This window comes from Arthrobacter sp. 10N44_2 (genome assembly GCF_056394385.1).
Genome location: NZ_JBFTHT010000002.1, coordinates 1 through 114,101 on the forward strand (window position 1 = coordinate 1; position 114,101 = coordinate 114,101).

At 67.1% G+C, this 114,101-nt stretch carries 102 protein-coding genes, 1 tRNA gene and 1 riboswitch (1 of these 104 running past the window's edge); of the genes, 33 read left to right on the top strand and 70 right to left on the bottom strand.

Annotated features, from left to right (window positions below):
* Positions 1–1,079 precede the first annotated feature (1,079 nt).
* The 3 genes from AC1DBX_RS02965 to thiO form a co-directional block, all read right to left on the bottom strand.
* On the bottom strand, positions 1,080–1,904 hold the full coding sequence (locus AC1DBX_RS02965) for a thiazole synthase (RefSeq protein ID WP_079550362.1): 825 nt from the start codon (positions 1,902–1,904) through the stop codon (positions 1,080–1,082).
* A 5-nt stretch (positions 1,905–1,909) separates the two neighbouring features.
* Positions 1,910–2,146, bottom strand: a complete 237-nt coding sequence (gene thiS, locus AC1DBX_RS02970; protein ID WP_230009020.1) for a sulfur carrier protein ThiS — start codon at positions 2,144–2,146, stop codon at positions 1,910–1,912.
* Positions 2,143–3,453 carry a glycine oxidase ThiO gene (gene thiO, locus AC1DBX_RS02975; protein ID WP_476931047.1) on the bottom strand — a complete coding sequence of 437 codons (1,311 nt, stop codon included), beginning with the start codon at positions 3,451–3,453 and terminating at the stop codon, positions 2,143–2,145. The genes thiS and thiO overlap by 4 nt, the downstream gene beginning before the upstream one ends.
* Positions 3,447–3,567: riboswitch (TPP riboswitch) on the bottom strand. (Overlaps the previous gene by 7 nt.)
* Positions 3,568–3,593: 26 nt before the next feature.
* Here thiO and thiE point away from each other — a divergent pair.
* Positions 3,594–4,292, top strand: a complete 699-nt coding sequence (gene thiE, locus AC1DBX_RS02980; protein WP_476850362.1) for a thiamine phosphate synthase — start codon at positions 3,594–3,596, stop codon at positions 4,290–4,292.
* A 37-nt stretch (positions 4,293–4,329) separates the two neighbouring features.
* On the opposite strand, the gene AC1DBX_RS02985 is transcribed toward thiE, so the two are convergent.
* The gene (locus AC1DBX_RS02985; protein WP_476931048.1) at positions 4,330–5,004 is read right to left on the bottom strand and encodes a ferritin-like fold-containing protein; all 675 of its coding nucleotides are present in this window, start codon (positions 5,002–5,004) and stop codon (positions 4,330–4,332) included.
* Positions 5,005–5,042: 38 nt separating this feature from the next.
* Here AC1DBX_RS02985 and AC1DBX_RS02990 point away from each other — a divergent pair, with 38 nt between their 5' ends.
* From AC1DBX_RS02990 to AC1DBX_RS03000, 3 genes are all read left to right on the top strand, one after another.
* On the top strand, positions 5,043–6,536 hold the full coding sequence (locus tag AC1DBX_RS02990) for an RNB domain-containing ribonuclease (RefSeq protein WP_476931049.1): 1,494 nt from the start codon (positions 5,043–5,045) through the stop codon (positions 6,534–6,536).
* Between the two features lie 371 nt (positions 6,537–6,907).
* Complete coding sequence (locus tag AC1DBX_RS02995; protein WP_476931050.1) at positions 6,908–8,683, top strand: DEAD/DEAH box helicase; 1,776 nt, start codon at positions 6,908–6,910, stop codon at positions 8,681–8,683.
* 8 nt (positions 8,684–8,691) lie between these two features.
* Positions 8,692–9,564, top strand: a complete 873-nt coding sequence (locus AC1DBX_RS03000; RefSeq protein ID WP_223913905.1) for a DNA-methyltransferase — start codon at positions 8,692–8,694, stop codon at positions 9,562–9,564.
* A gap of 135 nt (positions 9,565–9,699) precedes the next feature.
* Here AC1DBX_RS03000 and AC1DBX_RS03005 read toward each other — a convergent pair whose 3' ends face one another.
* The gene (locus tag AC1DBX_RS03005; protein WP_230008367.1) at positions 9,700–10,545 is read right to left on the bottom strand and encodes a PHP domain-containing protein; all 846 of its coding nucleotides are present in this window, start codon (positions 10,543–10,545) and stop codon (positions 9,700–9,702) included.
* Between the two features lie 123 nt (positions 10,546–10,668).
* On the opposite strand from AC1DBX_RS03005, the gene AC1DBX_RS03010 reads away from it, so the two are divergent.
* Complete coding sequence (locus AC1DBX_RS03010) at positions 10,669–12,252, top strand: aminopeptidase P family protein (protein WP_476873794.1); 1,584 nt, start codon at positions 10,669–10,671, stop codon at positions 12,250–12,252.
* Positions 12,253–12,355: 103 nt separating this feature from the next.
* Here the strand turns inward: AC1DBX_RS03010 and AC1DBX_RS03015 are convergent, their stop codons facing one another.
* Entirely contained in the window at positions 12,356–13,246 is an 891-nt protein-coding gene (locus AC1DBX_RS03015) for a YflT domain-containing protein (protein ID WP_476931051.1), read from the bottom strand.
* Between the two features lie 77 nt (positions 13,247–13,323).
* On the opposite strand from AC1DBX_RS03015, the gene AC1DBX_RS03020 reads away from it, so the two are divergent.
* From AC1DBX_RS03020 to AC1DBX_RS03030, 3 genes are read left to right on the top strand one after another with little or no spacing between them, the layout of a single operon-like run.
* Entirely contained in the window at positions 13,324–14,607 is a 1,284-nt protein-coding gene (locus tag AC1DBX_RS03020; RefSeq protein WP_476931052.1) for a magnesium transporter MgtE N-terminal domain-containing protein, read from the top strand.
* A complete protein-coding gene (locus AC1DBX_RS03025) occupies positions 14,588–15,430 on the top strand; it encodes a DUF1003 domain-containing protein (RefSeq protein ID WP_476855771.1) in 843 nt (280 codons plus the stop codon). The genes AC1DBX_RS03020 and AC1DBX_RS03025 overlap by 20 nt, the downstream gene beginning before the upstream one ends.
* A gap of 11 nt (positions 15,431–15,441) precedes the next feature.
* On the top strand, positions 15,442–16,569 hold the full coding sequence (locus tag AC1DBX_RS03030) for an Mrp/NBP35 family ATP-binding protein (protein ID WP_476931053.1): 1,128 nt from the start codon (positions 15,442–15,444) through the stop codon (positions 16,567–16,569).
* A gap of 97 nt (positions 16,570–16,666) precedes the next feature.
* Here the strand turns inward: AC1DBX_RS03030 and AC1DBX_RS03035 are convergent, their stop codons facing one another.
* The 3 genes from AC1DBX_RS03035 to sigE form a co-directional block, all read right to left on the bottom strand.
* The gene (locus AC1DBX_RS03035; RefSeq protein ID WP_476931054.1) at positions 16,667–17,062 is read right to left on the bottom strand and encodes a twin-arginine translocase TatA/TatE family subunit; all 396 of its coding nucleotides are present in this window, start codon (positions 17,060–17,062) and stop codon (positions 16,667–16,669) included.
* Positions 17,063–17,143: 81 nt separating this feature from the next.
* Entirely contained in the window at positions 17,144–17,914 is a 771-nt protein-coding gene (locus AC1DBX_RS03040) for a hypothetical protein (RefSeq protein WP_476931055.1), read from the bottom strand.
* A gap of 647 nt (positions 17,915–18,561) precedes the next feature.
* Positions 18,562–19,215 carry an RNA polymerase sigma factor SigE gene (sigE, locus tag AC1DBX_RS03045; RefSeq protein ID WP_079550334.1) on the bottom strand — a complete coding sequence of 218 codons (654 nt, stop codon included), beginning with the start codon at positions 19,213–19,215 and terminating at the stop codon, positions 18,562–18,564.
* A gap of 272 nt (positions 19,216–19,487) precedes the next feature.
* On the opposite strand from sigE, the gene AC1DBX_RS03050 reads away from it, so the two are divergent.
* A complete protein-coding gene (locus AC1DBX_RS03050) occupies positions 19,488–20,120 on the top strand; it encodes an O-methyltransferase (protein WP_018773821.1) in 633 nt (210 codons plus the stop codon).
* A 109-nt stretch (positions 20,121–20,229) separates the two neighbouring features.
* On the opposite strand, the gene AC1DBX_RS03055 is transcribed toward AC1DBX_RS03050, so the two are convergent.
* The 4 genes from AC1DBX_RS03055 to AC1DBX_RS03070 form a co-directional block, all read right to left on the bottom strand.
* Entirely contained in the window at positions 20,230–20,397 is a 168-nt protein-coding gene (locus AC1DBX_RS03055; protein WP_079550332.1) for a DUF3117 domain-containing protein, read from the bottom strand.
* A 253-nt stretch (positions 20,398–20,650) separates the two neighbouring features.
* Positions 20,651–21,952: a hypothetical protein gene (locus AC1DBX_RS03060; protein WP_476931163.1), complete on the bottom strand. Its 1,302-nt coding sequence runs from the start codon at positions 21,950–21,952 to the stop codon at positions 20,651–20,653.
* 101 nt (positions 21,953–22,053) lie between these two features.
* Positions 22,054–22,410 (bottom strand): DivIVA domain-containing protein, encoded by a 357-nt coding sequence (locus AC1DBX_RS03065; RefSeq protein WP_476855767.1) that lies wholly within the window; start codon positions 22,408–22,410, stop codon positions 22,054–22,056.
* Between the two features lie 48 nt (positions 22,411–22,458).
* Positions 22,459–23,352 (bottom strand): LOG family protein, encoded by an 894-nt coding sequence (locus AC1DBX_RS03070; RefSeq protein WP_476850350.1) that lies wholly within the window; start codon positions 23,350–23,352, stop codon positions 22,459–22,461.
* A 213-nt stretch (positions 23,353–23,565) separates the two neighbouring features.
* Between AC1DBX_RS03070 and AC1DBX_RS03075 the strand changes: the two genes are divergently transcribed.
* From AC1DBX_RS03075 to AC1DBX_RS03090, 4 genes are read left to right on the top strand one after another with little or no spacing between them, the layout of a single operon-like run.
* Complete coding sequence (locus AC1DBX_RS03075; RefSeq protein WP_028275678.1) at positions 23,566–24,321, top strand: amino acid ABC transporter ATP-binding protein; 756 nt, start codon at positions 23,566–23,568, stop codon at positions 24,319–24,321.
* Positions 24,322–24,379: 58 nt separating this feature from the next.
* The gene (locus AC1DBX_RS03080) at positions 24,380–25,264 is read left to right on the top strand and encodes a glutamate ABC transporter substrate-binding protein (protein WP_243180934.1); all 885 of its coding nucleotides are present in this window, start codon (positions 24,380–24,382) and stop codon (positions 25,262–25,264) included.
* A gap of 59 nt (positions 25,265–25,323) precedes the next feature.
* Positions 25,324–25,974, top strand: coding sequence for an amino acid ABC transporter permease (locus tag AC1DBX_RS03085; RefSeq protein ID WP_223913898.1), 651 nt, complete (start codon positions 25,324–25,326; stop codon positions 25,972–25,974).
* Entirely contained in the window at positions 25,971–26,807 is an 837-nt protein-coding gene (locus AC1DBX_RS03090; RefSeq protein ID WP_223913897.1) for an amino acid ABC transporter permease, read from the top strand. The genes AC1DBX_RS03085 and AC1DBX_RS03090 overlap by 4 nt, the downstream gene beginning before the upstream one ends.
* Positions 26,808–26,914: 107 nt before the next feature.
* Here AC1DBX_RS03090 and dapE read toward each other — a convergent pair whose 3' ends face one another.
* Positions 26,915–28,012 (bottom strand): succinyl-diaminopimelate desuccinylase, encoded by a 1,098-nt coding sequence (gene dapE / locus AC1DBX_RS03095; RefSeq protein ID WP_476931164.1) that lies wholly within the window; start codon positions 28,010–28,012, stop codon positions 26,915–26,917.
* Between the two features lie 209 nt (positions 28,013–28,221).
* Here dapE and dapD point away from each other — a divergent pair, with 209 nt between their 5' ends.
* Entirely contained in the window at positions 28,222–29,244 is a 1,023-nt protein-coding gene (dapD, locus tag AC1DBX_RS03100) for a 2,3,4,5-tetrahydropyridine-2,6-dicarboxylate N-succinyltransferase (protein ID WP_476931056.1), read from the top strand.
* 111 nt (positions 29,245–29,355) lie between these two features.
* A complete protein-coding gene (locus AC1DBX_RS03105) occupies positions 29,356–30,207 on the top strand; it encodes a hypothetical protein (protein ID WP_476931057.1) in 852 nt (283 codons plus the stop codon).
* A 79-nt stretch (positions 30,208–30,286) separates the two neighbouring features.
* Here the strand turns inward: AC1DBX_RS03105 and AC1DBX_RS03110 are convergent, their stop codons facing one another.
* From AC1DBX_RS03110 to fdxA, 5 genes are all read right to left on the bottom strand, one after another.
* Positions 30,287–30,898 carry a hypothetical protein gene (locus tag AC1DBX_RS03110; protein WP_028275685.1) on the bottom strand — a complete coding sequence of 204 codons (612 nt, stop codon included), beginning with the start codon at positions 30,896–30,898 and terminating at the stop codon, positions 30,287–30,289.
* A 47-nt stretch (positions 30,899–30,945) separates the two neighbouring features.
* Complete coding sequence (locus AC1DBX_RS03115; RefSeq protein WP_476931058.1) at positions 30,946–31,617, bottom strand: TetR/AcrR family transcriptional regulator; 672 nt, start codon at positions 31,615–31,617, stop codon at positions 30,946–30,948.
* A 180-nt stretch (positions 31,618–31,797) separates the two neighbouring features.
* Positions 31,798–33,081 carry a citrate synthase gene (locus AC1DBX_RS03120; protein WP_028275687.1) on the bottom strand — a complete coding sequence of 428 codons (1,284 nt, stop codon included), beginning with the start codon at positions 33,079–33,081 and terminating at the stop codon, positions 31,798–31,800.
* A 228-nt stretch (positions 33,082–33,309) separates the two neighbouring features.
* A complete protein-coding gene (gene dapC / locus AC1DBX_RS03125; RefSeq protein WP_476931059.1) occupies positions 33,310–34,458 on the bottom strand; it encodes a succinyldiaminopimelate transaminase in 1,149 nt (382 codons plus the stop codon).
* Between the two features lie 12 nt (positions 34,459–34,470).
* Positions 34,471–34,797 carry a ferredoxin gene (fdxA, locus tag AC1DBX_RS03130; protein WP_028275689.1) on the bottom strand — a complete coding sequence of 109 codons (327 nt, stop codon included), beginning with the start codon at positions 34,795–34,797 and terminating at the stop codon, positions 34,471–34,473.
* A gap of 150 nt (positions 34,798–34,947) precedes the next feature.
* Between fdxA and AC1DBX_RS03135 the strand changes: the two genes are divergently transcribed.
* Positions 34,948–35,196, top strand: a complete 249-nt coding sequence (locus tag AC1DBX_RS03135) for a putative acetyltransferase (RefSeq protein ID WP_476858928.1) — start codon at positions 34,948–34,950, stop codon at positions 35,194–35,196.
* Between the two features lie 553 nt (positions 35,197–35,749).
* Here AC1DBX_RS03135 and AC1DBX_RS03140 read toward each other — a convergent pair.
* The 3 genes from AC1DBX_RS03140 to typA all read right to left on the bottom strand — a co-directional run bounded on the left by AC1DBX_RS03140 (position 35,750) and on the right by typA (position 39,129).
* A complete protein-coding gene (locus tag AC1DBX_RS03140; RefSeq protein WP_476931060.1) occupies positions 35,750–36,559 on the bottom strand; it encodes a type IV toxin-antitoxin system AbiEi family antitoxin domain-containing protein in 810 nt (269 codons plus the stop codon).
* Between the two features lie 227 nt (positions 36,560–36,786).
* Positions 36,787–37,173: a hypothetical protein gene (locus AC1DBX_RS03145; protein ID WP_476931061.1), complete on the bottom strand. Its 387-nt coding sequence runs from the start codon at positions 37,171–37,173 to the stop codon at positions 36,787–36,789.
* Between the two features lie 27 nt (positions 37,174–37,200).
* Positions 37,201–39,129 (bottom strand): translational GTPase TypA, encoded by a 1,929-nt coding sequence (gene typA, locus AC1DBX_RS03150; RefSeq protein WP_079550304.1) that lies wholly within the window; start codon positions 39,127–39,129, stop codon positions 37,201–37,203.
* A 282-nt stretch (positions 39,130–39,411) separates the two neighbouring features.
* Between typA and AC1DBX_RS03155 the strand changes: the two genes are divergently transcribed.
* A complete protein-coding gene (locus tag AC1DBX_RS03155) occupies positions 39,412–40,344 on the top strand; it encodes an SGNH/GDSL hydrolase family protein (protein ID WP_476931062.1) in 933 nt (310 codons plus the stop codon).
* Positions 40,345–40,561: 217 nt separating this feature from the next.
* Here AC1DBX_RS03155 and AC1DBX_RS03160 read toward each other — a convergent pair whose 3' ends face one another.
* From AC1DBX_RS03160 to AC1DBX_RS03180, 5 genes are all read right to left on the bottom strand, one after another.
* A complete protein-coding gene (locus tag AC1DBX_RS03160) occupies positions 40,562–42,283 on the bottom strand; it encodes an ABC transporter ATP-binding protein (RefSeq protein WP_476858931.1) in 1,722 nt (573 codons plus the stop codon).
* Between the two features lie 11 nt (positions 42,284–42,294).
* Positions 42,295–43,293: an ABC transporter permease gene (locus AC1DBX_RS03165; protein ID WP_230007110.1), complete on the bottom strand. Its 999-nt coding sequence runs from the start codon at positions 43,291–43,293 to the stop codon at positions 42,295–42,297.
* The gene (locus AC1DBX_RS03170) at positions 43,283–44,212 is read right to left on the bottom strand and encodes an ABC transporter permease (protein ID WP_230007109.1); all 930 of its coding nucleotides are present in this window, start codon (positions 44,210–44,212) and stop codon (positions 43,283–43,285) included. Before AC1DBX_RS03170 ends, AC1DBX_RS03165 begins: the two co-directional genes overlap by 11 nt.
* 223 nt (positions 44,213–44,435) lie before the next feature.
* A complete protein-coding gene (locus tag AC1DBX_RS03175) occupies positions 44,436–46,076 on the bottom strand; it encodes a peptide ABC transporter substrate-binding protein (protein WP_476850340.1) in 1,641 nt (546 codons plus the stop codon).
* 305 nt (positions 46,077–46,381) lie between these two features.
* The gene (locus tag AC1DBX_RS03180) at positions 46,382–48,208 is read right to left on the bottom strand and encodes an ABC transporter ATP-binding protein (RefSeq protein WP_476931063.1); all 1,827 of its coding nucleotides are present in this window, start codon (positions 48,206–48,208) and stop codon (positions 46,382–46,384) included.
* A gap of 78 nt (positions 48,209–48,286) precedes the next feature.
* Here AC1DBX_RS03180 and AC1DBX_RS03185 point away from each other — a divergent pair, with 78 nt between their 5' ends.
* The gene (locus AC1DBX_RS03185) at positions 48,287–48,916 is read left to right on the top strand and encodes a PH domain-containing protein (protein ID WP_476850339.1); all 630 of its coding nucleotides are present in this window, start codon (positions 48,287–48,289) and stop codon (positions 48,914–48,916) included.
* Positions 48,917–48,940: 24 nt separating this feature from the next.
* Here the strand turns inward: AC1DBX_RS03185 and AC1DBX_RS03190 are convergent, their stop codons facing one another.
* From AC1DBX_RS03190 to AC1DBX_RS03210, 5 genes are all read right to left on the bottom strand, one after another.
* Entirely contained in the window at positions 48,941–50,059 is a 1,119-nt protein-coding gene (locus AC1DBX_RS03190) for an ABC transporter permease (protein ID WP_476850371.1), read from the bottom strand.
* Positions 50,060–50,085: 26 nt separating this feature from the next.
* Positions 50,086–51,627, bottom strand: coding sequence for an ABC transporter permease (locus tag AC1DBX_RS03195; protein ID WP_476850338.1), 1,542 nt, complete (start codon positions 51,625–51,627; stop codon positions 50,086–50,088).
* A 179-nt stretch (positions 51,628–51,806) separates the two neighbouring features.
* Positions 51,807–53,588, bottom strand: coding sequence for an ABC transporter family substrate-binding protein (locus AC1DBX_RS03200; protein WP_223913883.1), 1,782 nt, complete (start codon positions 53,586–53,588; stop codon positions 51,807–51,809).
* A 294-nt stretch (positions 53,589–53,882) separates the two neighbouring features.
* Positions 53,883–55,070: a PD-(D/E)XK nuclease family protein gene (locus AC1DBX_RS03205; RefSeq protein ID WP_476931064.1), complete on the bottom strand. Its 1,188-nt coding sequence runs from the start codon at positions 55,068–55,070 to the stop codon at positions 53,883–53,885.
* A gap of 217 nt (positions 55,071–55,287) precedes the next feature.
* Positions 55,288–55,992 carry a class I SAM-dependent methyltransferase gene (locus AC1DBX_RS03210; RefSeq protein ID WP_476855757.1) on the bottom strand — a complete coding sequence of 235 codons (705 nt, stop codon included), beginning with the start codon at positions 55,990–55,992 and terminating at the stop codon, positions 55,288–55,290.
* A 216-nt stretch (positions 55,993–56,208) separates the two neighbouring features.
* Here AC1DBX_RS03210 and AC1DBX_RS03215 point away from each other — a divergent pair, with 216 nt between their 5' ends.
* Positions 56,209–56,904, top strand: a complete 696-nt coding sequence (locus AC1DBX_RS03215; RefSeq protein ID WP_476931065.1) for an alpha/beta fold hydrolase — start codon at positions 56,209–56,211, stop codon at positions 56,902–56,904.
* 750 nt (positions 56,905–57,654) lie between these two features.
* Here AC1DBX_RS03215 and ychF read toward each other — a convergent pair.
* On the bottom strand, positions 57,655–58,740 hold the full coding sequence (gene ychF, locus AC1DBX_RS03220) for a redox-regulated ATPase YchF (protein WP_028275710.1): 1,086 nt from the start codon (positions 58,738–58,740) through the stop codon (positions 57,655–57,657).
* A gap of 218 nt (positions 58,741–58,958) precedes the next feature.
* On the opposite strand from ychF, the gene AC1DBX_RS03225 reads away from it, so the two are divergent.
* Complete coding sequence (locus tag AC1DBX_RS03225; protein WP_230008652.1) at positions 58,959–60,197, top strand: DNA recombination protein RmuC; 1,239 nt, start codon at positions 58,959–58,961, stop codon at positions 60,195–60,197.
* A 94-nt stretch (positions 60,198–60,291) separates the two neighbouring features.
* Here AC1DBX_RS03225 and AC1DBX_RS03230 read toward each other — a convergent pair whose 3' ends face one another.
* Both AC1DBX_RS03230 and AC1DBX_RS03235 read right to left on the bottom strand, forming a co-directional pair.
* Positions 60,292–61,380: a 4-hydroxy-3-methylbut-2-enyl diphosphate reductase gene (locus tag AC1DBX_RS03230; RefSeq protein ID WP_018773787.1), complete on the bottom strand. Its 1,089-nt coding sequence runs from the start codon at positions 61,378–61,380 to the stop codon at positions 60,292–60,294.
* 9 nt (positions 61,381–61,389) lie between these two features.
* On the bottom strand, positions 61,390–62,250 hold the full coding sequence (locus AC1DBX_RS03235) for a hypothetical protein (protein WP_230009061.1): 861 nt from the start codon (positions 62,248–62,250) through the stop codon (positions 61,390–61,392).
* Positions 62,251–62,505: 255 nt separating this feature from the next.
* Between AC1DBX_RS03235 and xseA the strand changes: the two genes are divergently transcribed.
* Positions 62,506–63,792, top strand: a complete 1,287-nt coding sequence (gene xseA / locus AC1DBX_RS03240) for an exodeoxyribonuclease VII large subunit (protein ID WP_230009060.1) — start codon at positions 62,506–62,508, stop codon at positions 63,790–63,792.
* 116 nt (positions 63,793–63,908) lie between these two features.
* A complete protein-coding gene (locus tag AC1DBX_RS03245; protein WP_018773784.1) occupies positions 63,909–64,139 on the top strand; it encodes an exodeoxyribonuclease VII small subunit in 231 nt (76 codons plus the stop codon).
* 36 nt (positions 64,140–64,175) lie between these two features.
* On the opposite strand, the gene AC1DBX_RS03250 is transcribed toward AC1DBX_RS03245, so the two are convergent.
* From AC1DBX_RS03250 to AC1DBX_RS03290, 9 genes are all read right to left on the bottom strand, one after another.
* Positions 64,176–65,030 carry a polyphosphate kinase 2 family protein gene (locus AC1DBX_RS03250; protein ID WP_476850328.1) on the bottom strand — a complete coding sequence of 285 codons (855 nt, stop codon included), beginning with the start codon at positions 65,028–65,030 and terminating at the stop codon, positions 64,176–64,178.
* A gap of 70 nt (positions 65,031–65,100) precedes the next feature.
* On the bottom strand, positions 65,101–66,321 hold the full coding sequence (locus tag AC1DBX_RS03255) for a pyridoxal phosphate-dependent aminotransferase (RefSeq protein ID WP_079550274.1): 1,221 nt from the start codon (positions 66,319–66,321) through the stop codon (positions 65,101–65,103).
* 131 nt (positions 66,322–66,452) lie between these two features.
* Complete coding sequence (locus AC1DBX_RS03260) at positions 66,453–67,418, bottom strand: ABC transporter substrate-binding protein (RefSeq protein WP_223913874.1); 966 nt, start codon at positions 67,416–67,418, stop codon at positions 66,453–66,455.
* On the bottom strand, positions 67,415–68,161 hold the full coding sequence (locus AC1DBX_RS03265; RefSeq protein WP_223913873.1) for an ABC transporter permease: 747 nt from the start codon (positions 68,159–68,161) through the stop codon (positions 67,415–67,417). The genes AC1DBX_RS03260 and AC1DBX_RS03265 overlap by 4 nt, the downstream gene beginning before the upstream one ends.
* Complete coding sequence (locus AC1DBX_RS03270; protein ID WP_476931066.1) at positions 68,158–68,898, bottom strand: ABC transporter permease; 741 nt, start codon at positions 68,896–68,898, stop codon at positions 68,158–68,160. Before AC1DBX_RS03270 ends, AC1DBX_RS03265 begins: the two co-directional genes overlap by 4 nt.
* Positions 68,898–70,001 (bottom strand): ABC transporter ATP-binding protein, encoded by a 1,104-nt coding sequence (locus AC1DBX_RS03275; RefSeq protein ID WP_476858938.1) that lies wholly within the window; start codon positions 69,999–70,001, stop codon positions 68,898–68,900. The genes AC1DBX_RS03270 and AC1DBX_RS03275 overlap by 1 nt, the downstream gene beginning before the upstream one ends.
* A gap of 227 nt (positions 70,002–70,228) precedes the next feature.
* Positions 70,229–71,395 (bottom strand): ribosome small subunit-dependent GTPase A, encoded by a 1,167-nt coding sequence (gene rsgA, locus AC1DBX_RS03280; RefSeq protein WP_476931067.1) that lies wholly within the window; start codon positions 71,393–71,395, stop codon positions 70,229–70,231.
* A gap of 370 nt (positions 71,396–71,765) precedes the next feature.
* The gene (locus tag AC1DBX_RS03285; RefSeq protein ID WP_028275721.1) at positions 71,766–72,221 is read right to left on the bottom strand and encodes an NUDIX hydrolase; all 456 of its coding nucleotides are present in this window, start codon (positions 72,219–72,221) and stop codon (positions 71,766–71,768) included.
* 34 nt (positions 72,222–72,255) lie between these two features.
* Positions 72,256–73,194 carry an N-acetylglucosamine kinase gene (locus AC1DBX_RS03290; RefSeq protein ID WP_476931165.1) on the bottom strand — a complete coding sequence of 313 codons (939 nt, stop codon included), beginning with the start codon at positions 73,192–73,194 and terminating at the stop codon, positions 72,256–72,258.
* A 51-nt stretch (positions 73,195–73,245) separates the two neighbouring features.
* Here AC1DBX_RS03290 and AC1DBX_RS03295 point away from each other — a divergent pair, with 51 nt between their 5' ends.
* A complete protein-coding gene (locus AC1DBX_RS03295; protein WP_476931068.1) occupies positions 73,246–74,316 on the top strand; it encodes a nitronate monooxygenase in 1,071 nt (356 codons plus the stop codon).
* Positions 74,317–74,479: 163 nt separating this feature from the next.
* On the opposite strand, the gene AC1DBX_RS03300 is transcribed toward AC1DBX_RS03295, so the two are convergent.
* Positions 74,480–75,502: a LysR family transcriptional regulator gene (locus AC1DBX_RS03300; protein WP_476855750.1), complete on the bottom strand. Its 1,023-nt coding sequence runs from the start codon at positions 75,500–75,502 to the stop codon at positions 74,480–74,482.
* A 92-nt stretch (positions 75,503–75,594) separates the two neighbouring features.
* On the opposite strand from AC1DBX_RS03300, the gene AC1DBX_RS03305 reads away from it, so the two are divergent.
* Positions 75,595–76,920 (top strand): MFS transporter, encoded by a 1,326-nt coding sequence (locus AC1DBX_RS03305; RefSeq protein WP_476931069.1) that lies wholly within the window; start codon positions 75,595–75,597, stop codon positions 76,918–76,920.
* A 16-nt stretch (positions 76,921–76,936) separates the two neighbouring features.
* On the opposite strand, the gene AC1DBX_RS03310 is transcribed toward AC1DBX_RS03305, so the two are convergent.
* Positions 76,937–78,100: a trans-sulfuration enzyme family protein gene (locus AC1DBX_RS03310; protein ID WP_476931070.1), complete on the bottom strand. Its 1,164-nt coding sequence runs from the start codon at positions 78,098–78,100 to the stop codon at positions 76,937–76,939.
* Between the two features lie 133 nt (positions 78,101–78,233).
* On the opposite strand from AC1DBX_RS03310, the gene AC1DBX_RS03315 reads away from it, so the two are divergent.
* Positions 78,234–78,731, top strand: coding sequence for an Lrp/AsnC family transcriptional regulator (locus AC1DBX_RS03315; RefSeq protein WP_018773770.1), 498 nt, complete (start codon positions 78,234–78,236; stop codon positions 78,729–78,731).
* A 63-nt stretch (positions 78,732–78,794) separates the two neighbouring features.
* Here AC1DBX_RS03315 and AC1DBX_RS03320 read toward each other — a convergent pair whose 3' ends face one another.
* Positions 78,795–80,033: an MFS transporter gene (locus AC1DBX_RS03320; protein WP_476931071.1), complete on the bottom strand. Its 1,239-nt coding sequence runs from the start codon at positions 80,031–80,033 to the stop codon at positions 78,795–78,797.
* Between the two features lie 177 nt (positions 80,034–80,210).
* Between AC1DBX_RS03320 and AC1DBX_RS03325 the strand changes: the two genes are divergently transcribed.
* Entirely contained in the window at positions 80,211–80,750 is a 540-nt protein-coding gene (locus AC1DBX_RS03325) for an Lrp/AsnC family transcriptional regulator (protein ID WP_476850369.1), read from the top strand.
* Between the two features lie 7 nt (positions 80,751–80,757).
* Positions 80,758–81,753 carry a magnesium/cobalt transporter CorA gene (gene corA / locus AC1DBX_RS03330; protein ID WP_230009012.1) on the top strand — a complete coding sequence of 332 codons (996 nt, stop codon included), beginning with the start codon at positions 80,758–80,760 and terminating at the stop codon, positions 81,751–81,753.
* On the opposite strand, the gene AC1DBX_RS03335 is transcribed toward corA, so the two are convergent.
* The 5 genes from AC1DBX_RS03335 to AC1DBX_RS03355 all read right to left on the bottom strand — a co-directional run bounded on the left by AC1DBX_RS03335 (position 81,750) and on the right by AC1DBX_RS03355 (position 85,637).
* Positions 81,750–82,073, bottom strand: coding sequence for a hypothetical protein (locus AC1DBX_RS03335; RefSeq protein WP_476850318.1), 324 nt, complete (start codon positions 82,071–82,073; stop codon positions 81,750–81,752). The two genes, corA and AC1DBX_RS03335, sit on opposite strands and share 4 nt — an antisense overlap.
* A 158-nt stretch (positions 82,074–82,231) precedes the next feature.
* Positions 82,232–83,017: a hypothetical protein gene (locus AC1DBX_RS03340; RefSeq protein ID WP_476931072.1), complete on the bottom strand. Its 786-nt coding sequence runs from the start codon at positions 83,015–83,017 to the stop codon at positions 82,232–82,234.
* Positions 83,018–83,183: 166 nt separating this feature from the next.
* Positions 83,184–84,776 carry an ABC-F family ATP-binding cassette domain-containing protein gene (locus AC1DBX_RS03345; RefSeq protein ID WP_476850316.1) on the bottom strand — a complete coding sequence of 531 codons (1,593 nt, stop codon included), beginning with the start codon at positions 84,774–84,776 and terminating at the stop codon, positions 83,184–83,186.
* Entirely contained in the window at positions 84,773–85,243 is a 471-nt protein-coding gene (locus AC1DBX_RS03350) for a GatB/YqeY domain-containing protein (RefSeq protein ID WP_018773763.1), read from the bottom strand. The genes AC1DBX_RS03345 and AC1DBX_RS03350 overlap by 4 nt, the downstream gene beginning before the upstream one ends.
* A 25-nt stretch (positions 85,244–85,268) precedes the next feature.
* Positions 85,269–85,637, bottom strand: a complete 369-nt coding sequence (locus AC1DBX_RS03355) for a hypothetical protein (RefSeq protein WP_476850315.1) — start codon at positions 85,635–85,637, stop codon at positions 85,269–85,271.
* A 296-nt stretch (positions 85,638–85,933) separates the two neighbouring features.
* Between AC1DBX_RS03355 and AC1DBX_RS03360 the strand changes: the two genes are divergently transcribed.
* Positions 85,934–86,812, top strand: a complete 879-nt coding sequence (locus AC1DBX_RS03360) for a glycosyl hydrolase (protein WP_476870503.1) — start codon at positions 85,934–85,936, stop codon at positions 86,810–86,812.
* Here the strand turns inward: AC1DBX_RS03360 and AC1DBX_RS03365 are convergent.
* Complete coding sequence (locus AC1DBX_RS03365; protein ID WP_476931166.1) at positions 86,761–87,003, bottom strand: phosphodiester glycosidase family protein; 243 nt, start codon at positions 87,001–87,003, stop codon at positions 86,761–86,763. The genes AC1DBX_RS03360 and AC1DBX_RS03365 overlap by 52 nt on opposite strands.
* 61 nt (positions 87,004–87,064) lie before the next feature.
* On the opposite strand from AC1DBX_RS03365, the gene AC1DBX_RS03370 reads away from it, so the two are divergent.
* Positions 87,065–87,580 (top strand): hypothetical protein, encoded by a 516-nt coding sequence (locus tag AC1DBX_RS03370; RefSeq protein WP_476870501.1) that lies wholly within the window; start codon positions 87,065–87,067, stop codon positions 87,578–87,580.
* Here the strand turns inward: AC1DBX_RS03370 and AC1DBX_RS03375 are convergent.
* From AC1DBX_RS03375 to galU, 7 genes are all read right to left on the bottom strand, one after another.
* Positions 87,510–88,007 carry an N-acetyltransferase family protein gene (locus AC1DBX_RS03375; protein WP_476931073.1) on the bottom strand — a complete coding sequence of 166 codons (498 nt, stop codon included), beginning with the start codon at positions 88,005–88,007 and terminating at the stop codon, positions 87,510–87,512. The genes AC1DBX_RS03370 and AC1DBX_RS03375 overlap by 71 nt on opposite strands.
* A 159-nt stretch (positions 88,008–88,166) precedes the next feature.
* On the bottom strand, positions 88,167–90,002 hold the full coding sequence (locus AC1DBX_RS03380) for a hypothetical protein (RefSeq protein ID WP_476870499.1): 1,836 nt from the start codon (positions 90,000–90,002) through the stop codon (positions 88,167–88,169).
* A 385-nt stretch (positions 90,003–90,387) separates the two neighbouring features.
* Positions 90,388–90,460: transfer RNA gene (locus AC1DBX_RS03385), tRNA-Ala, on the bottom strand.
* A gap of 46 nt (positions 90,461–90,506) precedes the next feature.
* Positions 90,507–91,319: an SDR family oxidoreductase gene (locus AC1DBX_RS03390; protein ID WP_476855734.1), complete on the bottom strand. Its 813-nt coding sequence runs from the start codon at positions 91,317–91,319 to the stop codon at positions 90,507–90,509.
* A gap of 108 nt (positions 91,320–91,427) precedes the next feature.
* Positions 91,428–92,426, bottom strand: coding sequence for a hypothetical protein (locus tag AC1DBX_RS03395; protein WP_476931167.1), 999 nt, complete (start codon positions 92,424–92,426; stop codon positions 91,428–91,430).
* Positions 92,427–92,569: 143 nt separating this feature from the next.
* Complete coding sequence (locus AC1DBX_RS03400; protein ID WP_026537630.1) at positions 92,570–93,190, bottom strand: GNAT family N-acetyltransferase; 621 nt, start codon at positions 93,188–93,190, stop codon at positions 92,570–92,572.
* A gap of 5 nt (positions 93,191–93,195) precedes the next feature.
* Positions 93,196–94,113, bottom strand: a complete 918-nt coding sequence (gene galU / locus AC1DBX_RS03405) for a UTP--glucose-1-phosphate uridylyltransferase GalU (protein ID WP_476855733.1) — start codon at positions 94,111–94,113, stop codon at positions 93,196–93,198.
* 104 nt (positions 94,114–94,217) lie between these two features.
* Here galU and AC1DBX_RS03410 point away from each other — a divergent pair, with 104 nt between their 5' ends.
* The 3 genes from AC1DBX_RS03410 (at position 94,218) to AC1DBX_RS03420 (ending at position 96,332) form a co-directional block, all read left to right on the top strand.
* Positions 94,218–94,880 carry a 5-formyltetrahydrofolate cyclo-ligase gene (locus AC1DBX_RS03410; RefSeq protein ID WP_476931074.1) on the top strand — a complete coding sequence of 221 codons (663 nt, stop codon included), beginning with the start codon at positions 94,218–94,220 and terminating at the stop codon, positions 94,878–94,880.
* A 139-nt stretch (positions 94,881–95,019) separates the two neighbouring features.
* Positions 95,020–95,271 (top strand): FmdB family zinc ribbon protein, encoded by a 252-nt coding sequence (locus AC1DBX_RS03415; protein WP_476931075.1) that lies wholly within the window; start codon positions 95,020–95,022, stop codon positions 95,269–95,271.
* Positions 95,272–95,648: 377 nt separating this feature from the next.
* Positions 95,649–96,332, top strand: coding sequence for an RcpC/CpaB family pilus assembly protein (locus AC1DBX_RS03420; RefSeq protein ID WP_476887736.1), 684 nt, complete (start codon positions 95,649–95,651; stop codon positions 96,330–96,332).
* Between the two features lie 116 nt (positions 96,333–96,448).
* Here AC1DBX_RS03420 and AC1DBX_RS03425 read toward each other — a convergent pair whose 3' ends face one another.
* From AC1DBX_RS03425 to AC1DBX_RS03455, 7 genes are all read right to left on the bottom strand, one after another.
* Positions 96,449–100,741 carry an AAA family ATPase gene (locus AC1DBX_RS03425; protein ID WP_476931076.1) on the bottom strand — a complete coding sequence of 1,431 codons (4,293 nt, stop codon included), beginning with the start codon at positions 100,739–100,741 and terminating at the stop codon, positions 96,449–96,451.
* A gap of 308 nt (positions 100,742–101,049) precedes the next feature.
* Positions 101,050–102,639, bottom strand: coding sequence for a glutamine-hydrolyzing GMP synthase (gene guaA, locus AC1DBX_RS03430; protein WP_079550220.1), 1,590 nt, complete (start codon positions 102,637–102,639; stop codon positions 101,050–101,052).
* Positions 102,640–102,813: 174 nt separating this feature from the next.
* Positions 102,814–103,323, bottom strand: a complete 510-nt coding sequence (locus AC1DBX_RS03435; protein WP_476931077.1) for a DUF3817 domain-containing protein — start codon at positions 103,321–103,323, stop codon at positions 102,814–102,816.
* Positions 103,320–104,237 (bottom strand): SURF1 family protein, encoded by a 918-nt coding sequence (locus AC1DBX_RS03440; RefSeq protein ID WP_476931078.1) that lies wholly within the window; start codon positions 104,235–104,237, stop codon positions 103,320–103,322. The genes AC1DBX_RS03435 and AC1DBX_RS03440 overlap by 4 nt, the downstream gene beginning before the upstream one ends.
* A gap of 287 nt (positions 104,238–104,524) precedes the next feature.
* Positions 104,525–105,013, bottom strand: coding sequence for a PTS sugar transporter subunit IIA (locus AC1DBX_RS03445; protein ID WP_028275739.1), 489 nt, complete (start codon positions 105,011–105,013; stop codon positions 104,525–104,527).
* An 89-nt stretch (positions 105,014–105,102) separates the two neighbouring features.
* Positions 105,103–106,854, bottom strand: a complete 1,752-nt coding sequence (locus AC1DBX_RS03450) for a glycerol-3-phosphate dehydrogenase/oxidase (protein WP_028275740.1) — start codon at positions 106,852–106,854, stop codon at positions 105,103–105,105.
* A 92-nt stretch (positions 106,855–106,946) separates the two neighbouring features.
* A complete protein-coding gene (locus tag AC1DBX_RS03455; RefSeq protein ID WP_230007196.1) occupies positions 106,947–108,083 on the bottom strand; it encodes a GuaB3 family IMP dehydrogenase-related protein in 1,137 nt (378 codons plus the stop codon).
* A 54-nt stretch (positions 108,084–108,137) separates the two neighbouring features.
* Here AC1DBX_RS03455 and AC1DBX_RS03460 point away from each other — a divergent pair, with 54 nt between their 5' ends.
* Positions 108,138–108,770: a hypothetical protein gene (locus AC1DBX_RS03460; RefSeq protein WP_230007195.1), complete on the top strand. Its 633-nt coding sequence runs from the start codon at positions 108,138–108,140 to the stop codon at positions 108,768–108,770.
* Here the strand turns inward: AC1DBX_RS03460 and AC1DBX_RS03465 are convergent.
* The 3 genes from AC1DBX_RS03465 to AC1DBX_RS03475 all read right to left on the bottom strand — a co-directional run.
* The gene (locus AC1DBX_RS03465; RefSeq protein WP_476873028.1) at positions 108,757–110,607 is read right to left on the bottom strand and encodes an ABC transporter ATP-binding protein; all 1,851 of its coding nucleotides are present in this window, start codon (positions 110,605–110,607) and stop codon (positions 108,757–108,759) included. The two genes, AC1DBX_RS03460 and AC1DBX_RS03465, sit on opposite strands and share 14 nt — an antisense overlap.
* A gap of 135 nt (positions 110,608–110,742) precedes the next feature.
* Entirely contained in the window at positions 110,743–112,254 is a 1,512-nt protein-coding gene (guaB, locus tag AC1DBX_RS03470; protein ID WP_018773740.1) for an IMP dehydrogenase, read from the bottom strand.
* Positions 112,255–112,562: 308 nt separating this feature from the next.
* Positions 112,563–114,101: the 3' portion of an acyltransferase family protein gene (locus tag AC1DBX_RS03475; protein WP_476931079.1), read on the bottom strand. It continues 546 nt past the right edge of the window; the window shows 1,539 of its 2,085 coding nt (coding positions 547–2,085); the start codon falls outside the window, past its right edge — the gene reads right to left on this strand; it ends in the stop codon at positions 112,563–112,565.

Consider the following 114,101-nt stretch of genomic DNA (forward strand, 5'->3'; position numbering starts at 1 on the left):
CACAAGGAACACTGGAGCATCCAGATGCGCACCGGCATACCCTGGTTCATCCCGCCACCCCACCTCGACCCAGCCCAGACACCCCGCCGGAACACCTACTTCCGCCTGGAGTGACCCCGTGGCCGCCGCGTGACAGACGCCCTGACGGCCGGGTCACCGTGGGGGTCGAACGGCAGCGGCCCGGACGGCCGGGTGGAACAGATACTTCCGCCCCCACCAGTAGCGCCCCGCGGCGCCTACGGCTAGTCCCGCCGACACGTCACCGCCTCCACCGCGCGCAATATCGGCTGCGACTTCGACATGATCCCCGTCGTCCTCGGCGGCGAGGGCCAGGTCCTGGACACCGGCCGAATCTCTCCGCGTCCGGGGGCGAAGCCCACCCAATCACGTAGTAGTTCCGCGCCGGAACCACTGGGCTGGACAACGGGACAGGTCGATAATAAGAGCTCTGGGAGCGGTGGTTATTCCTCAGAGAATCTTGCGCCGAAGACTCACGATTGCAACGCAGTTAGGGCTGCGATAGTTTGTGCCTTGAACGACACAATCATGTGGAACCTGGGACGCCACTGTTAGGTGGCGCTCAAGTGTGGATATGAGCCACGCGCGTACTCTTTCAAGAAGGGTTTCGCTCGATGGCAAGCTGCACCAAGATCACCTACTCCACCCCCTGGCACGCGAACCGCGCGCTCAAGGAAATCATCCGGCAGGGCTCGTCATCTGGGGGCAAGTTGCCCGCGAGCGTATACCCATGCGGAGGCTGCAAGGGATGGCACCTGACCTCGAAAAGGGCAGCTGGAAAGGCAAAGAAGTGGCAACGCCATTCTTCGTGAAAGTTTCACCAGCGCGCTAATGGGACCCTGCGTACTCGCACAACCACGTGATCCACGAGGACTGTGGACCATCCGGATGCGGACCGACGGCATACCCGGTTCGTCCCCGCCGCACGTCGACCCGGCCGGGCCGGACCGGGCCGGGCCGGGCCGGGCCTACCGATGATCGCGCCGGCGCGTCATCAAGAGCAAGGGTGATAAGGAGGTCCGGCCGGCGCAACCAGATCAGCCCCGCCGGCCGAGCGGGCGTTAGAGGAACTCGGCCCGGCCTTCCATTGCCGAGGACGCCAATGCGTGTTCCCGCCGCGGGATCCTGCCGGCCGCTTTCGCCAGCCTGCCGGCGATGACGGCATGTTTGAAGGCCTCGCCCATGAGCACCGGATTCTGCGCACGGGTCACCGCCGTAGCCAACAGCACGGCGTCGCAGCCGAGTTCCATCGCTAGGGCAGCGTCCGAGGCCGTGCCGATCCCGGCATCCAGCACCACGGGCACGGACGCGCGCGAGACGATCAGCTCGATGTTGTGCGGGTTCAGGATGCCCAGTCCGGTGCCGATCGGGGCGCCCAACGGCATCACGGCCGTCGCGCCGAGGTTTTCGAGCCGGAGGGCAAGCACGGGGTCGTCGTTCGTGTAGGCGAAGACCTTGAAGCCTCGGGCCACGAGCTGTTCGGTTGCGTCCACGAGTTCGACGGCGTCCGGCAGCAATGTGTGCTCGTCGGCAATGACTTCGAGCTTGACCCAGTCCGTTTCCAGGGCCTCCCGCGCCAGCTCGGCGGTGAGGACGGCGTCCTTGGCGGTGAAGCAGCCTGCCGTGTTGGGCAGTACCCGGATCTGATGGTCCTCGAGCAGCTGGAACAGCGAGCCCGTCTCCGCCGGCGAATAGCGGCGCATCGCCACCGTGGTCAGCTCCGTCCCGGACGCCACCAGCGCCGCCCCGAGCCCGTCCAGGCTCGGCGCACCGCCGGTTCCCATGATGAGGCGGGAGCCGAGCCTTACGCCGTCGACCACGAACGGATCGGCCACCGCACCGGTCATGGGGACGGCCTGTGTTCCTGCGAACGTCGTCTCGTTCATGCTGGTCATCCTCCCTGGACTGCCGTGACAAGTTCGACGTCGTCGCCGTCGGCGAGCGCCGTGGCGTGCCACTGGCTGCGCGGCACCACTTCGGCGTTGCGGGCGACGGCGACACCGAGCTTCCGCCCGTCGGCGGCGCGGCCGTCGGGGCCGATGCTCCGGCCAGTGAGCTGGCTGACGAGTGTGGAGACGGAGGCGCCGTCGGCGACGCTCTGATCCGTTCCGTTAAGTCGGATGTTCATGCTGCTTCCTTCTTGGGGCTGTCCCCGGACGTAACCGGGAGGCGGGAAAAACGGTCGGGGCGGAACCCGGCCCAGCGCGGGTCCGGCGTGAAGTCCATGAGTTGCCGGCACACGGCGGCAGCGGCGGGGGTCAGCAGGACGCCGTGCCGGAAGAATCCTGTGGCGATGATGAGTCCCGGGACGTCGCCGCCGTCCGCTTGTGCGACCCGCCCCAGCAGCGGGGCATTGTCCGGGGTTCCTGGCCGCGCCCGCGCCGTGGCTTCCAAAAGCTCCAGCTCGGCGACCGCAGGCACCAGCTGCTGGGCATCCCGCAGCAGCTGGTAAATGCCGCCGGCGGAAACTGCGTGCGGATCCGACGGTCCATCCTCCCGCTGGGTGGCCCCGATCACCACGGTGCCGTCCTGGCGGGGGACGATGTACACCGGGATGCCGCGCACCATGCCCCGCACGGTGGCCGTGAGCAGCGGCTGCAGATGCGGAGGCACGCGGAGCCGGAGGATGTCGCCGTAGACGGGCCGCAGCGGCAGCGCCAGCCCGGCCGGCAGCTCCTCGAGCGCGGCGGCGCCGAGCCCGTTGGCGACCACGGTCTCGGCAGCCCGCACGGTACCGCCGCCGGCCAACCGCACACCCGCCACCTGTCCGTCCTGCCACAGCAGGCCTGCCGCGCGCCGCCGGACGAAGCTGCCGCCTTCCGCACCGAGCACGCCCGCGAGCCGGGTGATCAGCAGGCGGGGGTCCACCTGGTGGTCGGCCGGGATGTCGAAGGCACACGAGATGCCGGGACTCAGCAGGGGCTCCCGGGTGCGCGCCTCGCGCACTGTCAGCGGCTCCACGGCCAGGCCGCATGCCTGCTGGACTTCCCTCAAGTCCGCGAGCGCGCGCCGGTCCGCCGCGTCGGCCCCCACCGCCAGGGTCGGCGTCGTTAAGTAGCCGGTACCTGCCGGCGAATCCGCGCCAGCGGCACCGGCGTCTAGAGCCGCAGCGAATCCTGGCCACAACCGGGAGGCTTCAAGCATCAGTTCCAGGAGCTGTTCCTCCTGGTAGTGCAGTTCACTCACGGGGGCCAGCATGCCGGCCGCGGCCCAGCTGGCTCCGCTGCCGGGAGCATCATCGATCAGGACCACGGATCGGCCCGAGCGGATGGCCTCGAACGCGATGCCATGGCCGATCACCCCGCCGCCGATCACGGCCACGTCGGCAGTCGTGTCCCCCGCGATGATTCCCTCTGCGGTACCGGTCCCTGTGTCACAAACCTGGGCGGCGGCGTCATTTGCGGCTCCGGCTGCACGGCCTGCTCGTGTGCCCATGAAGAATTCCTTCCCTACGCCGGTACTAGCCGGATCAGGTCAAGCGGTCGGCTCTGACGCCCTCTCAGCCGGGCAGCGGCGACATGGCTGCTGCGGGCTCCCGCGGTATGCGCCCAGTTTAGAGGAACTAGGCTGGTCCCATGAGCCAGGACCCTCTCCACACCACCGCCCGCCTCTATCTCTGCACCGACGCCCGCAGGGACCGCGGCGACTTCGAGGACTTCGTGGACGCCGCCTTCGCCGGCGGCGTGGACATCATCCAGTTGCGCGACAAGTCGCTCGAGGCCTCCGAGGAGCTGGAACTGCTGGAGGTCCTGCACACCGCGGCGCAGCGCCACGGGCGGCTGTGGGCCGTCAATGACCGGGCGGACATCGCCTCCCTGTCCGGGGCTCCGGTGTTCCATGTCGGCCAGAAGGACATTTCGCTCGACGCCGCCCGCGGCTTTCTCGGCAAGGATGCCGTGATCGGCCTGTCCACCCACAGCCCGAAGCAGGTGGACGCCGCCATCGCTGCCGCGCCAGGCCGCAAAGGGCTCGATTATTTCTGTGTGGGCCCCGTGTGGGCGACGCCCACCAAGCCCGGACGCGCCGCCGTCGGCCTCGATCTGGTGCGCTACGCCGCCCAGGCGATCGGCGGGGCGGACGCGGAGGGAACCGGCAAGGTCGACGAAAGCGTGCTGCCGTGGTTCGCGATCGGCGGGATCGACCTCAGTAACGTGGAGCAGGTAGTCGATGCCGGTGCCCGGCGGATCGTCGTGGTCCGGGCGATCACCGACGCCACTGATCCGGCCCACGCCGCCGGAGCCTTGCTGGCGGCGCTGGACGCCGCCGCATCCTAAGCAGGTCCCCAGACCGTAATGCCGGCCGGCACTGAAACTATCCGGCGAGACCCAGCTCCGTCATCCGGCGCGCGTGGTTCGCTGCAAGTTCGGCCGCCAGGCCATTGACCAGCGCCCGGGCGCCGGCGTCGTCGAGCCCCGACAGTCCGCCGAGGAACGCGTGCTCAGCGCTGACACGCTGGGCGTGGTTCAGTACTTCCCCCAGCAGACGCCTGGCCCACAACGCCAGGCGCGACGCCAGCCGGGGGTCATCGGCCAGGGCCGCCTTGATGCGCGCCTGCAGCACGGCCGTGGACTCACCGGTGGAGCGAACCTGCCCGATCAACTCACGGGTCGCGGCGTCGACGTACCGGCCCACGACGCTGTAAAAGTCCGCGGCGACCGTGTCGATCACGTAGGCCTTCATGAGGGCCTCGTACCAGTCCGACGGGCGCGTGCGTTCGTGGAAGTGGTCCACCGCGGGCTGGAACGGCAGCATGGCGGCCTCCGTATCCAGGCCCATGTGTTCGAGCCGGATTCGGACGAGTTCGTAATGCTGGAACTCGACCACCGCCATCCTGCCCAGCAACGCACGGTCATGCAGCGTGGGCGAATACCGGGCACTCGAGGACAGCCGCTCGAAGGCGGAAAGCTCGCCGTACGCCAAGACTCCCAGCAGGTCGGCAATGAAGCTGTTGTAGAGGGCAGGATCGTCCGCAGTTGCGCTCATCATCCAAGACTAATAGCGGAAATCGGGCTACCCTGATTTTCGTGTCCCATCATCGCCTGACCCCCAGTGTCCACGAGCAGCAGAACCAGCTTGCCGGGGCACTCAAGGCGTTGCGCACCACGCTGGAACTGCCCGGCCCGTTCCCCGAGGATGTGCTGCGCGACGCGGAGGCGGCGGTGGCCGAGCACAAGCTCCCGGACCTTGACCTCACGCACGTCGAGTTCGTGACCATCGATCCGGCATCGTCCACCGACCTGGACCAGGCCCTGTTTATCGAACGGAGCAACGGCGGCTACAAGGTCTTCTACGCCATCGCCGACGTCCCCTCCTTTGTCGCCCCGGGCGGGGCGCTGGACGCCGAGACCCGGCGCCGCGGCCAGACCTTCTACACCCCGGACGGCCGGATTCCGCTGCATCCGGAGATCATCAGCGAGGCCGCCGGCAGCCTGCTCGCCGGGCAGCTGTGCGCGGCGTTCGTCTGGGAGTTCGAACTCGACGCCGCGGCAGAGGTCGCCTCGGTCCTCGTGCGCCGGGCACAGGTCCGCAGCCGCGCGAAGCTCAACTACAAAGGCGTCCAGGCCGAGCTCGACGCCGGCACCGCGGCGCCCGTGCTGCAGCTGCTGAAAGAAGTAGGCCTCAAACGGGTGGAACTGGAACGACTGCGCGGCGGTGCGAGCCTGAACATGCCGGAACAGGAGATCCAGCAACTGCCCGACGGCGGCTACCGGATCGTAGCGGCCCCGCCGCTGCCGGTGGAGGACTGGAACGCCCAGATTTCACTCATGACCGGGATGGCCGCCGCGGCGCTCATGCTCCAGGGCAAAGTCGGCATCCTGCGCACCATGCCCGCCCCGGACGAGGCATCACTGCGCCACTTCCACCGGCAGACCCACGCCCTCGGCAAGCCCTGGGACGGGGAAATGCGCTACGGCGAGTACCTGCGGACCCTTGACCCGACGGACCCCCGGCAGCTGGCCATTGTGCATTCGGCCGGGATGCTCTTCCGCGGCGCCGGATACACACCCTTCGACGGCACAGTGCCCAACGCCGCCGTCCAGTCCGCCATCGGCGCCGCCTACGCCCATTCCACGGCACCGTTGCGGCGGCTGGTCGACCGCTTCGTGCTGGTAATCTGCGAGGCCCTGAGCAACGGCACCGAAGTTCCTGCCTGGGCCCGGGAGGCGCTGCCGTCCCTCCCTGCCATCATGGGCACCTCGGACCAGCTGGCCGCGAAACTGGAGCGGCTGTCGCTGGACACCGTTGAGGCGGCGCTGCTCGTCAACCACGTCGGCCAGGAATTCGACGCTGTCGTCATCTCCGGTCCCAAGCCGGCCAAGGGCACCAACGGCGCCAGCAACGGCAACGGCGGGAAGACCAACGGCAACGGAAACGGCCCGTCCGGGATCGTCCAGATCGCCGAGCCCGCCGTGACCGCACGATGCCCCGGCGAGCTGGAACCGGGCACCAAAGTCCGGGTCCGGGTGGTGTCCTCGGACATCGCCACACGGGAAATCCAGTTGGAGCTCGTGGGCTGACGGCCCCCTATCGGTCCGTTGACGGCCCGCTGGCGGTCCGCAGGCCGTCCCCAGCCAGCGCTCCCGGCCGCCCTCCCGGTCACTTCCCAAGGCGCAATCACCCGCCCAGTCGAGGATCCACGCCTTGTACAGCTAGACTGAAGAGGTAGAAATGGATGCCCGGTCGTTGATTTCCATGATTTTCGAATTCAACAAGCCCGCCCCTACGCGATCTTGAGATACACCCGCTGGTCCCCAGTGCCAGCATTTAGATAGCCCGCGATCGGCTTCCACTGGAATTGCTTGCGCGCCTGAGCGTGCTCCGGAACGGCCACCACGGTCGGCCCCGTTGAGCAAGCAGCGCAGCCCAAAATGAATAAGGAAACTCCCCTGTGAGTGAATTGCACACGCACCAGCTTCTGACCGATGAGTCCGGCACGGAGACCATCGAGCCCGAAGAGACCATCATCTCGGACGAAAAGCCGCACGAGATTGCCGAGAAGACCTTTGCCGACTTCAATGTCCGCGCGGACATCGTGGAGTCACTGGCCGACGCCGGCATCACCCACCCCTTCCCGATCCAGGCCATGACCCTGCCGGTCGCACTGGCAGGGCATGACATCATCGGCCAGGCCAAGACCGGTACTGGCAAGACCCTCGGCTTCGGCATCCCGGCGCTGCAGCGCGTCGTGGGCCGGGACGACGCCGGCTTCGACAAACTGGCCGTTCCCGGCGCCCCGCAGGCCCTGGTGATCGTGCCCACCCGCGAGCTCGCCGTCCAGGTAGCCAAGGACCTCGAAAACGCCGCCAAGAAGCGCAACGCCCGCATCGCCACCATCTACGGTGGCCGCGCTTACGAGCCGCAGGTCGAGGCGCTGCAGAACGGCGTCGAGGTTGTCGTCGGCACCCCCGGCCGCCTGATCGACCTCTTCAAGCAGAAGCACCTGAGCCTGAAGAACGTCAAGATCGTCATCCTCGACGAAGCCGACGAGATGCTGGACCTCGGGTTCCTGCCGGACGTCGAGACCCTGATCGCCGGCACGCCCGCGGTCCGCCAGACGCTCCTGTTCTCCGCCACCATGCCCGGCCCGGTCATCGCCATGGCCCGCCGCTACATGACCCAGCCGACCCACATCCGCGCCGCGGACCCGGACGACGAGGGCCTGACCAAGCGCGACATCCGCCAGCTGATCTACCGTGCCCACAGCATGGACAAGGTGGAAGTGGTGGCCCGCATCCTGCAGGCCCGCGGACGCGGCCGGACCATCATCTTCACCAAGACCAAGCGCACGGCCGCGAAGGTGGCCGAGGAACTGGTGGACCGCGGTTTTGCTGCGGCCGCCATCCACGGTGACCTCGGCCAGGGCGCCCGCGAACAGGCGCTGCGCGCCTTCCGCAACAACAAGGTGGACGTCCTCGTTGCCACCGACGTCGCCGCCCGCGGCATCGACGTCGACGACGTCACCCACGTGATCAACTACCAGTGCGTCGAAGACGAGAAGATCTACCTGCACCGCGTGGGCCGCACCGGCCGTGCCGGCAACAAGGGCACCGCCGTGACCTTTGTCGACTGGGACGACATGCCGCGCTGGGGGCTCATCAACAAGGCCCTCGGCCTGAGCTACCCCGAGCCCGTGGAAACCTACTCATCCTCGCCCCACCTGTTCGAGGAACTCGACATCCCCGCAGGCACCAAGGGCCGGCTGCCGCGCGACAAGCGTGTGCTGGCCGGGGTCGACGCGGAGGTCCTCGAAGACCTTGGCGAGACCGGCAAGAAGAACTCGCGCACCAGCGCAAAGGACGGCGGAAGGGACGGCGCAAAGGACGGCAGCCGCACGAGCAGCCGTGACGGCGCCCGCGAAGGCAGCCGCACGAGCAGCCGTGACGGTGCCCGCGAGGGCAGCCGGACCGGCGGACGTGACTCGCGCCGCAGCGGCACCGAAGCCGGCGGACGCTCCGGGGACCGCCGTCGCCGTCCCGCCGAGGCCGATGCCGCCACGGCGTCCACTGCGAACGGACAGGGACCGGAAGCTGCTGCCGCCGCGCCGGCGAAGGCCCCCACCGAGGTGGACCGGGCGACCCGTGCCCGGCGCCGGACCCGCACCCGCCGCCGCAACGGCGAGGTAGTGGCCGGCGGCGACGCACAGCCGAGCGGCGCCGAGGCCTAATCCCCTCCATGACTGACACCGTCTGGGCGCCGGACGGCAGCAACCTGGTGGTTCACGCGGACAACGCGGAATACCTCCCCACGCTGCCGGACGGCGCCTTCACACTGATTTACGTGGACCCGCCCTTCAACACCGGCCGGGTCCAGCGGCGCCAGGAAACCAGGATGGTGCTCAACGCCGGCGGCGAGGGTGACCGCGTCGGGTTCAAGGGCCGGTCCTACGACACCATCAAGGGCGCCCTGCACAAGTACGACGACGCGTTCAGCGACTACTGGTCCTTCCTCGAGCCCCGGCTCGTGGAGGCCTGGCGGCTCCTGGCCGACGACGGCACCCTGTACCTGCACCTGGACTACCGCGAGGTGCACTACGCAAAGGTCATGCTGGACGCGATCTTCGGCCGCGAATGCTTCCTGAACGAGATCATCTGGGCGTACGACTACGGTGCACGGGCCAAGTACCGCTGGCCCACCAAGCACGACAACATCCTCGTCTACGTCAAGAACCCGGCGAAGTACCACTTCGACAGCGCCGAGGTGGACCGTGAGCCCTACATGGCGCCCGGACTGGTGACCCCCGCCAAGCGCGAGCTCGGCAAGCTGCCCACGGACGTGTGGTGGCACACGATCGTTTCGCCGACCGGCAAGGAGAAAACCGGCTACCCGACGCAGAAGCCGGAGGGGCTGATCCGCCGCGTGGTTGCGGCCTCGAGCCGGCCGGGCGACTGGTGCCTGGACTTCTTCGCAGGTTCCGGCACGCTCGGGTCCGTGGCCGCGAAACTCGACCGCAGGTTCGTGTGCGTGGACCAGAACCAGCCGGCCATCGACGTGATGGCCAAACGCCTGGCCGCGCAGGCGCAGTTCACGTCTTTCCCGACCCTCTGACCCGCCGCCCTCACCACGCCCCGCCGTTCCCGCCCGTTGCGCTAACACTTGTGGCGGCTATTCGGGTCCTGGGGGGCCTCATAGGGACGCTAAGTGATAGCTCAACACGGGTCCAGGGTCTCAGCGGACTGGGTCTCAGCGCACCACGGACGAGCCCGTGCCCAGTTCCTCGATCCGGGCAAAGACTTCTGCGGAGGTCAGATTCTCGCCCAGCAGGTTCGGCTTTCCCGCGCCGTGGTAATCGGAGGACCCTGTGATCAGCAGGCCATAGCGTTCGGCGATGCGGCGCAGGAACGTCCGGCCCTCCTCGGGGTTGTCCCGGTGGTAGATTTCCAGGCCGGCCAGGCCGGCATCGATCATCTCCCGGTAGGTCCCCTCCCCCACGATCCGGCCGCGGGCGGATGCCACTGGGTGGGCGAACACCGGGACGCCCCCGGCTGCACGGACCAGTTCGACGGCGAGCGCCGGCTCCGGCGCATAGTGCTGGACCCAGTAGCGCGAGCGTGCTGTGAGGATGGAACCAAAAGCCTCGGCCCGGTCTTCCACCACACCGGCCGCGACGAGCGCGTCGGCGATGTGGGGGCGGCCCAGGGTGGCACCCGGCGCGACGTGATGAATCACGTCGTCCCATGTCAGCGGGTAGTCCTCCGACAAAAGGGTGACCATCTTCTGCGCCCTCGTGTGCCGGGCGTCCTTGGACTTGGTGATTTCCTCAAGCAGCCCGGGATGCGCGGGGTCGTGGAGGTAGCTGAGCAGGTGAACGCTGATGCCTTCCGCGGTGCGGCAGGAGATCTCCATCCCCGGGACCAGCGCGACCCCGGCTTTCCGGGCTGCGACGGCGGCCTCCGCCCACCCGGCAGTGGAATCGTGATCGGTCAGGGCGACGACGTCGAGGCCCGCGGCGGCGGCGGACTCCATGACGCCGGCCGGCGCCTGAGTGCCGTCGGAAACGTTGGAGTGCGCATGCAGGTCGATCCTCACCTCACCAGCCTAGTAGATGGCAGGATCCAAAGCCTCGGCCCCTTCGTGCCGGGGCCCTGCAGCGGCCCTGCACCGCGAGCGCGCCGTTGGCCTAAGCCGCGGCGCTGGTGAGACTATGGGACGGTGAACGATGCAGATAACACCCTAGTCTCCGCTTCCCAGCCCCTCGAAGAGCGCGTCAACAACCGCTCGCAGCGGCCCAGCTCCGACGCCTTCAAGGCCTTCATGGCCAGCAACTGGGCGCCGGCCTCGCAACAGCTCCCCGAGCGGGATGCCGTCGCGGGCCACGCCGCAGGCCGGCGCCGCTCCATCTCAGGCCAGTTCAAAGGTGAACGCCTGGTCATCCCCGCCGGCCCGCTGAAGGTCCGCTCGAACGACTGCGACTACCGCTTCCGGCCGCACTCCGCCTTCGCGCACCTCACCGGCCTCGGCCTGGACCACGAACCTGATGCGGTCCTGATCCTGGAACCGGTAGCGGAGGGCACCGGCGACGACGGCGGAAACCACCACGCCACGCTGTACTTCCGCCCGTTGGCCGGCCGCGACACCGAGCAGTTCTACGCCGATTCCCGCTCCGGGGAGTTCTGGATCGGCGCACGCCCGACCCTGGCCGAGTTCAAGGCCAAGCTGGGACTGGACACGGCCGACATCGCCGAACTCGAACTGGCCATCACCAAGAATGTCGGTGCGCCGGAGATCGGCGGAATCTCCATCAGGCTGGTCCGCAAGGTTGACGAGAACATTGATGCCCTCGTCGACACTGCCCGCTACAACACGGCCAAGGACCCCGACAACCTCGACCTGAGTGTGCTCGACGCCCTGGACGAGAAACTCACAGAGGCCCTCTCGGAACTGCGCCTGCTCAAGGACGAGTGGGAAATCGAACAGATGAAGATCGCCGTCGCCGCCACCGTGGCCGGCTTCACGGAGGTGGTCAAGGCGATCCCGCGGGCGCTGACCCACCACCGCGGCGAGCGCGTCGTGGAAGGGGCGTTCTTCGCCCGGGCCCGCGAAGAAGGCAACGAGCTCGGCTACGACACCATCGCCGCCTCCGGCAACAACGCCACCGTGCTGCACTGGACCCGGAACACCGGCAAGATCAACGCCGGCGAACTGCTGCTCCTGGACGCCGGAGTCGAGGCCGACTCCCTCTACACCGCGGACATCACCCGCACCCTGCCGGCCAACGGCAAGTTCTCCGAGGTCCAGCGCAAGGTCTACGAGGCAGTGCTCGACGCCGCCGACGCCGGCTTTGCCGCTGCCCAGCCGGGCACGAAGTTCCGGGACATCCACACCGCAGCCACCACGGTGCTGGCCGAGCGGCTCGCCGAATGGGGCCTCCTGCCCGTCTCCGTCGAGGAAGCCGTGAGCACCGAGGGCCAGCAGCACCGCCGGTGGATGCCGCACGGCACCAGCCACCACCTCGGCCTCGACGTCCACGACTGCGCCCAGGCGAAGCGGGAACTCTACCTCGACGGCGTGCTCACGCCCGGCATGGTGTTCACGATCGAACCCGGCCTGTACTTCAAGAACGAGGACATCGGCATCCCCGAGGAATACCGCGGCATCGGCGTCCGGATCGAGGACGACATTCTCATGACGGCCGACGGGCCGGTCAACCTCAGCGCCGCACTGCCGCGCAAGGCCGACGACGTCGAGTCCTGGATGGCGGGCATCTACCTGGAAGTGGACGGCCAGACGCCGTAGGTCAGCCAGGCAGTATATAGCAGCAAGAAAGGGAGCGTCCCCGCACCGGGGCGCTCCCTTCTTGCTGCTATTTGCTGCTACTTGCTGCTGTTTCCTGCCTGAATCAGTGCTGCTGGCCGTCCTGGCCTGCCGCGGGCTTCTCGCTGTCCGTGACCCTGACCCCGTACTGCGGGCGGCCGTCGGGGAGATCCGGATAGCTCACCCCGGAAACGCGGCCGGCCGGGCGGGCCGCCGCCTCCTCAGCCGCGGCCGGTGCCGTCGGAGCGGGGCCTGCGGGGCCCTCCTGCTGGGGTGCACCGCCCTGGTACTGTCCGGCGGGGTCTGCGCCGGTCTCCGGCGTTCTCTGGCCGTACGGGTCGTTCCAGCCCGCGGGGCGCTGCGGCGCATGGCTCTGCTGTCCCGGCTGCTGCGGGCCCGGCTGCTGCGGTGCCTGATGGCGGTAGTCCTGCTGCGCGAAACCGCCGGCTGCGGCACCGGACGCGTCATGCGCCGTCATGGGCAGCTGGTGGAGCAGGCGCCGCGCTTCGCCGGCGGCCTCGAAGGAGACCACGACGTCGTAATTGGTCGCCACCACCTGGCTGGTTGAGGTGAAGTCACGCTTGCCGCGCTGCATGGCGTACGTGACGATGCCAAACAGCATGAAGAACGCTGCACCCATCAGCACTGACGTCACAATCGAGAAATAACCGGGGGTTGTGGAGAAGAACGACAGCATGACGCCGACGAACAGGCCGAACCACATGCCGCTGAGGGCGCCGGAGAGGGCGACGCGGGGGTAGGTAAGCCGGCCGGTCACCCGCTCGACCATCTTCAGGTCATTGCCCACGATCGACACCATCTGCACGGGGAACTGCTGGTCAGCCAGGTAGTCCACCGCCTTCTGGGCATCCAGGTAGGAGTTGTAGGAACCGACAACGTCGCCTCTCGGGACGGTGCGTGCCTCGTCCGAGCCGTTGGGGGCACCGGCCCTGGGAGCACCAAAAATGTTTGACATATGCCCATTCTCACCCATCGGGCTGGTGTGCGGCTGGAAATTCAGCTAAAAGAGAGCAGACTCGGTAGCCTGTAGGGGTGAGCACGAATCTTTCGCGAGTGTTTGTCGCGCGCCTCCTCGGACTGGACGTCTTCGACCCATTGGGTGACCGTCTGGGTCGGCTGCGCGACGTCGTGGTGCTCTCCCGCGGAACCAAGGGCGCCCCGCACGTGGTGGGCATCGTCGTCGAGGTCCCCGGCAAGAAGCGCGTCTTCGTGCCGATGACCCGGATTACGTCCATAGACCAGACCCAGGTCATCTGCACCGGGCTGGTCAATCTTCGCCGTTTCGAACAGCGCGGCGCGGAAACCCTCGTGGTGGCCGAAATGTTCGACCGCCGGGTGACCCTTGCGGACGGCAGCGGCGACGCAACCATCGAGGACATCGCCATGGACCGGCACCGCTCCGGCGACTGGTTCGTCAGCAAGCTCTTCGTCCGCCGCGGCCACTCCCTCTCGCCCCTGAGCCGGCTGCGCCGCAATGAAACCCTCATCATCGACTGGGCCGATGCCCGGCAAGGCGCCAAGACCGAGCCCCAGGCCGCCACCCAGTTCGTGGCCACGCACGAGGACCTCAAGCCCGCCGACTTCGCCGAGGCCCTGCAGGAAATGAGCGACAAGCGCCGCTTCGAGGTTGCGAGCGAACTCCAGGACCAACGGCTCGCGGACGTCCTGCAGGAGATGCGCGAAGGTGATCAGGTGGAGATCCTCTCCGCCCTGGACGTCAACCGTGCCGCCGACGTCCTCGAGGAGATGGATCCGGACGACGCCGCCGACCTCCTCGCCGAACTCCCCAGCGCCCAGGCTGAAGAACTCCTGCAGTTGATGGAACCTGAAGGCGCCGAAGACGTCCGCCGCCTGCTCGAATACGACGAGGACACCGCCGGCGGGCTCATGACGCCCGTGCCGGTGATCCTGCCCCCGGAAGCAACCGTCGCCGAGGCCCTCGCGCACGTACGCCGGGAGGAACTCTCCCCCGCCCTGGCGTCGTCGATCTTCGTCGCCCGGCCCCCGTTGGAGACGCCGACGGGACGATTCCTCGGCGTCGTCCATATCCAGCAGCTCCTGCGCTTTCCGCCGCCGGAGCCGCTGGGCAATCTGGTGGACAAAAGCCTGGAGCCGGTCTCCGACCAGGCCCACATCAGCGAGGTCGCCCGCGCGCTGGCAACGTACAACCTCAACTCGCTTCCAGTTGTCAACGATGACGGACGGCTTGTGGGGGCGGTGACTGTTGACGACGTGCTTGATCATCTGTTGCCGGACGACTGGCGCGCCCACGAGGACGATGCCCCGATAAGAAAGCTTGGAGGCCGCATTGGCTGATCCCACAGCACCACGGACCTCCAATGTCCGCCCTGGCGGCAGGACCACCGGCGGCCTCGACACGCCACTAAGCGGCCGGCAGCGTATCCTGCCCAACTTCCGTCCCGACCCGGACGCCTTCGGCCATGCCACGGAAGGCTTCGCCCGTTTCATGGGCACCCCCGCGTTCCTGATGTACATGACGGTGTTCTGCTTGTTCTGGCTGGGCTGGAACACGTGGGCGCCGGAGGAATGGCAGTTCGATTCACGGGCGCTGGGCTTCACGCTGCTGACCCTCATGCTGTCCCTGCAGGCCTCCTACGCCGCGCCCCTGCTGCTGCTGGCCCAGAACCGCCAGGACGACCGCGACAAGGTCTCGCTGCAGCAGGACCGCCAGCGGGCCGAGCGCAATCTCTCCGACACTGAATACCTGACCCGGGAACTTGCGTCCCTGCGCATCGCGCTGCGCGAGGTCGCCACCCGCGATTACGTCCGCGCCGAGCTCCGCAGCCTGCTGGAGGACATGCTGGAGGCCCAGGAGGAACTGCGCACCCACGATCCTTCCGCCGGCGCCCACGAGACCCCGCGGGAAAAGGTCAAGGAAAAGATGAAGGAGCGACGCGACAAGCAGCGCAGCCCCCGGACCCAGCAAATCCCCCGGGTAAAAGCCGGCGGCAAGCGCGATGACCCGGCGAGGGACCGTGCCCAGGGCTCTTCGCAGGGCTCTTCGCAGGACCCGACAGGGAACCCTTCGGGGAAACTGCCGAACCCGTCGGCGAACCACTCCGGGGCCGCGGCCGATCCCACCCGCCAGCCCGCACACCGCACCATCCCCGAAAGCTGAGCATCGCCCGCATGAGCACCCCGCTGGAACAGGCAGTGCACGGCGCACTTGCCACCGTGATCGACCCTGAGCTCCGCCGCCCCATCACCGAGCTCGGCATGGTGGAGTCCGTTGAGATCGGCGACGGCGGCCGCGTGCGGATCGCGGTGCTGCTGACCATCGCGGGCTGCCCGCTGCGCGGAACCATCACGGCGGACACCAAGGCTGCTCTGTCCGCCGTCCCGGGCGTCACCGGCGTGGACGTGGACCTCAAAGTCATGACGCAGGTCCAGCGCGACGCCCTCAAGGAGCAGTTGCGGGGCGCCGGCGCCCAGCGCGGCATCCCGTTCAACGCGCCGGGCTCGCTGACCAAGGTGTACGCCGTCGCCAGCGGCAAGGGCGGCGTGGGCAAGTCCTCGGTCACGGTCAACCTGGCGTGCGCCCTGGCCGCCCAGGGGCTCCGTGTAGGGATCGTGGACGCGGATGTGTACGGTTTCTCCGTTCCGGCGCTGATGGGCATCACACAGGCCCCCACGCGGGTGGACGACATGATCCTGCCGCCCGTGGCCTACGGGGTCAAGGTCATCTCCATCGGCATGTTCGTCACCGGGAACCAGCCCGTGGCGTGGCGGGGCCCGATGCTGCACCGGGCGCTGGAGCAGTTCCTCACCGACGTCTACTTCGGCGACCTCGACGCCCTCTTCCTGGACCTGCCCCCCGGCACCGGCGACATCGCGATCTCCGTCGCCCAGCTGCTGCCCAAGGCGCAGATCCTCGTCGTGACCACCCCGCAGGCGGCCGCCGCGGATGTTGCCGAGCGGGCGGGTGCGATCGCCACCCAGACGGGCCAGACCGTGGCCGGCGTCGTGGAAAACATGTCCTACCTTGAAATGCCCGACGGCGGCAGGATGGAACTGTTCGGCAGCGGCGGCGGCGCCGTGCTCGCCGGGCGCCTCTCGGCCACCGTGGGTGAGGACGTGCCGCTGTTGGGCCAGATTCCACTCGAAGTCCTGCTGCGTGAGGGTGGGGATTCCGGAGTGCCGCTGGTGCTGGGCCGTCCGGAGACGCCTGCGGCCGTGGCCTTGGCGGGGATCGCCGGCAGGCTGGCGTCGGTTCCCCGCGGCCTCAAGGGCATGCCGCTGGGTCTGCAGCCCCGCTGACAGCGCCCCGTGCCGGCGGATGCCGACACGGATGCCCGCTGACAGCGCCCGGCCGCATCCCTGCGCAGGCACTGCGGCAGGCCCGCCGCGGGAAGTCCTAGGTCGCCTCTGAGTCGAAGGGTGCCGGTTCGCCCTCGGGCAGCCGCTCGAGCACCCGCTCGGGGCGGTGCGCGGCGACAGCAGTCGCGGCAGCGGCCGTGGAGACCGTTGCCGGTGCCCCGGCGCTCATCGGCTTGGTGTCATCGTCAAGGAGCACTTCCTTGATGATCCGGCGGGGATCGTACTGGCGCGGATCGTACTTCTTCCAGTCGACCTCATCGATGTCGATGCCGACTTCTTCCTTGATCTGTTCCCGCGCACCTGACGCCATCCGGCGCACTTCCTTGACAATATTGGCAAGTTTTTGGGTGTATTCGGGCAGCCTGCTGGGACCAATCACCAGAAGGCCGATGATCAGCAGAAGTAAGAACTCCGGTCCATTGATTCCAAGCACTTTAGGAAGGTTACCCTCTCGCTCGGGCTGGCGACGATTCCGCGAAGTCCGTATGCCGGCCATGTCCGGCCCGTCCCTGCCTCACGGTGCCAGGTGCTCCAGGATTCGGCTCAATCCGCGCTCGATCCGTTCCGGAATTCCGTTGTGCGAGGCCGGCACGGGAGTGCCACTGCTGACCCGGGTCAGCGCGGCAACGCCGTCGTCCGCCTGCTCGGCCGGCAGGTCCGAAATGTACGTGTATGTCGCCGCCGACGTCTGGTAGATGGCCCGGTAGGGCGGGGCGGGGTTGACCCAAAGAAAGCCATACCCGGGTTCGGGGGCGGCCGACGGCGTGCCGGCCCTGGCCGGGATAAAGCCGTCAGCCACGGCGGCGTGTCCGGTCAGCACGTTGATGGGCGAATCTTCGGCCCGTGCGGGTGCGGGGGGCGCCGCGGGCGCCCGCGTCGAAGCGTGCTGCTCAAGGACCGTGGCGAAGTGCCGGCCATCCGTGAGGCGAAGTTCCAGGACCTCGTCCCCGGAGATGACGCCGGCACGGGCCCAGATGAGGTGGAATCCGAGTTCGCGCAGCTCCGGACATGTCCACCCCTGCGACCGGAACGCAGCAAGCTCACCGGTGTTCAGCGTCCCGGCAGGGGTGAAGTCGGGCTCGCCGCCGAGGCCGAACGCAACACGGGGCCCGGTTCCCTCAGCGCCGGGGACGCCGGATCCGCTGGCGTCGAACAGCTCCGTTGCACCGAGCGGCTCACCGCTGCCGGGCAGCCCGGGGGCATCCGGGCGGGCGAGGGTGGCAGTCCCTGCGCCCTCGGCGGGGACCGCGTCGTCGCCTCCCATGACGTACGCGGTGCCGGTCATGAGGGCCAAAGCGGCGACGGCTCCGCCGACAGCAAGCACCGGCAGGCGCGGGCCGCGGCGACGGGCGCCGTGTGGACCCGCGGCGGCGGCGCGACCGGCGACCGGTCCCGCCGTCCCTGGCCGACCCGGCACGGGGTGTCCTGCCGGGAACCGGTCCGAGGGCCACGGACGATGGCCGGCCCCGGCGGCGTCCGCCGCGCCCGGCCGTTCCGCTGCATCCAATACGTCCGCTGTGTCCGCCGGGTCGGGGCGTTCCGCCATGGCCCGTTCCGGAGCTGAAGGTGCAGAAGGTGTAGGAGCCGTAGGTGCCGGAGCTGTAGCTGTAGCTGTAGCTGCAGGCACCGTAGCTTCCGGGGCTGTTTGTTCCCGCTCCGCTTCGGCTGTCCGTTCAGCCGCCGCCCGTTCCGCGGCCAGCTGACCGGTCCGTGCAAGGAGCCGTGCAGTCAGGTCCTCACTGGCCTCGGGCACGGCGGCGCCGCGGAGCTTCTCGAGGTACTGGCGTTCGCGCTGTTGCCGGGCGCGGCATTCGGCACACGATTCCACGTGATCGTGGCGGCCGGCGGCCCATTTCCGGGTAGCCCCGGGCCCGCCCCAGAACCTGCAGCCTGGTGCTCCCAGCAGCCGTCTCAGCAGACCCATTGACCGGTTCAGAGGAGGCCGGCGATGCGCGGCATCTTGAGCCGCGGCTTGAGGGACTGCTTGGCCGGCTGCGCCGGGCGCGGGTCGCGGTGCGCGAGCTTTTCACGGAGCATTGTCCGGCCGCGGTGAATCCGGGACCGGACGGTCCCGAGTTTGATGTCCAACGCGGCGGCGACTTCGTCGTAGGAGAGCCCTTCGAGGTCGCACAGCACGACGGCGGCGCGGAAGTCGGGCGGAAGTTCCTCGAGCGCTGCCTGGACATCGACGTCGAGGTTGTTGAATTCGAAGCTTTGCTCCGGCCCGGGCTCCCGGCCCGGCAGCCGCGACTCGGCGTCGTCGGCCAACGCATCAAAGCGGATCCGGCTCTTGCGCCGGGCCTGGTCCAGGAACAGGTTGGTGGTGATCCGGTGCAGCCAGCCATCGAGCGTGCCGGGCTTGAAGTTCTCGAGCGAACGGAAGACCCTCACAAACACCTCCTGGGTGAGGTCCTCGGCGTCGTACTTGTTTCCGGTCAGACGGTACGCAAGGCGGTAGACCTTGGCGGAGTGGTTCGTCACCACTTCCTCCCAGGTCGGCCGGACCCATTCGGCTTCCGCCGCGGTCCGGGACTGGCCGGTTGAATCTGTTGCCTCTGTTGCCGGGACAGGTGCCAGAATCGACATCGTCCACTCCCCTCGTGGATGGTACCTACGCCTGAATTGTGCCTGCTTGCACAGGTTCCTGCACCCTTCATTCGACGCCGATCACCACGCGGATGAGCGGATACCCATCATTTCAAAATAAGCTGGGAATTTCCTGATCCACCGCGGTCTTCCGCCGAAGGCAGAACGACCCCCTCCGGCCGGGGCCACGGTGCTGCCGCTTCCGCGTCCCGTCACGCCGGACACAGTACGCTGTAGGGAACACTCCCCTGCCGCCCAGAAAGCGATATCCCATGAGCGCCGATAAGTCCACGAGCTGGTCCTATGCAGAAGATCTGCCTGCCGAGGATGAGGTCCTGTTGCACGCGCGCGAACGGTCCTTCGAGCTTGGCGTGACCCCGATCGGCCCCGGCGTGGGCGCCGTGCTGACGGTGCTGGCGGCGGCGTCCAAGGCACAGACCGCCGTGGAGATCGGCACCGGCGCAGGCGTGTCCGGCGTGTGCATCCTGCGCGGGCTGGGTCCGCAGGCTGTCCTGACCACTATCGACGTCGACGTCGAACACCTCAAGGCAGCCCGCGAAGCGTTCCAGGAGGCCGGCAGCCCCGCCAACCGCACCCGCACCATTTCGGGCCGGGCCGGGGATGTCCTGCCCCGGCTTACGGACGGCGCCTATGATCTCGTCTTCATTGACGCGGACAAACCGAACTACCCCAGTTACGTCGAACAGGCCGTGCGGCTGCTCAAATCCGGCGGGCTGCTGATCGTCAACGATGCCCTCGACAAGGACCGGGTCGCGAACCCGGCCGCCCGGGAAGCCACCACCGTGGTGTTGCGCCAGATCGGCAAGTCCATCCGCGACGACGACCGTCTCGCTTCCGCCATGCTGCCCACCGGAGACGGCCTGCTGATCGCGGTGAAGAAGTAGCCGCCAGGATTCACTAGCCCGGGTGCAGGGGCGGGCGCTGACAGCAAAGGGCGGGGTCCGCAGCCTGGTGGCCGGGACCCCGCCCTGTTGCAAAGCTCTTGGCGTGACGCTATTCGGTGACGCCGACGAGGCATTCCTTGAGGTTCGTCGCCTCAGCGGCATTGAGTTCGACTACAAGCCGCCCCCCGCCTTCGAGCGGAACACGCATGATCAGGCTTCGTCCCTCTTTCGTCACTTCCATAGGGCCGTCGCCGGTGCGTGGTTTCATTGCCGCCATAAGGAATATCCCCTCCATTAGTCCCTGACATACCAGCCCGGCCGGGCTGCGTCCGCTTGGCCAATCAAGCCGTCCGGCAGCGCTCCAGGAGGCTGCCGTGACCGGCAAACTCACAAATAAACCGCTTACAAACTGTGTGCTTCTTGTCCTTGCTTATCCTCTATTATCGCGTAACAATCCGCCCGTAGCTAATCGTTGGACTTTCCAGCGCGTCCCGCCAGGCCGGGCCGGCACCGCCAAATGGTGCTGTGCGTCACGGCGGGTAGTCCCCTCCGCCCGGCAGTTGCGCCCACGCCCACAGCCACACAATCCAGACGACCTGCAGCAGCACGAACATGACCACCACGGTGCCGCGGTAGGCGCGGGAACGCGAGAGAAGGGCGGCGCTGAGGGCGAGCGGGAACAGCGGCAGCAGCATCCTGAACGTGCTGGTCTGGGGGTGCAGGAAGACCAGCAGGTAGCCCATATAGCAGCAGCACCAGAGCCTCAGCTCGGTGCCCAGGGCGACGACCGGCCGGGACATCATCAGCAGCGTGAACGCGGCAACGAACACGAAGGGAGCCAGCACGCCGAAAGTCGGCCCGAAGAGCATGATGCCGGCGTCGAACCATGGCTTGAACGGCACCAGGTCTTCGCCGCGCCATGCGGTTTCGGTCTTGGTGTAGGCGCCCGGATCGCCGGTCGCGGCCCAGGCGATGGCTGGCCACAGCAGGGCACCGATGCCGCTGACGGCGGTGAGCCCGCCCAGTGACCACAGCTCGGCGTTGCCGGGGAGGGCGAGGCCGTCCCGGCGCTGCACTGTGACGCCCTGTGTCGCGGGGCTCTGGTTCGCGGGGTGTTGTGCCGTGGCGTGTTGTGCCGTGGGATGCTGCACAGTGCGGGTCTGCGCAGTACGGGTTTGCGCAGTACGGGTTTGCGCAGTGAGGCGCTGCCAGAGACGGTAGAGCAGCAACAGGCCCATCATCGCGGCAAACGGAACCCCGGTAGGCCGGGAAAGGCACATCAGGACCACAACGGGCATGGCCCACAGGTACCGGCGCTCCATGACAAGCAGCAGCGCGGCGCCGAGGAGCAGCAGGTTGAGGGATTCGGCGTAGGGCACCTGCAGCACCGGCGCCACCGGGAAAGCCGCCAGGAACACGGTCCCCCAGAGCGCCGTGCGGTGCGTGGCCCGGTGCCGGAAAATTCTGTACGCCACGAGGGCTGCACCCACACCGGAGACCAGGGCGATGGCCGTCAGGGACCACGCCGGGCCCGTGCCTGTCAGCCCGGACACCACCCGGCCCAGCACCGGAAACAGGGGGTAGAAGGCCCACGTGTTCTCCTGGACGGTGCCGGCGTCGTCGGTCGGCAGAAGCGCCGGATACCCCGCCTGCAGCGCTTGGGCGTACCAGCGGGCATCCCAGATATTGATGAAGTTCCAATAGTCGGGCTTGGCGGGAAACCACGGATTCACGCCCTGGTGCAGGGCGGCGGCCATGAAGATGCAGGCGCTGACCAGCCTGGCGGCGATGTAAAGTCCGGCTACCTGCGCCCACCAAGGCCACCGCGCCATCCCGGCGCCCGCGGCGGCGATGCGGCTCCACAGGGCCGCGTTCAACCCCTGGGGCTTCCGGGCCCCAGGCGCCGCGACGGTCTTCGGGTCTTCCACGCGGCTCACGGACGCTGTTCGGTCGGCGGACGGAGGCGCTCCAGTTCCTCCCCGAGTGCCTCGATCTCCTGGTCCTTGGCGGTGATCTGCTCCCGCAGGTCATCCAGGACCTGATCCACCTGGTCCATCCGGTAGCCGCGGAGTCCGACGGCGAAGCGCAGACGGTCAATGTCCGCCGCGGCCGCGCGCTCGGGCAACAGGACCGGCGGCAGGGATGCGACCGGCTCGTCGAAACCGTCGTCAAAGGAACCGCCCGCACCGCCGTCCCGGCGGCGACGGAAGATTTTCGGTGCCAGGCCGGTGCCCAGGAGGACGGCGACGCCGATCAGCACAATCGCCAGGAAAACCAGGAAAAGACTCACTAGACCATCGTGCCAGAAGCCGGACGCCGGAGCGCTCAGGCGGACGGATCAGCCCCGCGTTCCCTTGATGTTTGCCGTGCCGGTCCCGTTGGTGGAGCCGCCGTTCGGGTTCCGGTGGCGGGCGGCGCCTTCCACGACCAGCTCGACGGCCCGCGCGGGGTCGTCCACCACCTGCACGAGGTCCAGGTCCTCGGCCGAGACCATTCCCTCCGCGACGAGCGTGTCCCGGACCCACTCGAGCATGGGGCTCCAGAAAGCGGTTCCCACCAGGACGATCGGGAAGGAAGTGACCTTGCGGGTTTGGACCAGGACCATGGCTTCGAAGAGCTCATCCAGGGTGCCGAGGCCGCCGGGGAGCACGATGAAGCCCTGGGCGTACTTGACGAACATGGTCTTGCGGGCGAAGAAGTACCGGAAGTTGATGCCCAGGTCCACCCACTGGTTCATACCCTGTTCGAAGGGCAGTTCGATTCCGAGCCCCACGGAGACGCCGTTGCCCTGCACGGCGCCCATATTGGCGGCCTCCATCGAGCCGGGGCCGCCGCCCGTGATCACGGCCAGGCCGGCCTCGGCCAGCCGGCGTCCGACCTCGACGCCGAGCTCGTAGTTCGGGCTCCCCGGCACGGTGCGGGCGGAACCGAAGACGCTGACTGCCGGACCGAGATCGGCCAGCGCGCCGAATCCTTCCACGAACTCGCTCTGGATCCGCAGCACGCGCCAGGGGTCGGTGTGGACGAACTGTCCCGGCCCTTTGGTGTCCAGCAAGGTCTGGTCGGACATCGTGACCTTGGCGGCCTTGCGGCGCAGCTCAAGCGGACCCTTGTGGCGGATCCCGTTGGGCGCCGGTGTGCTCCGGGCCTCCCTTGCCGGCTTTCCGCCGGGATTCTGTTCCGGGTTCTGTTCGGCGTTCTGCTTGGGGCCGTGCTGCGGATCGGTACTCATGCCCATAGGCTAGCGCGGAACTCGGCCGCCGCCGCGTCGGCGCGTCGGCGCCGCACGGCCGCAGCCGCCTGCCGAGGCCGTATGCCGAGGTCAACGGCGAATGTCCGACGCAGTCCAACAAGGGGCCTGACGTGCAGGTATCTCTTGAATCACGATCTGCACCAAAATGAGTGATTGCCGTCATATCTGGTCAATCTTCGCTAGATTCGTACTATGACTACTCAAGTGCCCGGCGATGCCCTCGTCTCCCTGAAGGCCGTGAACAAGCATTACGGCCAGCTGCACGTCCTGAAGGACATCAACCTGAACGTCCGCAAGGGTGAAGTTGTTGTTGTCATCGGCCCCTCGGGTTCCGGCAAGTCGACGCTCTGCCGCGCCATCAACCGCCTCGAGACCATCGACGACGGCGACATCAAGATCGATGGCAAGGAACTGCCCGAGGAGGGCAAGGAACTGGCCAAGCTGCGCGCCGACGTCGGCATGGTCTTCCAGTCGTTCAATCTGTTCGCCCACAAGACCATTCTGGAAAACGTCACCCTCGGCCCCATCAAGGTCAAGGGCGTTGCCAAGTCCGAAGCCGACAAGGACGCCATGGCCCTCCTGGAGCGGGTCGGCGTCGGGCATCAGGCCCCCAAACTTCCGGCCCAGCTCTCCGGCGGCCAACAGCAGCGCGTTGCCATCGCCCGTGCCCTAGCCATGAAGCCCAAGGTGATGCTCTTCGATGAGCCCACCTCTGCCCTCGACCCGGAAATGATCAACGAGGTCCTGGACGTCATGGTCCAGCTCGCCAAAGAAGGCATGACCATGATCGTGGTCACCCACGAGATGGGCTTCGCCCGCAAGGCGGCCGACCGCGTCGTGTTCATGGCCGACGGCCAGATCGTTGAGGACGCGACCCCCGAGGAATTCTTCAACAACCCCAAGAGCAGCCGGGCCAAGGATTTCCTGTCCAAGCTGCTGACACACTGACCGACTACGTTTTCGCACCCTGGCTGCCGGACGGCGGCCGCCCAATGAAAGGAATGTCATGATGGCATTTTTGACCCGAAGGAAATCCCTTCTGGTTGCCGCTTCCGCAGCACTGGCACTCAGCCTGAGCGCCTGTGGCGGCAGCTCCTCCACGACCACCAACCCGCCCGTAGCCGAGAAGCCGAGCTTTCCCGCCGATTCCACCATGGCCAAGCTTTCCTCCGCGGGCAAGATCACCATCGGCACCAAGTTCGACCAGCCGCTCTTCGGCCAGAAGGGCCTCGACGGCAAGCCCGTCGGCTTCGACGTCGAAATCGGCAAGCTGATGGCTGCCAAGCTGGGCATTCCCGCCGACAAGATCGAGTGGGTCGAAACTGTCTCCGCCAACCGCGAGCAGTTCCTCAAGCAGGGCAAGGTGGACATGATCGTCGCCACCTACACCATCAATGACAAGCGCAAGGCCGAAGTCGACTTCGCCGGACCGTACTACGAGGCCGGACAGGCGCTCATGGTGAACAAGGACAACAACTCCATCACCAAGCCCGAAGACGTCAAGGGCAAGAACGTCTGCTCCGTGACCGGCTCCACGCCAGCCTCGACGATCGTGGAGAAGTACGGAGCCGTCCTGGTTCCGGCCGCGACCTACTCAGCCTGCCTGGAACCGCTGCGGAACCACCAGGTTGAAGCCGTCACCACCGACAACGTCATCCTGGCCGGTTTCGTGTCCAAGGAACCGGACGCCTTCAAGCTGGCATCGGATCAGACCTTCACCAAGGAGCCCTACGGCATCGGCCTGAAGAAGGACGACACCGCCTTCCGCACGTGGGTCAATGACCAACTGGAGGCCTCCGACAAGGACGGGTCCTACAAGAAGGCCTGGGAAGACACGGCCGGCACCGTCATCAAGACCACGCCCGCGCTTCCCACGATCGACCGCTACTAACCGGCAGCCGCCACTCCCGTCTTTCGCCTGGAACCCCCTCAACGCAGCTGAAGGAACTTATGGACGTCATTATTGAAAACCTCCCCCAGTATTGGGACGGTTTTCTCCGAACCCTTTTCCTGTCCCTGGTCTCGGGGATTATCGCCTTGGTCTTCGGCACCATCCTGGCTGCCGCCCGTGTCTCGCCCGTCGCCGCGCTGCGTGGCTTCAGCATGACGTACGTCGAGATCGTCCGGAACACCCCGCTGACCATCGCGTTCTTCTTCGCCGCAGTGGTTCTGCCCCGCCTCGGCGTTACGTTCCAGCAGTTCGAGGTCGCCGCCATCATCGCCCTGAGCGCCTACACCTCGGCCTTCATTGCCGAGGCCGTGCGCTCCGGCGTCAACAGCGTCCCGGTGGGCCAGGCGGAGGCCGCCCGCAGCATCGGCATGCAGTTCACCCAGGTGCTCTCGCTGATCATCCTGCCGCAGGCCCTGCGCACCGTGATCCCGCCGTTGATCAACATTCTGATTGCCCTGGTCAAGAACTCTTCTGTGGCCGGCGCGTTCTATGTGCTGGAACTCTTCGGCCAGGGCAAGCAACTGGCCAATGCCAACGGCGACGCCGTCATGTGGGTCCTGGTCGGCATCGCATTCTTCTACCTGCTGATAACCATCCCGCTTGGCTTCCTCGCCAGCGTCGTTGAACGAAAGGTGGCGATCGCACGATGAGCTCTGTTCTCTATGACGTCCCCGGCCCCAAAGCCCGACGGGTCTCGCTGATCGGCTCCATCATCGGCGTGATCGTGATCGGCGGCCTCCTCGTCCTGGCAGTCGTGACCCTCGCCCAGCAGGGAATCTTCGACCCCAAACGCTGGGCGGTCTTCCAGCTTCCCGAGGTCTGGGCCCTGATCGCCGCCGGCATCGGCGCCACGCTGGCCGCCGCGGCCGTGTCGGCCGTGATTGCCTTCCCGCTGGGCCTGCTCCTGTGCCTGATGCGCATCTCGGACAACGCCTGGATCAGGGTGCCCACCCGGATCGTGCTGGAATTCCTGCGCGGCATGCCCGTCGTGCTCATGATGCTGTTCGTGCTGCTCGTCTTTGCCACCAGCTCGTTCATCGCCGTCGTGGCCGGCCTTGTCCTTTACAACTCGGCGATTTTCGCCGAGATCATCCGCGCCGGCGTCCAGTCGCTGCCCAAGGGCCAGCGTGAGGCCGGCCTGGCGATCGGCCTGACGAGCTTCCAGTGCCGGCTGACCATCGAGCTGCCGCAGGCCATCCGGCGCATGCTGCCGTCCCTGGTCGCGCAGCTCGTGGTGCTGCTGAAGGACACGTCGCTCGGCTACATCGTCGCCTACGGCGAGCTGCTCCGGGCCGTGCAGGTCATGGCTGACTTCCTGGGTCCGCAGTACCTGTTCCCGGTGTTCTTCGTGGCCGCGGCCATCTACATCGCGATCGACCTGGCGGTCTCCCGCCTGGCCATCTGGCTCGAACGCCGCGGCTCCAAGCGCGCCGCCGGCGGCGTGGCGCACGTGCCGGTCGCCGGTATTCCGGCCGCCAAGTAAGCCGTCCCACCCACAAAGGGTCCGGAACCTCACGGAGGTTCCGGACCCTTTGTGCGTTACGCCTTGTTTCCCGGTCGTTGTGTCCTGGCGTTGGTTCCTGGGCTTTGCTAGGCGCTCAGCCAGGTCCGCAGCGCCCGCAGGCATTCGCGGATGGCGTCCGCCTCGACGTGCTCATTGTCCTTGTGCGCCAGCAGAGCATCGCCGGGTCCAAAGTTCACCGCGGGGATGCCCAGTTCACTGAAGCGTGCGACGTCGGTCCAGCCGTACTTGGGCTTCGGCTCCGCGCCGACGGCGGCGACGAAGGACGCCGCCGCGGGGTGGTGCAGGCCCGGCCTCGCGCCGGCCGCGCTGTCGGTGCGCATGACGTCGAAACCGTCCAGCAGTTCGCGCACGACGGCCTCGGCTCCGTCCGGGGTCTTGTCCGGCGCGAAGCGGTAGTTGATTTCCACGACGCATTTGTCCGGAATGACGTTCCCGGCCGTGCCGCCGTGGATCTTCACGGCGTTGAGGCTTTCGCGGTAGTCCAGGCCGTCAACCGTCACGGTCTGCGGCTCATACGCCGCCAGCCGGGCCAGGATCGGGGCCGCGGCGTGGATGGCATTGCTGCCCATCCAGGCCCGGGCCGAGTGGGCCGCCTCGCCGTTCGTGGTCACTTCGAAGCGGCTGGTGCCGTTGCAGCCGCCCTCCACCGTCCCGTCGGTCGGCTCGAGCAGGATCGCGAAGTCCCCGCCGAGCAGGGAGCCGTGATTGCGCACCAGACGGCCCAGGCCGCTCTTTACGGCCTCGACCTCCTCGTGGTCGTAGAAGACGAACGTGACGTCCTTGCCTGGTTCCGCCCCGCCGTCGAACATGGTGGCCGCCAGCGCCAGCTGCACGGCGACGCCGCCCTTCATGTCAGTGGCGCCGCGGCCGTAGAGGATCCCCTCTCCAGGGGCCCCGGAGGGCCAGTACGCCGGCACGGTCCCCAGCGAGCCCTCTGTGGTGGGCAACGGCACGGTGTCCAGGTGGCCGGCCAGGATGACGCGCTCGGCCCGGCCCAGGTTGGTGCGGGCGATGATCGAATCGCCGTCGCGGACCAGCTCCAGCTGCGGCAGCTGGCGGAGGGCATGTTCCAGGGCGTCGGCCAGGACCCCCTCGTTGCCGGAGACGCTGTTGATGTCGATCAGGGCGGCCGTGAGCAGGGCGACGTCCTGGCGGAGGTCCAGATGGACCGGTGTGCGGACAGGGACGCTGGCGGTGGCACTGGCAGGGGTGCGCGGGTTCGTGGGGGTCACCGTTCCACCTTATCTGTTTGCCTCCCCGTCCCACCTGAGTCGCTGCAGGGGCCGTTTCCAGGCGTCAAGTGGCCCTGCAGCGTGTCAATCGGGTTGTCATGAGTTTCAGCGCCCGACGGGCCTCTCGTTAGACTTGGGCCATGACTGAAACTGCTGCTTCCGCTGTGCCCGCCGACGCTCGTTCCGACGCCCGCTCTGCCTATGGCTACGGGGTGGCCACCGTGTCCACCCGCAACGGTGACGCCACCGTGCTGGACGTGTGGTTTCCGGCGCCCGCGCTCGGAGTCGCCGCGGAGCACCAGCGTGACGTGAAGAACGCGGACCAGTCGCTGATCGACATCGCCGCCAGCGGCATTGACCCGGACCGGGGCACAGAGCAGATCGTTGTCTTCGCCCAGATCAACCTGGATGCGGCACCCGCGGACACGGCGGACGCCTACCTTCGCCTGCACCTGCTCTCCCACCGGCTCGTCCAGCCCAACACCATCAACCTTGACGGCATCTTCGGCAAGCTTCCCAACGTGGTGTGGACCAACTTCGGCCCCGCAGCCGTGGAGGACTTCGAGCTGACCCGGGCGCGCCTGCGCAAGCGCGGCGCCGTCACGGTGTTCGGCGTGGACAAGTTCCCGCGCATGGTGGACTACGTCGTTCCCTCCGGCGTCCGGATCGCCGACGCCGACCGGGTCCGGCTCGGTGCGCACCTGGCCGAAGGCACCACGGTCATGCACGAGGGCTTCGTGAACTTCAATGCCGGAACCCTGGGTACCTCCATGGTCGAGGGCCGGATCTCGGCCGGCGTCATCACCGGCGACGGGTCCGACGTCGGCGGCGGGGCCTCGATCATGGGAACCCTCTCCGGCGGCGGCAAGGAAAAGATCTCCCTCGGCGAGCGGGTCCTCCTCGGCGCCAATTCCGGCGTGGGCATCAGCATCGGTGACGACTCGGTAGTGGAGGCAGGCCTCTACGTCACCGCCGGCACCCGTGTGCGCGTGATCGGCCCCAAGGACGCCGACGGCGAAGACACCAGCCGGATCGTCAAGGCCGTGGACCTTTCCGGCGTTCCGAACCTGCTCTTCCGCCGCAATTCCACCACTGGTGAGGTTGAGGTCCTCCCCCGCAAGGGCCAGACGGTGGAGCTCAACGAGGCCCTGCACGCCAACTGACCGCACCGGCTGGTACGGTATGGCGGGCGGCGAAAACCGCGCTGGCGGGGCCGACCCGCCCCGACGAAAAAGCCGATGACGCAGCCCGCAGGGGCCTGAGGGAGTATTTTCGTGGCACGACGAGGGAGCTGGCGGCGCCGGATTGTCCTTCTGCTGACCCTGGCGATGGTCGCGGGCGGCATCTACACCGCGGTGACGTTCCTGCAACGGTCGGAGACCTTGATCACCGAACGCTGCACGGCCACGGGAAGCGGCGGCGATGACCTCTCCACCGACCAGGCGGCCAACGCCTCCCTCATCACCGCCGTCGCGGTCCGGCGGGGACTTCCGGCCCGGGCCGCCAGCATCGCGCTGGCCACCTCGATGCAGGAATCCAAACTGCGCAACATCGGCCACGGCGACCAGGCCGGTCCCGACTCCCGCGGACTGTTCCAGCAGCGGCCGTCCCAGGGCTGGGGCACCACGGCGCAGGTGATGGACCCGTACCACGCCAGCAATGCGTTCTACGATGCCCTCGTCAAGGTTTCCGGGTACGAGTCGCTCGATATCACCGTGGCCGCCCAGCGCGTCCAGCGCTCGGCGTACCCGGAGGCCTACGCCCAGCATGAGGTGATGGCCCGCGCCTTCGCCTCCGCCCTGAGCGGGCAGACGCCCGCAGGCCTGGACTGCTCGCTGCGCTCCCCCGACGCCGCCGGGAATCCTGCCGCCGTCACCGCAGGGCTGACCGCTGCACTCGGGGACGTGACGGCGTCCACCGACGGCCGGACCCTGCTCGTCGAGGCCGAAGGAACCCAGGCCTGGGCTGTGGGCCAGTGGGCCGTGGCCAACGCCAAGGAGCTCGAAATCACCAGCGTGGAGGTCGAGGGCCGCGCCTGGAACCGGCAGTCCCGCGACGGCTGGCAGCCGGCCCAAGTCCCGGCCGGCCAGGTCAGGGTTACCGTCGCAGACGCCCCCGGCACCTGACCGCTACGGGGGTCAGCTGGCAGCGGGGTCAGTTGCCAGCGGGTCAGTTGCCAGCGGGGTCAGCCGTCACCGGGCGGGCTCAGACGAGGAGATCGACCACCGGCTGCACGTAGCTGCGGAACAGCTCCGGCTGGGACAACAGCTCGTGGCTCATGATGATCTTGTCGGGCTCGAGATACCAGGCCCGCGGCTCCGCAAGCGGGAGCTCGATGATCGTCAGGCCGAAATCCTTTGAAGCCCGTCCCACGTCAAGCAGGCGGTCCTCCACCATGTCGGCCAGCAGCTCGTTGTTGCCGTTGGCTTCGCGCTCCGCTTCGAGGGTTCCGTATTCGGCGAGGCGTTCCCGGGCCCACGTCAAAGCGGCCCCGAAGTGGGCCTGCAGCACGCGCCGGAGGGCCGGCGAATTGCTGAACGCACGGAAGCCCGGAGGGGAGAGCTCGGGGGACATTTCCGGGTGGTCTTTCAGCAGCTGTTCCCACCAGGCCTCCCATTCGGTCTTGAGCGCAGCCGGGCCGCCAACCTCGGCGATCAGGTGGGAGTGGTCCGAGGCGCGGATCTTCGGTGCCGCATGGCAGAGCGCCGGGTGTCCCGCGGTGTCCAAGCCGGCGGCGTCACGAACGTAGAGGGCAATGAGCATGGGACCAGAAGTATCCATCGTGATCCGCCAGCCTGGTCCGCCGGTGTGGTGCATCCAATTGCCTCCTTGGCAAGACGTACGATCTCAGTCTATTCCTGTTGTTATGAGGCGTTAACGGCTGGCTGCCCGGCCGCCAGCCGTCGGTTCAGGCCCGCCAGGTGGGCTTCGAGCACATCCTTGCACATCACGGCCGTCATCCACTCGGGCTGCAGGAGGGCGTGCATCGTCAGGCCGTCCAGGACTGCCAGCAGCAGTTCCGCTTCGGTGACGAGCACCTGCTGGTCGAGGCCGGCCGCGTGGTCGGCGTCAACGCCTTCAGCCTCGGCCAGGCCCAGGATGAGCCCGCCCACGACGGCGGCCACCGCCCGGTGGCTGCGGTCGGCCTCGGCGGCCAGGAACGGCCTTGTCCGGGCGGCATTCTTGAAGGCCATCCAGACGCAGGCATCAACCGCCCGTTCCTCGTCCAGCGGAAGAAACTCACCCAGCAGTGCCAGGACGGCCGCATGCTGCTCCCCCGACGCCGGCGGCGCATCGCCCATCCGGGAGTCCGCGTCGGTGAGGCGGCCGACGATTCGGTCCACCACCACGGCGAACGCGTGGGTCAACAGCTCGTCGCTGCTGGCGAAATAGTGCCGCACCGAGCCGACGGCCAGCTGCGCTTCATCAGCAACTTCCCGCAGCGAGGCCCGCTCGAGGCCATCCGTTGCGATGATCCTGAAGACTGCGTCAACTATTTCCTGGCGCCGGATGACGGCGTCGACAAATTTAGGCACTGGTCTTTTTTAGCACGTACGTGCCGCGGCCGCCCCGGGCCACACCGGTCCCGGCGGGGACGTGGCGCGGGTCACAGCGGCACAGTGCCCCCATAAGGACGACGCCGGCCGCGCACCTCAGCAAAAGGTGCGCGGCCGGCGTCGTACTGTCTATCACGCGCGCCGTGGCCGGCGGGCGGGCTACAGCGACGGGTAGTTGCGTTCCGGTTCGCCGACGTAGAGCTGGCGCGGGCGGCCGATCTTCGTATTGGGGTCGCTGATCATCTCGCGCCACTGGGCGATCCAGCCCGGCAGGCGCCCGATGGCGAACAGCACGGTGAACATCTTCTCCGGGAAACCCATGGCCTTGTAGATCAGGCCGGTGTAGAAGTCCACGTTGGGGTAGAGCTTGCGCTGGATGAAGTAGTCATCGCCCAGGGCTTTCTCTTCAAGGCGCATGGCGATGTCGAGGAGCTCGTCGTTTCCGCCGAGCTTGCTCAGGACCTCGTGGGCCGTGGCCTTGATGATCTTGGCACGCGGGTCGTAGTTCTTGTAGACGCGGTGCCCGAAGCCCATGAGGCGGACGCCGTCTTCCTTGTTCTTGACCTTCTCCATGTAGTCCTCGGGCTTGATGCCGTCGGCCTGGATCTGGCGCAGCATCTTCAGGACGGCCTCGTTGGCACCGCCGTGGGCGGGGCCGAAGAGGGCGTTGATGCCCGCGGAGACGGAGGCGAACAGGTTCGCGTTCGAGGAACCGACCAGGCGGACGGTCGACGTCGAACAGTTCTGCTCGTGGTCGGCGTGCAGGATCAGGAGCAGATCCAGGGCCTTGGCGATGACCGGGTCCACCTCGTACTGCTCGGCCGGCAGGCCAAAGCTCAGGCGCAGGAAGTTCTCCACCAGGTTCATCGAGTTGTCCGGGTACAGCATGGGCTGCCCGATCGACTTCTTGTGGGCGTAGGCGGCGATGACCGGCATCTTGGCCATGAGGCGGATGGTGGACACCTCCACCTGCTCGGCGTTGAACGGATCCAGCGAGTCCTGGTAGAACGTCGACAGCGCCGACACGGCCGAGGACAGCACCGGCATCGGGTGGGCGTCACGGGGGAAGCCGCTGAAGAAGCCCTTGAGCTCCTCGTGCAGCAGGGTGTGGTGGCGGATCCGCTGGTCGAAGGACTCCAGCTCGGTGGGGGTCGGCAGGTTGCCGTAGATCAGCAGGTAGGAGACTTCCAGGAAGCTCGAGTGCTGGGCCAGCTGCTCGATCGGGTAGCCGCGGTAGCGCAGGATGCCGGCGTCACCATCGATGTAGGTGATGGCCGAGGTGGTGGCCGCGGTGTTCATGAAACCGGGGTCGAAGGCGACGGCGCCGGTCTGCTTCAGCAGCTTGGAAACGTCGTAGCCTTCGTTCCCTTCTACAACCTTGATGCGCGGGAGTTCGAGTTCGCCGCCGGCATGGCGCAGGGTTGCGCTGGTGGTTTCAGTCATGGAGTCTCCTCATGAGGCATCGGGGCCTCTGTCGAAAGCTGGTCCAACATCTGGTGAAGCTGCCCGCGGATCCTGTGCGGACAGGATTTCCAAAGGCTGCGCTGCCTTCTTGTGGAAAGCCACCATTGATCGTCAGTTAAAAAGTACCTTCACTTCGCGGGTGGCACTAATCCGGGGGGCCCGCAAAACGCCAAAAACACGCCACATGTGGCACGCGTCACAGCATTGTTACGCTTCCGGGTCCAGCCGCGAGACGGCGGCGTCGATCCTTTCGTCGCTGGCGGTCAGCGCCACCCGGATGTACCCGTTGCCGGCGTCGCCGTAGAAGACCCCGGGGCCGACGACGATTCCGCGGTCCGCGAGCCGGCCCACGGTGTCCCACGTGGCCTCGCCGGCGGTGGCCCACAGATAAAGGCCCGCCCTCGATTCATGGATTCTCAGGCCGAAACCTTCGAGCGCGGGCACGATCCGTTCCCGCCGGCCCCGGTACAGGTCCTTCTGGGCCTGGACGTGGGCGTCGTCGCCGAGGGCCACGCGCATGGCTTCCTGGACCGGATAGGGCACAATCATCCCGGCGTGCTTGCGGCTGTTGACCAGGTTCGCCATGATCACCGGATCGCCGGCGACAAATGCCGCGCGGTAACCGGCCACGTTGGACTGTTTGCTCAGCGAATAGACGGCGAGCAGGCCATCGTGGGAGCCTTCTGCGACCTGCGGATCCAGGACGCTCGGGACCGGGGCGCCGCCACGCTGGAGGTCCCACTCCCCCCAGCCGAGTTCGGCGTAGCATTCATCGGACGCGACGACGGCGCCGAGCTCGCGGGCCTGCCGGACGATCCGCCGCAGCGACTCGATGTCCCGGACGCTGCCGGTGGGGTTGGCCGGCGAATTGACCCAGACCAGGCGCACGCGGGCCCGGGTGCCGGCGTCGAGCTCGTCAAGGTCGTCCGCGGCGACCTGCTCTGCACCGGCGAACGTGGCCCCGATGTCGTAGGTGGGGTACGCAACCGTGGGCCGGACGACGACGTCGCCCGGCTTCAGGCCGAGCAGGAACGGCAGCCACGCGACGAGTTCCTTGGAACCCACCGTTGGCATCACATTCTGCGGGTCGAGCCCGGGGACGCCGCGCCGGCGCGCAAACCAGCCGGCGATGGCTTCCCGCAGGGCCGGCGTCCCGTGCACCGTGGGATAGCCGGGGGCGTCCGCGGCGGCGCGCAGTGCGTCCTGGATGAGGGCCGGCGTCGCGTCCACCGGGGTTCCGATGGAAAGGTTGACGGCTCCTGCCGGGTGCCGGGCTGCCGTGGCGAGATACGGCGCCATGGCCTCCCACGGGTAATCGGGCAGGCTCAGGCCGAAGGTGCGCACCGCGGATGTCACCGTAGCGCCGTCCTAGTTCTCTTGGTTCTGCGGCGGCAGGGCGGCGATCATGGGGTGGTCGGTGTGGGTGTTCCCAACCTTCGCGGCGCCGCCCGGGGACCCGAGTTCGTCGAAGAACTCGACGTTGGCCTTGTAGTAGTCGGCCCATTCTTCTGGGGTGTCGTCCTCGTAGTAGATCGCCTCCACGGGGCAGACCGGCTCACAGGCACCGCAGTCCACGCACTCGTCGGGGTGGATGTACAGGGAACGCTCACCCTCGTAAATGCAATCGACGGGGCACTCCTCAATACATGCCTTGTCTTTGACATCTACACACGGCTGCGCGATTACGTACGTCACGTCCCTGGCCTCTCCACGTTGGTTCCGGCGACCGGCCGGATGATTTCCAGGCCCTGAGCCGGGCTGCTGACTTCTGAGCCTATTATCTCCCAGCCTGTTCCCGCGAACCTAGCCGGACGTCACACATGCTCCGCGTCTTACGATGTTCTGATGAGCTCGCCTTTGCCGTTGCCCCAGCAGTTTCTCTCCGCCGCCCCGCTCGGCACCCGCGTTGTGGTCCGGTACAGGATCGACGGCGGCCTGACGGATGCCCTCGGCGAGCTCGTGGATCGCGCCGACGGCGTATGCACCGTCCGCACCCGCCGCTCCGACGTCGTCATTGCACTCCCCCTTGTCGTGGCAGCCAAGGAAGTCCCGCCGCCCCCGCCGCGCCGCGCCCCGCGGATGCAGGAGCCCTGACGGGCGGTTCCGGGGTGGGCGCGTCGGTGGTGGTTGCGCCGAGGGGACATGCCCTCCGCCCCACCTGACCACTGGACATGCCCTCCCCTGCTGGCCAACCACGCACATGCCCAACCCCACCCCCGGCCACCAATGGACATGCCCTCCCCTGCTGGCCAACCACGCACATGCCCAGCCTCACCCCCGGCCACCAATGGACATGCCCTCCCCTGCTGGCCAACCACGCACATGCCCAGCCTCACCCCCGGCCACCAATGGACATGCCCTCCCCACCTGGCCAACCACGCACATGTCCAGCCCCACCTCCGGCCATCAATGGACATGTACTCCCCTTGCTGCTGGAGATGGACATTTCGGCGCCGTGCTCATCGCCGCCAGCCACCGCGGGACATGTCCAGCGGTAAACCAACAGAACAAGGGACATGTCCAGTGGTGCATCGAAAGAGCGCGGGACAATTTCAGCGGCGGCTGGGCGCGGTGCAGGATCAGAGTGCAGGACCACAGTGCCGAACCGCATCGCAAGGGCACACGAAGCCGGACGTGGAGTCTGACTCTAGGCGGCGGCAGATAGCCTGTTCAAGGCTTCGCGGACCATAGCGATGAAATCCTCGGGGTGGTCCCTCAGCAGCGGGTACGTCACAACAAGAGTCGGGATTCCACGTCGCGTGGTGACGTTCCAACGCCGCCGGTCTTCCTCGAAGCTTGCCCTGTCCATGTGGAATCCCGCCCCGTCAGTCTCGATGCCGAGACGGCCGTCGACCATCAGGTCCAGGTGTCCCATCCCTGGAACGTTGACCTGCGATTCAACATGGAAGCCGGCCCGCCGCAGCAGGAACCGGGCCAGGCACTCAATGAGCGACTGCGACTGCGGGACAATCTCCGACACGATCCGGCGCTCCCGGGTGTCGTTCCGGCCATCGAGGCGCCGACGCAATGAACCCAGCGGGAGTCCCTTCAGCACGACGGCGGATTCGGCGATGATCAGCCCGTGAGGTTCGGGTAGGCAGCGCAAGCATTGGATGACCGTGTCCAGGAGTGTCGGCGGGGCGGGCGCCCGGTGGCAGACGAAGCCCTGGTAGCTCCTGCTGTGGGTGAGGGCAACGTGCGGCTGGGCCGGGGCTTCAAGGACCCACAGCCCGCTGAAGTGTGCCGCGGTGATGCACGCCGGTTCCGCCGGAAGCGAGCGTATGGCGATCAGCTGCGCGTCTGCTCCGGGCAACGCATAGACGCCGCGGGCCACGCGTGACACGGCTCCCGAGTCCATCGCGGACTTGAGCTGGAAATCGGAGACCCCCGCGGCGGCAATGTATTTGGCGCGGGCGACGCCGTCGTAATTCGAGAGCACCTCGATGATGTTGGCCATTCACCCATGGTGGAGCCGCACTCTGCGCCCTGGAAGTCGGATCCCGCACTATGTGGAAAACTGCACCGGCCGGATGGGGGCGGTGCCGGACAGCTCCGACCATGAGGTGGGCATGTCCCGCGCACCAACCCGGGGCCGGACATAATGCCATTGTGCCCACTCGAGCGACCGAAAAATGGGCATGTCCCGTGGGGAGCCGGGCAGGGCGGTCCGGTCCTGGCCCGTCGTCACCGGTCCTGGCCGGCCGGCCTCCTGTAGCGCCGGCACCAGGCGAGCATGGCCACGGTGATGCCTGCGATGCCGAAGACCCAGATATTGCCCGCGGCGTCGCCGATGACCAGGCGCTTGCCCGTTTCCAGGGTGGACCACCAGCCAATCAGCGCGTAGCAGAGGACTCCGCAAGCCGCCGTCGGGATGACAGAACGGAATGCCGCCCCCAGCCACAGCTGGACCGAGCCCAGCAGCACGAGCGCAGCGACGGCGCCCCACGGGACGTCCACTCCGCCCAGGACCAGATCGTGGCGATGCAGGGCGGTGCCGGCCAGGGCAACAAAAAGAGCTGCCGGCACGGCGGCGGCAATGCCGCCTGCCGTACCGGCAGCTCTCTTAATCACGTTGTGGCTAAAGCCCGGAGACCGGGATCAGACCTTGGCGCGGGCGCGGTTGGCCTTGGCACGCTCGTTGGTGTCCAGGATGACCTTGCGGATACGGATTGAATCCGGGGTAACCTCAACGCACTCGTCTTCGCGGGCGAATTCGAGGGACTCTTCAAGGGTCAGGTCGCGCGGGGGCGTCAGGTTCTCGAAGGTGTCCGAGGAAGCTGCACGCATGTTGGTGAGCTTCTTTTCCTTCGTGATGTTCACGTCCATGTCGTCGGCGCGGGAGTTCTCGCCCACGATCATGCCCTCGTACACCTCGGAGGTGGGCTTGACGAAGAAGGATCCGCGTTCCTGCAGGTTGATCATGGCGAACGGGGTCACAACACCGGCGCGGTCGGCGATCATCGAACCGTTGGTGCGGTATTCGATGGGGCCGGCCCACGGCTCGTAGCCTTCGGAGATGGAGGCGGCGATGCCGGCGCCGCGGGTGTCCGTGAGGAACTTGGTGCGGAACCCGATCAGGCCGCGGGCCGGAACGATGAACTCCATGCGGCACCAGCCGGTGCCGTGGTTGGCCATGTTGGTCATGCGGCCCTTGCGGGCTGCCATCAGCTGGGTGACGGCGCCGAGGTACTCTTCGGGCACGTCGATGGTCATGTGTTCCATCGGCTCGTGGACCTTGCCGTCGACGGTCTTGGTAACCACCTGCGGCTTGCCGACGGTCAGCTCAAAGCCTTCGCGGCGCATCTGCTCGACCAGGATGGCCAGTGCAAGCTCGCCACGGCCCTGGACTTCCCAGGCGTCGGGACGCTCGGTGGGGAGAACCTTGATGGAGACGTTACCGATCAGTTCCTTGTCGAGGCGGTCCTTGACCTGGCGGGCCGTGACCTTGGCGCCCTTGACCTTGCCGGCCAGCGGGGAGGTGTTGATACCGATGGTCATGGAGATGGCCGGGTCGTCAACAGTGATCAGCGGCAGCGGCTGCGGGTTCTCGGCGTCGGTCAGGGTCTCACCGATGGTGATCTCCTCGATGCCGGCGACGGCGACGATCTCGCCCGGGCCAGCGGACTCAGCCGGGACGCGGTCCAGTGCCTTGGTCGCGAGAAGTTCGGTGATCTTGACGTTCTTGAGCTCGCCATTGGCGCGTGCCCAGGCCACGGTCTGGCCCTTGCGCAGGGTGCCGTTGTAGATGCGCAGCAGCGCCAGGCGGCCCAGGAACGGTGAGGCGTCCAGGTTGGTGACGTGTGCCTGCAGGACACCGTTCGGGTTGTAGGTCGGGGCCGGGATGTGCTCGATGATGGCCCGGAATAGCGGCTCGAGGTCTTCGTTTTCCGGGGCGCTCCCGTCGGCGGGCTGCTCGAGGGAGGCGCGGCCGACCTTGGCGGCGGCGTAAACAACCGGCACGTTCAGGATCTTGTCCAGGTCGAGGTCCGGAACTTCGTCGGCGAGGTCGGAGGCCAGGCCCAGGAGCAGGTCCATGGATTCGTGGACAACTTCTTCGATCCGCGCGTCGGGGCGGTCGGTCTTGTTGACCAGGAGGATCACCGGCAGGTGCGCGGCGAGGGCCTTACGCAGCACGAAGCGGGTCTGGGGCAGCGGGCCCTCAGAGGCATCGACGAGGAGGACGACGCCGTCGACCATGGACAGGCCGCGCTCCACCTCGCCACCGAAGTCGGCGTGGCCGGGGGTGTCGATGACGTTGATGGTGATGGTTTCGCCGTTGGAGGACGGTCCGTTGTAGGCCACCGTGGTGTTCTTGGCCAGGATGGTGATGCCCTTTTCGCGTTCCAAGTCACCGGAGTCCATGACGCGGTCTTCGAGGTGGTTGTGCTCGGCAAAGGAGTTGGTCTGCTTGAGCATGGCGTCGACCAGCGTGGTCTTGCCGTGGTCAACGTGGGCCACGATCGCGACGTTGCGCAGGTCACTGCGCGATGCAGTGGCTACCGCGGTGTTGGTGGTGGTTTCAGACATGCGTTATTGCTCGATTCAGTGGTGAAGTCAGCTGTGGTATCGCGACATTTCCAACCGGAACGCACGACAGATAAGTCCCTTTGGCACAGGGCACCTACTACCATTCTAAACGCTAGGTCATTTATTGGCCTAAAATGCGGATCGGTGACCAGCGTCCGCGCTGTCGCCAGAGCAGGACGGGCGCACGGAAATGGTCTATCACGTGTGAGTAAAGTCACTGGATTTTCCAGCGCCCATGCACCATCATTGCTCTGATAGCAGCAAGCAAGCCCGGAGACATTCATGCGAAACGCCTCGGCCCTGTCCCGCTTCGTCGCAATGATGATCGCCACCGGCGTGGTTCTTGGCGGCTGCGGACAGACCTCTTATTCACCTGCGCCCGACGCGGGCTCTTCCGAAGTGGGCTCTTCCGACGCTGGATCATCAGAGTCGGAAGCTGTGGGCACGCCACTGACCGGCAGCGGGGCCGGAGCGGCCGTTGGCGCCGGAGTCCCGGTCGCGGCCGGGTCCGCGGCCAAGACGCGCATCGGGTCCACCATCGACCCCGCCGCACTGCCGGGCGGCTCGACCTACCGCAATCCTGCCAACGGCCGCAACGAGATCATCGTCAAGGACACCAGCAATGTCGCCGTGCTGATTGGCGACTCGCAATCGGAACCTTCCTACGGCTGGCCCAGGCAGGGTCTGGCCGCTGCTGGGTACAAAATCTTCTTCTGTGGCCGGGGCGGCACCGGTTTCGTGGCGTCCAACGGCAAGACCGGCAACTACATCGACGCGCTTCAGCGCGGCGACTGGAAACTCCCGTACGGCACTCCTCCCCTCGTGGTGATCGAAGGCGGCGGGAACGATGCCGCACGCGGCGCCTCCGACGCGCAGATCGTCTCCAACGCGGAACGGCTGATCGCCAGCATCCAGCAGCGTTACCCCGCTGCCCGGATACTCATGGTCGGCACACTCGGGCGCGGCGCCCACTACGGCGGAGGACGCCGGAGCGATGTGGACGCGCTTTTGGGGCGGGTGGCGGACCATCACGGGCTGTCGTTCGTCAGCGCAGGCGATTGGCTCACCCGGTACAACCTGACGGGCTCGATGGCGGACCGGGTCCACCTGAACCGGCAGGGCCACGCGGCCCTGGGCGCCGTTTTCGGCCAGCGGCTGCAGTCCCTGGGGTTTGACTACGCCGACCCCGGCATGCTCGCCGGCTTATCCCACTAACGCAGGCTTGTCCCACCGGCGCAGGCACCGCCAGCGCCGGGCCACCGGCGCAGGCACCGCCAGCGGACGCGCCACCGGCGCAGGCACCGCCGGCGCACGGGCCACAGCACAACAAAGGAGCCGGTGTCCGCCCCGAAGGGAGGACACCGGCTCCTGTACTGCCAGCCGCTAAGCGCTGCTGGCGGCGGACTTCTTCAAGCCCTCAGGAAGCGGCCGCTCAGGCCACGTCCATTTCCGGCGGCAGCATGAGGCCGGCGCCGGGGATGGCGTTGAGCAGCGCCCGGGTGTAGTCCTGCTGCGGCGACTCGAAGACGTCGTCCGTCGAGCCTGTTTCCACCAGCTTGCCCTTCTCCATGACGCACACGCGGTCGGCGATCTGCCGGACCACCGCGAGGTCGTGGGTGATGAACAGGTAGGTCAGGCCGAGCCGGGACTGCAGTTCGGCGAGCAGGTTCAGCACCTGCGCCTGCACCAGCACATCCAGTGCCGAGACGGCCTCGTCGCAGATGATCACTTCGGGGTCCAGGGCCAGGGCGCGGGCGATCGCGACCCGCTGGCGCTGGCCGCCGGAGAGCTCGTTGGGGTACCGCTGCATGGTGGACTGCGGCAGCGCCACCTGGTCCAGCAGTTCCCGGACCTTCTTCTCGCGGCTGGCCTTGTCCCCGATCTTGTGGGTCCGCAGCGGTTCCTCGATGGTCCGGAAGATGTTGTACATCGGGTCCAGGGAACCGTACGGGTCCTGGAAGATCGGCTGTACCCGGCGCCTGAAGGCGAAGAGCTCCTTGCTGTTCAGCGTGGAGGTGTCCACGCCGTCGAAGATGATCTTGCCGGAGGTCGGCGTCAGGAGGTTCAGGACCATCTGCGCCACCGTGGACTTGCCGGAACCCGACTCCCCCACGATCGCCGTCGTGGTTCCCCGCTTGACGTTGAAGGAGATGTCGTCGACGGCGGTGAAGTCCGTGGACTTGCCCAGGCCAGAACGCAGCTTGAAGACCTTCCTGAGGTTCTGGATCTGCAGGACGTCGTCGGACTTGGCCGGCTCAACCACGCCGGTCTCGCTCGGGGCGAGCATGTCGTCGGTTTCCACACCGAGTTCCTTGGCCGCCTGGATGCGCCGGGACGCCAGCGACGGCGCCGAGGCGACCAGCCGCTGGGTGTACGGGTGCTGCGGGTTTTGCAGCAGCTCCAGCGAGGGTCCGGATTCGACAACCTGGCCGCGGTACATGACCACCACCTGATCGGCACGCTCGGCGGCGAGGCCGAGGTCGTGCGTGATCAGCAGCACCGCGGTGCCCAGTTCCGTGGTCATCTTGTCCAGGTGATCGAGGATCTGGCGCTGCACGGTCACGTCGAGCGCCGAGGTCGGCTCGTCCGCGATGAGCAGGCGCGGCTGGCAGGCGAGCCCGATCGCGATCAGCGCGCGCTGGCGCATGCCGCCGGAGAACTCGTGGGGGTACTGCTTGGCGCGGCTTCCGGCGTCGGGCAGCCCGGCCTGGGAAAGGACCTTGGCGACGTCGTCGGGGCCGCTCGGGAGTCCGTTGGCCTTCAGCGTCTCGCGGACCTGGTCGCCGATCTTCCACACCGGGTTCAGGTTGGACATCGGGTCCTGCGGGACCATTCCGATGCTGTTGCCGCGCAGTTCGATCATCCGCTTTTCGCTGGCGTTGGAGATGTCCTCGCCATCGAACAGGATCTGGCCTGCCGCGACCCGCCCGTTGCCCGGGAGCAGGCCGATAGCAGCCAGCGCGGTGGTGGACTTGCCGGAGCCCGACTCGCCCACAATCGCGACGGTTTCGCCCGGCATGACGGTGAGGTGGGCGTTGCGGACGGCGTTGACCTGGCCGTTGCTGGTGGTGAACCCGATGGCCAGGTCCTTGATTTCAAGCAGCGGGCGCTCAGTGGCGTACTCAGCTTCCTGGAAGTCAACAGAGGCGCTCATGGTGTCCCCTTTCATCGCTTGCGGGCTTTGGGATCGAGGGCATCACGCAGGGCATCGCCCAGCATGATGAAGCTCAGGACGGTGATGGACAGCGCGATGGCCGGGTAGATCAGTGGCATCGGGTTGGACCGGAGGGAAGCCTTTGCCGCGTCGATGTCATTGCCCCAGGACATGACGCTGGCCGGCAGCCCGATGCCGAGGAAGGACAGCGTGGACTCGGCCACGATGAACGTTCCCAGGGAGATGGTGGCCACGACGATGATCGGAGCCAGCGAGTTCGGCAGGACGTGGCGCATGAGGGCGCCGAACTTCGAGACGCCCAGCGACCGGGCGGCCGTGACGAAGTCGGCGTTCCGGACCTCAACGACGGCGCCGCGGGTGATGCGGGCAATCTGCGGCCAGCCGAAGATGATCAGGATGAGCACCAGCGTCCACACGGTCTTGTTAGCCCGGAACATCGGCAGCTGCATCAGCACGATCGCGCCCAGGATCAGGGGAAGGGCGAAGAAGATGTCATTGATGCGGGCCAGGACCGAGTCGATCCAGCCGCCGTAATAGCCGGCGACGGCACCCATGATGCCACCGATCAGCAGCACGCCGATGGTGGTCAACAGGCCCACGGTCACCGAGGACCGCGTACCGAAGATAACGCGGGCGTAGACGTCGCAGCCCAACTGGGTGAAGCCCAGCGGGTGGCCCGCGGCGGGGCCGGCGTCGGAGTTGGCCAGCTGGCAGGCCTCCGAGGTCGGGTCGATCGGCGAGAAGAGCCCCGGGAAGAGCGACACCGCCACGACCACGAGGATCAGGAACACGGAGATGATGAAGAGCGGCTGCTTGCGCAGGTTCTTCCAGGCCTCACCCCACAGGCTTAGCGGTGCGGCTTCGTCCTTGACCCGGTCCGTTACCTGGAGCGGAGTCTCGGAGACATCGGCCACGAAGTGCACGGTCCGGCGGGCCGGGCGGCGCGAATCGGCGTGCCGTGCGGTGGTGGTGGTGTTATCAGGAGTCATAACGGATCCTCGGGTCAAGCCAGCCGTAAAGCAGGTCAACGAGCAGGTTGGAGAGGCAGTAGATCAGCACCAGGACGGTGACGATCGAGACCACCGTGGGCCCTTCGCCGGACAGCACGGCCCGGTAGAGCCGGTTGCCTACGCCCGGAACGTTGAAGATTCCTTCCGTGACGATTGCCCCGCCCATCAAGGCACCGAGGTCGGCGCCCAGGAAGGTAATGACGGGAATCAGGGAGTTGCGCAGGATGTGGACGCGGACCACCTGGAACCGGGAGAGGCCCTTGGCGGTGGCGGTGCGCACATAGTCGGCGTTCATGTTTTCGATGACGGACGTGCGGGTCAGGCGCAGGACATAGGCGAACGATCCCAGTCCCAGCACGATCGCCGGCAGGATGAGGTCCGGGATGGTCGCCGCGGAGCTGACGGTCGGTTTGGCCCAGCCGAGCTGGACTCCGATGGTGAACTGCAGCAGGAAGCCGAGGACGAAGATCGGGATGCCGATTACGATCAGCGAAAAGATCAGGACCGTGGCGTCAAAGAGCTTGCCCTTGCGCAGGCCGGCGATGAGGCCGAAGATGATGCCGAAAAAGGCCTCGAAGATCAGCGCCATGATGGCCAGCCGCGCCGTGACGGGGAAGACCTCGCCGAGCACGGCGGCGATGGGGCGTCCGGAGAAGTCCTGGCCGAGGTCGAACGTGAAGATGCTCTTGAGGTAAAGCAGGTATTGCATCCAGAACGGCTGGTCCAGGTGGTACTGCATGCGCAGCTTGGCTGCGACCGCCTCGTTCACCGGCTTGTCGCCGAAAAGGGCCACGATGGGGTCACCGGGCAGGCTGAAGACCAGGAAATAGACCAGCAGTGTTGCGCCCAGGAAGACGGGAATCAGTTGCAGGAAACGCTTGAGGATGTATGTCGACATCAGCGAGTCACACCCTCGTTGGCAGGCATCCTGTCCAGGGATGCGGCGGAGTTGTTCATCAAAGAACCTTTTCACTATGGATGCAGGCCGGCGCCGGAATGCTCACGGCGGCAGGGCTGCGAAAAGTTCGCCCGAAAGAGCCGGGCATCAAGAAAATAAATGGAGGGGAAACACGACGACGGCGGAGGCCCCAGTATGGGCGGCCCCCGCCGTCGTTTTGTTGTTACTTACCGGTTACGTTGTAGTACAGCGGGACGCCGTCCCAGCCGTAGTCGACGTTGGTGACCTTGTCGCTCCAGCCGCCCTGGGCAACCTGGTACCACAGGGGGATGGCCGGCAGGTCCGTCAGGAGGATCTCCTGGGCCTTGTTCATGGCCTTGTTGCCGTCGCTGACCGACGCGGCGTTCAGGCCGTCAGAGATGGCCTTGTCGAACGTCGGGTTGGCGTAGTTGGCGTCGTTGGAGCCGGCACCGGTCTTGTAGATCGGGCCGAGGAAGTTGTACAGCGACGGGTAGTCTGCCTGCCAGCCGGCACGGATGGAGCCGGTGAGGGTCTTGGCGGTGGCGTCGTTGCGGGCTTCCTTGAAGGTGGCGTACGGCTTGCCTTCAACCTTGATGCCGAGCGTGTTCTTGAGCTGGTTGACTACTGCCTCAACCCAGGCCTTGTGTCCGCCCTTGTCGGCGTTGTAGGCAATGGTGAACGTCTTGTTCGCGTCCCACTTCTGGATGGCGTCAGCCTTGGCCCAGGCTTCCTTGGCCTTGTCGGCGTTGAAAGTCAGGTTCTCGGCTCCGGCGATCGAGTCGCTGTAGCCGTCAAGCACGGGTGCCGTGAAGTCCTTGGCGGGCTGGCGTGCGCCGTTGAAGATCACCTTGGTGATCTCTTCGCGGTTGATCGCCATGGAGATCGCCTGGCGGCGCAGCTTGCCGGCCTCGCCGCTCCATTCCGGCAGGTATTCCGGGATGGCGATGGTCTGGTTGCCGGCGTACGGCTTGTTGATGGTGCGGTCGCCGAGGTCAGACTTGAAGTTCTTCAGCGCGCTGGTCGGGATGGTCTGCAGGATGTCCAGGTTGTTGGACATCAGGTCCTGGTACGCCGAGTCGTCGTTCTGGTAGATCTTGAACGTCACGCCGGCGTTCTTGGCCTTGCGCGGGCCGTTGTAGTCCGGGTTCGGAACGAGCTGGATCTGCACGTTGTGCTGCCAGCCGCCGTCCGCGAGCTTGTACGGGCCGTTGCCGACCGGCTTCTCGCCGAAGCCCTTCGGGTCCTTCAGGGCACCGGAGGGAACCGGAACAAACGCGGTGTAGCCAAGGCGAAGCGGCCAGTCAGATTCCGGCTGCTTCAGTTCGACGGTGAACGTCTGGTCGTCAACGACCTTCAGGCCGGACATGGTCTCAACCGTGGAGCCCTCTGCGCTGGCTTCGTCGTAGCCCTTGATGCTTTCGAAGAAGCCACCGCTGAGCTGGGCGTTCTTGGCTGCGGCGCCGAAGTTCCAGGAATCGACGAAGGACTTGGCCGTGATGGCCTCGCCGTTCGTGAACTTCTGGTCCTTCTTGACCTTGATGGTGAAGTGCTGGCCGTCCTTGCCCTCGATGGACTCGGCGAGTTCGTTGACCGGCTTGCCGCTGGGGTCGTAGCTGACCAGACCCGCGAAGATCATGTCGATGACCTTGCCACCGCCGACTTCGTTGGTGTCGGCGGGCATGAGGGGACGCTGGGGTTCGGAGCCGTCGGCGAGGATCACTTTGCTGGTGTCGCCGCCGGTACTGCCGCTACCGGTTGCGGAGCCGCTGGCACCGCATCCGGTCAGGGCGAGGGCGGCGATAGCCACCATGCCCAGTGCTTTGGAAGTGCGCGAAAAACGCATTCCGCCTCCTATGAGTTGTGGGAGTTCGTGAGGGAAAAACTTATGCTTCCCCGTAAGCAGGCACAGGGGTATCCCCTGTGACGTGGCCTACATATGGAAGTAGCCTAGCCCTAAACCGTCCAAATATTGGAACTCTGTTGCCAAACCGTGATCCGACAATCTCATGACGAGTAACGTCAAGCGGAGTGTATTTCAAGTCACACGCTACCGGCTGGTAGTATTCGCCCGCGGTGTGACCTGGGTTACTCGCCCTTAACTGGAATCTGCCGGTTTTGGCCCCTGTTCCGACCCCCTCCAGGCAAGCCTCAGCTGGCCCCTGACAGCAGCTGCGCGCGCAGTTCGCGGCGCTCGCGCTGCTTGTCCGGATCCGGCAGCGGAACCGCCGCCAAAAGCCGCTGGGTGTAGGGCTCCTGGGGATTGCGGAGGATCTGGTCGCGGGTCCCCTGCTCCACGATCCGGCCGCGCTGCATGACACAGATCCGGTCCGCGAGCACGTCCACCACCGCGAGGTCATGGGTGACGAAGAGGCAGGCGAACCCCAGTTCCTTCTGCAGGTTCTGGAACAGATCGAGCACCTTGGCCTGGACTGAGACGTCGAGGGCGGAGGTGGGCTCGTCGGCGACCATCAGCTTGGGCTTGAGTGAGAGGGCCCGCGCGATCCCCACGCGCTGCTTCTGCCCGCCGGAGAGCTCGTGCGGGTAGCGGTTGCGGTAGTCGCGCGGCAGCTCGACCTGGTCCAGCAGCGCCTCAATCCGCCGCTGCAGGTCGGCGCCCTTCGCGGCCCGTGCCAGGAACATCGGCTCCCCGATGCTTTCCCCGATGGGCAGCCGGGGGTTCAGGGACGACGACGGATCCTGGAACACCATGCCGACATGCCGGCGCATCTCGTGGAGCTGCCGGCCGTTCCGCTTGGCGGCGGAAATGTCCTGCCCGACTACCCGCATGGTGCCTGCCGCCACCGGCAGCAGGCCGACGGCGGCCCGGCCGATGGTGGTCTTTCCGGAGCCGGACTCGCCGACGAGACCGACTACCTGTCCGGGATAGATGACCAGGTTGGCCCCTTCCACGGCACGGAAGGCCGGCACCCGGCCCTGCTTCGGGTACTCGATGGCGACATCGGTGAGCTCCAGGACCGGCTCGCCCTTCGGCTTGGCCGCTTCGGCCGCGGCCAGGGCGGCGGCGTTTTCGCGCTCTCGCCGGATCAGCTCGTCTTCAGGAATGGAGAAGATCTCGACGTGGGTCGCGGCGGCGAGGGCGGCGGTGACGTCCACGTCCGCCGTGGAATCCGCGCCGCCCTGGCCCAGGTGTGGGACCGCAGCCAGCAGCGCCTTGGTGTACTCGTGCTGCGGGTTGTGGAAGATCTGCGCTGCCGTGCCCGTCTCCACGATCAGGCCCTTGCGCATGACGGCGATCCGGTCGGCGAGGTCGGCCACCACTCCCATGTCGTGGGTGATGAGCACAATGGCGCTGTCCAGTTTGTTCCGCAGGTTGCGCATGAGGTCAAGGATTTCGGCCTGGACGGTCACGTCGAGGGCCGTGGTCGGCTCATCGGCAATGAGCAGCTTCGGGTCGCAGGAGAGCGACTGCGCGATCATGGCGCGCTGGCGCTGGCCGCCGGAAAGCTGGTGCGGGTAAGACCGGAAGGCCTTCTCCGGATCGGGCAGTTCGACAAGTTCCAGCATGCGCAGGGCCCGGAGCCGGGCTTCTTCCGGGGAAACTTCATTGTGCAGACGCACAGTTTCGACGATCTGCGACCCCACGGTGTACACCGGGTTCAGGGCCGTCATCGGCTCCTGGAAGATCACTGCGACGTCCTTGCCGCGCACCGCGCGGATATTGGCCTCATTGCTCCCCAGCAGCTCACGGCCGGCAAGCTTGACACTTCCTGTCACACGGCTGTTACTCGGCAGCAGGCCCAGCAGCGCCATCGAACTGGCACTCTTTCCGGAGCCGGACTCCCCCACGATGGCGAGCACTTCGCCGGCCCGGACCTCGTAGTTCAGGCCGATCGCTGCCGGGACCCATTTCTTGTCCACGCCGAAATCCACGCTGAGATCCCGGACCTCCAGGACAGGTTCGCCTTTGCCAGGCACAGGTGACGCCGGCGGATCGAGGGTGATGAAGTCAGTCATGATGGGCTATCCTTCCGCCCGGGCCGCCGGCGCACCGGGGATTAGTGCTGCGGCTCGGAATACTGAATTATTGGGGGCATGAGCTCTACGCCGCACGCCGGAAATGTTGAAGTCTTCAAAGCACGAACCAACAAGTGGTTCGCGTTGCTGTCCTGGGCGGTGGCCGCGTTCGGTGTCGTGGTCACGGTCGTCATGGCGGGTCCGGGGGCGCTGGGCGGCATCGCCCCGCTGGCCTTCATTGCCTTCATGGGCTGGCAACTGTTCTGGATGCCGTCCGTTGTAGTCCACGATGCCGGCGTCACCCTGGAGAATCCGTTCCGCTCGATTGAGGTGCCGTGGGCAGCGCTGGTGCACGTCGATACCCGTTTTGCGCTGACGCTGGTCACCGCCCGGAAGAGCTACACCTCCTGGGCCGCGCCGGCCCCCGGTATCTGGGGCGGCCGCCATGCCCGCCCGGAGGACCTCCACGGCCTGCCGGCAACCACCTACGGTCCCGGCAAGTCGGTCCGTCCGGGAGATCTGAAGACCACGGATTCCGGCCAGGCTGCCATGCTGGTGCGGGCCCGGTGGCATGACCTTGTGGAAGGCGGGCAGCTCGCCGCCGGCGACGCTGCCAGCACCGCGGCAACGGTGACCGTCCGCTGGGTGGCGATTGGCGCCGTCGTACTGCTCCTGGCGGCAAGCTACCTGGCGATTACCGCCGGTTAGAGCGGTCCTGCAGGGGGCCGGCATCTACTGGCCCCGTGTTCCGTCGGCCGGCCCGTCGTTGCGGGGATCCTCAGGCGCCGAGGCGCCAAGTCCGGTGACGGTACCTGCCTGCACCGCGGCACCCCCATGATCGGCCGCCTTCTTGGCATTGAACTTCTTCTGCCGTGGGTCAAAGGCGTCCCTCAGGCCGTCGCCGATGAAGTTGATGCTGAGGCAGATGAGCACGATGAACATGCCCGGGAACCAGAAGAGCCAGGGCCGTGTGGCGAAGGCCTGCTGGTTCTGGGAGATGAGCAGGCCCAGCGACGTGTCCGGGGCCTTGACGCCGACGCCGAGGTAGCTCAGCGCCGTTTCGGTGAGGATCGCGGCGGACATGGTCAGGGTCACGTTCACGATCAGCACGCCGACGGCGTTGGGCAGGATGTGCTTGAAGATGATCCTGGCGTTGCTGGCGCCGGAAATCCGGGCCGCATCCACGAACTCGCGTTCGCGCAGGGACAGGAATTCGCCGCGCATCAGTCGGGCCAGGGCGACCCAGCTGATCAGGCCCAGGAAGATTCCGAGGGCCAGGACGCCGTTGGTGCTGGCGAAGGAGGCGAACCAGCTCCCCTGGTCCCGGCGGCCGGCGAGGGCGGCCATGACGGCGGCCAGCAACAGGGCCGGAATGATGATGATGACGTCGGTCAGGCGCATCAGGATGGCCTCGGACCAGCCGCGGAAGTACCCGGAGATGGCACCGACCACGACGCCGATCAGACCGGCGATGAGGCCGATCACGATCATGATGGTGATGGACTGCTGCGCGCCGCGCATGGTCATGGCGAAGAGGTCGCGGCCGATCCGGTCCTGGCCGAACGGATGTTCGCCCCAGGCCAGCGGCCACAGCGAGGAGGTCGGTGCGCCGCCGTTGACCAGTGGCGAGACTTGCGTGTGGGAGTACTTCCACCAGCCGGGGATTCCCAGGTAACCCACCGAGGTGAAGGCCAGGATGAATATGAAGGCGAACACCACGAGGCCGATAATGGCGCCGGAGTGTCCGAGGAAACGCTTCCGGACGATCTGGCCCTGGCTGAGACCCTTGGCCTCAAGGACCGGCTCAACGCCGGCCGCGGCTGATATCCGCGAGGCTTCGTCTTCGGCCATGATTACTTCCTGCTGACTTGGTTGGCTCATGCTTTTACCCTTACGCGCGGATCCAGTGCGGAGTAGGCGAGGTCCGCGATGAGGTTGAAGACCATGGCCGTGATGGCCACGCAGATGAAGACGCCCATGACCGGGTTGGGATCGGTGTGCGCGATCCCGTCCAGGAACAGGAAGCCCATGCCGCGGACCGAGAAGACGGTTTCGGTGATGACGGCACCGCCGATCAGCGCCCCAATGTCGAAGGCCACGATCGTGGCGATCGGGATCAGGGCGTTGCGGAAGGCGTGGCGCATGATGACGGTCCGCTCGCTCAGGCCTTTGGCCCGGGCCGTGCGGATGTAGTCCATGTTCATGATTTCGAGCATCGAGGCCCGGGTGAAGCGGGTGTAGCTGGCCAGTGAAATGAGGATCAGGGCCAGGGTGGGCAGGATCAGGTGGGTGAAGGAGTCAAGGCTCAGGACCCAGAAGTCGCCCTGGATGTTCGGCGTGCTGGCACCGATGGTGGCGATCGGCCGGCCGCGCACACGGCTGTTGTTGAAGTAGCTGGGCCACGCCTGCATGTACCGGTCCAGCAGGATCAGGAAGCCGACCAGGAACGAGGTGATGGCTGCCGCCCGCATGGACTGCCCGCGGTCGTAGCCGCCCACCAGGTAGCCGATGCCCATGCCGATCAGGACGAAGGCGACCGCCAGGAGCACGATCATCAGGAACGTAGCCTCGTTGAGCAGCGGCTGAAGGAGGAAGTAGAGCACGACTCCGACGCCGACGGCGATGAGGGCCGACTGCAGGGCCTTGCGGTTTTTCAGCCCGGCGGAGAGCAGGGTCACGGCGAACGCGATGCCGACACCGGCGATGGCGATGACCACGGGGCCCATGCCCGGGGTCTTGAACCATTCGGTGGCGGAGAAGTAAATGAGCACCGCGGTGACGAAGGCGAAGGCGACGGCGCCGGCCAGCAGCCGGCGCCGCATGGTCCCGCCCGCCGCGACGGCTGTCACTGCGCCGACGACGACGCCGATCCCGAGGGCCGCGGGCAGCGGCACGTCGGGGTTCCGCAGGAAGTCGTTGAAGCCGATGGCGCCGAATTCCTTGAGCAGGACGGCGACCCAGAAGATCGGCAGTGAGAAGAACAGGAAGGCCATGAACGTCACGCCGTAATCCAGGGTGCTGTACTGCCGCAGGGCGGTGACGATGCCCAGGGTGATGCCGATCAGGATGGCGAGCACCGTTGCCGCGGTGACGAGGGTCAGGGTCTGGACGAGCGCGAAGCCGAGGGCCTCGGTGATGGGCTGACCGGCGATGTTTTTCCCGAGGTCACAGGAGTTGGCGAACGGAACGAGGCACTGGACAGCGCCGCCGAACCATTTGAAGTACCGCAGCGGGGCCGGGGTGTCCAGCTGCAAGAGCTCGGTCCTCGCGTCCATGAGCTGCTGCTTCTGGGGCGTGGGGTTGGCGCGGAATTCCTCGAGGGGATCGCCGGACGCCGCTGTCAGGAGATATACGAGGTAAGACGCACCGAGAAGGATGAGGGCGGCAGTCACGAGCCGCCGGAAGATGTAGGTCACCATTGGAATAGAACCTCGGAATTCGGGCCCAGGGATTGCCCGGACCGGTCGCGGAGTTTGGCCGGTTCCCGCCGATGTGGCGGCGGGACCACGGCATCGTCAGGGATGTCGCCAGAAAGGCGCCGGGACCGAAGAAGCTGTGGTCCCGACGCCTTTCCAGCAGTGTTACTTGGGGTCGCGGGCTACTTCTGCGCCCATTCCCAGAAGTTCCACCAAACGCCGGTCTGGTTCGGCATGTACTTCACACCGGTGATGCGGTCGCTGTACGCGTCCACGCCAACCGACTGGAACAGCGGCAGGCCGTAGGCCGAATCCCAGATCATCTTGTCGATCTGCGCAACGAGGCCGTCCTGCTTGCTCTTGTCGGTGGTGACAATCAGTTCGTCCATCAGCTTGTCGGCTGCGGGGTCGCTGAACTGGTTGAAGTTGGAGTCGTTGCCGGACTTGAAGATCTGCGGAACGCCGGACACGCCGACGCCCGAGTTGCTCCAGCCAAAGATGGTGGCATCGTAGCTGCCGTCACCGAGGGCCTTGCCCCAGTCAGACTTGCCGAGGCCGCCGTCGACGATCTTGAAGCCGGCCTTGGTGGCGGACTCGCTGATCAGGGAGAAAGCGTCAACACGGTTGGGGTTGTCCTTGTTGTACATGATGCGAACTTCGGGGGTGGCGCCGTTGAGGAGCTTCTTGGCACCCTCGATGTCCACACCCTGGTAGGCGGAGGAACCATTGTTCTTGGCCGAGTCGGCGTACGGGGCCTGGTCCGGAACGAAGAGCTGGGAGTCAAGCGGTGCAGCCTTCGGGTCCAGCTTCTTGACGATCTTGTCGACGATGTCCGTACGCGGGACGGCCTTCATGAACGCCTCGCGGACGTTCTTGTCGGCAAACGGGCCCGAGTAGTTCAGGTCGATGTGGTCGTACGCGAGCTGGTTGCCGACGTCGACCGTCACGCCCTGGCTTTCGAGTGCCTTGAGCTGCTCCACGGTGTCCGCGGATGCCTGCGGGGCGATGATGTCGGCCTCGCCGTTCTTGAGAGCCTGGACCTGGGCGGGTGCCTCACCGATGTAGCGGACGGTGATTTCGTCCAGATTGGCTTCCGGTCCCCACTTGTAGTCCTTGTTCTTGACCATGGTCAGGGACTGGTCCTGGTTGACGCTCTTGACGATGAACGGACCGTTGGAGAGGTAAAGGCTCGGATCGGCCGGCAGGGTCTTGGTGTCAAATCCGGTGTTCCACAGGTCCGCCATAGCCTTAAGCTGGGCGTTCGCCGGCTTGGGGGCCTTGGAATCGCCGCGGGGCATGCCCTTCAGCAGGTCAATGAACGCCTTGGTGTCCGCCAGGCCTGCCTTCTTGGCCAGGACGTGGGCGGGGATGTCGACGCCGGGGCCGCCGATGGCGATTTCCCAGTCCGCGAAGGGCTTGGAGTACTTCAGCGTCATGCTGCGGCCGTCGTCACCGAGTTCCGGGAAGTCGGTGAGGGCGATACCGGTGGGGTCACCGGCGTAGGAGAAGTAGGACGTTCCGGTCTTACCTTCCGCGTCGGCGTCGTTGTAGTAACCGGAGAAGGCGGCCCACTGCAGCACAAGGTCGGCTGCGGTAACAGGAGTGCCGTCGGACCACTTCACGCCGTCGTTGATGGTGTACTTCACCGTCAGCGGATCGTCAGAGACCTTTTCCATCTTGCCGAACTTCTCATTGCGGACAACATTGAGCTTGTTGTCGATGTAGAAGAAGCCCGAGTGCGTGGCGTAGCTGACCTTTGAGTTGATGTCAGTGTTTCCATCGGCCGTGTTCGGGTTGAACGTATTAAATGCGTTGACCTCTACTACAGTTGCCGATCCGCCTTGCTTGCTTGCTGCCGCCGCAGTGGTCGGGGTTGTCCCGCCGCTGTTGCCCGCGCAGGCGCTGAGGGCGATGGCAGCTGCTGCCGCCACGCCCACTGCTTTGGAAATACGACCCAAGCGCATTCCGCCTCCTTGTTTCTGTGGTGTGGGTGAGACCGGCGCCGAAGGCGCCAGACAGACGTCCACACTCCCCCAGCGGCAGTGTGGCCCGTCTCACATGGCATGAAGCGTAACCCCAAAGACCGTCCGGAGCCACCAAAGTTGACTCACCGTAAAGTTCGTTATGGAGCTGCAACATTGGGCAGGTTCCACAGGGCCAGCTTTCCCACAAAACGTTGACGGCGGCGTAACAAAAGGATAAAAGCGCCGCACACAGGAAAAGCCCCAATCCGAGAATCGGGGCCCTCCAGTTAATCCTTAATTACTTGGCAGAATTACCGCGCTGAGCAACCCAATAATCTCGTCGTGAAGCCTGGGGTCGGCGGGTCCGAGGCCGTCAAGCACGTCTTGGATACTCACGGTCGACTGACGGACTTCCTTGACGCCGGCCCGCGTGAGGAACAATCGCGAGTAGTCCGCTTGGCCCGATTCGACCGTTCGGGTCCAGCTCGGATCCCGTTCGTTGGCGAACCACGCGGACGGCCCGAACTTGAGCTGGAGCCTCGACTGGCCTGTCTGGTTCGCTTCATCTTTCACGTCAATGTTGATGGTCCACTGGTATATCCCCGCTAATCTCGCGTCGACTCCGCGCACAAACCCCTCGCCCCGAGTCGCGTTGAGCTGTCGTCTGAGCGGTCCTTCGCTGAAGGCGCTGAGGCGCCCCTTGACTCGCTGGAGGAGGTCGCGGCCCTCGCCAAACCGTTCCCTCGCTTGCACCGCAAGATCATCAGCAAAGCGCTTGGCGGCTACTTCCTGCGGCTGCTCCTGATATCTGCGGACCTCCCCGGTATCACACATGGCAACAACGAAGTTGAGCACTTCCTGGTCACCCACGCGACCCCTTCCCCTAACGAATTTGCGGTGCAACTGCTCGATGAACGCGTAGGCATCGGGGTTCTTCCGCTGGTAAGCCCTGTCGCCACCGACGTGTTCCAGCAGTCGCTCAGCCAACTTGCCATACGTGAGGACCGCGGCGTTCTCCCACCCCATGGTCTGCAAGGACGCATCCTCATCGCGACACAAGAGAACGACGGAACCCCGTTTGCCGTCCCGCACGCTGAACGCCAGGTAGCCGCTGTAACTGTGTCCGTGACCGTCAGAGGTGAAATAGTTCTCGACGACGACGACCGCAGCTTCGCTCTCAAGGACAAGGTCGGCGATGTCCGCTCCCCACGCGCCCATCGCGACGTTCACCTCCTGACGCACCAAGTAGCTGCCATGCGGAAGCGGTTCGCTCCCCGCCGAAACCCGGTTCAACTCGTCGATAAAGATCCGCAGGAAACGGTCGCCCAGGTTGTGCGTCTGTTCGGGGTCCAACAACCACCTGAAGACATTCGAGATCTGCTTTTCGTGGAGTCCGTGGTGCATAACGTCAAAGACGTTGAAACCCAACTCCAGGGACCTGCCAAGCACTGGCAGGAGCCCAGTTACCAAGCCATCTGACACGACACCCTCCCCCGAGCATAGAACGTGAAGGCCAGATGGAAGACGGCGACGCCGCGAGACCCCCACATGGCTATGGCTGGGCACTATACATTGAATCGGAGTTCCACCCGCGTTTCGTCACGGAGAGCCTCCTTCTCATCACGGCTGACCATCGCGACAGGTCGTTGGCGTGAACTGGGACGGCGGCGGCTCGTGTCCTCACGTTCCTCAGCTGCCATCAGCCGGCTTCGAGGACGAAGAAGATGAAGGACAGGAACGCTGTCTTCTCGCCGGTGAGGATGCGCGGCGGAAGGAGTTCGTGCGGTGTGTTTGGAGATGGCCCTGGTTCGCTCACGGTGGCGACGCGGTATCCCGCCGATGTGAAGGCGTTGATCATCGCGTGAAGTGGTCGGTGCCAGAAGGTCAGAACCGCAGGCTCCCCATCGAACTCGTAATCCTCCGAGTACTGCCGGATGGCGAAGTAGTCCTCGGCTGGTTGGGTGATCACGCTGACCGTGGGGTGGTTGACCGACAGGATCAGGCGACCGCCCGGCTTCAGCACGCGCCGCAGTTCGCCAAGCGGCGCTGACCAGTCCTCCAGGTAGTGCAGAACCAAAGACGAGACAACGTCGTCGAAGGAGCCATCCGCGAAAGGCAGCGGCTTGCTGAGGTCGGCCAAGTATAGATCCGCGGTTCCGCCAAGTCGCTGTCTTGCCAGTTCGAGCATCGCAGGACTGGAATCGAATCCGGTCATGATCGCGCCCTTCGCGCTCAGTGCCGCGGACAGGGGCCCGGAGCCGCACCCTGCATCCAGGACCCGGTGGCCGTCGACGTCGCCGGCGAGGCCAATCATCGCCGGCCGCTCGTAGTAGGCGTTGAGGAGGCTGGACTCGTTTTCCGCCGAGTAGCTCTCGGCAAAACTGTCATAATGGTCGGCTTTCACGGATCCTCGCTCTCGGGTAAACGCTCATGGTCAGTAGGGTCGGCCCGATCCTAACAACCTGGCCGTAAAGCCCGTAAGCATCGCCCGTTGATAACAGATTCGGTTTCGTGTGTTGGATCAACGCGGTTGGTCTGTTCTGGTGGTCGAAATGATTACCGTGAGCCAGAACGCCTGCGTCGATAGTTTATTGTCGGCAGGTGCAGCAAGACTGAGAACGTGAATATTGTCCGGATACCGCCTCTGCTCTGCTCTCCGCTCGCTTACGCCCCGGTGATCGATACCGTCTGGACGCGCGGGCAAGTCACTTTGGCCGACACCCGGCACGACGACACCATTGCGGCCATGGCCGAACGGATCCTCCGCGAGAACGTCGGCGACATTTCTGTTCTCGGAACAAGCATGGGAGGGTACGTCGCCCTCGAAGTCATCCGCCAGGCGCCCGATCGCGTCACCGCTCTCGCACTCGTAAGCACGTCCGCCCGAGCCGACTCCGCGGAGCAGCTCCAAGCGCGGGCGCGCCAGTCCGCGCTCGTTGAAGGCGGGCATTTCGACGCTCTTGTCGACGCCGCCTTCCCTGGCGTCGTCGCGGCAGACAACGAATCCGACGATGCACTCCTAGCCACTTGGCGCTCCATGACCAGCCCAGTCGGTGCAGAAGCCTTTCTCCGACAGCAGCAGGCAGTCGTGCAGCGCGCCGATCTTCGCTCGATTCTGCCGTCCATCGCCTGCCCGACAGCGATCATCCACGGAGCCCAGGACCGCCTCATCCCTCTGAACGCTGCGGAAGAAATGGCAGAAGCGCTGCCCACGGCCCGGTTCACCGTCGTCGAGGGTGCCGGCCACTTCCTGTTCCATGAGCAGCCCGCCGCCGCACGGGACGCCGTTAGCTCCTGGCTTGAGTCCGCCACATAGCCAACTGTCCGTGAAGCCCTCACCCGCTCGCAAAAGCGATAGCCGCCAAGAACACGTGTTCTTTGCGGCTAGCGCTTTTGGCCTCAGGGAGATCAGAAACCAGACGTTGAAGCGGAACTCCACGACGTTCCGCAGTCGAACAACGTCACGGGTGGCCGTTCGTGCTTCTCAGGAGGTCGAGGATGGCGGCTTCCTTGGACGGGGCCTGGATGGGTCGGGCCACCACCAGCGATGTCGCGATCGGCGCTCAGCCCTGCGTTGGGCCGCGTCCAGATAGTCCTCGCGCGCCGCATCAAAGACCTCGTGAGGAAGACTCAGCGTTGCACGGCTCAACTGGCGTCCTACCAGCAGATCGCTGATTGCCCCCGGGATCTCCCGCGTCCCCCGAGCACCTTTCACGGACCGCCTGAGCTGCACGCCCTGCTCCGTGAGCCGCATCCCCCAGGATGAGTCGACCTCAGCAAGGCTGGAACCGACCAGGACCGCTATTGCCGTCTCTACCCGTTCCCGGGAAGGGACGTCGGCCTGCAGCATGTCCCACCCCGGCAGCAGCGCACGGAGCGACGAGGAGCGCCTCCCATCATGCAGCAGGGTCACGAGCGTTGCAGCGTCATCCATGTCTATGCGGTCCACGCCGTTCAGGCTAGCGCACTCCGAGCCGCCACCGCCTCGGGAACAATCACCGTCTCGGAAGAACGTTAAGTTCCCCAACACTTCGGCCGAGGATTCCCGGGAGGTACCGGAGCTGACTCAGACGTTAAAGCGGAACTCCACCACGTCGCCGTCGGCCATGATGTATTCCTTGCCTTCGATCCGGACCTTGCCGCGGGCCTTCGCCTCGGCCATGGAACCGGCCTCGATCAGGTCATCGAAGGAGACGACCTCGGCCTTGATGAAGCCGCGCTGGAAATCGGAGTGGATCACGCCGGCCGCCTGCGGGGCGGTGTCGCCCTGGCGAATGGTCCACGCGCGGGTTTCCTTGGGGCCGGCCGTCAGGTAGGTCTGCAGTCCGAGGGTGTGGAAGCCAACCCGGGCGAGCTGATCGAGCCCGGATTCATCCTGGCCGTTCATTTCCAGCATCTCGCGGGCTTCTGCCTCGTCGAGCTCCACCAGGTCGGACTCGAGCTTGGCGTCCAGGAAGATGGCGTCGGCGGGGGCCACGAGGGCCCGCAGTTCGGCCTGCTTCTCCGGGCTGCCGAGGATTCCCTCGTCGGAGTTGAAGACATAGATGAAGGGTTTGGCCGTGAGCAGGCCGAGTTCCTTGAGGTGCTCCATCTCCAGCTTGTCGCTCTTTATGGACGAGAAGATGGTGTCGCCGCGTTCCAGCACTGCCTGTGCCGCCAGGATGGCCGCCAGTTCGGCCGCCTCCCGCTTCTTGATCTTGACTTCTTTTTCGATCCGCGGGATGGCCTTTTCGATGGTCTGCAGATCGGCCAGGATCAGCTCGGTGTTGATCGTCTCCATGTCGGAGCTGGGATCGACCTTGCCGTCGACGTGGATGACGTCCGGGTCATCGAACACGCGGACAACCTGGGCGATGGCCTCGGCCTCGCGGATGTTGGCGAGGAACTGGTTGCCGAGGCCCTCGCCCTCGGAGGCGCCCTTGACGATGCCGGCGATGTCCACGAATGACACGGCGGCGGGCAGCAGGCGCGCGGAGCCGAAGATGCCGGCCAGCTTTTCAAGCCGGGCATCCGGCAGGTTCACGACGCCGATGTTGGGCTCGATCGTGGCGAACGGATAGTTCGCCGCGAGGACCTGGTTGCGGGTCAGTGCGTTGAAAAGGGTTGATTTGCCGACGTTGGGCAGTCCGACGATGCCAATAGTAAGAGCCACGAGCATATATTCTACCCGCACCAGCCGCCGGCCGTTGCTGCGGCCTGCGGCTGCGCCTGTGGGGCGGCAGGGTGCCGGCGCGGGCGCGGGGCGGTGTGGGGTGTTCCCGCGGCGTTGTCGGGTGGTGCGGCGGGTACATCCCGGAGTGTTTCCGGGTGTTCCAGGGTGTTCCGGGCGTCGAAGCCAAAACTGTCACAGGGGCATGTCACAGTGAAGGCATGGAAGCTTTTTCTCTGATTCTCGCCCTGCTCATGCTGCTCACGGGCGCCGTCACCGGCGCCGCCGTCGTCTATGTTCTGCTGCGCCGGCGCTATCTGGCCGTGGAACAGGACTTCGACGGCGTGTCAGCCCGGCTGTCCGAGGTCAGCGCCCAGTTCGCCGCCGCCGACGCCGAGAGGCGCCTGCTCGCGGCCCAGAACCGGGAACTCGGCGAGTCCCGGAACCACGACGGCAGTGTGCTCCGTGCGCTGGCGCCGGTGGCAGAAAAGCTCACTGCCGTGCAGCAGCAGGTATCCCTGCTCGAACGCGACCGGCTGGAGCAGTACGGCCAGCTGGCCCAGCAGCTGCAGGAGGCCCGCCTGTCCGATGAGCAGCTGCTGCGGTCCACGCATGCGCTGGAGTCCGCTCTGCGCTCCAACAGCGCCCGCGGCCAGTGGGGCGAGGTCCAGCTGCGCCGGGTGGTCGAGGCGGCAGGCATGCTGCGGCACGTGGACTTCCACGAACAGCTCCACAGCGGGCAGGCCCACAGCTCCGGCACGGACGGCAGCCTCCGGCCCGACCTCGTGGTGCAGCTGCCCGGCGACAAGCAGCTGGTGGTCGACGCAAAGGTCCCGCTGGCGTCGTATCTTGCCGCCCAGGACCTCGGCGCCGCCCAGGCGGGCCAGCAGTCCTCGCAGCTGCCCGGCAGCCAGCAGGCGCACCTCGCCGCCCATGCCAAGGCCCTGAAGGCCCATGTGGACGCGCTGGGCAGCAAGAAGTACTGGGACATCCCAGGCAACTCTCCGGAGCTGGTGGTCTGCTTCCTGCCGGCGGAATCAATCCTGGCCGCCGCCCTCACGGCCGACCCGGCCCTGCTGGACTACGCACTGGCCAAGAACGTGGTCCTGGCCTCCCCCGGGACCCTGCTGGCGGTGCTGAAGTCGGTGGCGTTCACGTGGCGGCAGGACGTGTTGACGGACAGCGCCCGGGAACTCTTCGAGCTCGCCCGGCAGCTCTACGACCGGATGGGCACGCTCGGCGAGAACGTCACCAAGCTGGGGTCCTCGCTGAAGACCTCGGTTGAGCGGTACAACTCCATGGTCGGGACCCTTGAGGCGCGCGTCCTGCCGACCGCGAGGAAACTCAACGCCCTGGAAGCCGCCGGACTGGCCACTCCCCCCGCCGTCGAAGTTACACCGCGGGCAGTCGCGGCCCCGGAACTTCAGTCCCGTGACGAGTCAGAAGAGTCCGCGGCCTAGGTGCCCTGCGCTTGGGTCTCAGTACCCCAGGACTGTCCAATGCCCAGGAGTGTCCAGTACCCAGGACTGTCCAGTGCTTAGGAGTGTCCGGTGCCTAGGACTGTTCGGGGCGGGTGCCGCGGCCGCCGAGGGCGCGGGTGACGTCGCCGGCCTGCTTCAGGGTGGCCCGGAGCTCCTTCGGCAGGGAGAACAGGAGGTCTTCCTCGGCCGTGACGACTTCCTCGACCGATCCGTAGCCGTAGTCGGCGAGGAGCCGCAGCACATCCTTGACGAGGACTTCCGGGACAGAGGCCCCCGACGTCACGCCCACCGTGGCGACGCCCTCGAACCACGTCTCGTCAACCTCGTTGGCGAAGTCGACCCGGTAGGAGGCCTTGGCGCCGTATTCCAGCGCCACCTCCACGAGGCGGACCGAGTTTGAGGAGTTGGCGGAGCCCACCACGATCACCAGATCCGCCTGGGGCGAGATCTTCTTGATGGCCACCTGGCGGTTGGTGGTGGCGTAGCAGATGTCGTCGCTGGGCGGGTCCTGCAGGGTGGGGAACCGCTCCTTGAGCAGGCGCACGGTCTCCATGGTCTCGTCCACGCTGAGGGTGGTCTGCGAGAGCCAGATGACCTTTTCCGGGTCGCGGACCGTGACCTTGTCGACCTCGTGCGGGCCGTTGATGATCTGGATGTGTTCGGGGGCCTCGCCGGCGGTGCCTTCGACTTCCTCATGGCCGTCGTGGCCGATCAGCAGGATGTCGAAGTCATCCTTGGCGAACCGGACGGCTTCGCGGTGCACCTTGGTGACCAGCGGGCAGGTCGCGTCAATGGTGCGCAGGCCGCGGTCCTCGGCGGACTGGACGACGGCGGGCGAGACTCCGTGCGCGGAAAAGATCACGAGGGCGCCTTCCGGAACCTCGTCGGTTTCATCGACGAAGATGGCGCCCTTTTCCTCCAGGGAGCTGACCACATGGACGTTGTGCACGATCTGCTTGCGGACGTAGACCGGCGGGCCGTAGTGTTCCAGGGCTTTTTCCACCGCGATGACTGCACGGTCTACGCCGGCACAGTAGCCGCGCGGGGCTGCCAGAAGGACCTTTTTGGGACCGGCGACCGGGGCCGCGGCCAGGACGTCTTCCGGGGAACGCCGCCTGCGCGGAACGGATGGCATCGGAACGGAGACAGCGGTGGTGGTCATGCTCCCATGCTACCGGTGTTCAATCCTGCCCCGTTTGCGGCCGCCGGCGACCCGGACAGCCACTCCCGTGGCTACCAGTGCTGCTCCCGCGACGGCAGCAGCGACGATCCACTGGCCGAAGCTGGCAGAGCACGCCGCGACGAACTCGTTCTTGAACAGCTCCGCCACATCGTTACCGCTCGAGGTCCCGGCGACAGCGGCGCCGGCGGCATCGCTGGCAAGCTTCCATACCCCCGCGAGCACCAGCGTCCCAACGCCCATTCCGACCAGCACGGTCCACCGGCGTCGGGCCGCAACGAACGCCAGAATGAAGGCGATGGCCGCGCCGACGGCAACGGCGTAGCCCATCGGGGCGTAGACGGTGACGCGTTCGATCATCTGGCGCTGGTCGGACTGCCCGATATGGATCAGCACCTGGCCGGGTGCCTCCAGCGGAAGGGTGGTCGCCGCAGTGACCTGCTTGGCCACCAGCCCGGCAAGCGGCGCGACATCCAGGGTGAGCGAGGACGAGCCGTCAACCTCCGGCGGCAGCGTGCTGGGGTCGGCGAACGTGAGGCGGTGGCTCTTGCGCAGGGTTTCAGCCCAGGCCTCGGGGTAGCCGGGCAGTCCCGTCAGCGAGCGCGCCGCGCTGTCCAGGACCGGCCGGGCCAGCTCCGTGAAGGCTTCGGGAATGCCGGCGCTGGCGGCCAGGCCGTCGACGGCGGCCGCGGCCAGCCGCTGCTGGAACGCCGGGTCCTTGCCCAGCGGCGCGGTCAGGGCAACGAAGCCCTCTTCCTGGACGATGTTCTGGTCCACCCACATGGCTGGAACGGCGACGGCTGCCATCAGGAGCCCGATGAGGACGGCGACGGCAGAGACAAAAGTGCGCAAGGGATTCCTAGGAGGTTGATGGCATCCCTCCCATCCTAGGGCGGGGCCGGGCGCGGCCATAAAGTCGGACCCCGGTGGTAGAGCTATGGATAGAGTTGACAGAGACAACTTCCGGCTGCCGGCCGGCCCACCCGCCGGGGAGCGGGCCGCCGGCAGTCGCGGTGTAAGGACATGCAGTAAACGGCACGCAGCAAAGGACACGCACGCATATGTACAAGGCACTCCACCAGGCACTCCCGGCCATGGAGCCCACGCATGCCTGAGGACGCGGCGGCGGCCACCACGCTACCGGCCACCGCGGCCCAAACCAGTCCGGACAACCCCTGGCCGCTGCAGTTGCTGTCCCAGAAGCTCAAGATGCATATCGACCGCGCGCCCTCGGCATGGGTTGAGGGGCAGGTAATCGAGCTCAACCGGCGTGGCAGCAACGCCTACCTGACCCTGCGGGACATCGACGCCGAAATCTCGCTGCCGGCATCGGTCTGGACCACAGTGCTGGACCGCCAGGCCGCCCCGCTGGAACGCGGTTCCCGGGTTGTAGCCCTGATCAAGGCCGAGTTTTGGCTCAAGACGGGCCGGCTGAACATGTCTGTGAAGGACATCCGGCCCGTGGGCCTCGGCGACCTCCTGGCCAGGATCGAGCGGCTGCGCCAGGCCCTCGCCGCCGAAGGACTCTTTGCCGATTCGCGCAAAAAGCGGCTTCCACTGCTCCCGCACCGGATCGGCCTGATCACCGGCCGCGACTCTGACGCCAAGAAGGATGTGCTGCGCAATGCCGCCCTGCGCTGGCCGGCCGTCGAATTCGAGATCCGCGAAGTAGCGGTCCAGGGCAACACCGCCGTAGCCCAGATGATCGCGGCCTTGCGGGAACTCGACGCGCACCCCGTGGTCGACGTCATCGTCATCGCCCGCGGCGGGGGCGCCCTCGAGGACCTGTTGCCGTTCAGCAGCGAGGAGCTCATCCGGGCCGTCGCGGACGCGTCCACCCCCGTGGTGAGCGCGATCGGGCACGAAGCGGACCGGCCTATCCTCGATGACGTCGCAGACCTCAGGGCATCAACGCCCACCGACGCCGCGAAGAGGATAGTTCCCGACGTCGCCGAGGAGCTTGTCAGGGTCCGGCAGGCACGGGACCAGCTCCGTCGCGGGGTCACCCGGCTCGTTGAACGCGAGGGCGACCGGCTGGCCTCCCTGCGTTCGCGCCCCGTGCTGCTCTCCCCCGACGTCATGATCAGCCAGCGCCACGAGGACGTCGAACGGCTCAAGGTCCGCTCGCACTCGGCGATCAGCGCCGCCGTCGTGCGGGCAGCGGACCAACTGGTCCACCTCAAGGCGCAGGTGCGCGCACTCTCGCCGCAAAAGACACTGGATCGCGGCTACGCGGTGGTCCAGCTCGCCGGCGACGGAAACGCCCCCGCGGCGCACCGGGACGTTGTGCGCCATCCGTCCCAGGTGCCCGCCGGCACGGACCTCACGGTTCGGGTGGCCGGCGGCCGGTTCACGGCCCAATCCACCGGCGGCCAGGAACCGGCCGAGGAATAACCCCGGCGGACGGACGTGCCCACACGGCCACCCGTCAGCGCCCCGAACAGGCACCACCGTCAGCACCACAGACAGCGTCACCGCGGCACAAACCGCGACAATCAAGGAGCACCCACATGGCAGCAGAACCCAACCCGAACGCCGACATCGAGGCCCTCAGCTACGAGGACGCCCGCGAGCAGCTGGTCGCCGTGGTGGGCAAGCTGGAGGCCGGCGGCGCAAGCCTGGAGGAATCGCTTGCGCTGTGGGAACGCGGCGAAGCGCTGGCCAAGCGCTGCGAACAGTGGCTGGAAGGTGCCCGCAAGCGGCTCGCCGCGGCCCGGGACCAGGCCGCGGACAAGAACTAGGCGCCGGCACGCCGCGGCGTGCCGGTTCCCTCCGTATTAGGAGCGCTCGACCAGATCCCGTTCCAGATCGACGTCGAACTCCGGATCCGGCCACTGCAGCTTCAGCCCTTCCAGGGCGTCCAGCATCAGCTGCTGCACCGCGATGCGGGCGTACCACTTCTTGTTGGCCGGCACGACGTACCAGGGCGCGATGTCAGTGGCCGTCTTCTCGAACGCCTCCTGGTACGCATCCATGTAGTCGTTCCAGAAGGCGCGCTCCTTGAGGTCGGTGCTGCTGTACTTCCACACCTTGGTTTCGTCATCCAGCCTGGCGAGCAGCCGGTCCTTCTGCTCGTCCCGGCTGATGTTGAGCATGACCTTGACCACCGTGGTCCCGGCTGCCGCCTGCCTTGCCTCGAATTCGTTGATGGCCTTGTAGCGCCGCTCCAGTTCCTCGGGACTTGCCCAGCGGTGGACCCGGTGAATCAGGACGTCCTCGTAATGCGAGCGGTCAAAGACGCCCACCATGCCGGCCCCCGGCACTGCCTTCTCGATCCGCCAGAGGAAATCGTAGGATTTCTCCTCCGGGGTCGGCGCCTTGAAGGACTTGAGCTGGACACCCTGCGGGTCCATCTGGCCCATGACATGGTTGACGATCCCGCCCTTGCCTGCGGTATCCATCGCCTGCAGGACCAGCAGGATGCGCTTGGTGCCGCCGAACCGGGATTCGGCGAAAAGCTGCTCCTGCAGGGTGGTCAGCTTGCCATCGAGCTCTGCCAGGAGCGCCTCGCCGTCGGATTTCCCGCCCGGGTAGCCCGGGGTGGAGTCCGGGTCGCAGTCCTTCAGCTTGAATTTTTTTCCGACCAGCAGCGTCTCGGCGGGGTGCCGCTCGAACATCACAGCATCTGTCATGGAAAGCCTCTTTCCAGTTTCGTGCAGCCGCTGCGCGGGCGAGTCCCCGAGCTCCGCTGCTGACCGAAGCCTAGTTCCCCTTATACCGGCTCAGGAAGTCCGCCATGCGGTTGATTGCTTCCTCGAGGTCCTTGACGTTCGGCAGCGTCACCATCCGGAAGTGGTCCGGCCGGACCCAGTTGAACGCCCTTCCGTGGGACAGCAGGATCTTCTGCTCGCGGAGCAGGTCCAGGACAAATTTCTCGTCGTCGCGGATGTGGTAGACCTCGGGGTCCAGCTTCGGGAACAGATACATGGCCCCGCGCGCCTGCTGCGTGCTGACGCCCGGGATGGCGTTGAGCATGTCATAGGCCTTGTTCCGCTGTTCCAGGAGGCGCCCGCCGGGCAGGATGAGGTCGTTGATGCTCTGGTAGCCGCCGAGGGCGGTCTGGATGGCGTGCTGGGCCGGCACATTGGCGCAGAGGCGCATGTTGGCCAGCAGGTTGATGCCCTCGAGGTAGTCCGCGGCGGCCTTTTTCGGCCCGGAGATGGCCATCCAGCCGGCCCGGAAGCCGCAGACCCGGTAGGCCTTGGAGAGCCCGCTGAACGTCAGGCACAGGACATCGTCGCCGGTGAGCGAGGCGAGGTTTACGTGTACCGCGTCTTCGTAGAGGATCTTCTCGTAGATTTCGTCGGCGAAGAGCACCAGGCCGTGTTTCTCTGCGAGGGCAACGATCTTCTTCAGCGTCGCCTTCGGGTACACCGCACCTGTCGGGTTGTTCGGGTTGATGACCACGATGCCCTTGGTGCGCGGCGTGATCTTCGCTTCCATGTCCTCGAGGTCGGGCTGCCAGCCGGATTCTTCGTCGCAGAGGTAGTGCACGGGTTTCCCGCCGGCCAGGGCAACCGAGGCCGTCCACAGCGGGTAGTCCGGGGTGGGGATGAGGACCTCATCGCCGTCGTCGAGCAGGGCCATGAGCGACATTGTGATCAGTTCGCTGACGCCGTTGCCGAGGTAGATGTCATCCACGTGGATGTTCTGGATCCCGCGGGTCTGGTAGTACTGCGAGACGGCGGTGCGGGCCGAAAAAATGCCGCGCGAGTCGCTGTAGCCCTGGGCATGCGGCAGGTGGCGGATCATGTCCACCAGGATCGCGTCCGGCGCTTCAAACCCGAACGGGGCCGGGTTTCCGATGTTCAGTTTGAGGATGCGATGACCCTCCGCCTCCATCTGCTGGGCGGCCTGAAGAATCGGTCCACGGATGTCGTAAAGGACATTATGAAGCTTGGTGGACTGCTTGAATTCTGCCATTCATCAAATATGCCATATGGAGGATGTACTTCCGCTGAGACATGACTCACACGCGGGCGCCGCAGTAACAACAACGACGCCGGTGCCCGGGCTGTAAGCCCGGGCACCGGCGTCGCAGGGTCGCCAGTGGCCTACTGCTGGGCGAGGCCCTTTTCCTTCAGCCACGCGTCGGCGGCATCTTTCGGGTTCTGCTTCTGGCTGCCGCTCACGGCACGGTTGAGGTTGATGAGGTCTTCCGTGGTGAGGACCTTGGACACCGCGTTGAGCGTTTCCTTTGCCTTGTCCGTCATCTTGGCCGAGTTGTACAGCGGCAGCACCTGCTGGGCGATGAAGTTGTTCTTCGGATCCTCCAGCACCACGAGGTCGTTGTCCGGGATGGACGGGGTGGTGGTGTAGATGTCCGCCACCTGGACCTGGTCCGAGAGCAGCGCCTTGAGCGTGACGGCGCCGCCGCCGTCGCTGAACGGCTCGAGTTTCTTGGGCACGCAGTTGTAGTTCTTCGCCAGGCCCGGCAGGCCGTAGGCGCGCTCGGCGAAGGTCGCCGGGGCGCCGATGACGAGATCGCCGCAGACCTTCGCCATGTCTTCGATGGACTTCAGCTGGTGCTTCTCGGCCGTGGCCTTGGTGACCACCATGGCGTCCTTGTCCTCAGCCTTGGAGGCATCGAGCACGGCCAGGCCCTGCGGGAGCTTGGTCGGGAGTGCCTTCGCGATGTCTTCGGCGGAGACCTCGGTGGCGTCCTTGTTTACATACAGCAGCAGGTTGCCGCTGTAGTCGGGAACAACGTCCACCGAGCCGTCCTGGACTGCTTTGATGTAGACCTCGCGCGAGCCGATGTTCGGCTTGGTGCTGGCGGTGACGCCCGCGGCGTTCAGGGCACCGGCGTAGACCTCGGCCAGGATCTGGCTCTCGGGGAAATCAGCCGACCCGATCACCAGGGCACCGCCGGAACCGGAGGCGGCACCGCTGCTGGCCGGGGCCGAGCTCAGCGGGTTTGATGAGCCTCCGCAGGCGGACAGAGCCATGGCCAGGCCGACGCCGACGGCCAGGCCGCCGAATGCGCGCCGGCCAAGGCCTCGTTGGCGGGATTCCTTCATGACGTACCTCCTTGAACAACAGTCTCCGCGATCACGGGGTCTGTGAGATCAACCGCAGCCTGCTGGCTGCGGTTCGGCTTGGATGAGGCGCCCCGTGACAGGAACAGCCTCTGAATAAGGGCAAGGATAAGGTCGACGCTGATGGCAAGGGCGGCGATCAGCAGCGAGCCTCCCAGCATTTGCGGGAAGTCGGAGAGCACGAGCCCGTCGAACAGGTAACGGCCCAGGCCGCCCAGGTTGATGTAGGCGACCACGGAAACGGTGGCGATCACCTGGAGCACCCCGGTCCGGAACCCGCCGTACATCACCGGCAGCGCGTTCGGGAATTCCGCCCGGAACAGGACCTGCCATTCGGTCATGCCCATGGCGCGGGCGGCATCCACCACGTTGCGGTCGACGCTGGAGATTCCGGCGTAGGTGCCGGCGAGCAGCGGCGGGACGGTCAGGATCACGAGCGCCCAGATCGGCGGCATCAGCCCGATGCCGGCGAGCAGGACGAACAAGGTGAGCAAGCCGAGGGTGGGCAGTGCGCGCAGCGCGCCCGCGACTGACACGATCGCAACCCGCCCGCGGCCGGTATGTCCGACGAACAGGCCGATCGGGACGGCGATGGCGATGGCGATCACCATCACCAGGCCCGTGTAGAACAGGTGTTCGGCCAGGCGCACCGGGATTCCGGCGCTGCCGGACCAGTTCTCCGGGTCGCTGAGCCAGGCAAAGGTGTCCGTGACGACGTTATTCACGCGTTTCCCCCTCCGGTCTTGGGACGCGAAAACCGCATCGCCGCCGCGGCTGGGCCAGTCCTGTCCGGGCCCGCGCCCGAACCGGTGCTGCCACCCGTGGCCGCCGTGGCCCGGGTCCAGGGCGTCAGCAGCCGTTCAAGCAGCACCAGGACGGCGTCCATCAGCAGAGCCAGGAGAAGGATGGCGATGATGCCCACCACCACTTCGGTGACGAAGTCACGCTGGAGGCCGGAGGTGAAGAGCATTCCGAGGTTGCCGATGCCGAGCAGTGCCGCGACGCTGACCAGCGAGATATTGCTGACCGAGACCACGCGCAGCCCGGCGAACAGCACCGGCAAGGACAGCGGCAGGTCGATCTGCATGAATCGGGCGAAGGGTTTGAACCCCATGGCTACGGCGGCCTGCCGCAGGTCCTCGTCCACCGAGTCGAAGGCATCCAGCGTGGCGCGCACCAGCAGGGCGATGGCGTAGATGGTCAGGGCCACCACCACGTTGACCGGATCCAGGATCCGGGTTCCGAGGATGGTCGGAAGGATGATGAAAAGCGCCAGCGAGGGGATCGTGTACAGCAGTGAGGACCCGGTGAGCACCAAGGACCGGAGCCCGCGGCTCTGCCGGGCGAGCTGGGCCAGCGGAACGGCTATGAGGACCCCGAACACCATCGGCAGGATGGCCAGGATGAGGTGCTGGCCGGCGAGGCTGAAGACTTCGGCCCTGTTGGCCAGAAACCACTCCATCAGAGCCCTCCGTGCCGGACGTTGCGGTCTGACTCGATGACGGCGAGGACTTCGGCGGCTCCGATGACTCCGGCCACCCGGCCGTCGTCGTCCACGGCGACGCCGAGGCCCGAGGGTGAGGACAGGGCCGCGTCCAGTGCCCGGCGGAGCGTGTCCCCCTTCCGGAACAGGGAGCCTCCGGGAACCATCGCCGGGGCGGTTCCGGTGGCGCTGCGGGGCCCGGCCCAGCCCAGGGGCCGGAGAGCGTCGTCGACCACCAGCTGCCATTCATCGGAGCTGCCCTCACCCCTGAGCTGATCGGGCGTGAGAGTGGGGACGGGGTGGATGGTGACACCGTCCGAGGGGCTGAACGCAAGGTGCCGGAACCCGCGGTCACGGCCCACGAAGGAGGCCACGAACTCGTTCGCCGGGGCCCGCAGGATCTCCGCCGGGGCGGCGTACTGCGCCAGCTTGCCGCCGACGGCGAACACGGCCACTTTGTCGCCCAGGACGGTGGCCTCGTCGATGTCGTGGGTGACGAAAACGATCGTCTTGGCCAGGTCATGCTGGAGCCGGAGGAGCTCCTTCTGGAGTTCGTCGCGGACCACCGGGTCCACGGCGCTGAAGGGCTCGTCCATGAGCAGCACCGGAGGATCGGCCGCGAGTGCCCGGGCCACGCCCACGCGCTGCTGCTGTCCGCCCGAGAGCTGGGACGGGTACCGCTTGCCGAGCGAGGAGGCCAGCCCGACGACGTCGAGCAGTTCCTGGGCGCGCTTGCGGGCGTCGGCTTTGGACACGCCGTTGAGCCGGGGAACGGTGGCGATGTTGTCCAGTACGGAGCGGTGCGGCATCAACCCGGAGGACTGCATGACGTAGCCCATGGACCGCCGCAGCTGCGCGGCAGGGACTGAAGTGACATCGGCCCCGTCCACGGTGATGACGCCGGACGTGGGCTCCACCATGCGGTTGATCATCCGCAGGGACGTGGTCTTACCGCAGCCGGAGGGTCCGACGAAGACAGTGATGGCGCCCTTATCGATGGACATGGTCAGCCCGTCAACGGCGGCCTGACCGCCCTGGTACTGCTTGGTGACGTTCTGGAACTCGATCATGGCTTCGGCCATTTCCGGGCTTACCTAACTGTTGGCGGCAACATTGGTCGGGCCAGCGCACGGTTTCGTCAGTGTGCTGGCCATAAAGCAGTTAGCTCATAGACTAACCAGCACCCCGGACTATGTCAGCGGCGCGGGGCTCCCGTAAGGCTTCGGAAGCACAACGATTTTGGATGGGTGGCGCGCCGGAAATCCTTCCGGCGCGCCACCGCGGCCCTTGTCTCACCCGGCGGTGTGCTTCAGCGGGGCCGCCGCGCACCCTTCGCGCCACTGGTGTTTCTGCTATTTCCGTCCTGGCGGCTCTTTCCGCCGCCGTGCGCGTTCTCGTGGTTGTCCCGTTCGGCCGACCGCTGGCTCTTGCCCGCTACGACGATCTTCTGGTGCCATTCGCGCTGGTAGGCGCGCCGCGCGGCCGCGTCGTGGCGGCGCGCCAGGGCGGCGAGTTCGCGTTGCAGCTTCAGGTAGCTGGCCCACCGGCGGTCCTCCAGTACGCCGTCGGCGAGCGCGGCCTGCACGGCACAGCCGGGTTCCCGGCCGTGCGCGCAGTCCGAGAAGCGGCAGTGCTCGAAGAGCTCTTCGAGGTCGCCGAACATCTCCTCCATTCCTCCCTCGGCGTCGAAGACCCCGAAGCCGCGCACCCCCGGCGTGTCCATCAGGACGGCGCCGCCGGGCAGGGGAACGAGCGCGCGGGACGTGGTGGTGTGCCTGCCCTTGCCGTCGCCCGCCCGCACTGCCCCCGTCTCTTGGGCCGGGACGCCGGCGAGGGCATTGATGAGCGTGGATTTTCCGGCGCCAGAGGGCCCCAGCAGCACCAGCGTGCCGCCGGGCGGCAGATGGCCCAGCACTTCGTCGAGGCCATCGCCGTTCTCGGCAGAGGTGGTGACGACGTCGACGCCGGCTGCCTGGCGCACGACCGTCGCCACGACGTCGTCCGCGAGGTCCGCGATGTCCGCCTTGGTGATGATCACGAGCGGCGTGGCACCGGAGTCCCACGCCGCAACCAGGGTCCGTTCGAGCCGGTTGTGCGTGAGCGGACGATCCACCGGAACGACGATCCCGACGACGTCCATGTTGGCGCCAAGGACCTGCGCCTCGGACGAGGCCTCGAAGGCACGCTTGCGGCTCAGCTCCGAGTGGCGCGGCAGGATGCCCACGATGGCGGGCTCCCCCGCCGCGTTCGGACCCAGCCAGACCCAGTCCCCGGTGGCGGGAAGCTCCCCGCCGCGCGGGTAGGGCAGGTGGGCGGTTCCGCCGCCGTCGGCCACGAGGACGAGGTTGCGGTCCACCCGGATGACGCGGCCCGGGCGGTCGCCGCCCGGCACCGGCTGGGCCGCGAACCGCTCGGCGACGCCGGCCGTGTAGCCGTAGAGGACAGGACCTTCGGGGCCAGCCTCATCGGAGGGCACGGCCGTATGAGGCACAGACGTATGAGGCACAGATGAATGAGGCACAGATGAATGAGGTTCGGATGAATTGGTAATGAGGGCGCTGCCGGCGCCCCGGGATGCAGGATGAATGGTCAACGAAAACCCTTTGGTGGGGCCCCGTGGTGCGGCGCATTGCGGGCGGCGGCGGTTTGGATGCCGCGCGCGGAGACTAGCGCTCGATGGCTAGGCTGCGCCGTGGGACGGGGCAGGAGTAATGACATGGCTTGTATCGGTGCGCTGCGCGCTCAGAAATATCGCAGTCATTGCTTCCACCTCCCCGTCGATTGCCGGTCTGCTGCGGCCGGCGGTTTCTACAGGATAGCGATGGTGCCCGTGCCTGGCCAGCGGTTTAGCCGGAAAGTTTTCCGTTCAACGGCCGCTCACGGTACAAACGCAGCCCGGCATCCACGAGCGAGACCCGGTTTAGCTGCGCCACCTCATCCAGTGGAATCCAGGCCGCGTGGGTGGTGCTGCCGTTCACTTCGTGACGCAGCTCCCCGCCCGTGATCGTCGCCTCATAGACCAGCCGGAGCGACTGGAAGTCCCGTACGCCGCCGTCGAGCCGGACTTCGGACGGCCAGTGCCCGACGTCGATCCCCAGCATGGCGCCGACCTCGGCGTCGTAACCGGTTTCCTCGTGAATCTCGCGTCGGCACCCGTCCACCGGGTGTTCAGCCAGGTCCAGGCCGCCGCCGGGCAGCGTCCAGCCCTCGCGGCCGTCCTGCTTCCAGTACGCCAGGAGGATCCCGGCATCGCGGATGATGACGGCGTAGGCGGCGGGCCGGGTGTCGAATTGCATGCTCATCCCCCCAGCGTAGTGGCCGGAGGATTGCCTCCGCCTAGCCCTGTTCCGCCACCAGCTGCAGCACCCCGAACACCGGCTCCTGCGCCAGGACCCGGACATCGGTGATCCCCGCGGCGGCCAGTGCCGTGCGGAACGACTCCTGGAGCCCCGGCACGTTCATGCCGAGTCCGCCGCCCAGGATGACGGGGCCCTCGATGCCGAGCTGCCGGACGGTCTGCGCGGCGAGGTCGGCGAGGTCGCGCCCGGCCTGCTCCATGAGGGCCCGGCTCGGCGCATGCCCGGCGTCTGCAGCCTCCACCACGAGACGGGCCTGCTGGGCCCAGAACCGGCGCCCGGTCTCGGGCGAGTGGAACATGGCGATCAGCTTGTTCGGGTCATCCACCCCGCAGGATGCCAGCAGGGCAGTGGAGAGTTCGTCGGGTTCCAGCCCCTGGTTCATCCGGCGCAGGCTGTGGCGGACTGCCTCCCGGCCCAGCCAGTAGCCGCTGCCCTCGTCGCCGAGCAGGTAGCCCCAGCCCCCGGCCCGTGCTTCCTCGCCGCGGCCGTTCTTGCCCCACGCGGCCGATCCGGTGCCGGCGATGACCGCGACGCCGGTGCTGGCACCGCCAGCGGCAAGCAGCAGCCGGGAGTCGTGGACCACCGTGATCCGGGCACCGGGCACGTGCGGGGCAATCAGTGCCGCGAGCGCCGCGGCGTCGTCATCGGTGTCGATGCCGCCGGCTCCGGCGTAGACCTGGGCGACGTCTCCCCCGCCGATCCTGGCGAAGAGTTCCGCGAGGTTGAAGGCGGCTTCCTCGGGGCTGACGTTCTGGACATTGGAGCTGCCCACCGATTCATCGGCAACGGGCGCGCCGTCCTCGAACCTGACGCCCCGGGTTTTGGTGCCGCCGATGTCCAGTCCGATCACGGCACCTGTCCTCGCCGTGGCAGATGGCGTGGTGGAAGATGGAACGGAGTCCGCCGCCGGCGGCATATCAGTGTTAGTCACTGGAACAGGTTACTGAATCGCTGCAAGGAGCCCGCAATGCCCCACGATCTTTTCGGCACACCCGTCATCGCGGCGCCCATGGCCGGCGGCACCTCCACACCGGCCTTCGTCGAGGCCGTACACCGGGCTGGCGGGCTGGGCTTCCTCGCGGCCGGCTACAAGAGCGTGGCGGCCATGCAGGCGGAAATCCGCACCATCCGGGAGTCCGGCGCCCGATTCGGCATGAATGTGTTTGTCCCGGATCCGGCCCAGCTGCCGCCCTCCGCGGCGGTGCTGGCGGAACTCGAGGACTACCGGCAGCAGCTGCGCCCCGACGCCCGGCGCTACGGCGTCGAGCTTCCGCAGTTGCGGCTCGACGACGACGACGAATGGCAGGGAAAGATCGATGCCCTGCTCTCAGAGCCCGTGGAGCTGGTCAGTTTCGCCTTCGGGCTGCCCGGCCCGGACGTCGTTCGGGCCCTGCAGCGGGCGGGGTCCGCGGTGCTGGCCACTGTCACTACCGCGGCCGAGGCCGTGCAGGCGGCAGGGCAAGGCGTGGACGCCCTCGTCGTGCAGCACGCGAGCGCCGGCGGACACAGCGCGGCGTTCCTTCCGGCCCCGGAGCCGCAACCGGCTGACGCGGCGGAGCCGGGCGGCACAACGGCGCAGCCGGGCGGCACGACGGCGGAGCTGCTCGCCGAGGTGCGGTCCGTCGTCGACCTTCCGCTGGTGGCTGCGGGCGGCATCATGGATGCGGCCGGGCTGGACGCCGTGCTGCGTGCCGGGGCCGTCGCAGCCCAGCTCGGCACCGCGTTTCTCCGCACTGACCAAAGCGGCGCCAAGCAGCTGCACAAGGATGCCCTGGCCGATCCGCACTTCACCCGAACCCGGCTGACGCGCGCCTTCACCGGCCGGCAGGCCCGGGCCCTGGAGAACGAATTCGTCCGCGACCACCCCGAGGCGCCGGAGGCCTACCCTGCCGTCCACCACCTCACAGCGCCCCTGCGGGCCGCGGCCACCGCAGCCCGCGACGCGGAACGCCTGAACCTGTGGGCGGGCACGGGCTGGCAGAAGGCACAAGCCGGACCCGTGGCCGGCGTCGTGCGAGGGCTGCTCGCCGGCCGCTGACCGCCGCCGACCCCCACCATCGGAATCCGGCCGGACCTGGCCGAACTCCGAAGTCGCCGGAAACGTGCCAAACCGCCGTCACCTTACGGCGACCTCGGCGCCAACCGGCGACCTGAGCGTTCCGGCCTGAGCGGACCAGCCCCGGCACACCCGTCGGCCCGGCTCAGCCTGCCGAGCGTTCGCGCACGAAGCCTGCCAGGAGCGCCGGACCGTCGCGGAGCACGAATTCGCGGAACAAGCGCACGGGATCGGACTCGGCATCGGCCACGGCATTCCGCGAAACCGGCTCCCGCCACGCGAGGCCGATCTCGCGGAACGCCAGGACTGAATCCAGGGGAATCTCCACCCAGCCCGGTCCGCCGTCGTCGGCTTCGGTGCCCCGCGACGGGTGGTGGCTGTTTTGTGCGGCTCTGCCGGGTGCGGAGCCGCCGGGCGGCAGAATGCTGACGCCGAGCCCGGCCGAGACGAGGCCGCGGACGGTGTGCGAGTCCTGGCTCTCGAAGGCAATGCGCGGGCGGAACCCCGCCTCCCGGAACAACGCGTCGGTCAGCGAGCGCATGCCGTAGCCGGACCCCATCGCCACGAAGGGCTCCTGCCGGATCTCGGCAACCTTGGCCCGACGGCGGCCGGCCAGGGCATGCCGGTGGTGGACCACCAGGCGCAACGGTTCGCGGTACAGCGCGGCCGAACCGATTCGCTTGCTGGGTGTGGCAACGGGTGCCGTGAGCGCCACGTCGGCGGAGCCCGCGGCCAGTTCCGCGAGGCAGCCGTCCCGTGCACCCTGGCTGAGGTCAAAGGCAGTCTGCGGGTGCCTGCTCCGGAACGCACTGATGAGCAGCGGCAGCATTGCCTCGCCGAAGGTGTGCTGGAACGACACGGCGATCCGGCCGCGGACCACCTCCGATTCGTGCCTGACGCTGTCCAGCCCCGTCTGGAATTCGGCCAGGGCAGCCTCGATGTGGGGCATGAGCGCCTTCGCCGCGGGCGTCAAACGCACGCCCCGGCCGTCCCGGATCAGCAGCTCCGTCCCCACGATGGCGCTGGCCCGCGCAATGGCACGGCTCACGGTCGACTGCGGCAGGCCCAGGAGCTCGGCCGTCTCGGTAATGTGCTCCGTCCGCCCCAGTTCCGCCAGCATCGGGAGCAGGGGCAGCAGCTGCACGAGCTGCCTGTGTTCGACGTCCATGTTCCCCTCCAGCACACTGATCCATATTTGCTATCTATTCTATGGAAATCATGCATTGGAAGCATCCCTCGGGCAGGCTTTAGCCTGAAGGCATGCTACGCATTTCCGCACCCACCGGCACAGGCCCACGCCCCGCGGCGAAGGACGCAGCCAATCTCGCAGCTGATCCTGCAGCCAACGCTGCCGCATGGGCGGGCCACCCGAAGGGCTCCACGGCCTACCGCCGGATCCTCGCCGGGCTTGCCTTTGCCGGCGTCGCAACTTTCGCGCAGCTTTACTCCACCCAGGCGGTGCTCCCGCTGCTGGCGGCGGATCTTCGCGTCTCGGCCGCCGAGGCCGCGCTGACGATTTCCCTGGCTACGGTGGGGCTGGCCCTGACGGTGCTCCCGTGGTCCTTCCTGGCCGACCGGATCGGCCGGGTCCGGGCAATGATGTGGGGCATCTCCGCGGCCACCGTCCTGGGCCTGCTGGTCCCCCTGGCCCCCAGCTTCCCCGTGCTGCTGTGCCTGCGGATGCTGGAGGGAATGGCCCTCGGCGGCATCCCGGCGATCGCGATCGCGTATCTCAACGAGGAGGTCAACAAGGCCCACGCCGCCGTCGCCGCCGGGAGCTATGTCGCAGGGACCACCCTGGGCGGCCTGGCCGGCCGGCTGGTCGCCGGGCCCGCGGGCGAACTGTGGGGCTGGCGGGCCGCGGCCCTGGCGGTCTCCGTTCTGGCTAGCGGAGCGGCAGTCCTGTTCCTTGTTCTGGTGCCCCGGGCCAAGGGCTTCACCGCCGCGGCCGCGGGAGGCTTCCGCGGGGCCTTTCGCACGCTGGCCGGCCATGGCCGCAATCCCCGGCTCCTGGCCCTGTACGTCCAGGCATTCCTGCTCATGGGCGGTTTCGTGGCCGTCTACAACTACCTCGGATTCCGGCTGTCAGGGGAGCCGTTCAGCCTGCCCGCCACCGCGATCAGCCTGATCTTCCTGGCCTACCTCTCCGGAACCGTCTCGGCGCGCTGGGCAGCGGGCCTGACGTCGCGGTTCGGCCGGCGCACCGTCCTGATCGCCGGCACCGCACTGATGGCAGGCGGCCTGGCCCTGACGCTCACGGAACAGCTGGCCGCGATCCTGGCGGGATTGCTGCTGTTCACGGGCGGCTTCTTCGCGGCACACAGCATCGGATCCGGCTGGACCGGGCTGATCGCCACGACGGGCCGGGCGCAGGCCGCCTCGCTGTACAACCTTGCCTACTACCTCGGCTCCAGCGTGCTTGGCTGGGCCGGCGGCCTGGTCTTCCAGCGGTTCGGCTGGACGGCCCTTGCGCTGACGGTCATCGGACTGGCCGGCGCGACGGCGGCAATCACCGCCGTCGCGCATCCCGCGCCGGTGCCCGCAACCGGCACCGCGGCCGCCGGCAGGGTCACGGCATCGGGCTAGGCACAGGACCCTCGGGCTACTGCGTTGCCTCGATCGCCTGCACGAGGTCGGCGACGATGTCGGCCGGGTCCTCCAGCCCCACCGAGATCCGCAGCAGGTTCGCGTGCGGCTTGGCCGCGGCTTCGACCGGCCGGTGGGTCAGGCCGGCCGGGTGCTGGATGAGGGTATCGATCCCGCCGAGGGACACGGCGTGGGTGATCATGCCGACGGCGGCCGGGATCCGCTCGGCGTGCTCGGCGCTGGCGAGCTCGAAGGCCATGAGCGATCCCGGCCCGGACATCTGTGTGCCCACCAGGCCCTGCGGGTCGCATTCGGCCAGTCCCGGGTAGTAAACCCGCCTCACGAGCCCGTGCCCTGCCAGGGCAACCGCGACTTTTTCGGCGCCGGCCTGCTGGGCGCGGACCCGGACCGGGAGCGTTGCCAGCCCGCGGTGCAGCAGGTACGCCGGCCACGGGGTCAGGATGCCGCCGGTCACGGCCCGGATCTGGCGCAGGCGCACCGCCCATTCAGGGCCTGCGGCCACCACGCCGCCCATGGCGTCCCCGTGGCCGCCCAGGAACTTCGTGGCGCTGTGCAGCACCATGGCCGCGCCGTGCTTGAAGGGTTGCTGCAGTACCGGGCTGGCGAAGGTGTTGTCCACCAGGAGCGGCACACCGTCGGCGGCGGCTGCCACGCGGGCGATGTCCACCAGCTCGAGGGTCGGGTTGGCCGGCGTCTCGAGGATCACCAGGCCGGTGTCCGGGCGCAGGGCGGCGCCGACGCCCTCCGGCGTCGTGAAGGTGACCTCGCTGCCAAGGACGCCGGAGGCCAAAAGGTAGTCGCTGCCGCCGTACAGCGGGCGCACGGCGACAACGTGCTTCTTGCCCGCGGCCACAACCGCGAGGAGCACGGCGCTCAGCGCCGCCATTCCGGTGGCAAAGGCGACAGACTCGGGCGTGCCTTCCAGGACAGCGACGCCTTGTTCGAAGCGTGCCACCGTGGGGTTCCACAGCCGCTGGTAGACCGTGCTTTGCCCCTCCACATGTGAGCCGCCGGTGGCCATGTGCTCGTAGGCAAGGCCTCCGTCGTGCACGGACGGCAGGGGCGCCGTCGTGGACAGATCGATGGGCACCGCGTGCACGCCCAGTTCCGTGAGCCCGCTCCGGCCTGCGTGGACCGCCAATGAATCTTGAGAAAGCACCCTAGCTCCTTACGAATATTCACCATTGAATTCCGCAAGTATCTGGCAATAATTCGCGCTTTTGTAGAGGTTCTGAATGGAACTGTCGGATAACGCCGTTTATGATGAACGGAGAACACTACTAGGAGGTTCCGTGAGCAGCACTGCGAAGAATGTTCGGCCGGGAGCCAGCGAGCCGCTGGACGCGATCGACGAGCGCCTGCTCGCTGCCCTCGTCGCGGACGCCCGCATCTCGAACAAACAGCTGGCAGAGCTCGTGGGGATCGCGCCGTCGACCGCGCTGATGCGCACCCGCGCCCTGTCCGAGCGCGGCATCATCGAGGGCTTCGAGGCCAATCTGAGCCTGTCCGCAATCGGGCGTTCGGTCCAGGCCCTCATTGCGGTCCGGCTCCGGGCCCATGACCGCGAGCAGATCGACCGCTTCACCGCCCGGGTGCCCAAACTGCCGGCAGTGCTTTCGACCTTCCACACGTCCGGGTCGGTGGACTACCTGCTGCACATCGCCGTCGCCACCACGGAGGACCTCCGGGACTGGGTTCTGGACAACCTGGCCACCGACCCCGTGGTGGGCCACACCGAAACCACGCTGGTCTTCGACCACATCCAGGGCAACCACGGCCCGCTGCCCTAACGGGCCCGGCCGGCGCAGTTAGACCCGGCGCAGTCAGACCCGGCGCAATTAGACCCTGCGCAGTTAGCCCCGGCGCAGTGCGCTTCGCAGCGTAACGGCCGCCAGCGTCAGCGCGGCGGCCGCGCACACCGTGACGAAACCGGCGACGGCGCTCTGCAGCCCGACGATCCCGGCTGCGAGCCCCAACCCGATCACCGGGAAGGCGCTGCCAAGGTACGTGATCACATAGACGGTGCTGATGATCTGGGCGTGCCGCGCGGCCTCCACCCTGCCGGCAACGTCATTGAACACAGTCCTGAAGGCCACGCCCTGCCCCACGCCGGCAGTGATGCTGGCCAGAATCAGCAGCCACGGGCTGCTCCAGGCGGCGGCCGCGGCGATCAGCAGGACGGAGACGCCCAGGACGGCCAGGCCGGCGGACACGGCAAATCGTCCCCGGATGGCCAGCAGCTGGCTCAGGGCTGAGGACCCCAGCGTCAGCCCTGCCAGCAGGCCGATCAGCGGCCGCGAATCGGCGTGGACAATCTGGGCGAAATAGCCGGGGGCGAGCGAGAGGCAGAAACCAAAAACGGTGAAGCTCAGGAAGCCCACGGACGACGCCAGCCAGAAGGCGCCGCGCGCCTCGCTGGAGACCGAGGGCCGCCGCGGTGCCAGGACCCGCAGGGTCTGGGGACCGGCATGCAGGCTGATGGCGGGCCGCGCCTTGAGCAGGTACAGGGGCACCAGCACGGCGGCGAGAACGATCGAGTGCAGGTAATACGGCGTCGACGTCGGGCCCGGCAGGAGGGACAGCATTCCGCCGATTGCGGGGCCGGCCGCCACCCCGCCGGCGGAGGCCAGGAGCGTGAACCGTGACGCCCACTCCGGCCGGCTGGGCAGCAGCTCGCGCAGGGCAGCCGAACTGGCCCCGGTGGCGAGCGCGACGGCGACGCCCTGCAGGGCGCGCCCGGCGGAGAGCGCCACGAGGTTGCCCGCGGTGGCGAAGACAAAGCCGCCGGCCAGGCCCACCAGCACTGCCAGTACGAGGGCGGCGCGGCGGCCGATGTGATCGGACCAGTGGCCGGCCAGGACGAGTGTGGCCACGAGGGCCAGGACGTAGGCCGAGAACGCCACCGTGACATCGAGCGCCGTGATTCCAAGTTTTGCCTGCAACAGCGGGTACAGCGGCGTCGCAAGATTCGCGCCGACCAGCAGCGTAAAGATCACAACCCCGGCCATCACGAGCCGTGCGGTGGTGGAAGCGTCCCAGCCCCAGCGGTCAGCTGTGGCCGGGCGCATGCGGAGTTCGCTAAAGACTGTCATGGCCGTGCCCTTGCATGAAATCGGGCCGCATGCGTTCCCTGTGGGGAACACCGACGGCCCGGTCGAAAAGATTGGTACCTACAGAATGCAATACCAATGATCTGGATGGCCAAGTTCTGTGCCAAAATTGAGCAAAACAGTCATTCTCAGACTGCTCAAGTGAACCGGAGTGATGATTTGAACAGTCTGGACCCCACCGACCTGAAGATCCTGCTGGAGCTGATCCGGGATCCGCGGATCCAGATCGGCGAGCTCAGTGACGCCCTGGGCATCGCCCGGAACACCGCCCAGTCGCGCGTGCGGCGCATGCTGCGCTCCGGTGTGCTGCACGACGGCGGCCGTGAAATCGATCTGGAGGCGGTGGGGTACGACGTCGTCGCCTTCGTGACGATCGAGGTCAACCACCGGGAACTCGACGGCGTCGTGGGGGCCCTGCGGCTGATCGCCCAGGTTCTGGAAGTCCACGAGATCTCCGGGCGCGGCGACGTCTGGTGCCGGGTGGTGGCGACGGATACGCACAATCTCCAGGCGGCCCTCCGGTCGATCCTTCGGATCAAAGGCGTCATCCGCACCGAGACCGTCCTGGCGCTGCACACCCATATCCCGTACCGGACCGAGCCGCTGATCAGCCGGCTCGCCCAAGGCAACGCGCTCGCCCCCGGCCGGTCCGCGTCGCGGCGGGCCGGGTCCGCCGAATTCCAGGTGGACAAAGGATAATGTCCCGGTGACTATCATCGACAACGCCGTCTACGTTGACGGCATCCGCAGCGCCGAGCCGCGGAACCTCGAGCAGACTTTTGAGACCCTGACCGAGCACGGGGGCATGGCCTGGATCGGCCTGTACCGGCCGACCACTGAGGAAATGGCGGCCGTGGCGGCAGAATTCAACCTGCACGGGCTGGCGGTGGAGGACGCGATCTCTGCCCATCAGCGCCCCAAACTGGAACGCTACGACGACAACCTGTTCACTGTGCTCCGCCCCGCCAGGTACCTGGACGAGACCGAAACCGTGGAGTTCGGCGAGCTCCACGTCTTCACGGGGCGCAACTTCGTGGTCACCGTCCGGCACGCCGAGACGAAAGTCGTGGGCCAGGTCAGGCGCCGGATGGAGGGCCGGCCCGATCTGCTGCGCCACGGGCCCGAGGCCGTCCTGTACGCGCTCATGGACCAGGTGGTGGATGACTACGGTCCCGTGGTAGCCGGGCTGGAAAACGACATCGACGAGATCGAGGACCAGCTCTTCAGCGGCGACCCCCTGGTGTCCCGGCGGATCTACGAGCTCGCCCGTGAAGTCATCCATTTCCAGCGCGCCATCCACCCGCTCCCGGCAATGATGCAACAGCTCCGGCGGGGCTTCGAGAAGTACCGGGTGGACATCGAACTGCAGCACAGCCTGCGCGACGTCGAGGACCACGTGGAACGGCTGATTTCCCGCGCCGATTCGTTCCGTGACCTGCTGCAGAATGCGCTCACCCTGGACGGAACCCTGACCGCCAACCGCCAGAACGAGGCCAGCGCGGAACAAAACGAACAGGTCAAGAAGATCTCGTCGTGGGCCGCGATCTTCTTCGCGCCGACATTTGTGGCCGGACTGTATGGCATGAACTTCGACAACATGCCGGAGCTGCACTGGACGCTTGGCTACCCGATGGCAATCACGCTCATGGCCGGCACGGCGGCGCTGATGTACGCCATCTTCAAGAAGAAGGGCTGGCTCTAGCCAGCGGCGCGGCGGTTCCGGACCTGGACCATGAGCCGTCGGAACGCCAGGACGAACACGACCTCGATCAGCACCATCAGCCCGAGCAGCAGCCACTTCCCGCTGCCGATGAAAACGATGGCTCCGGTGAGGACCAGAATGCTCCCCAGCGCCAGGGAGTAGACGGCAAATCCGAGGGCTACCCTGGCGCTGCGGACGCCCGTGCGGAAGCCGAAGCCCTGCGGTTTCCCACCGGGGTACCCGGCAACCCGGTCCGGACCGGCGGGCTGGAGCTTGTCGAACTCCTCCCACGGGTCGCGGTCCTGCTGCTGATTGGTCATGGTTCCATTATCCCGCGGGCCCGGAAACGCCGCGCCCCTGAGACCGAACCGTTGGACACTTTCGCGCTGAAACACTTTCGCGCTGAAGCATTTTGGTGCCGTCACGACGACGGGGCCAGGACCAGTGGTCCGGGCCCCGTCATTGCATGCCGATTGGGCTACTTGCTGTGGCCGTGCCCGCCCGAGTCGCCGCGCTTGCTGGTCTTGGCGGCGTGATCGCTTTCAAGACCGGCCGGAGCGGCGCGGTGCTCGGCGGCGTTGGCCTGGCCGGCCGCGCGGTGCTCGGCGGCGTTGGCCTGGCCGGCCGCGCGGTGCTCGGCGGCGTTGGCCTGGCCGGCCGCGCGGTGTTCAGCGGCGTTCTGGTGTGCCCATCCGCTGTTGCCGTTCGATGCGTGGGACGCGTCGGCTTCCGGCGCGTCGGCCGAATCCTTGGCATCGTCTTCGGCGGGCGCCGGGGCCGGAGCAGCGGGCGCCGGAGCCGGGGCAGCAGGCTCCTGAGCGTCCGCGACCTCTTCCGCGCCCTGATCGTCCGCGTTCTGATCGTCCGCGACCTCTTCCGCGCCCTGATCGTCCGCACCCTGATCGTCCGCGTTCTGATCGTCCGCGTCCGCCTCTGTGCCCTGATCGTCCGCCTCCTGGTCATCCGACTCAGCCGGATCGCCCGGTTCAGACGATTCAGCCGGATCGCCCGGTTCCGACGATTCAGACGATTCGTGATCGGCGGCTTCCTGGTCGCCCACTACCGGAGTCTCCGACCCGGCCGACTCGGCCGGCTCAGAGGTTTCGGTTCCGGTCACCGTCATGGTTGACGTCGGGTCAGCCGGGAGATTGGTGGTCGCGGTGGCCGCCGCTGCGCCGGCGCCGCCAGTGACGACGACGGAGGCCACTACTACTGCCTTGCCTGTGGTGCCCAGAGCACTGAGCCAGCCGATGATTCCTGCCACGGGAGATTCCTTTCAAAGCGGATAAGAGACCGCTGCCGTCCCCCCGGTCGGCAGCCAGCGCCACACTACCGCTCGGAAACGACCACTTGTCCGCCCTTTAGCCGCTCAGGCCACATCCTGAGCCAATGTTGAGCAAACACTGAGCCTCGGGGCAATCACCACGTCCTTAGGCCGCGCGTACGTCGACCTCGCCGGGTTCTGCGCCGTCAGTGCCGAAGACCAGCTGACGGGTGGCGATCTTCTCGGTGAAGAAGCGGTCGTGGCTGACCACGACGACCGCGCCGGGGAAGTGGAGCAGTGCCCGCTCCATCACCTGGGTACTGGACATGTCCAGGTGGTTGGTGGGCTCATCCAGCAGCAGCACCGAGGCCCCGGACAGCAGGCACTGGGCCATGGCGACGCGGGCTTTCTGTCCGCCGGAGAGGTTCCCGATCTTCTGTTTGAGGTCGGCTTCGGAGAACTGGAACATGGCGAGGAACCTGTTGACGGACTTCTTCGTGGCGCTGAAGGCCAGGCTGTCCGGCAGCGCGTTGACCGCGTGCGAAACGGTGTCGGCGTCGTCGAGCTCCTCCAGCATTTTGTTGTAGGAAACAAAACCCGGCCCCTTCGCCCAGACCACTTCACCGGAATCCGCCGGTTCCTCCCCGGTCAGCACTTTCAGCAGCGTGGACTTGCCGCTGCCGTTGGAGCCCAGGACCACAATCCTGTTGCCGCGGCGGATCTCAAAGCTCAGGTCCTCGAACAGGACCTTGTCGCCATAGGACTTGCCCAGTCCTTCGACCCGGCAGAGGACATCCTTCACGTGCAGCCCTCCGTAGATCTCGGTGACGATCTGGTCCACGGGACGTGGTGTCCGCGCTTTCTTGATCTTGGCCAGCTGGTTCCCCAACCCGCGGCTGGCGGCCTTGGCGGCCTCCCGGCGGTCGGCGATGCCCTCCGCTTCAAAAGCCAGCAGCTCGGACTCATGGACGAACTGGGCCTCGAGCGTCTTGAGCCGGAACTGCTTCTGGACCACGTACTCGGCGAAGTTTCCGGGGTACTCGTGCAGGTGGAAGTTTTCCACCTCGATGATCCGGGTGACCACCGCGTCGAGGAACTTCCTGTCGTGCGAGACGATGATCGCGGCACCGCGGTAGTCGCGGAACCAGTTTTCGAGCCATTCGACACCGGCCACGTCGAGGTAGTTGGTGGGTTCATCCAGCAGCAGGACGTCCGGGCCCTCCAACAGGATCTTGGCCAGGGCGGCGCGGTTGCGCCACCCGCCGGAGAGTTCGTCAATCGCGCACGTGCGGTGGGCGTCGCTGAACCCCAGAGTGGTCAGGACCGTGTCGATGCGCCGCTTGTAATCCCATCCGTCGAGGCGGTCCATGTCCTCGAACAGCTCGGCCTGGCGCCGGATCAGCCGGTCCAGCTCCGCCTCGGCGGGGTCAGCCGCAATGGCGGCGTCGATGGCTGCCAGCTCGGCCTCGGCAGCCTTGATCTCGACAAACAGTCCGTCAAGGACCGCAAGGATGGTTGCCTCGCCGTCGAGCTCGGAAAACTGGGAGAAGTACCCCACCCTGGTCCCCTGCTCCACGGTGACCGTTCCGGTGTCCGGGGAGACCTGGTCCAGGACGAGCTTGAGGATGGAGGTCTTCCCGGAGCCGTTCTTGCCGATCAGGCCCACCCGGTCCCCGGGCTCCAGACGGAAGAACGCCTCGCGGAGGATCTGTGTGTTGTCGAAGCGGACGCTGACGTCGTGCAGCCGGACCAGGCTCACTGCTGCGCGAGACGGTTGCGGACGATTTCGCTGACGGCCTTGCCGTCAAAACGTCCGGCCACCGTGGCGGTGACGGGCTTCATCACTGCCCCCAGCTGACGCATGGACAGCTCGACGCCGTCGGCCTTGAGCGCCGCGATGGCCTCGTCCACGATCGTCTCGACTTCCGCCGCGGTCAGTGGCTTGGGCAGGTAGGCCTCGATCACCTCGGCCTCGGCGATCTCGGCCGCGGCGCGCTCGGCTTCGCCGGCCTCGGTGTAGATGCGGGCCGTGTCGCGGCGCTTGGCGGCTTCCTTTTGCAGGAGTGCGGTCACCTGTGCGTCGTCCAGCACGATTGGCGTCTTGCCCGATTTCTCCCGGGTCTCGATCTCGCCCAGGACGTTGCGCACGGTGGTCAGGGCAACCTTGTTGCGGTCCTTCATGTGGCTCACGACGTCGGCGTGCAGGCGTTCTTTCAGGGTGGTCATAGTTCTCCTCGTGTTGTTAACAAGGCTAGCGGCAGAACCCGTTGGCCCCGATCGCCGAGATGATCCGCTGGGCGTCTTCGTCCGGGAGGGCAGGGACGTCCCCGCTGAACTCCGTCTTTGCGGCAGCGATGAGCTGGTCCGCCGTCGATTGCCCCAGCAGTCGGCCGCACAGGCGGCGGGCCTTGTCGATTGCCTGGTCGTCTGGCAGGCGGGGGTTGATCTTGGCCAGCGCGGCCAGGAGGGCTTCCTGCTGGGCCGGGTCAGGCTTGGGCAGCGACGCCGGCAGGCCCGCCGCAGGGGTCCCGGCGGACGGCTCGGGGCTCGGGGAGGCGGAGCAGGCCGCGGTCAGCAGAACAGACAGCAGGGCCAGGGCGATCGGGGTGGTGTTCTTCATCGGTGGTGGCCTTGTCTGCGCTGGATGTCTGTCTTGGATGCCTGCGCTGGATTCGAATGCCTTGCCGCTGGATTGCACGATGGTCTTGCCGCGCGGATTGCTGCGCCGGCGCGGCCACGGCGCCGTTCACGCAGGTTCACACCATCTCATGAAATCACTGGCGTTCCGTACCCGGGGTCGCCGGCAGTGCGACACGGTGCAGCTGTTCCAAATGCCGAGAGACTGGCGTAGCGTGACCTACGTCACGTCTGGTTGAGGATTGGTATCGGCCCGCTTCGCTTCGGAAGAAGGAATCCATGGATCGCCGGACTTTTCTCACTGCATTGCTGGCTGCCCTGGAGGCGGCCGGGGCCAGTTCCGCTGCCACACCCCCCGGGCCGGCTCCGGCCCTAGTTCCGGCCCTCTCCACACCGTCCCTTGCCCGTACGGCTGCCTCTGCCTCCCGGGCTCTCAAGGGCGCAGCCCACGGCGGAGATGATGCGCTGGCATTGAGGCAAATCCGGAGTCTCAATGCCAGCTGGTACTACTCCTGGGGATCCTCGTATACCGTCACGACCAACCCGGCCTTTGTCCCGATGGTGTGGAGCGCGAATGCTTTGCTCAGACAGGACGCCCTCGGCGACGTGGCCAGGCAACTTCCCCAGACGAGGACCAAACACCTCCTCGCTTTCAACGAGCCGGACCACCCAGGCCAGGCCAGCATGTCTGTCGATGAGGCCATCCGGTTGTGGCCCCACCTTCAATCCACCGGCCTGCGTCTGGGATCTCCGGCCACGGTCGATGTCAGGAGCCCGTGGCTGGACCACTTCATGGCCAGGGCGCGGCAGGCGAACCTCCGCATCGACTTCATGACGATGCATCACTACGGCTCGCCGAACCCAGAGAGTTTCCTGGCCAAGGTCTGGTACTTGCATCACAGGTATGGGAGGCCCGTCTGGGTTACCGAATTTGCCGTTGCGGACTGGCAGGCAACCCCGGCACGCCCCTCTAAGTACACGACCCGTGAGACCGCGTATTTCATGCGGGCTGCGGTTGCCGGCATGCGAGTGATGCCCTTCGTCGAACGGTTTGCGTGGAAATCCAGGGATCCCGGTGACCCCGCCATGGGCCCGTCTTCCCTCTATCAGACGAACGGCCGGCTGACCTCACTCGGCCGGCTGTACGCTTCGCTGTGACTTCCCGTCAACAGTCGGAGAGAGACCCCCCCGCTACTTGTCCGTGCTGTTCGGCCCATCCTGTCGGGTGGGAAGCACGAGGAGGGCGTTACTGACGGGACGTTCCGCGCCGCCCGAGGGATATTGAGAACGGCTCCTCCGGCAACTGCTGTTGTGGAACCGCCACCGTCCAGGTTGATCGCATGGACCATTCCAAGGGACGTACCGACGTCGGCATCCCTCACTGTCCGGGCCGCGGCTTAGGCTGGTCGCATGCCGCCAACACCTGCCCAGTCTCCGGTTCCGGTTGAAGTCCTCCTCCACACAGGTCCGGCCGAGTGGTGGCAGATCGTTGCCGCGCTGGCCCCTGTTGCTGTGCTTGTGGCGGCAGCCGTGGGAGCGTTCATGGCCTGGCGGACCCTGCGCCAGAAGGCCGTCGCCGACGACCGGGCCGAGTGGTGGAAACGGACCCAATGGGCGCTGGACCGTGCCCTGGACGAGGAGGGGGACAGCAAAGCCCTGGGGCTGGCAGCGCTGGATGTGCTCGCCCGCAGCGAGTTGGCCCGCGACGAGGAGCTTGAGCTTCTGGACATTGCGTGGGAGTCCGTGAACGGGGCCGGGGAAAGCAGAGGCGACGGGCAGCACGTCGCTGCGCAGGTTACCGGCCCGGCGGCCCTCTCGCATCACCGGGTTCGGGTCGCCGCCGCCAGGCTGCGCGTCAGACTGGACGACCGGCTCGGCCGCACGACTCCTCCCGGCACTGCGGCCCTGGCCAAGGAAGCGCTCTAGCCGCGGCTCGCCCTGCCTCGAGTGGGAGCACCAGGATGACGGCCGCGCAGACGCACCCGGCGCCGCAGAGGGGGCAGAGGTAGCCGGCTGCCTGTTGCTCGTCCGCCCAGAAGGCGGGGATCGAGGCCACCTGCGCAAAGCCGGCCCGCTCCAGCATCCCCAGGGAAGAGTGCTGTGGGTCGGCCGAGACCCAGGATGCGGACACGACATCGTGGCAGCCTCGGGCCTTCAGAAAGTCCAGGCTGGCCGCGAGCATGATCGAGCCGATGCCCGTTCCCCTGGCTGCGGGCGCGACGACCTTGGGCTTCAGCTCCCCGACCCGGGCCCCGTTCGACGCCGCCCGGGTGCCCATCGTTGCGGCTCCCATGTTTTGCTGCTCGTCTTTCGGGCGTGAGCATGCACCATGGCGTCGCCTTGGTGCGTGCATGGACAACCCGGCCGGTGGCCAACAGGTGCGCCGGCCGGGGCAGTGTCGGACTACGAGTATGTCAGGCCAGCTGCATTTAAGGGCCAGCGTGGATCCAGGACGGGATAGCCTGGCCTCCCGGACCACGCCGGCATGAGGCGGGCCCGGGAAAGCCGTTGGTCAGCGGGCGAGGTACGCTCCGCTGGTCCGCGACACGGTGGTGTAGCCGAACCGTGAGCCGGTGACGCGGACGGTGAGCTTGGTGCCCTTGTCGGCGGTCCGGACCTTGTAGGTGGATGCGTAGGCGTCAGAGATGACGACGCCGTTGCGCAGCCAGCGGTACGTGAAGGCAGTGCCCCAGCTCCACGTGCCCCGCTGCACGGTCAGGACATTCCCGACCTTGACCGTACCGGCAATCGTCGGCGTGGCCGAAATCAGGGGCAGGCCCGCCACCCTCGCCGAAGCGTTGATCGTCTGGTACTTGCCGCCCGTTGCAGTCGGGTTCACGTAGGCCGAGAGCTTCGTGCTGGCGTCGGCCTTCGTCAGGACGTAACTCCAGCCGTAGGCCCCGGCGATCTGGACGCCGTTGCGCAGCCAGTGTACGTCCGAGGTGATCCCCGCCCGGTCATACCAGGGGTCGGGAGTCAAGGTCACCTTCGACCCGACGGTCAGGGTTCCGGTAATGGCCCGCGTCGACTCACGCGCGGTCACGGGCTTGGGTGCGGTGACTTTTACCCAGGCGGTGGTGTAACCGGGGGCGGACGCGGTCACAAGGACGGCGAGGGTCTTGCCAACTTGGGGCTGTTCCGGGGTGAAAGTCGCGCCGCTGACCGTTTTCGACCCGTCCAGCCAGTTGTAGGTGAACGTCAGCCTGTCGGAGGGCACGGACCAGGTCCCGGCCGACACCTTCATCACAGAGCCGGTCACGGCGTCCCCGGTCACGACCGGCTTGGTGACGTTCGTCAGCTGCTTCAGCTCCCCGGCCGCCGGCACGGCGACCGGGTTGGAGTAGATGTGGGTGTCGTACCAAGTGCCGGACTCGAGGACCAGGGTGTGGCCCTGGTCCTTGGCCGTGATCGTGTAGGTCAGCGCAGTGGCTCCGGGAATCACGACACCGTCGCGCAGCCACTTGTAGGTGTACTCGCCCCGCCAGGCAGTCCAAGGAACTTCGTCTACGGCGGTGAGGACCTCCCCCAGGCCGGTGCCGCCGGTGACCACGGCGCCGGGGGCTTGGTCGAAGTCAGAAACCTTTCGCTGTTTAGAGGTCGCGGCGGCCGGCTTGAACCCGGGCGCGTGGCCGGTGATCCTGACGCTCAGTAGCCCCGTTGATCCCCAGCCCTTCGGGTCGAACATTTCCGCGGTGGCACCCGGGATGGGCTTGCCGTCGCGAAGCCACTGGTACTGGCGGTGGATGACCGGAGCGCCCTTGAAAGTTCCCCCAGCGAACACAAGACGGCTGGGCCTATCCGGGTGGGTGTCCAATTGAGCGATGCCAACATCCCCCGCAACGACGGACGGGACAGCGCCGCCGGCGATCGTGACGGGGTTGGTTTTGGCGGACTGCAGGGTCGTCTTTGCATAGCTCGGCGCTGCCGCCGTGGTCTTGACCCGGAGGCCCTTGCCGAGGTCCGCCGTGGTGAGCAGGTAGGTGGGGCCGGTGGCGCCCGGGATGGGCACGTCGTTGCGCAGCCACTGGTGCGTGAGCGTGGCGTCCGCGGGATCCCAGGCGCCGTTAACAACGGTCAGGGTGCTGCCGACCTGGAGGGCCCCGCCGATGCCGGGCCGCGGGCCGGCGACGGCGCCGCCGTTGACCAGCATCGGATACGGATGCCCGTCCGGCGCCGTGCAGAATCTGACTGAGTCGACCACCGGGCCGCAGGAATCGATGTTCGGTGGGATGGCCCACTGATCGGGATCGGCCTGCGCCGGAACGGCGAGGCCCGCAAGCGAGAGCGCCGTGAGCGAGAGCGCAGTGAGTGCCCCGGCGATGCCGAAGCGGATGGTCTTCTTGTTCAATTTTCCCCCAAGTCTTTGAGCCGGCTCCCGGCTCCCCCGTCGCCGAGCATAATGCCCAGACACCATTTCAACAATGATTGCGCAGGTCAGGGGCTTGGAATGATGGTGCTGCTCTGCACCGGTCACGGGTCCGTGGGCAACGCGGCCGGGGTCCAGGACCAGTGCTGGGCCGGCTTCATGCAGGCGACCTTCAGCGCAGAAACGGCCTTTTCGCCTGTCCAAACCGGGAAGGGCGTTGCCGCTGGCGGCCAACGACTAAGGTCAGGCTTGGAGATTTCGGTGGGTGCCGGAGCCGTGCTCAGTCGGGCTGACGGCCGCGGATCCTGGATGATCCTGCCCTGCAGCCGGGCCACGCACTCGAAGCTTCAAAAACCCTTGAAATCTGTGGAGCTAAGGAGATTCGAACTCCTGACCTCTTCGATGCGAACGAAGCGCTCTACCAACTGAGCTATAGCCCCGAAGCAACGCCGGTCCTGACGGAACGGCGTTGCCGGTGTCCCTAGGCTACAAACTATCTGCGCTGTTTTCCAGCCAGCCCCGGAATGTCTCGGTGCCGTGTCGCGCCTCCGGCACCAGGTTCAACCCCTCGCGCAGGTAGCGGCCCATCGCGCCGGGCAGTGGGAAGCGCACGAGTTGACCCTTTGCGCGGGTGGCCCGCTGCCATTCCCGGGCAAAGTCGACCATGTCTTTGGATTCCGGGCCGCCGAGGTTCAGTACCCGGTGCCGCGGGCCCGCGGCTGGAACGGGCGCCGGTTCAAGGGCGGTCTCCAGCAGCACCGCGGCTGCGTCGGCCGGCGATACCGGCTGGAACCGGGCACCTCTGACCACGGGGATGATCCGCAGCTTTGAGCCGGCGTCGAACATCATCGCGAGCAACGAGTGGAACTGGGTGGCCCGGACCACCACGGTCTCGAGTCCGGACAGCTCGTAGGCGTGTTCTTTGGCAGCTTTCGACCGGTAGAAGGAGGAGTTGCTGCGATCGCAGTTCACGATGGACAGCATGACGGCCCTGGCCGTTCCCGCGTCCTGTGCAGCGGCCAGAAGCCGCGCACCGCCGTCGGCGAAGTTCTTGCGCGCCTTCCCGGCGCGCCCTTCCAGGCAATCGATCACGACGTCGGCGCCGGCCAGGGCGGCCGCTATCCCCTCTCCCGTCGTGACGTCCGCGCGGAAGTACTCCGCGCCCGGGATGTTGCCGGCGGCGCCGGCCCCTGGCGGGTTGCGGCTGAGGACGGCCACGGCGTGCCCGGCGTCGACGGCCAGGCGCACCACTTCTCGGCCCACTTGCCCGGTTCCACCGGCAACGCAGATCCTTGTCATGACCCGAGGCTACCGCAGCGAAGCCCGCCGGCGACGCTGCGGGGAAATGAAAAACCCCGGGCCGCCATCGCTGGCTGCCCGGGGTAATCTCCGGAAGGACGGGGCGGATCAGGCGCGGCGCCGCTGGAGGACATCATCCAGGTTGCTCAAGGCGCTCTGGGCCTTGCTGAGCTGCTTAGTCTCAGAATCGTCGGCGGTCTGCGGATCGGACGCTGCCGGTCGCGCCGAGGCCTGCTTGAGAGACGGTTTCCCTACGGCCTTCGGCGCCTCGGGAAGGTCAAGGGGCATTGGGGCCGCACGTTCGGCCTTCGGGGCTTCGACGTAGGTGGGCTTGGGAACCTCGACGGGCTCCCAGCTCGTGCCCTCCGCTACTGCACCCGCGTCGGCTGCCATGGCCGCCGAGGCATCCCCAGAGGCAACGGCTTCAGCGAGGGCGGCCTGGCGGAGTTCCAGTGCCGTCAGCGGCTTCGGCGCGGGCTCGGGCGTGCCGCGGCCCGCTTCGGCGTCGAAGAGCGGGCTTTCCGGCCGGGCAGCGGGACGTCCGTCGGGAAGGGAGGGGGTCTGTTCGGGCACCGACGGCCGCGCAGGGGTGCGTACCGGGCTGCCCATGGCTGCACGGAATGCAGCGTTCATCTTCCGCCGGCGATCGCGGACAGCAAGACGACGAAGCAGCGCCACTGCGGCGAAGGCGCCCAGGAGGGCGGTCACCGGCAGCCAGCCTGAACCGATGCCGAAAAGCCGAAGGGCCCCGGACACCACTGCCGTGAGGAGAGCCAGGAGCCCGGCTACCGCCAGCACCAGCCGCGCCCAACGAATCCGGAATGCCGGGGAGCCCGACGCAGCAATCGGACTCACCCGAGGGGTCGCCGCTTTGCCCGCCCCAGGCCCAGGTGTGCCGCCGGCCGGGTCTGCGCGCTGTGTGCTGATCATGGGTTTCTCCTGCTGCGCCGCCATTTTCATAACCTTCCCCGCATGTGGATCTGCTGGTTCCATGTCAATGACATCCGCCAGGAATTCGCCTGCAGGCTGCAGCTGGTGGCGTCCGTTCCGGAGAACGTAAGGCGCCACCCACACGATCCAGAGCGCAACAGCAATGACAAGGATCACAGAGCTGCTAAGAGGGAAGTCCACACTCAAAACCGTATGAGGTATATGGGGTGCTGCCCCGCATTGTCAGGGGTGTGTCGCGCGCGCAGCGGCGACTGGCCGGCGTCGGGGCGTCGTGGCTGGTCAGGCGGCTCTCATGGGCCTCAGGACTGGCGGGTTCTCAGCCACCGCGCGAGGAGGCCTTCCGGCACTTCCTCAGCCGTGAGCGCGAACGTCCGGTGGTCTGCCCATTCACCGTTGATGTGCAGGAACCTGGGCCGGAATCCCTCGTCACGAAACCCGAGTTTTTCCACCACGCGCAGGCTCGGCGCGTTCTCCGGCCTGATGTTGATCTCCATGCGGTGCAGGCCAAGGGTGCCGAAGCAATAGTCGGTCGCCATGGCCACGGCGGTCGGGGCGATCCCCCGGCCGGCCCGTTCCTTGTCGACCCAATAGCCAAGCGTCGCCATCATGGCCGACCCCCAGACAATCGAGGACACCGTCAGCTGCCCCACGATCACCGGCGCCTGATGGCCTGGTGTCCATTCCGCGATGACGAACGGCAGGGCCGTGGCCTGCGCGGCCTGGGCCTTGAGCGAGCGCACCATCTGCCGGTAGTCCGGCAGGCCGCCGCCGGGGACCGGGTTCGATGCCTCCCAGGGGGCCAGCCACTCGCAGTTGCGGGACCTGAGCGCTGTCCACTCCTTGCGGTCCCGGTACCGGATCGGGCGCAACACGATGTCGCCGCTCTCCAAGGTCACCGGCCAGGTGAAGCTGCCCCCCACGGGAGTTATTTGGCGAGGCTGGGGGCCAGGCTGGACGCGAAGCCGGGCAGCCATTCGCGCAGGCCCGGGCCGAGGTCCTCACTGTCGCAGGCGAGCTGGACACAGGCCTTGAGGTAGCTGAGCTTGTCGCCGGTGTCGTAGCGGCGGCCGCGGAAGATGACGCCGTACACGCCGTAGCCCTCGCCGGTGCCGGCCGAGAGTTCCTGCAGGGCGTCCGTGAGCTGAATTTCCCCGCCGCGGCCGGGCGCGGTGCGTTCCAGCACTTCAAAGACGGCCGGGTGCAACACGTAGCGGCCAATTACGGCCAGGTTGGACGGGGCGTCCGCGACATCGGGCTTCTCCACGAGCTGGTTGATGCGGACGTAGTCCTCACCGCCGATTGCCTCGACGTCCGCGCAGCCGTAGGCACTGATCTGGGACGGGTCCACCTCGATCAGAGCGACCACCGACCCGCCGGTCTTGGCCTGGACCTCGATCATGGTGCTGAGGAGCTCATCGCGGGCGTCAATGAGGTCATCTCCCAGGAGGACGGCGAACGGCTCATGCCCGACGTGCTGCTTGGCCCGGAGGACCGCGTGGCCGAGGCCCATGGGATCGCCCTGGCGGACGTAGTGGATGTCACCGAGGTTGCTGGCGGCCTGGATGGATTCGAGCTTCGCAGTGTCACCCTTCGCCTCCAGGGTGGACTCCAGCGCGGGGACGCGGTCGAAGTGGTCCTCCAACGCCCGCTTGTTGCGGCCAGTGATCATCAGGATGTCGTTCAGGCCGACATTCACGGCCTCCTCGACGACGTACTGGATGGCCGGCTTGTCAACGACAGGCAGCATTTCCTTGGGCATGGCCTTTGTGGCCGGGAGAAACCTGGTACCAAGGCCCGCGGCGGGGATAACGGCCTTGCGGACGGAAGCGATGGGTGTATTCACACGACTAATCTAACGGAGGGACCAATCATTGCGTAATCATTATGCGAACCGCCTGCCGGGCCCCCGGGTGCAGCGCGGCCGCAAGAGGCAGAGGACGGGCCAAGATGGCGTCAAAAGAGGAAATTCGCTCCAGCCACAGGGCGGCGCGTTCCGCACTCCCGCTGGCCGCACAGGACACCGCCGCGGCGGGCATCGCCAGCCACGGGCTCGCGTGGGCCTCCGGGCTTGGCCGCGGCCGCCAGGGCACCTTCGCGGCGTACCTCGGTGTGGGCGCCGAACCGCCCACACTGCCACTGCTGACTGCCCTGGTCGAGGCCGGGCACCGGGTGCTGCTGCCCGTTTGCGAACCCGACATCGAGCTCAGCTGGGTGTATTGGACTCCCCAGTCCGGGTTTGTCCGCAGCCGGTACGCGCCCATCCATGAGCCTGTCGGAGAGCGCCACGGTACCGAAGTCATGCGGGACGCCACCGCAATCTTCCTGCCGGCCACCGCGGTGGATTTCTCGGGCAACCGAATCGGGCAAGGCGGCGGCTACTACGACAAGTTCCTTGCCGCCCTGGCTGCCATGTCCTCCGCGTCCGGCGGGGCGGACGCCGGGGCGGCCGACGCTGCAGCCGACGCTGTCGCGTCGCCGACTGCCGCCGTCGTCTATGACACGGAGGTGCTGCCCGCAGGCAGCATCCCCGCGGAGTCGTTCGACCGGAAAGTCGACACGGCGCTGACCCCGGGCGGGATCGTCCGACTCGGCCGATCCCGGCCCGCCTGATCCGGGTTCCCGCCAAGGTGATAGAATTGGCACTCAGGCCCTGCGACTGCTAAGGACGGAACAGGTCGATAGACATATCGGCGGTGATCCGGACTCCGCAGTACGGGACCTGCTCGTTTGCCCCTGAGGAGGATTTCCAGTGCCCACGTATGCATACGCCTGCAAGGACTGCAGCCACGCCTTCGAGATCGTGCAGTCGTTCAGCGACAACTCCTTGACGTCCTGCCCCGAGTGCCAGGGCACGCTGCGCAAGAAGTTCAACAGCGTCGGCGTAGTGTTCAAGGGCTCCGGCTTCTACCGGACCGATTCGCGCGACGCCAAGGGCAGCACGGTTTCCCCGGCTCCTGCAACTCCCGCGGCCACCCCCGCGCCCGCCGCAGCGGCCAGCTAAGGCATCTGCCGGGTTGGCACCGGCCGCCGGCTGGGCTACGGCCGGCTGATTCTCGGCACTGCCTGAATCCCTGTCCGCTGTTGCCGTTGCCGCTGTTGCCGTTGTCCACATAGGACGTTCCGCAGCTGCCGCCGCTCTGCGCAGATCCGTAGCGTGGCGGCATGGAACTTTTCCTCACCGCGGTTTCCCCGCCTTCGTTCAAGACGGCTGCCCCGGCGGCGCCTGTGCCGTCTTCCACGCCTTTGTTCAGGCCTTTCCGCGCCGCAATGCCGGAAGCTGGCCCCGGCCGCTGGTCCCGTACCGGTATCCGTCCAACGAGCCTTCCTGCCGCCACGTTTTCCGCCGCAGGCCTTCCGTTCCGGAGCCGGATCGGTCCCGTGAAACCCCGCCGCCGTCCGCCCCGCGGCCGTCCGTCGTGGCGCCGCCTGCGCGGCTGGCTGAACCGGAACCGGCGGCTTATCGCGGCCCTCCTGTTCTGCATCCCCGCCGGACTGACAGTTCAGCAACTGGCTCCAGCGCCCACTGACACTGTCGCAGCCTTCGCCGCCGCGGCCGATCTGCCCGCTGGAAAGTCCCTGGAACCCGGCGATCTCAGTAGGATCAGCGTGCCACCCGGCCTTATTCCTGCGGGCAGCCCCGGCAGCGAGACCGCGTTCGAGGGAAAACAGCTGGCCGCACCGTTGCGCCAGGGCCAGCTCCTCACCGACGCCCAGATCCTGGGACCGGGCCTGCTCGCCGGAAGCCCGCGAGGCTCTGCGGCCGTGCCGCTGAGGATGGCAGATCCGGCCTCCATCCAGCTGGTCTCCCCCGGGCAGCTCGTCAACGTGGTGCTCACTGCCGGCAACGGCATGGAACAACCCGGCGAAAGCCAAATCCTGGCCGAAGCCGTACCAGTGCTCTGGACGTCGACGCAGGGCGGCAAGGCCGGCTCCTGGCCCGCCACTGCGGAGACTGACGGGCTGGTGGTGGTGGCAGCGACGGCCGACCAGGCCCGCAGGCTGGCGGGCGCGTCTACCCAGGGCAAATTGTTTTTCGTGCTTGTGGCGTCACCACCGGGCTAGCCGTCCAGCCAGCAGGGCGTTTCCGCCGGGCCAGTGGCCCGGGCCGTAGGCTCCGACGCGGGCCGTAGGCTCCGACGCGGGCCGCGCCCGCAGGCTCTGGGCTGCGGGCCGCCACGTCAGCCCCAGTGCGGCGGCTTCTGTTCCTGGAGCCAGGCGTCGTGATCGTAATTATCAGGCTGGTCACCCCAGCGCCGGGGGTCGTCTTCCGCCGCCTTATTCGGCAGCACACCCTCCGGAACGGTGGCCTGTGCCTCCGAACGGCGGGATGTCTCCTTCGCGGCCTCCTGGTCCGGCCCGTCGCCGGTCGATTCCCCGGTCGATTCGCCGGCCGTCGACTCACCGGTCTTCGGCCCCGCGGTGTCGGCCGCGGCGCCCGCCGCGCCGGCTTCGCGGGCGCCGGTGGCGCCGGCGTCGTTCGTGTTGCCGGTGTCGTTCGTGTTGCCGGCGTCGCCGGTCTTGCCGGTGTTGCTAGTGATGCCGTCCGCACTCATTCCGCCGGCCTCCTTACTGCCTGTATTGCCTGTCATTGCTGATGCTGGTGCCTGCCGGCGGAATTCTTGGCCGGCAGTTTCGTGGCCGCGGAACACCTGTCCCGCGGGTTCGGCCGCCACGTGGTACTCGGCGGCCCGCGCCTCGTCGATCGCCAGGTGTTCGATGCCGTCGTCGAAGAAACCGTGCGATGTCCGCAGCCGGCTGGACACGGCGGGCTTCTCCAACCCGAGGTAGCCGCCTATCCGGTCGGCGCAGGCCGAGGGGTCGGTGAAGACCTCTATGGTCCACAGGGGCATGTACCGCCAGCCAAGCCGCTCCAGGAGCTGCGGCCGGAGCCTGCTCCGTTCGCGGACGCTCATCCGCCGGTAGTGGCTGGTGCCATCCGACTCGATCGCCACCGGACGGGGAATCTCCGCATCGTCCTGGCCGATCGTGGTCATCGGATCGGCGGCCGCCACCATGTTCAGGACGCCGTCGTACTGGTGCCACACCCGTGCCCCGCGGGCCCGGAGCCGGTCACCCAGGTCGGCCACGAGCGGATCGGCGCCGAGCGCCTGCTCGCTGGCCGCAGCACGGGAGGCGGGGCTGCCAAGATCCGTGTTGCCCGCGATCTCACGGTCCAGGAGCTCGTAGAAGTCCACGGCGCCGTGGCTGAGGCGGCTGACATCAAGGTCTTCGGGCCGGAAGCAGCTGAGCACGTGCAGGGACCGGCGGGCACGCGTCATCGCCAGGGCGAATTTTGCTCGGCCACCTTCGGCGGAAAGCGGCCCGAGGCTGTGGAGGGTGCGCCCATGCGGGGTGCGGCCATAGCCCGGGGAAAAAATGACGTGGTCGCGGACAAGGCCCTGGGCCCGTTCCAGATCCACTACGCGGAAGGACTCATCCCCCGCAGTGAAGAAGCTGCCCAGCATGGGGTAGTTGGGCAGTTGCGCCCTGATGGCCTCACCGATCCGGGCGGCATGGCGAAGGCTGCCGGTCACCACGGCCAGCGACGTCCGGGGGCGGAGCCGGGCGTGCTCGAAGACCAGCTCCACCGCGCGGTTGACCTCGGCAACAACCGATTCGACGCCGTCGTGGTCAGCGCTGGGCAGCCCCGTGCCGTCGGGGAGGTACTCCACGCTGAGGGTACGGTCCAGCCCTGTGGCAGATTGGCCCTCCGGGAGGCGGGTGAGTTCCCCGCCGTAAAAACCCTTGCTGAGCTGGCGCACCAGGTCTTCATCGACCGCACGGTACACGGTCCTCAGGTTCCAGACCGGAAGCACGGCAGAGAGTGCCCGGTACGAGCTCTCAACGCTTTGGTAGGAGCTCTCCCCCGCGGCGAGCCGTTCGACGCCCACGGTAAAGGTCCGGGGGCTGGCGATCTGTTCGTCGCCGAAGGCGATGACCTGCCGGGACCGGGCGATCGCCGGGAGGACGGCCTGCAACGAGGTCGTCTCGGCGTCGAGGATCACGACGGCATCGAAGGTCTGGTCGATCGGCAGCAGACCCGTCATGAGGTAGGGGCTGACGGACCACACCGGTACCAGGGTGGGCAGCAGCTCCTGCGCCTGGCCGCTCAGGGCTGCCAGGGTCACCCGGCCGTCCTTCAGCAGGCTGCGCAACAGCTCGGCCTGGCGGGGGTACGCCGCGATGGCAGCGCGCCAGCGCTCGGACAGGTTCCAGCGCAGCCGGGCAGCGCCGCTGGCGATATGGGCGTTGTCCGCGAGACGGTACTCCGCCTCAAGCTGGCGCAGGGCGTCGCCGTCGGACATGGCGAGGTAGTCATCGCCGCTGATCATGGCCTCCAGGGCCGACTGCCACCAGGCCAGCTCGAGTTCGGCGGTCACCGAACCCTCCGGGACCTCGCGCTCGGCAAGGTCGGCGAGAAGCTCGCCCAGGCCATGCTCTCGCATGCTTTCGACGAGCAGCGTGCGCTCCGGAAGGGTTTCAAGGGTCGCGGTGTCGGCGACGAGCCGCCGCACCCGGGGCAGGAGCTCGTCGTAGGGTGCGCGGTCCAAGTCGCCGCCGGCAGCGGTGTGCTTGACAGCCAGGCCCAGTTCAGCCAGTTCCGCTGCGAGCTCCCGGTAAAGGCCGCTGATTTCAGCCAGCCCGGACGGCACGGCCGGGTGCCGCTGCGTGGTCGCGTAGCCGGACCAGGCTGCACGCTGTTCCTGCACGAGGACCAGTGAGCTGTGCAGGTCCGCGATGTGCACGCCGGGCCGGACGTACTCCTTGGCCACCCTGCGCAGGCGTGAGCGCTGCATGGACGGCATTTCGATCCCGCGTTCCCTGCGCCAGGCGGAGGACGCGGTGGCCGAGATCAGGTCGTGGACGGGCCGGTCAAAGATGTCGGGAGTGAACTTGTCCAGACTTTCGCGGACGGCCACGAGAAGTTCGATCTGCTCGCCCCATTCGGCGAAGGTCCGGCCGAGCCGGATCTCTGCGTGTTCCGCCACGGCATCCATGCGCCCGCGCAGCAACGGCAGTTTTTCCGCAACGGACTGGGCAACGCCCTGCGCTTCCTGCGTCTCCTTGCGGGTCAGCAGGCGCGCGCCGTGCCAGGGGCTGGTGGTCGACGCCCGGCTGAAGCTGCCGAGCTCGGCGGCGCGGCGGAGCCGGCCTGCGAGCTCCTCGCGGTCCCGGATATTGTCCAGCACGCTGCGCTTGAGCCGGACGGTCGTCGCCGGTGCCGGCTGGATGGAGGTCAGCTCTGCAAGGGACTGCATGGCCTCATACGGCGAGCAACCCCAGCGCGCCCGGACGTTGTGCAGGGAGGCTACGTGGTCCATGAGGGCGTGGCGGTGCCCGGTCAGTGTGGCGTGAAGGTTGCTCAGTTGCGGCTGCAGCGACTTCTCGTTGCGGACGATCGCCCGGACCAGCTGGCCCTTCAGCTGCAGCGGGCTGGCGCTGCCCGTCAGCTGCAAGAGGACCGAATCCAGGCCGAGGCCATCCAGCTGCCCGGAGATCTCGGCGAGGCTGGCCCGCCTGTCGCCAACCACCAGGACGGACTTGCCCTCGTCCACCAGGGCGCCGATGGTGTTGATGACTGTCTGGGTCTGGCCCGTGCCCGGCGGGCTGCTGACCACCAGCGAGTCGCCCGCCCGGACGGCGTCGACCACATACTGCTGGTCCGTGTCGGCGTCGAGCAGCAGAAGCTCGTCGGCGGGGTCACGGTCGTCCGTGCTGGGGAAGCGGCCGGGTTCCAGAGCAGGCACGTCGACCAGTTCGCCGGAACCGGACCGGGCCAGCGTGGTGACCAGGGGGTTGTTCTGGTTGATCCACGGATCATCGAGGTTGCCGGAGAGGTCGGCGAAGGTGGAGACGAGCAGGTTGTGTTCGACCTCCGCGCCGTGAATCGGCTGGACCAGGGTGCCCAGGCGGTCCAGAACGGGCTGCGGGTCGTAACGGGCCGTGCTGTACGCCATCCGCGTCACCGCGTTGACGTCGAAAACGATCCCGTGGACGGTCTTGAGGTGCCGGACCAGCGCCGGGTTGATCTGCGCCTGTTCGGTGAGCTGCAACTCATAGTCGTCCTCGCCGGGGCGCACCGTGAGGGATATGGCGGTGAGCATGACCGGGGCCGAGATCCGTTGCGGCTTACCGCCGACGGCGGACGTCCAGACGACCGTGCCGGCGGAGAAATACCCCGCGTCGATGCCGCGGTCATTGGCGAGTTCGAAAATCTTGGAGCGCAGGTTTCGTGATGCCCTGGCCGCGACAACGAATTGCTGGCGGTCGCGGATCAGGGTCGAGAGCCGGGTACGCCGCCCTGCCATCAGCTGGGCGAGCCCCGAGGGATGGGCATGAGTCAGGTCAATTGAGCCTTCGGGCGTCTTGGTGAAGCGCAGCATGGTATCTGCACCGGTGACTGGCTTGAGCCCCGACAGCCATTTCCTGAACTCCTCGGAGCCCTCGGGGTGGCCTTGACCAACTGACACTGCTGCCTTCTTTTCTGTGCTCGACTTCTCTGTGCCGGACCGCGGCGGGCTCGACTCTGGCGGGTTCGTCGTATCAACGCTCGTCTGTGTTGCGTCCGCGCTTTCCCTGGCCGCATCTTGTGTGCTCGCGGTTGCCAGGCTCGCGCGGGACGCCTTGGACCATACCGGCATGCTTTCGAGGGTAGCCCGAATCCCCCGCAGGTGCGGGGCCGCAACACTGGGCGGTGCGAAATTCAGCCCGAATTGTCAGAAACATTGTCAGGAACAAAATGAAATGGCCGGCCTCGAAAGGCCGGCCACTCAGATTGCTATTCCCACTCGATGGTTCCCGGCGGCTTGCTGGTCACATCCAGCACCACGCGGTTGACGCCTTCCACCTCGTTGGTGATCCGGTTGGAAATCCGGGCCAGGAGATCGTAGGGCAGCCGCGACCAGTCGGCGGTCATGGCGTCCTCGGAGGACACGGGGCGCAGGACAATCGGGTGTCCGTAAGTGCGGCCGTCGCCCTGGACGCCCACGCTGCGGACGTCCGCCAGCAGCACCACGGGCATCTGCCACACTTCGTCATCCAGTCCGGCCGCGGTCAGCTCGGCGCGGGCGATCGCGTCGGCCTTGCGGAGCAGGTCCAGGCGTTCTTTGGTGACATCGCCAACAATCCGGATGCCGAGGCCCGGGCCGGGGAAGGGCTGGCGGCCGACGATTTCCTGCGGCAGGCCGAGCTGGGCACCGACCGCGCGGACCTCGTCCTTGAACAGGGCGCGCAGCGGTTCAACCAGTTCAAACTGCAGGTCCTCGGGGAGCCCGCCCACGTTGTGGTGGCTCTTGATGTTGGCCGCACCCTCGCCGCCGCCGGATTCGACGACGTCGGGGTACAGGGTGCCTTGGACGAGGAACTTGATCTTTTCCCCGTGCGCCGCTGCCTCGGCAATGATCGCCAGTTCGGCTTCCTCGAAGGCGCGGATGAATTCGCGGCCGATGATCTTGCGTTTGGTCTCGGGATCGCTGACGCCGGCAAGGGCGCTCAGGAAGCGCTCCTGCTCGTTGGCGACGTAGAGCTTGACGCCGGTGGCGGCCACGAAGTCGCGTTCGACCTGTTCGGCTTCGCCCTCGCGCAACAGCCCGTGGTCCACGAAGACGCAGGTCAGCTGGTCGCCGACGGCGCGCTGTACCAGGGCGGCGGCCACAGCCGAGTCGACACCGCCGGAGAGGCCGCAGATGACCCTGGCGTCGCCGATCTGGTCACGGATCCGCTGGACCTGCTCTTCCAGAATGTTGCCGGTGGTCCAGTTCGGTTCCAGCCCGGCGCCCTTGAAGAGGAAGTTTTCCAGGACCTGCTGGCCGTAGGCCGAGTGCTTGACTTCGGGGTGCCACTGGACGCCGTAGAGGCGCTTGTCCTCATTGGCGAAGGCCGCGACGTCGGCGCCCGCCGTCGTCGCCAGGACCTCAAAGCCCTCGGGGGCTTCGTGGACGGAGTCGCCGTGGCTCATCCAGGTGCTCTGGTGCTGGGGCATGCCGGCCAGGATGGAACGGCCCTCGCCGAGGGTGGTGGTCTCGGTGGCGCCGTATTCGCGCAGGCCCGTCTGGGCCACCTTGCCGCCGAGGGCGTTGGCCATGGCCTGGAAGCCGTAGCAGATGCCGAAGACCGGGACGCCGGCCTCGAAGAGGTCGGCACCGACGCTGGGGGCGCCGTCGGCGTAGACGCTCGAGGGCCCGCCCGAGAGGATGATCGCGGCGGGGTTCTTGGCCAGCAGCTGCTCGGTGCTGTACGTATGCGGAACCACTTCCGAATACACATTCGCTTCCCGGACGCGGCGGGCAATCAGCTGCGCGTACTGGGCACCGTAGTCAACAACCAGAACCGGCCTGTGGGACGTCTGGGATGCAGTGGGAGTAGTCACCCCACTAGCCTACTTTGCGCCGCTGCCCGCCCGCACATTGAGAAGCCGGTGCGGGCCCGAATCGCGGGCCGAGGTAAGCGAACTCACATGCCCGACGGCGGCCGCCGGCGTCGTGTCACTGTTCCGGGAGGACTGATCGGGACGGATCAGGAAGGGCGCCGGGTCAGGAGGGGTTCAGTACCGCTGGGGCGCCTGCGGGTTTGCTGCGAGTTCGGCCTCGACCTCGGCGTGGAACTTCTTCTCGACGAAGAAGGACAGGAACGGCACGACGCCACCCAGGGCCATAACCACCAGCTTGGTGAACGGCCAGCGCATGAGCGACCACAGCCGGAAGTTGGAAATCAGGTACACGACGTACATCCAGCCGTGCACGATCAGGACCGTGATGGAGAGGTTGACGCCCCCGATCACCCCCGGCGGCTCGGCGTCGGCGAATCCGAGGCCGAACGGCTGGCCGGTGACGGCGTTGATGCCGCCGGCGAAGAGGTACTGACCGAAGCCGTACCGGGCGATCAGTTCGGCGCAGAGCAGCAGCAGCATCGTGCCCGTCAGGTAGGCGAGCACCTTGTAGAACTTCAGGGCGGACCGGATTTGGGCCTCGGTGCCGCCGAAGCGGCGCTTCTTCCCGGCTTTCCCCGTGCCGTTGGTGGACTGCGGCTGGATGGCGGGCTGGGGCTCGATCATGATTGCACTCTCGGGTCTGTGGGTTGGGGGGCTGTGGGATGGGAGTCGGTGGGCGCTTGTGCCGCCTGGTGGTGGGCCGCGTTGTGGTGGGCCGCGTGGCGGTCGGTTGGGGGCTCTTCGCCGGCCGTTTCCTCGTCGAGCGCGTCTTCGAGGTCGCGGCGGTAGTCGTCCTTGACGAGCCGCCACCAGATGAACAACGCGAAACCGGCGAAGACCACCCATTCCACGGAATAAAAGAGGTTGAGCCAGTTGACCTGCTGCGCGGGCGGCTGCGGGCCGATCCGGAGGGGTTTGACGTCGCCGCCTGCGGCCGCGGCCCCGACGTCGGTGCCGCCGGCCAGTTCGGTCGTCGCTGCGACAAAGCCCGGGTAGCTGCTGACGTTCCAGTCGTTGATGAGTTCGGCAACCGAGACGGCGCTGGCGCGGCCGGGTCCGGGATCCGTCCGCGGCAGCGGGGACTCGGACGGCAACAGCCGCCCGGTCAGTTCGATGGTGCCCGACGGCGGCGCCACGGCATCCGCGGGATCCGCCACCCATCCGCGTGCGACCGGAATCCAGGTCTGCGGTGTGGCCCCGCCGCCTTTCAGGGCCGGGGCATCCTTGACGGCGAAGGCCGACACGATCCAGTAGCCCTTCGCACCGTCATTGAGCCGGCCGGGGACGAGGACCTGCTTCTGGAGGTCGTAGCTGCCGGTGGCGGAGACCATCTGGTCAGCCACGGATCCGGGGAAGAACCCACCCGGCTGCAGGACCGAGGTCAGCTGCCGCGTTTGCTCCGTTGTGGTGGAGACCGGGGCTTCGGCCTGCGTTGAACGGCCGAATTGCCACTGGCTGAGCAGCACAAAGACCCCGGAAATGGCGATCGCGAACACGAGTCCTGCGATCCAGCGGGGTTTGAGGGCAGTTTTCAGCACCCCTTAAAGGTACTTCGTCCCTGTGTAGAACCGCGAAACGGGCCATCGAGAGTGGGGCAGCCGGGTCCCTGCGTGGCGACGGAGTCGACACGAAAGGGCCTGCCCCTAGAGTGGGGCAGCCGGGTCCCTGCGTGGCGACGGAGTCGACACGAAAGGGCCTGCCCCGAGAGTGGGGCCGCCGGGTCCCTGCGTGGCGACGGAGTCGACACGAAAGGGCCTGCCCCGAGAGTGGGGCCGCCGGGTCCCTGCGTGGCGACGGAGTCGACACGATAGGGCCTGCCCCAATCTCAGTGGTCGAAGAACACCAGGCTGGAATTGATCAGTTCGGCGATCACTTCGGCGTCGTAGGCGCGGCGGAGCGATTCGCGGAAGGACTCTTTCGACAGTGAGCGTGCCAGCGTCGCGAGCACTTCGAGGTGATCGGAAAAGGAGCTCGCCGGGGTGGCGATGAGCAGAATCACTGTGGCCGGGCCGTCGGCCGCGCCGAAGTCCAGCGCCCTGCCGTACTTCGTGATGCCGACCGCGATGGATGTCTGTGACACGAGCTCGCTGCGGGCGTGCGGCAGGCCGACACCGCCGGGCAGGCCGGTGGCGAGCTGGTGCTCCCGGGCATTGACCTGCTTGAGGAAGCCCTCGAGATCGGAGATACGTCCGGCAGCATGCATGCGTTCAGCGAGCTGGGCAGTGGCGTCGAGCTTGTCCGTGGCATCCATTTCGAGGATCACCATCTCGGGTGTGGTGAGCTCGGCGTCGTACCGGTCCAGTGGTTCCGCCAAGAGATGTCCCTTCGAAGTGGCGTCAGTGACGCCGGCCGGCAGTCCAATGACTAGCGTTGTAATCCTGCACTGCCGGCCGGCGCTGAGTCTTAGCGCAGGGGCACGATGTCCTCCACGCCCAGCCGTGCGGCGTCGGCGGATTCGTCGTCCGGCTGCTGTTGGCTCAGGCGCTCGGCATCAACCCGGGCCAGATAGTGCTTGATTTCGCCCTCGCGCTGCGCATCACTCCAGCCGAGAACGTCTCCCATTAGTTTAGCGACTACCGGAGCGGCGGACACACCGCGGTCCCACGCTTCAATCGAAATCCGGGTGCGGCGGGTCAGGACGTCCTGGACGTGCCGGGCGCCCTCGTGCGTGGCCGCATAGACGGCTTCGGCAGCCAAGTAGTCGTCAGCGCCCGGCAACGGTTCGGCCAGTTCCGGGCTGTCGGCGATGAGCGCCAGGACCTCCGGCGTCATGGCACCGTAGCGGTTGAGAAGGTGTTCGATCCGGGCAACGTGGACGCCGGTCTCCTCCGCCATCCGGTTCCGCTGGTTCCACGCGGCCTTGAAACCGCTCGCCCCCAGCAACGGGACGGATTCCGTGCAGCTGGCCGGGACACGCTCGTCCATGCTGCGCGTCGCCTCGTCGACGGCGTCCTTGGCCATGACCCGGTAGGTGGTCCATTTACCGCCCGCCACCACCACGAGACCCGGCACGGGGTGGGCCACCACGTGTTCGCGGGAGAGCTTCGCGGTGGAATCGCTTTCGCCGGCCAGCAGCGGCCGCAGCCCCGCGTAGACGCCCTCGACGTCCTCGCGGGTCAGCGGGCGCTTGAGGACCTTGTTGACGTGCTCGAGCAGGTAGTCGATGTCCTTGCTGGAGGCCGCGGGGTGGGCCTTGTCGAGGTGCCAGTCGGTGTCAGTGGTCCCGATGATCCAGTGCCTGCCCCAGGGGATCACGAAGAGCACGGATTTCTCGGTCCGCAGGATCAGCCCCACCGTGGACTGGATCCGGTCGCGGGGCACCACGAGGTGGATGCCCTTGGACGCCCGCACCTTGAGCTGCCCGCGGTCTGTCACCATGGCCTGGGTCTCGTCCGTCCAGACCCCGGTGGCGTTGATGACCTGCTTGGCGCGGATTTTGAAGCTGGAGCCGTCCTCGTGATTGACCACCTTGGCGCCGACCACGCGCTCGCCCTCGCGCACGAAGTCCACAACCGACATCTGGTTGACCGCGTGGGCGCCGTAGTGCGCCGCGGTCCGCACGAGGTTGGCGACGTACTTGGCGTCGTCGACCTGGCCGTCGTAGTAGCGGATGGATCCGACGAAGGCGTCGTCCTTGAGGCTGGGGGCGGCGCGCAGGGTCCCTCGCCGGGACAGGTGCTTGTGGAAGGGGACGCCGCGGCTGTGCCCGCCGGTGATGGACATCGCGTCGTACAGGGCGATTCCGGCGCCGACATAGGGCCGCTCCAGGAATGGTTTGTGGAGCGGGTACAGGAACGGGACCGGCCGGGCCAGGTGCGGCGCCAGGACGGAGAGAATGAGGCCGCGCTCATGCAGTGCCTCTTTGACCAGGCCGAAGTCGAGCATTTCGAGGTACCGGAGGCCACCGTGGATGAGCTTCGAGGACCGCGACGACGTCCCCGCAGCCCAGTCGTTCGCCTCGACGATGCCCACACTGAGCCCGCGGGTCACGGCGTCGAGGGCGGCGCCGGCACCCACGATGCCTCCGCCCACGATCAGGATGTCGAGCTCTTTGCCGGGGGCGGTGCTGCCCCTGAGCACAGTGATTGAAGCCTCGCGAGCCGCTGGCCCGAGGGCACCTCCGGCCTCGGCAGAACCGCCGGGAAAACTGTTCATGTCACGCCTCCATCCGGATCAAACCTCGTAGGGCACCAGACTACGTCCAAGTTTCCCGGATGGGCAGGGCCCTCAACGGCCCGCGCGCGGTTTCAGTTGCCGGCGTACGGCGAGACGACGACGTCGACGCGCTGGAATTCCTTCAGGTCCGAGTAGCCGGTGGTCGCCATTGAACGGCGCAGCGCGCCGACGAGGTTGGAGGTGCCGTTGGTGTGGTGGCCGGGCCCGAACAGAACCTCTTCGAGCGGCCCGACCGTTCCCACGTTGACCCTGTCGCCGCGGGGCAGTTCGAGGTGGTGGGCTTCCTGGCCCCAGTGCCAGCCCTTGCCGGGGGCTTCGTCGGCGCGGGCCAGGGCGCTGCCCAGCATCACGGCGTCGGCGCCCATGGCGATGGCTTTGACGATGTCGCCGGAGGAGCCCATGCCGCCGTCGGCGATCACATGGACGTAGCGTCCACCGGACTCGTCCATGTAGTCCCGGCGGGCCGCCGCGACGTCGGAGATCGCGGAGGCCATGGGCGAGTGGATGCCCAGGGCGCGCCGGGTGGTGGTGGTGGCTCCGCCGCCGAAGCCGACCAGCACGCCGGCGGCGCCGGTGCGCATCAGGTGCAGGGCCGGGGTGTAGCCGGCCGCCCCGCCGACGATCACGGGGACGTCGAGTTCGTAGATGAACTGCTTGAGGTTTAGCGGCTCGTGGTCCTTGGAGACGTGCTCGGCCGAGACAGTGGTCCCGCGGATGACGAAGATGTCGACGCCGGCGGCCACCACGGTCTTGTAGTGTTCCTGCGTACGCTGCGGGGTCAGGGAGCCGGCCACCGTGACGCCGGCGGCGCGGATCTCGGCGAGGCGGGAGGTGATCAGCTCAGGCTGGATCGGCGCCTGGTAGAGCTCCTGCATGCGCCGGGTGACGGCCGGGCTGTTGGTCTCGTCAGCGAGGCCCGCGATTTCGTCCAGTACGGACTGCGGGTTCTCGTACCGGGTCCACAGGCCCTCGAGGTCGAGCACACCGAGTCCGCCGAGGCGGCCCAGGGCGATGACTGTCTCCGGCGACATGGCCGAATCCATCGGCGCCGCGATGACCGGCATGTCGAATTTGTAGGCATCGATCTGCCAGGAGACGGAGACGTCCTTGGGGTCACGGGTGCGCCGGTTGGGGACGATCGCAATGTCATCCAGGGAGTAGGCACGACGCCCACGCTTGCCACGGCCAATCTCAATCTCGTAAGTCACTGCTCTAGGTTATCCCAGCGGACGCGGGGCGCCGCTTCGGCGTACTGTGGCGTCATGCTTTGGCGTAACGGACAGCGGTGGATCTTCGACGGACACATTGCCGGACTCGGCACGGGATCGGGCCTGCGCGCGGTGGTGGGCCTATGGACGCAGTCCCCGTTCGGGTCCTTCACCGACGCGATGGTCCAGCTGCCCTCCGGCCACCGGATCCTGCTGGCACCGAGCGTCGAGGCCGCCGGCTTCATCAGCGCGGTCTATAACTTCGACGAGACCTGCATCGTGCCCCTGGCATCAGAGCATGGGGCGGGGCAGCTCGCCGTCGACGCCGGGCCGCTGCGGATCCGCGCCCGGCTCGGGTCCCGCACCCGGCTGGGCGCCGTGGCGCGGCTGGTCCCCCGGGCTCTGGCGGTGCATCCGCGCTGGCTGCGTGCGGTCAACCCCATTGCGGGCAGAATCATCCCCGGCGTGCGCACTGCGGGCACGGCCAAGGGCGGCCGGCGGGAATACTACGGGGTCACCGATCTGCACCGCATCGACTCCGCGACCGTCAGCTGGGACGGCGCCGACGCCGGCCCGCTCACCGCCATCCGCCCCGCCGTCAGCTTCGGTTTCAGCAGCGTCCCGCCCGAACCCAGCCTGGCCCGGGTGCGGACGACCATCGAGGGCGCTCCGCTTACTCGCCGCTGACGTTCTCGGTGTCCGGGACGGTGAGCTGGGACTCGAACATCCGGAAGTACCGGCCGCGGCGCGCCACAAGTTCCCTGTGGGTGCCTTGTTCCACGATGCGGCCTTCCTCGAGCATGTAGACCACATCGGCCTTCTCGATCGTGGCCAGGCGGTGGCTGATGGCGATGATGGTGCTGCTGCGGTCAGCGAAGAGCCGCGTGAAGATCCGGTGTTCCGCCAGCGCGTCGATGGCCGACGTCGGCTCGTCCATCACCATGAACGATGCGCCGCGGTAGAAGTTCCGGGCCATCGCCAGCCGCTGCCACTGCCCGCCGGACAGGCCGGAGCCCTTCCGCCCGCGCGGGTCCTCCATCCAGTTGCTGACGTGGTTGTCCAGGCCGTTGGGCAGTTTGTTGATGAATTCGAGGGCCTCGGCATCCGCGGCGGAGCGCCGGACCCGTCCGTCGTCGCGGGGCGAATCGACGTCGCCAAAGAAGATGTTTTCCGCCGCGGTGGCGAATTCATACTTCAGGAACTCCTGGCTGAGCACCGCCAGGTGCCGGTGCCAGGAGGTGACGTCGACGGCGGCGAGGTCCACGCCGTCGAGCAGCACCTGCCCGGAGTCGGGACGGTACAGCCCGGCCAGGATACGGATCAGGGTGGACTTGCCGGCGCCGTTCTCCCCCACGATCGCGATGTGCTGGCCCTGCCTGATGGTCATCGAAATGCCGCGGATCACCTCCAGTTCGCTGCCGGTGTACGTGAAGCGGATGTCCCGCAGTTCCACCGTCTTCGGCGCCTGCAGCAGCGGCGGGGCGTGGCCGGACGGCACGGGCAGGGCCATGAAGAGCTCGTAGTCCGTGAGGTTCGCCAGGTCCTCATCGATTGAGCTCAGTGAGGAGACGAGGCTGTTGGCGGTCGAAAGGGCGCGGCTGACAATCTGCTGGACATAGAGGAACTGCCCCACCGGCTGGGCCCGGGCGATGATCTGGCCCACCACCCAGATCAGCGAGACCACCTCGGCACCGTACTGCAGGGCATCGGCCGCGAGCTGTTTGGGGATGTAGCGCTTCTGGAAGTCCAGCCGGCGCTTTTCATCGGCGTCCCGCAGGCGGGAGCGCAGGCCCATCAGGTAGCCGACAATCCCGTAAAGCCGCATCTCGGCGATGTGCTGCGGCCGCAGGAGGTTGGTTTCGATCATCCTGCGCTGCCGGCGCGAATCGACCTGGGTGTTCCAGTGCGCGATCTGTTCGCGGGAGAGCTTGAACTGCAGGTAGACGCTGGGGACGATCGCAACCAGGACGATCACGGCGATCCACCAGCTGACCAGCAGCAGCGCGCCGATCGCCAGCAGCACGGAGACGAGCTGGGTGAAAATCGCGGCGATCCGGTCCAGGACGCGGGCGTAGGAGTCGGAGAAACGCTTCGCCCGGTCGTACAGGTCCACGGTCTCTTTGTCGTCGTAGCGCCAGAAGTCCAGGGTCAGGAAGCGCTCGTACATCAGGTCACCGACGATCGCGCCGACCCGGAAACTCATGAGCTGCTGGATGTAGCGGTCCACGCTGCTGAACGATCCCCAGAAGAGCCCGAGTGCCGCAGTGATGATGACGTACACGACGGCCTGCGCGCCGGCGTCGGCGTCGCCCGCGTAGGCGGCGGCCAGCGCCGTGGTGGTCAGGGCGGCGAAGTACGTCGTGACCAGCGGCAGCAGTGCCGAGATCAGCGAGCCCAGGACCTTCATGACGACGGCGGCTGGCGAGGCCCGGAAGCTCACCCGCAGCACTTGTGCCACGGCGCGGGCGTAGGGCTTGAGCGCGAGCTTGCGTTTGGGCGCGCGTGCCGGCAGGAGTTCGGACATGCCTCCAGCCTAGTTCCGGGACCCGGAGCCTGGGCGTGAGCGGCACCGCCGCCGGGATTCGGGGCGCCCTTAACCCGGGTGAGCCCGCCGAAACCATGGTTTCGGCGGGCTCACCCGGGTTAAGGGCAGCGGGTCTTAGCGCGACCCGTAGTTCGGGGCTTCGACCGTCATCTGGATGTCGTGCGGGTGCGACTCCTTGAGCCCGGCCGCGGTGATGCGGACGAACTTGCCGCGCGCCTTCAGCTCCGCCACGGTCGGTGCGCCGGTGTAGAACATGGTCTGGCGGAGCCCGCCGACCAGCTGGTACGCCACCGACGACAGCGGACCGCGGTACGCGACCCGGCCCTCGATGCCTTCCGGGATGAGCTTGTCATCGCCGGAGACGTCGGCCTGGAAGTAGCGGTCCTTGGAGTACGAGGTGTTCTTGCCGCGGGTCTGCATGGCGCCGAGGGAGCCCATGCCGCGGTAGCTCTTGAACTGCTTGCCGTTGACGAAAATCAGGTCGCCCGGGGATTCGTCGCAACCGGCCAGGAGGGAACCGAGCATCACGGTGTCGGCGCCGGCGACGAGCGCCTTGCCGATGTCACCGGAGTACTGCAGGCCGCCGTCGGCGATCAGCGGCACGCCGGCCGGGATGGCGGCCTTCGCCGACTCGTAAATGGCCGTGATCTGCGGGACGCCGACGCCGGCCACCACACGGGTGGTGCAGATGGACCCGGGACCGACGCCGACCTTGATGCCGTCGGCACCGGCGTCGATCAGGGCCTGGGCGCCTTCGCGGGTGGCGGCCTGGCCGCCGATGATGTCCACGTGCGCGGCAACGGGATCGGACTTGAGCCGGCGGATCATTTCCAGCACACCCTGGGAGTGGCCGTTCGCGGTGTCCACGAAGAGGGCATCCACACCGGCGTCGATCAGCGCCATGGCGCGTTCCCAGCCGTCGCCGAAAAAGCCGATCGCCGCGCCGACGCGCAGGCGGCCTTCGTCGTCCTTGGTGGCCAGCGGGTACTGCTCGGCCTTGGTGAAGTCCTTCGTGGTGATCAGGCCCTTGAGCCGGCCCTGCTCGTCAACGAGCGGGAGCTTCTCGATCTTGTTCGTGGCCAGCTTGTGCGAGGCTTCCTCGCGGCTGATGCCGACGTGTCCGGTCACGAGCGGCATCTTGGTCATGACATCGCTGACCAGCCGCAGCGGGAAATCGGATTCGGGCACGAAGCGGGTGTCGCGGTTCGTGACGATGCCCAGCAGCCTGTTGCCCTCGTCCACGACCGGCAGGCCGGAGACGCGGTAGCGTGCGCAGATTTCGTCCAGCTCGGCCAGCGTGGCCTCGGGGCCGATGGTCAGGGGGTTGGTGATCATGCCGGATTCGCTGCGCTTGACCCGGTCCACCTGGTCGGCCTGGTCGGCGATGGAAAGGTTGCGGTGCACGACGCCGAGACCGCCCTGGCGGGCCATGGCGATGGCCATCCGGGACTCCGTGACGGTGTCCATCGCGGCGGAGAGCAGCGGGGTCTGGACCGTGATGCGCTTGGAGATCCGGGACGACGTGTCCGCTTCCGAGGGGATCACGTCGGTGTGGCCGGGCAGGAGCAGGACGTCGTCGTACGTCAGGCCGATGAAGCCGAAGGGATCGTGTTCGGGCTGGGTCATGAGTGCGCCTCTTACCTTGGGTTACGGGTTCACGGGTAGGGGTTGCAACAGATGACCAGCCCGTCATTACGGGTCTGGCCTGTGCAGAAGGTCATGCAGAAGGTTCGTGCAGATGATTCGTGCAGAAGTCCTCAATAAATAGTAGAACCTTGGCGGCGATAGCCATATTCCGGGCGGTAATGTCCGGTTTCAATGTGAGCCGCCCCATGCCGGACGGCTCCCCCGGCTCCCCCGGCTCCCCCGTCCGGCCGGTGCTGCTCCCCGGCCGGTCGGCGTCGGACTACTTCCAGCCGGTCGCGGCGAGCAGCCTACTTCCAGCCGGTGGCGGCGAGCAGCCGCCGTTCGAACATGGGGATCATGGTCTGGACGTACGTCTTGGTCAGGTGGTTGTCGTCCTTGTAGACGTACACGTTGCCGACCACCGCGGGGCATGTTCCGTTGGCGCAGATGAAATCGCTCATGTCCATGAGGTGCAGCCTGGGCACCTGGCCGCGGTACGCGTCCAGCGGTGAGGACCCCGCGAGCGATTCCTGCTCCGGCACGTTGCACTCCGAGGCATCCGGGCCGTTCTTCTGGACGCACTCGGGCATATTGATGGTGAAGCGGGGGTTGTCGCGGATGCCCACCACGTCCATGCCGGCGTCGGTGAAGGGCTTGATGCCCGCCAGGTACTCAGGCACTTCGGTCTCGAACGGCGCTTCCTTGTGGGTCAGGGACGCAACCGTAAAAACGGCGTCGGGGCGGTGGTCCAGGACGTACTGCGCGCTGGCCCGGTTGAAGGCGTTGCAGTCCGCGTCCCGCTCCGGGGACTCCCCGCCGAAGCGGCAGTTGCCCTTCAGCAGCGTGACAACTTCCCAGCCGTGGCTTTTCGCGATGGGGCCCAGCGCCGCCATGTACTGCTGGGCATGGGAGTCACCGAGCACCACGATCCGTTTGGTGACCTTGTCCGGCTTGTTGTTCTGCAGGCACCCCTGAAGCAGGGGGTCGCTGGGGACGTTGGCGTCCGTGCACAGCCCGTCGATGTCCGCCCACTCGTTCTTCATCGCCGCCGGCGCGGGGATGATCTTGGCTTCCGGCGTGGGCTTGCCGGCGTTTTCCGGTGCCAGGGCGGCCGCGCCGGGAGTCAGTTCCTTGGGCTGGGACGCCGCCTCGGCTTCGTCGGCCAGGAGCTGGCTCTGCCACACGGCGACGGGACCCGCCAGCAGGGCACCACAGGCGGCAATCACGACGGCGGTGCGCCAGGCGCGGCGCTTGGGCCAGTGCCATTCGCGCAGCGGCTTCTCGACGAAACGGGTGGTGAGCACGGCCAGGACGAGGGACGCGGCAACGATGCACAGCCCCTGGAACAGGTTGGGCGCCGTGATGCCCGCCCCGGCGAGGGCCAGGACCAGCAGCGGCCAGTGCCAGAGATAGAGCGCATAGGAGATATCCCCCAGCGCCACCAGGGGTTTCCAGGTCAGGAAGCGGTCAACCCCGAAGCGGCTGCCGCTTTGACCGGCGGTGATGATCGCCGCGGCGGCCAGCGTGGGCCACAGCGCGATGAATCCGGGGAACGAACGGTCCACGGTCAGCAGGAGCCCGCAGGAGAGCATGGCCACGAGGCCGCCCCAGCCGAGCACGACGCGCAGGACCCTGCCCGGTTTCAGGTACGGCAGGGCGAGGGCCAGGAGCGAGCCGAGTGCGAACTCCCAGAGCCGGGCTCCGGTGTCGAAGTAGGCGTGGGCCTGGTTCGTTGCGGTCTGCTGGATCGAGTAGGCCAGGGACACCGCGAAGATGGCGCCGAAGGCCGCGGCCAGCAGGGAGCGGTAACGCAGCAGGACGTGGTCCTGGCGGGTCCGGCGGCGGAG

Coding starts and splice junctions, on each gene's coding strand:
- AC1DBX_RS03270 (WP_476931066.1), bottom strand. CDS start 68,898: ATGGAGTGGTTTCTGGCCAACAGGGCCGAAGTCTTCAGCCTCGCCGGC.
- AC1DBX_RS03195 (WP_476850338.1), bottom strand. CDS start 51,627: ATGGTGACCTACATCTTCCGGCGGCTCGTGACTGCCGCCCTCATCCTT.
- AC1DBX_RS03245 (WP_018773784.1), top strand. CDS start 63,909: ATGGCAGCAGAACCCAACCCGAACGCCGACATCGAGGCCCTCAGCTAC.
- guaB (WP_018773740.1), bottom strand. CDS start 112,254: ATGACCCAGCCCGAACACGATCCCTTCGGCTTCATCGGCCTGACGTAC.
- AC1DBX_RS03050 (WP_018773821.1), top strand. CDS start 19,488: ATGAGCGCCGATAAGTCCACGAGCTGGTCCTATGCAGAAGATCTGCCT.
- AC1DBX_RS03190 (WP_476850371.1), bottom strand. CDS start 50,059: ATGGCCGAAGACGAAGCCTCGCGGATATCAGCCGCGGCCGGCGTTGAG.
- dapD (WP_476931056.1), top strand. CDS start 28,222: ATGACTGAAACTGCTGCTTCCGCTGTGCCCGCCGACGCTCGTTCCGAC.
- AC1DBX_RS03285 (WP_028275721.1), bottom strand. CDS start 72,221: ATGAGCATGCAATTCGACACCCGGCCCGCCGCCTACGCCGTCATCATC.
- AC1DBX_RS03320 (WP_476931071.1), bottom strand. CDS start 80,033: ATGACAGTCTTTAGCGAACTCCGCATGCGCCCGGCCACAGCTGACCGC.
- AC1DBX_RS03185 (WP_476850339.1), top strand. CDS start 48,287: ATGAGCTCTACGCCGCACGCCGGAAATGTTGAAGTCTTCAAAGCACGA.
- AC1DBX_RS03275 (WP_476858938.1), bottom strand. CDS start 70,001: ATGGCCGAAGCCATGATCGAGTTCCAGAACGTCACCAAGCAGTACCAG.
- thiS (WP_230009020.1), bottom strand. CDS start 2,146: ATGAACATCCGACTTAACGGAACGGATCAGAGCGTCGCCGACGGCGCC.
- AC1DBX_RS03370 (WP_476870501.1), top strand. CDS start 87,065: ATGCCGCCAACACCTGCCCAGTCTCCGGTTCCGGTTGAAGTCCTCCTC.
- AC1DBX_RS03000 (WP_223913905.1), top strand. CDS start 8,692: ATGACTGACACCGTCTGGGCGCCGGACGGCAGCAACCTGGTGGTTCAC.
- AC1DBX_RS02985 (WP_476931048.1), bottom strand. CDS start 5,004: ATGATGAGCGCAACTGCGGACGATCCTGCCCTCTACAACAGCTTCATT.
- AC1DBX_RS03255 (WP_079550274.1), bottom strand. CDS start 66,321: ATGGCAGAATTCAAGCAGTCCACCAAGCTTCATAATGTCCTTTACGAC.
- AC1DBX_RS03165 (WP_230007110.1), bottom strand. CDS start 43,293: ATGACTCCTGATAACACCACCACCACCGCACGGCACGCCGATTCGCGC.
- thiO (WP_476931047.1), bottom strand. CDS start 3,453: ATGGGCACACGAGCAGGCCGTGCAGCCGGAGCCGCAAATGACGCCGCC.
- AC1DBX_RS03250 (WP_476850328.1), bottom strand. CDS start 65,030: ATGACAGATGCTGTGATGTTCGAGCGGCACCCCGCCGAGACGCTGCTG.
- typA (WP_079550304.1), bottom strand. CDS start 39,129: ATGTCTGAAACCACCACCAACACCGCGGTAGCCACTGCATCGCGCAGT.
- AC1DBX_RS03140 (WP_476931060.1), bottom strand. CDS start 36,559: ATGGCCAACATCATCGAGGTGCTCTCGAATTACGACGGCGTCGCCCGC.
- AC1DBX_RS03075 (WP_028275678.1), top strand. CDS start 23,566: ATGACTACTCAAGTGCCCGGCGATGCCCTCGTCTCCCTGAAGGCCGTG.
- AC1DBX_RS03225 (WP_230008652.1), top strand. CDS start 58,959: ATGGAAGCTTTTTCTCTGATTCTCGCCCTGCTCATGCTGCTCACGGGC.
- thiE (WP_476850362.1), top strand. CDS start 3,594: ATGAGCCAGGACCCTCTCCACACCACCGCCCGCCTCTATCTCTGCACC.
- AC1DBX_RS03375 (WP_476931073.1), bottom strand. CDS start 88,007: ATGCACGCACCAAGGCGACGCCATGGTGCATGCTCACGCCCGAAAGAC.
- AC1DBX_RS03170 (WP_230007109.1), bottom strand. CDS start 44,212: ATGTCGACATACATCCTCAAGCGTTTCCTGCAACTGATTCCCGTCTTC.
- AC1DBX_RS03180 (WP_476931063.1), bottom strand. CDS start 48,208: ATGACTGACTTCATCACCCTCGATCCGCCGGCGTCACCTGTGCCTGGC.
- AC1DBX_RS03060 (WP_476931163.1), bottom strand. CDS start 21,952: ATGGCGCGGTGGCCTTGGTGGGCGCAGGTAGCCGGACTTTACATCGCC.
- AC1DBX_RS03290 (WP_476931165.1), bottom strand. CDS start 73,194: ATGCCGCCGGCGGCGGACTCCGTTCCATCTTCCACCACGCCATCTGCC.
- AC1DBX_RS03055 (WP_079550332.1), bottom strand. CDS start 20,397: ATGGCGGCAATGAAACCACGCACCGGCGACGGCCCTATGGAAGTGACG.
- AC1DBX_RS03135 (WP_476858928.1), top strand. CDS start 34,948: ATGAGCTCGCCTTTGCCGTTGCCCCAGCAGTTTCTCTCCGCCGCCCCG.
- AC1DBX_RS03390 (WP_476855734.1), bottom strand. CDS start 91,319: ATGACAAGGATCTGCGTTGCCGGTGGAACCGGGCAAGTGGGCCGAGAA.
- AC1DBX_RS03365 (WP_476931166.1), bottom strand. CDS start 87,003: ATGGTCCATGCGATCAACCTGGACGGTGGCGGTTCCACAACAGCAGTT.
- AC1DBX_RS03335 (WP_476850318.1), bottom strand. CDS start 82,073: ATGACCAATCAGCAGCAGGACCGCGACCCGTGGGAGGAGTTCGACAAG.
- AC1DBX_RS03090 (WP_223913897.1), top strand. CDS start 25,971: ATGAGCTCTGTTCTCTATGACGTCCCCGGCCCCAAAGCCCGACGGGTC.
- AC1DBX_RS03360 (WP_476870503.1), top strand. CDS start 85,934: ATGGATCGCCGGACTTTTCTCACTGCATTGCTGGCTGCCCTGGAGGCG.
- AC1DBX_RS03030 (WP_476931053.1), top strand. CDS start 15,442: ATGAGCACCCCGCTGGAACAGGCAGTGCACGGCGCACTTGCCACCGTG.
- AC1DBX_RS03160 (WP_476858931.1), bottom strand. CDS start 42,283: ATGAGCGCCTCTGTTGACTTCCAGGAAGCTGAGTACGCCACTGAGCGC.
- xseA (WP_230009060.1), top strand. CDS start 62,506: ATGCCTGAGGACGCGGCGGCGGCCACCACGCTACCGGCCACCGCGGCC.
- AC1DBX_RS03450 (WP_028275740.1), bottom strand. CDS start 106,854: ATGAACAGTTTTCCCGGCGGTTCTGCCGAGGCCGGAGGTGCCCTCGGG.
- AC1DBX_RS03355 (WP_476850315.1), bottom strand. CDS start 85,637: ATGAAGAACACCACCCCGATCGCCCTGGCCCTGCTGTCTGTTCTGCTG.
- AC1DBX_RS03465 (WP_476873028.1), bottom strand. CDS start 110,607: ATGTCCGAACTCCTGCCGGCACGCGCGCCCAAACGCAAGCTCGCGCTC.
- AC1DBX_RS03295 (WP_476931068.1), top strand. CDS start 73,246: ATGCCCCACGATCTTTTCGGCACACCCGTCATCGCGGCGCCCATGGCC.
- AC1DBX_RS02965 (WP_079550362.1), bottom strand. CDS start 1,904: ATGAACGAGACGACGTTCGCAGGAACACAGGCCGTCCCCATGACCGGT.
- AC1DBX_RS03015 (WP_476931051.1), bottom strand. CDS start 13,246: ATGTCAAACATTTTTGGTGCTCCCAGGGCCGGTGCCCCCAACGGCTCG.
- AC1DBX_RS03300 (WP_476855750.1), bottom strand. CDS start 75,502: ATGGACGTCGAACACAGGCAGCTCGTGCAGCTGCTGCCCCTGCTCCCG.
- AC1DBX_RS03040 (WP_476931055.1), bottom strand. CDS start 17,914: ATGACCGGCACCGCGTACGTCATGGGAGGCGACGACGCGGTCCCCGCC.
- AC1DBX_RS03080 (WP_243180934.1), top strand. CDS start 24,380: ATGATGGCATTTTTGACCCGAAGGAAATCCCTTCTGGTTGCCGCTTCC.
- AC1DBX_RS03435 (WP_476931077.1), bottom strand. CDS start 103,323: ATGATCGAGCCCCAGCCCGCCATCCAGCCGCAGTCCACCAACGGCACG.
- sigE (WP_079550334.1), bottom strand. CDS start 19,215: ATGTCGATTCTGGCACCTGTCCCGGCAACAGAGGCAACAGATTCAACC.
- AC1DBX_RS03175 (WP_476850340.1), bottom strand. CDS start 46,076: ATGCGTTTTTCGCGCACTTCCAAAGCACTGGGCATGGTGGCTATCGCC.
- AC1DBX_RS03460 (WP_230007195.1), top strand. CDS start 108,138: ATGCTTTGGCGTAACGGACAGCGGTGGATCTTCGACGGACACATTGCC.
- AC1DBX_RS03200 (WP_223913883.1), bottom strand. CDS start 53,588: ATGCGCTTGGGTCGTATTTCCAAAGCAGTGGGCGTGGCGGCAGCAGCT.
- AC1DBX_RS03350 (WP_018773763.1), bottom strand. CDS start 85,243: ATGACCACCCTGAAAGAACGCCTGCACGCCGACGTCGTGAGCCACATG.
- AC1DBX_RS03230 (WP_018773787.1), bottom strand. CDS start 61,380: ATGACCACCACCGCTGTCTCCGTTCCGATGCCATCCGTTCCGCGCAGG.
- AC1DBX_RS03305 (WP_476931069.1), top strand. CDS start 75,595: ATGCTACGCATTTCCGCACCCACCGGCACAGGCCCACGCCCCGCGGCG.
- AC1DBX_RS03085 (WP_223913898.1), top strand. CDS start 25,324: ATGGACGTCATTATTGAAAACCTCCCCCAGTATTGGGACGGTTTTCTC.
- AC1DBX_RS03120 (WP_028275687.1), bottom strand. CDS start 33,081: ATGACTGAAACCACCAGCGCAACCCTGCGCCATGCCGGCGGCGAACTC.
- AC1DBX_RS03110 (WP_028275685.1), bottom strand. CDS start 30,898: ATGCACCACACCGGCGGACCAGGCTGGCGGATCACGATGGATACTTCT.
- AC1DBX_RS03070 (WP_476850350.1), bottom strand. CDS start 23,352: ATGAGTACCGATCCGCAGCACGGCCCCAAGCAGAACGCCGAACAGAAC.
- AC1DBX_RS03410 (WP_476931074.1), top strand. CDS start 94,218: ATGGCGTCAAAAGAGGAAATTCGCTCCAGCCACAGGGCGGCGCGTTCC.
- AC1DBX_RS03260 (WP_223913874.1), bottom strand. CDS start 67,418: ATGAAGGAATCCCGCCAACGAGGCCTTGGCCGGCGCGCATTCGGCGGC.
- AC1DBX_RS03155 (WP_476931062.1), top strand. CDS start 39,412: ATGCGAAACGCCTCGGCCCTGTCCCGCTTCGTCGCAATGATGATCGCC.